Below are 81,951 nucleotides of genomic sequence, written 5' to 3' on the forward strand. Positions count from 1 at the left end.
CATGAGACCCGGGTGTCAGATAAGTGTTGGCTGCAACAAAATTAAGTCTTTATTGCGAGAGAACAAAAGAATTCTTCTATATTTGTGCATCCCTACATTATACTAAAGAAAAACATAGAACTATGATTAAGATTCTTCTATTGATAGACTATTCAAGCGAATTTGACAGGAAACTGCTACGGGGACTTGTCCAATACTCCAAAGAAAACGGCCCCTGGCTCTTTTACCGACTACCTTCTTATTATAGCGCAATGTATGGAGAACAAGGTATTTTAAGATGGGCGAAAGAATGGAAAGCCGACGCCATTATCGGTCAGTGGAACAACGATACGATCGATTTGCAGAAGGAGCTGAATATTCCGGTAGTACTACAAAACTATCATCACCGGAGCGTCACTTACTCTAATCTGACAGGTGATTATAAAGGTACGGGAAGAATGGCAGCCCAGTTTTTTGCCAAACGGATGTTTCGAAACTTTGCTTATTTCGGCGTTAAAGGGGTGGTTTGGTCTGACGAACGCTGCGAAGGGTATCGGCAGGAAGTGAAACGTATCGGAGGCGAATTTTTCAGTTTCGAATCGGATAAGCAGGAAGACGAGATAAGAATGGAGGCGAGCCAGTGGTTGCAGCAACTCCCCAAGCCAGTCGCCCTATTTTGCTGTGATGATGCGCACGCCCTATTCATTTCTGAAACTTGCAAAATGACGAATATTCCTATTCCGGAAGAAATTGCTTTATTAGGCGTGGACAATGACGAACTGATGTGTAATATTTCCGACCCTCCCATTTCATCCATAGAGCTCGAAGTAGAAAGAGGCGGATATTCTATCGGCAGACTTATTCATCAACAAATAAAAAAGGAACACGAAGGTACTTTCAATATTGTTATCAATCCTATCCGCATCGAATTACGGCAATCTACGGAGAAACACAATATCAAAGACCCTTATATTCTGGAAGTAGTGAAGTATATAGAGTCTCATTACAGTTCCGATTTGACCATAGAGTCTCTGCTTGCAAACATTCCGCTATCCCGCAGAAACTTCGAAGTGAAATTCAAAAACGCACTGAATACCTCTATATACCAATATATTCTGAATTGCCGGTGTAATCATCTTGCAGATCTACTGCTCACAACCGACCGTCCATTGGCCGATTTAGCAATGGAAGTAGGCTTTACAGACTATAATAACATTGCCCGGATTTTCAAGAAATTCAAAGGATGTTCACCTATTGAATACCGGCAGAAAAAGACTAGACAAAGATAAAATAAACGCTTTCTGAAGACTGTTTTTCGTTTTGACATTAAGATCATTCATGAGAATGACCTACCTTTGTTTTCATACCTTTCGAAATACATTTTAGATATTAATACTATGCAAAGACATACCATAAGAGGAAAAACAAGAACAATTATCTATCCTATTATTATTTATTGGGGGATCACCTCAATAATGGGGTGCAAAAGATTAGAGATTAACCAGACAAAAAGAAACTGGGAGAAGCTATCCGCCTACTTTACCCCACCACCACTGTATCAGGAGAAATTTGGAACTTACCGCAATCCTCTTTTATTTTACAATGGAGATACAGTCAAAAACGCAGACGACTGGCTAAAACGAAGAAAAGAAATAAAAGACAAATGGTTGAACCTGATCGGTCATTGGCCGGCTATCATCACCAATCAAAAACTGGAGATTATAAAAACCACAGAACGCGAAGATTTCAAACAACATTTAGTGCGTTTTTATTGGACTCCTCTGGAACAGACTTACGGCTATTTACTGGAACCAAATAAGAAAGGAAAACATCCTGCCGTTATCACAGTATTCTACGAACCGGAAACAGCTATCGGATGGGGAGGAAAAGCTAATAGAGATTTCGCCTACCAATTAACCAAAAGAGGATTCGTTACTCTCTCATTAGGAACTAGACAGACCACCAAAGATAAGACTTACTCTCTCTATTACCCGACTATTAACAACTCCACTATGCAACCTCTTTCAGTACTTGCTTATGCGGCAGCCAATGCATGGGAAGTATTAGCCAGAGTCGAAAGTGTCGACTCTACCCGAATTGGTATCATGGGACACTCTTACGGTGCTAAATGGGCTATGTTTGCTTCTTGTTTATATGAAAAGTTTGCCTGCACCGCCTGGAGTGATCCGGGTATCGTCTTTGATGAAACCAAAGATAATTATATCAATTATTGGGAACCTTGGTACTTGGGGTATTATCCCCCACCCTGGAAAAAGATCTGGAGCAACAACGGCAATAACTCTTCAACAAGTGTCTATGCCAGACTATGTAAAGAGGGGCATGATTTACATGAACTCCATTCTTTATTGGCTCCTCGCCCATTTCTCGTATCAGGAGGTTATTCTGATAATGTAGACAGATGGATTCCATTAAATCATTCTGTCGCAGTCAACCGACTTTTGGGTTATCATCATCGAGTGGCAATGACGAACAGGCCCAAACATGATCCTACTCCCGAATCAAACGAAACTATATATAAGTTCTTCGAATGGTTCTTAAAAAGAAAAACGCCAAAAGAAGATTAACAATGCATTATTCTTCGTTTTTTGAAGATAGTTTTTCGTTTTTGCCACCGCACATGTCTTTGAAACAGAATACTTTTGTATCATTAACTAGTTAACCGGTCTAAAGAGACTATTGTTAGAAATTAAAATTTCAAATCGACGATCTAATATTTAAAAACTTATCATGCAATGAAGAAAATCAGATGGAATCCAAGGTTAGTAACCTCGTTGTTTATTACTCTTTTAATGTGCACTCTCGATTGTCTTGCACAAGAAGTAATAAAAGGGTTTGTGAAAGATGGTAATGATGAACCATTACCTGGCGTATCTGTAGCTGTCAAGGGTGCAACGAATGTCGGTACCATTACAAATGTTGACGGAAAATATAGCATTAATGCCCATAAGAATGACGTATTGGTATTCTCCTATATCGGAATGGTCAGTCAGGAAGTCAAAGTAGGTAATAAGACGAATATCAATATCACTCTTAAAGAAGATGTTTCCTCGCTGGATGAAATCGTAGTGGTAGGCTATGGAACTCAAAAGCGCGGTAGTCTGACCGCCGCCATATCTACTGTCTCCGATAAAGAAATCCTTAAAGCCCCAACCATGGGAATCAGTAATATCATCGGTGCACGTGTTGCCGGTATTTCCGCCGTACAAGCCAGTGGACAACCCGGTGCGGATAATGCCTCCTTGTCCATACGCGGGCAAAGTGGTATTATCTATGTTATTGACGGCATCAGAAGAAGCGCAAGTGACTTCAACGGACTCGATCCGAATGAAATAGAATCTGTGTCTGTATTAAAGGATGCATCAGCCGTAGCCGTTTATGGTCTGGACGCAAATGGAGCATTCATTGTCACAACCAAAAAGGGACAAACAGATAAAGTCACCATTAGCTATACAGGTACTGTGGGCATCAGCCAGAATGCAGAAGAACAAGAATGGCTCGACGGACCGGGATATGCTTATTGGTACAATAAAGCCCGTCTTCTACAAGGTGATACGGAAGTGTTTACTGTCGACATGGTGCGCAAAATGCGCGAGGGTGTCGACGGATGGGGAAATACCAATTGGTACGATAAAGTATATGGAACCGGTGTTCGCCAACATCATAATATTTCAGCATCAGGAGGAAGTGAAAAGATTCGTTTCTTCACATCTATCGGTTATCTGGAGGAAAAAGGAAATATAGATAAGTTCAAATACCGTCGAATGAATCTTCGTTCTAATATCGACGCACAGCTGGCTAAAGGACTTAGTCTGTCATTAGGTGTTTCGGGGCGTATAGAAAAACGGGATGCTCCCAAATTTTCTGCCGATCCGGACGATTGGATGAATATTCCCCAACAGGTATGCTACGCTTTGCCATATGTACAGGATACTTATGAATATAATGGGAAAATATACGATGTTTCAACCCCGACTTCCGGTTCTCCGGTAGCTCCTATCGCATCCATATACGATTCAGGATATAACAGGTCCAACCAATCATATATGCAGTCTAATTTCAGTCTGAAATACGACACACCTTGGCTTAAAGGATTAAGTTTAAAATTTCAGGGAGCGTACGACTTAGTTCATGGGATGACTAAACAGTTGACCAAGCCGAATGAAGTCATGATTATGGATTTACCTAATGCAGCCACTACCACACTCACCTACCATAAGGACTACAGTGTGTTGAAAGATACACCTATATTATCCGAATCGGCATCACGCGCCCAAGAGTTCACTACGCAAACCAGTATCACGTATGATAACAAATTTGGAGATCACTCGATCGGAGTATTATTGCTGGCCGAAACACGGGAACGTAATAGCAACAATCTCGGTGTAACGGGAACCGGATTAGATTTCATTCAGTTGGATGAGTTGAACCAAATCACAGGATTCACCAAAGAGGGGAAAGAGCAACCTGCTAAACCTTCGGGGAGCAGCAGCCAGACACGTGTAGCCGGTTTTGTAGGTCGTTTGAACTACAATTACGCTGACAAATATTATTTGGAGGCTTCACTACGCCACGATGGTAGTTATCTGTTTGGTGGTATGAACAAACGCTGGGTCACCCTGCCCGGTCTCTCTCTTGCCTGGAGAATCAATAATGAAAAATGGTTTCATGCTACTTGGGTAGACAATCTGAAATTAAGAGCAGGTATTGGAAAAACTGCAACCAGCGGTATCCAGCCTTTCCAATGGAGAAATACGATGAGCACATCCCCCAATTCTGTAGTAATAGGCGGAGCCAGTCAAACAGCTATCTATCCGTCCGTATTGGGAAATCCCAATTTGACATGGGCGCAATGCCTCAACTATAATATCGGAGTAGATGTAACTTTATGGAATGGATTATTAGGAATGGAACTGGATGCTTTTTATAAATATGAATATGACAAATTATCTTCCGTAACCGGTTCGCACACTCCTTCCATGGGAGGCTATTATTTTTCAACTGCAAACGTAAACAAAGCAGATTATAAGGGTTTTGATGTCACTTTTACACATCAGAACAGAATTGGAAGTTTCAGTTATGGAGCCAAATTAATCTGGTCATACGCATACGGAAGATGGCTCAAATATGCAGGTGACTCTGAAAATACACCGGAATACAGACGACTGACCGGAAAGCAAATCGGTTCGAAAATGGGATTCATTGCCCAAGGATTGTTCCAGAGTGAGGAAGAGATAGCCAACTCCGCTACCATGCCCGACCGACCGGCTTATCCCGGATATATCAAGTATATGGATAGAAATGGAGACGGTATTATAACCGTCAATCAAGATCAGGGGTATGTAGGTAAAAGTTCAAGACCGACCCACACAGGTTCTTTCAATTTATTTGGTAACTGGAAAGGATTCGATTTTGATATTTTGGCATCATGGGGGCTTGGCAGCGATGTTGCATTAACCGGAGTATATACGGCAACCGGTTCATCCGGAATCCAAAGCGCTACGGCCTTCACGCGTCCATTCTATCAGAATGGCAATGCACCAGTCTATCTGGTGGCAAACTCCTGGACACCCGAAAATACAAATGCAGAGTTCCCTTGTCTGGAAATCAATCCGAGAAGTTTGAATAACGGGCTGGCCTCCACATTCTGGTATCGTAACGGAAACTATTTGAGAATAAAAACAGCGCAAATAGGATACAATTTCCCTAAAAAATGGTTGAGTCCATTGGGAGTGGAAGCTCTTCGCCTCTATGTTGAGGGATACAACCTTCTGACTTTCAGCGCTGTGTCCAAGTACAACATCGACCCGGAATCTCCAGCTGTAAACAATGGATATTATCCGCAACAAAGGACTTATACACTTGGAGCTAAAATCACATTCTAAAATATACGCTATATGAAAAAGTTATGTATTAATATATCACTCTTCTTTATGTTGCTGACTTTAAGTTCGTGCAACGACTGGCTGGATGAAGTAAAACAAACGACTACCGTTAGTGATGAAATCATCTGGCAAGATGAAACCCAGGTTGACAAATATGTGAATAGTTTCTACCCCCTCCTGCATGATTACGGTCAATTCGGGGAGGCCCAATTCTACGGAAGTTTTACAGAAAGTCTGACTGACGCATTTAAGTATGGTTCATATACGCTGGGACACAGAGCCGGCCATCCTAATCTTTATGTACTAACACCGGATGCTATCTCTCCGGATAACTGTCTATACAGTATCTGGCTACGTTCAACAGCATACAAACAGATCCGAGAAACAAACCAATTTCTATCTCTACAAAGAAAATATTCCGAATTTTCAGCAGACAGAAATAAGCTTTGGGAAGCTCAAGTACGCTTTTTCCGTGCATTTGTATATTTCCAGTTAGCCAAAAGGCATGGAGGTGTCATCTTGTATGACGATCTGCCGGTATCAACTAATAAAGCCCGCAGCAGTGCTGAAGAAACCTGGCAATTCATAGCCGACGATCTTGATTTTGCAGCCAATAATTTACCCAAGGAATGGGATGCGGCAAATAAAGGGCGTATCACCAAAGGAGCAGCCTATGCACTGAAATCGAGAGCAATGTTATATGCCAAACGTTGGCAGGATGCCTATGATGCTGCTAATAATGTAATTGCACTCAAATTATATGGTCTGACGGACAAATATGAAGATGCATGGAAAGGGAATAATAAAGAAGCGATTCTGGAGTTTGATTATGATGCTGCCAACGGGCCTAATCATCTTTTCGACCGATATTATGTACCACAATGTGATGGTTATGACAATGGTTCAACAGGAACTCCTACCCAGGAAATGGTAGAATGTTATGAAAGCAAAAATGGAGAAAAGATAGACTGGACACCCTGGCATGGCATTACTGATGAAACTCCTCCATACGACCAACTGGAACCTCGCTTCGCCGCAACTGTAATCTATAGAGGATGTACCTGGAAAGGGAAAAAGATGGATTGCAGCCTTGACGGAAAGAATGGTGTGTTTATGCCTTACCGGGAACAGGGTACTTCATACGGCAAAACCACAACCGGTTATTTTTTAAGGAAATTGTTAGATGAAACGCTGACAGACGTCAAAAATGGGAAAAGCGCCCAACCGTGGGTTGAAATTCGCTATGCAGAAGTTTTATTGAACAAAGCGGAAGCAGCTTATCGACTCAATAAGATCGGGGAAGCCCAAAGTGCAATGAATGAGGTACGCGCCAGAGTAAAAGTAAATTTACCGGGTAAATCCTCTACAGGCGAGGCTTGGTTCAAAGATTACAGAAATGAAAGAAAGGTTGAACTAGCCTATGAAGGTCATTTATTCTGGGATATGCGTCGTTGGGAATTAGCCCATATTGAATACAACAACTATCGCACACATGGCTTTAAAATCATTGGTGCTACCAATACATACGAATATGTTGATTGCGACGGACAGGACCGCAAGTTTATAAAGAAATTATATGTCCTTCCTGTACCGTCTGAAGAATTGAAGAATAACTCATTGATTGAGCAATATGATGAATGGAAATAACAATAAAACTCTTAGAACAATGAAAAACAAAATTATATCAATCATCCAGGCATTAGTTCTTCTATGGGGAGTAACTAGTTGTCACAGTCCTGAAGAGTTGGGTTCTGACATTCAACGCGAAGGTATCAACAGCATCACTGCATCGTTTCCGAACGATGACAGCAGCGAAAACAGTTTCAAAGGTGAGATAGATTATACCAATCATTCAATCACATTTGTTTTCCCATACAATTATCCCAAATTGTCGGATAATGTATTGCCGACCTCTGCACTAAAACGGGTAAGATTGAGTGCCAGTTTAGCGAATAATGTCAGTGTAACTCCACCATTACTTTATATGGATCTTACCCAAGACAACTATATCACAGTGAAAGATCAGACCTCCGGGACTAGTACCGAATTCAAAGTAATAGGTGAAATCCGTAAGAGCAACGAATGTAGCATCACCAAATTCGATATTCCTGCCATAGGGCTATTGGGAGTCATTAATGAAAACGAAAAAACAATTTCATTAGTAACCATAGATAATGTAGGGGAGCAGATAGCTAACATTGATATCTCACATGGAGCAACATGCAGTCCCAATCCCGAAACAGAAGCACTAGACTATGAACAAGAACAGACCATCGTCGTCACAGCACAGAATGGCATAGATAAAGCAACATATACGGTAAAAAAAGATATTCCGCAAAAAACTGTTGCAGGTATTCGCCAAGGAAGCGGTAAGCTATTATGGTCTAAAAGACTATCTGAAATAAGCGGTATTCTGCTACCGGGTAAAGTAACCGGACTTGCAGTAGTCGACAAATATGTTGTCATCAACGAACGTGCCAATGATCGTGCCATTTACTTAAATAGCCAGACCGGAGAAATAGCAGGTTCTATGGATATCAGCCAATTTGCCGGTGATAATTCAAACTTCCATGCAACAGCAGATCGGGGAAATAATATTTTATTCTGCAGCTATACTCCATCAGGAGGTACTTTCACCGTATGGAAAGCTAATGGAGTGAATGAGAAACCACAGAAATATATTGAATATAAAACTGGCACTAATATAAGATTTGGTTGGAAGATCTCTATCCAGGGAGATTTGGATGCCAATGCCCTTATCACAACTCCGGTATTCCAAAAAGATAGTAAAGTACAATTCGCCCGCTGGCGTGTCATAAATGGTACTTTACAATCACAAAGTCCGGAATTTGTCATTATGAGTTCCTCTCTGCTGACTTCAAACTGGATTAAATGGGCGGATGTGATTTATGCTGATGACACCGACACTCAAAGTGACTATTTCTTGGCCAGCCATGTCACAGACACTTCTGCCAAACGCTATTTCTACTGGTTTAAAGGAACAGACAATAGCATAAAAGCGGCAAATACAGGTGCTCCGGGTAACACAATTATCAATGCCGTAGACTATGCCGTGTTCAACAAAGTACCTTATGTCATTTACAATCATGTAAATAGTTTCAACTATGCCGTAACTGGTTCTGATGCTGTCCGTATGTATGACCTTAGCAGCGGTTCATTCGATAACCAGATAGTAGTATGTCCGGACAAGATATATGGAGGTCGCGAGAATTCCGGTCAGAACACCGAAGGAACCGGAGATGTCGTATTTAAAGTTGCCAAAAATGGTTATTATCTATACGTTTATCTCGTATTCTCTAATGGAGGTATCGCCTGCTACCAATATGACTGTATTGATATGTAATACAAACAACCAGTAATCAACCTTATAATATACCACTAAATATGAAATTAAAAAATTTATGGTTAATAGCAGTTGCAATACTCATATACGCTTGCAATGCAGAAGAAACGAGATCATGGGAAGTTACTTTTGATCCAAACAAGCCCAAAGATCCAAATGAACAAAGCATTATTAATGTGGCGGCAGGCAAATTCTATAAAATGAATGTTGTAGCCAACAATGCCTACGCTGATAAAGCCCCTCTCGATCCCTGGACATCCGGCACCAAACTGACGGATGAGGAGACCGGTACCCTCTCGACTAAAAACAGAGGAGTCGGTTGGGATGCACAAACTGTAGAAGTAATAATTGATTTGGGATCATTACGCAGTATCACAGAAGTATCAGTACATGCTATTTCCGATCCGACATCACAAATTGTATTCCCTGCTCAAATAGAAGTATCAACCAGCAAGGACAAAAGCCAATGGGAAAAAGCAGCCTCACCAATTACCTATTCCGACAGCAACGGAAAGTCGGACGCTTGGGGAAAAACAGACTTTAGTAATGTAGCATGCAGATATGTGAAAGCGACTCTCAAATCTTCAGCTTCCACCAGTACGATGATGCTCATCGACGAAATCAAGGTAATGGGAGAATTTCATAATGACATGAAGTACGTCCCCGAAAAAGGATGTTATCATGGAGCATTCCCACCATTATACGGATTCGATCCGGAAGACCGCGAAGGAAGTACTGACCAGTGTGCCGTTGCCTTATTTGAAAAATTGGTGGGAAAACAACTATCTATGATCTTATGGTATCAGAATATGGAACCGGGACGAAATTTCAGCGAAATGCAAACAGTACGTGAGAAATACTGGGGAAAAAACTATCAGGGCAAATACCGATTCTTCCTTTACGGATGGCTGCCCGTCATTCCCACCCAGCAAATGGCAAATGGCGAACTTGACGATTTTCACAAATCATACTTCGCCGAAGTGGCTGCCCAAAAAGTACGTGACATGGGACCTATCTGGTTCAGACCAGCCAACGAAATGAATGGAAGCTGGACTCCGTATTACGGAGATCCCACAAACTATGTCAAGGCTTGGAGACGTATGTATAACATTGCAGAACAGTTGGGTGTCACTGCCTACAATGTCTTCGTATGGTCACCCAACAGTGTAAGCATGCCGGGTACGGAAGCAAACGCAATGAAAAACTATTATCCAGGAGATATGTATGTAGATTGGCTGGGAGTAAGCTGTTATCCACCATCGCTTAGTGCTACTTATCCGGAAGAAAGAAGATATCCGCTCACGCTGATGCAAGGAATCAAGCAGGTATCGGCAGACAAGCCTATCATGATTAGTGAAGGAGGATACTCCAGTACATGCGACCACCAGAGATGGGTAAGAGAATGGTTTAAGCTGAAGGATGAAGAGCCACGTGTCAAGGCCGTCGTATGGGAGAATCACGAAAATGCAGAGAATGGTGACCGCCGTCTGCAAAGTGACCCTCTGGCACTTGAACTGTACAAGGAACTCGTCCAGGATCCTTACTGGCTTGATCTGATCCCGGATGCTGTGTATAGTGAAATTGAAACAAGAAAGAATAATTCAAAATAATCAAAGACAACAAGTATTCTAGTATGAAAAGACTGACTCCATATAGCTGGCTGATTCTGATTATATTCTCCTCCTGCCTGACTGGTAATAAAGTAGCAAGTACTGATAAACAGATAGAAAGTTTATTATCGCAAATGACTTTGGAAGAAAAAATTGGAATGTTGCACAGTAACACGATGTTTTCAAGTACCGGTGTTCCAAGGCTTGGCATCCCCGACCTGCACTACTCCGACGGACCTCACGGAGTAAGATTTGAGGGAGTAGCCAATGGGTGGGAATCCGCCCAATGGGATAACGACGCATGTAGCTATCTACCTGCATTAAGCGCCTTAGCATCTACTTGGAACCGTGATCTGGCACAGCTATATGGAGAAGTTCTTGGAGCTGAATGTAAAGCACGCGGCAAGCATGTGAGTCTGGCTCCGGGAGTCAACATTCACCGTTCCTTACTCAATGGACGTAATTGGGAATATTTCAGTGAGGATCCGTTCTTCTCCGGTGAACTGGCTGTTCCATATATACAAGGAGTACAGTCACAGGGAGTAGCCTCTTGTGTGAAGCATTTTGCTCTGAACAGCCAGGCATACAACCAGTACAAAGTGAGTGTAGAAGTAGACGAACGCACCTTACACGAAATTTATCTTCCGGCTTTTGAAGCTGCCATACAACGAGGTGGAGCCATGGCAGCCATGGCGGCATATAACAAGGTCCGAGGGTTGTGGTGTACGGAAAGTCCTTATCTTCTTGATACTTTACTTCGTGATGAACTAGGATTTGACGGATTAGTCGTATCAGACTGGAATGCAGTCCATAACACAGAGCGAACAGCTCTGTGTGGTATGGATGTCGAAATGGGAACAAGCATCAAAGAATATGGGAAATATGCTTTCAATAAATATTATTTGGCCGATCCTTTATTGAAGAAAGTACGTAATGGAGAGATTCCGGAAGAAGCTGTCAACAAAAAAGTACGTAATATTCTGAAATTGATGATTCGACTTGATTTAATAGGACAAGCTCCTTATGACACCACAGGTATGGCAGCTAAACTTGCAATACCAACTCATACCAAGGCCGCCAGAAAAATAGCGGAGGAATCATTGGTATTATTGAAGAATTCCAAAGATATGCTACCACTAGACCCGGCACAATACAAGAATGTCGCAGTGATTGGCGCAAATGCAACCGAAGTATTTGCAGCAGGAGGTGGCAGTACAAAACTTAAAGCTAAATATGAAGTTACTCCTTTGGAAGGGCTACAAAATCTTTTAGATGGAAAAGCTCGGATCGAATATGCACCCGGCTATCAATTGAATAAAAAGGCATATAAGGTTGGCCATTGGTTCACGAACGAATTTGATAAATTCGATGAAGAGTTATATAAGAAAGCAATCAATACAGCTGCTCAAGCAGAATTGGTAATCTATATAGGTGGAACCTCCCACGAACATGGTTCTGACTGTGAAGGGTATGATAAACCGAATTTAAAGCTTCCCTACCAACAGGACAGATTATTAAAAGGTATCCTGGAGGTTAATCCCAACACTGTAGTGGTACTAATCTCCGGCGGCCCCGTCGAGATAGGAGAATGGTATAATGATGCTACGGCATTACTGCATGGCAGTTTTCTAGGGATGGAAGGAGGAAATGCACTGGCACGTACATTGTTTGGAGAAGTCAATCCTTCGGGAAAATTGACTACTACCTGGTGTAAGCGTCTGGAAGATATGCCCGATCACGTATTTGGAGAATATCCGGGTATAAACGACACCGTCCGTTTCAAAGAAGGGCTTATGGTCGGCTACCGCTACTTCGATACTTACCGTGTAGTCCCCCAATTTGAATTCGGTTATGGATTATCCTATACCACTTTTACTTATTCAAACATAAAGATGAAACCTGTATGGAAAGACTCGGACACAGAGTTTGCCGTATCATTCACCATTACTAACACGGGAAAACGATATGGCCAGGAAATTGCACAGTTATATTTGCATCAAAACAAATGTTCTGTAGAACGCCCGTTTAAAGAATTAAAAGGGTTCACTAAGGTTGGCTTAAAACCGGGTGAATCCAAACAAGTCACTATCAAGTTACCGCGCCGCGCCTTACAATACTACGATACCGAAAGTAAATGCTGGAAAGACGAACCTGGCATGTTTACAGTATTAATAGGCGCATCGTCACGGGACATCAAATTACAGAAAGATTTCGAACTGAAAAAATAAAAACACATGGGAAACAATAACCTTATAAGCAGCAAAAAGACATACTACATATCAATTGCAATTCTGGCAGGGATGTTCTTTATCTTCGGATTTGTGTCGTGGGTCAATGCCATACTGATTCCATACTTCCGCATATCCTGTGAACTGACACATTTCGAATCCTACTTTGTCGCCTTTGCATTTTATATCGCCTACTTTGTAATGGCTATCCCCTCGGGAGTACTTCTCAAGAAAGTGGGATTCAAGCGAGGTATTATGTATGGTTTTATGCTTACCGCCTTAGGAGCTTTCTTATTTGTTCCGGCAGCATTAGCCCGTCAATTCGAGATATTCCTGGCCGGTCTATTTTCCATCGGCACCGGATTAGCCATATTGCAAACTGCCGCTAATCCTTATGTCACTATTATCGGTCCTATTGATAGTGCCGCCAAACGAATCAGTATTATGGGAATATGCAATAAATTCGCAGGTATCGTCTCACCACTCATATTTGCTGCATTGATATTAAATGTTACCGACAAGGAGCTTTTTGCCACTATAGAATCGGGGACTTTAGACATAGTCACAAAGAATGCTATGCTTGACGAATTAATACAACGCGTCATTGTGCCTTATGCTGTTCTAGGTGTTATTTTACTGCTTACCGGTATCGGTATCCGTTACTCCATTCTGCCTGAAATCAATACAGACGAAGAAAACAGCACGGAAGATACAGGTAGCCACCATCACACCAGAAAAAGTATTTTCGACTTTCCCTACCTTATCTTGGGAGCAGTGGCTATATTTCTTCATGTAGGAACACAGGTTATCGCAATTGATACAATCATCAATTATGCCAATTCGATGGGTATGGACCTGCTCGAAGCTAAAACATTTCCCTCATATACATTGGCCTGTACTATGATTGGTTACCTCCTGGGGATCCTGTTAATACCCAAATATGTTTCACAAAAAAATGCACTTATAGGTTGTACCATCATCGGATTACTCCTTTCATTCGGAGTTGTATTTGCAGATTTTGAAGTAACTCTGTTCGGTCATCATGCCAATGCCTCCATTTTCTTTCTGAATGCATTGGGTTTCCCGAATGCTTTAATCTACGCAGGTATCTGGCCACTTTCCATTCATGGACTAGGGAAATTCACCAAAACCGGTTCCTCTCTTCTTATTATGGGATTATGTGGCAATGCCATTCTGCCTCTGATATATGGTCATCTGGCAGATATGTATAGTCTGCGTTTCGGTTATTGGGTATTGATTCCCTGTTTTTTATATTTGGTTTTCTTTGCAGTTAAAGGTCATAAAATAGACTCCTGGAAATAAATTAAAAACGAAATAATATGGAAAGACTCATCATAACAAATGGAAAACTCATTCTACCAACAGGCATAGAAATGGGCCAAACATTGATATGCGAAAATGGAAAAATTGAGCAGATTATTCCCAATGAAAGCTATCAACCGCTCGTTGGTGACAAGGTAATAGACGCCCGTCAGAATTATGTTTCACCAGGATTCATCGACATGCATATCCACGGAGGAGGAGGACATGACTTCATGGATGGTACTGTCGAGGCTTTTCTCGGAGTGGCCGAAACACATGCCAAGTATGGTACTACCGCAATGGTTCCCACCACACTTACCAGCACTAACGAGGAGTTAATGACGACGTTTACCGTATATCGGAAAGCCAAAGAAATGAATATCAATGGTTCGCAGTTTATCGGTTTACATTTGGAAGGACCTTACTTTTCACCGAAACAATGTGGTGCGCAAGACCCGAACTTCCTGAAAAAGCCGCAAGCTGAAGAATACAATGCCATTCTGGAAGCCTCAAAAGATATTATCCGTTGGAGCGTAGCTCCAGAGTTGGAGGGTGCTCTAGCACTAGGGCAAACTCTGCAACAACATCATATTCTCCCCTCCATCGCTCATACCGACGCGATTTATGAAGAAGTTGAGAAAGCCTTTACAGCAGGTTATACACATGTGACCCACCTTTATTCGGCCATGTCATCAGTGACCCGCAAAAATGCTTTCCGCTATGCCGGAGTAGTAGAAGCCGCCTACTTGATTGAAGATATGACAGTGGAGATTATTGCCGATGGCATACATCTTCCGAAACCCCTGCTCCAATTCGTATACAAGTTCAAAGGAGTTGATAAAACAGCCCTCTGCACTGATGCCATGAGAGGAGCGGGTATGCCGGACGGTGAATCGATATTAGGTAGCCTCAACAATGGCCAGAAAGTCATTATCGAAGACGGAGTGGCCAAAATGCCGGATCGGAAAGCTTTTGCCGGTAGTGTTGCAACAACCGACCGGCTGGTTCGAACCATGATATATTTAGTCGGTGTTCCTCTCATTGACGCCGTCCATATGATGAGCCTGACGCCCGCCCGTATTCTTCATATTGACAAAGAAAAAGGTTCTTTAGAAATCGGTAAGGATGCCGACATAGTCATTTTTGATAATCAAATAAATATAAATAATACAATATTAAAAGGCCATGTTATCTATACTAAATGAAACTAAGACCAAAGTTTTTCAGCAGGAACAATTAACAGTTCGAATTTTCCCGTCCATTCAAGAGATGGGCAGTGTAGCCGCAAAAGAAGTCGGCGACCAAATTTGTCGTTTATTGGAAAGCAAACCGGAAATAAATATGATTTTCGCCGCTGCCCCCTCACAAAATGAGTTTTTGAGTCATCTGATTCATGACAAACGCATCGACTGGACCAGAATAAACGCTTTTCATATGGATGAATACATCGGTATACATCCGGAAGCCCCACAAAGTTTTGGACATTTCCTTAGAATTCGTATCTTTGACAAAGTTCCTTTCAAGAAAGTCAACTATCTGAATGGTCTGGCGGAAAACCTTGAAGAGGAATGTCAGCGATATGCAGACTTGCTGACTAAGCATCCGGTTGACATCGTTTGTCTGGGAATTGGAGAAAATGGGCATATTGCTTTCAATGATCCGGATGTAGCAGACTTTAATGATCCCAAACTTGTGAAAGTAGTTGAGCTGGATCCAATATGTCGCCAACAGCAAGTCAATGAAAAATGCTTCATGACACTAGACTTAGTACCCAAAGAAGCTTTAACACTCACGATACCGGCTTTGCTAAGAGCTGAATGGATGTTTTGTATCGTCCCGTTCAAAAATAAAGCTCAAGCAGTCTATCAGACTGTTTATGGTGAAGTTTCAGAAAAATGTCCGGCCAGCATATTGCGAAGAAAAGAAAATTCTTCGTTATATTTGGACCCGGAAAGTGCAGAAAGAATTAATTTATAAAGGATTATGAAAAACAGAATCTCACTTCTTATACTACTGGCTATCAGCTTCAGTATACACGCACAAAAAGTTATGCGGATCGGAATTATTGGTCTGGACACATCCCATTCCACCGCTTTCACCGAATTGATTAATAGTGGTTCGGATGAGACCTTTTCCAAAGGATTTAGGGTAGTGGCAGCGTATCCGTACGGTTCAAAGACGATTCAATCCAGTTACGAACGAATCCCCGGATACATTGAAAAGGTCAAAGCAAATGGCGTGGAAATCACCTCATCAATAGCAGATTTACTGGAAAAAGTAGACTGTGTCCTTTTGGAAACCAATGACGGCAGACTACATTTGGAACAAGCCGTCGAGGTATTCAAATCAGGTAAGATATGCTATATTGACAAACCTATCGGAGCTACTTTAGGAGATGCAATCGCTATTTATGAAATGGCAGAAAAATACAATGCGCCTGTTTTTTCCTCTTCTGCTCTTAGATTTACTCCTCAAAACCAGAAATTAAGAAATGGAGAATTTGGCAAAATCCTTGGAGCCGATTGTTATTCTCCTCACAAAGTGGAACCAACGCATCCGGATTTCGGTTTCTATGGTATTCATGGAGTAGAAACATTATACACAATTATGGGGACAGGATGCGAATCAGTCAACCGGATGTCTTCAGATAGAGGGGATATAGTAGTAGGACGATGGAAAGATGGTAGAATCGGAACTTTCAGAGCGATTATAAAAGGACCGCAAATTTATGGTGGAACTGCCTATACTTCAAAAGGAGCAGTAGCCGCAGGAGGTTACCAAGGTTATAAAGCGCTTCTTGAGCAGATTCTTAAATACTTTCAAACAGGAATTTCACCTATCTCCAAAGAAGAGACAATCGAAATATTCACTTTCATGAAAGCATCCAATATGAGTAAAACAGAGAATGGAAGAATTGTCACATTGGAAGAAGCTTATCAAAAAGGTTGGAAAGATGCCCGAAAACTAATCAAAACTTATAAAAAGTAAGAGAATGAAATCTATATATAAAGGAACTGCCATTATAGCAATTTTATTTATAGTCGTTTCTTGTTCTTTCTCGAAAAAGCAAGCTGCGAATAGGATGGAGACAAATGATCTACCCCAATTGGAAATAGTAGTACTCGATCCCGGACATTTCCATGCCAGCCTGCTTCAAAAAGAGAAATTGACAGATGTCAGTGACACCATCCGGATATATGCCCCCGAAGGAACAGGCGTCAATCAATATCTGGAAAGCATTGATTCTTATAACCAGCGGGCGGAATCTCCTACGACATGGAAAAAACAAGTATATACCGGAGATGATTATCTCCAGAAAATGCTTGCCGATCATAAAGGTAATGTAGTAGTATTGGCCGGAAACAATCAGAAAAAGACGCGCTATATCATGGAGTCTATCAAAGCCGGATATCATGTCCTTGCCGATAAGCCACTGGCTATCAATCCACAGGATTTCAAGTTATTGACAGAAGCCTATCAACTCGCCAAAGAAAAGAATCTTCTTTTATACGATCTGATGACGGAACGTTATGATATCCTCAATATCATAGAAAAAGAGCTTTTGCATCAGACGGAATTATTCGGAGATTTACAAAAAGGTTCACCGGACAATCCATCTGTCATAATGGAAAGCGTGCATCATTTTTTCAAGACAGTTTCTGGCAAGCCATTAATTCGCCCGGCATGGTATTACGATGTAGAGCAACAAGGAGAAGGCATTGCAGATGTTACAACACATCTGATCGACCTCATCAACTGGCAATGTTTTCCTGATGAAACGATTCATTATCAATCGGATGTCACCGTGAATGCCGCCAAACACTGGCCAACTCCAATTACATTAGCAGAGTTCAGTCAATCGACACAAATCGATTCTTTTCCCGCTTATCTTAACCGATACATAAAAAACGATGTATTGGAGGTGATGGCAAACGGAAGTCTCAACTATACCGTTAAAGGGATTTGTATAGGAATGAAAGTCACATGGAATTATACTCCACCCACTAACGGAGGAGATACATTTACTTCCATAAAGAAAGGAAGTAAAGCCACTTTAAAAATCGTTCAGGATGAAAAAAATGGATTTGTAAAAGAGCTATATATACAGAAAGAACCGGACATTGACAATCGGACATTTGAAGCTCAATTGCAAAAAACAGTGGAACAGCTTCAAATAACTTATCCGTTCTTATCTGTCAAAAACAAAAAGAATGGAACTTATCTGATTGACATACCACAGGAAAAACGATTAGGACACGAAGAACATTTCAGCAAAGTGGCAAAGGCTTTCCTGCATTATGTACACAATCAGGATATGCCGGAATGGGAAAATGAAAATACACTAGCTAAATATTACATTACTACTACTGCTGTAGAAATGGCAAAGAAAGGAAACAAATAAACAAAACAATAGGTGTTAGAAACAAGATGCAAATATTATGAAAATGAAGCCATGTTTCATGGCTTCATTCCTCATATCATGGGGACCCGATTCGATATCCTGCTCATTCATTCCGATATCGACCGATTGAATACACTTTGGGCAGATATCGCCTATGAGCTGGAGCGATTGGATAAAATATTAAATCGTTTTGATCCTCATAGTGAAGTTTCCAAGATTAATAATCATGCTTCTCAAAGCAAGATTCAAATCAGTAAAGAGATGAAATCAATCTTACAGCTTTGCTCATACTATTATGAGACCACTTCACACTTATTCGACATTACATTAAAAGATTTCTCCCAAATACAACTTCATGAACATTCATATATCTCCTTTACATCTCCTGATATTTCACTTGATTTTGGAGGTTTTGCCAAAGGATATGCTTTGAAGAAAATAAGAAAATTCATTGAACAGGAGAATATTAGTGATGCATTTGCTAATTTTGGAAACAGTTCGATCCTGGGTATAGGACATCATCCTTATGGAGATTGTTGGGAAGTCAGTTTTCTGAACCCGTACAATCAGTCTCTTCTAAAAGAATTCGATCTGCAGGATACAGCATTATCCACTTCCGGCAATACGTTACAATATACCGGACACATTATGAATCCGCTTACAGGCATATTTAATAAACAACGAAAAGCAAGTTCTATCCTGTCCCCCGACCCGTTGGAAGCCGAAATTCTTAGTACGGTCTGGATGATTGCCAATGAACAGGAACAAAAAAAGATTTCAGAAAAGTTCAATAATATACAAGCAACCCTATACAATTTATGATATGAAAGAACATAAAGAAAAAGGAGTAGACTTAGGACTCAGACAATTCATCAAAAGCCTGGGATATGTTGCCGGAGGAACCGCATTATTGGCGACCACTCCTTGGCTGACTTCCTGTACTCCGGAGAAACTACAAGAGATCAAGCATGAGAAAGCACGAATCGCTTTGATTGGTACCGGGTCCAGAGGACAATACCACATCCATAACCTCAAAGAAATACCTCATGCACAAATTGTTGCCGTATGTGATAATTATGCCCCCAATCTTCAACAAGCATTAGAACTTTGTCCGGATGCAAAGCCATATACGGATTACCGCAAACTACTGGAATCGAAGGACATCGATGGAGTCATCATATCCACACCACTAAACTGGCATGCACCTATTGTATTGGACGCATTAGCTGCCGGCAAACATGTCTTTTGCGAGAAAGCAATGGCACGTACCCTTGACGAGTGCAAGGCTATCTATGACACTTACAACCAGTCAGACAAAGTCCTCTACTTTTGTATGCAGCGAATGTATGACGAGAAGTACATCAAGGGAATGCAGATGATCCATTCCGGTCTCATCGGAGATGTAGTAGGTCTTCGCTGTCACTGGTTCCGTAATGCAGACTGGCGTCGTCCGGTTCCTTCACCAGAGCTGGAACGCAAAATTAATTGGAGATTATACAAAGAGAGCTCCGGAGGATTAATGACGGAATTAGCATGCCATCAGTTGGAAGTTTGTAACTGGGCAGCCCAAAAAATGCCGGAATCCATTATGGGAATGGGTGACATTGTATACTGGAAAGACGGACGAGAAGTTTATGATAGCGTCAATGTCACTTACAGATACTCGGATGGAGTTAAGATCGCATACGAATCATTGATTTCCAACAAGTTCAACGGAATGGAAGACCAGATTCTGGGAAGTAAAGGAACCATGGAAATGGCAAAAGGTATTTATTATCTGGAAGAAGATCATTCAACTTCGGGTATCCGGCAACTGATTGACCAGGTAAAAGACAAGGTCTTTGCCGCCATCCCGACAGCAGGTCCCAGTTGGCGACCGGAAACAAAAATGGAGTACACACCACACTTTATCATTGATGGAGATATTCACGTAAACAGTGGATTGAGTATGATCGGAGCAGACAAAGACGGTTCGGACATTATCCTGTCTTCTTTCTGCCAGTCGTGTATCACCGGAGAGAAAGCACAGAATGTAGTGGAAGAAGCATATTGTTCAACGGTTCTTTGTTTACTTGGAAATCAGGCAATGGATGAACAACGCCATATCCTCTTCCCCGACGAATATAAAATACCCTATATGAAATTCTAAACTATGAAAGATATTATTATCACCTCAAAAAAGTTGAAACAAGAAAGGAATATCTTTCTTCTAAGTTTCCTGCTTGCATTTATCATCAATGTAATTGCAATCATTATCTATTCCCGCCCATGGATTGAAATAATATCCCAAATCGGGTATGTCATCGTGATTAGTTTTTTCATCTATCTCATATTATGGATTCCCCGAGGAATCCTGATATTCTTGAGTCACCTTTTCCGAAGAAAAAAATAAGAGATTTACGTTTTTTGAAGGAGAATTGACGGAAATACTCATTCACATATTCTAATAACAACCTAATTTTGGAGAAAAATAGATACTATGACAACAAGAAGAGATTTTATCAAAAAAACAGTAGCAGGTACAGCTGCACTCTCATTAGGAAGCATACTTCCAGGATTCGGTTCAAGCCGTTATCAAGATATTCTGGGAGCTAACGAAAAAATACGTATCGGAGTCATTGGAGTGAACTCGAGAGGTAAGGCCCTGGCGCAAGGATTTGCCAAACTTCCAGATTGTGAAGTTACTTACATTTGTGATGTAGACTCAAGAGCATTAGAAAAATGTCAGGCTGCTATCCACAAAATTACCGGACGTACTCCCAAAGGAGAAAAAGACATTCGTAAGATGTTAGAGTCGAACGATTTTGAAGCAGTGGTGATTGCTACCCCTGACCATTGGCATGCCAAAGCAGCCATTATGGCTATGCAGGCCGGAAAGCATGTTTATCTGGAAAAACCGACCAGTCATAATCCGGCAGAAAATGAAATGTTGGTTCGAGCCGCTTTGAAATATAACCGGATTGTTCAAGTGGGTAACCAACGCCGCTCCTTTCCCAATGTAATTAAAGCTATGGAGGAAATAAAATCCGGTTCTATCGGAAAAGTGAGATATGCCAAATCTTGGTATGTCAATAATCGCCCTTCCATTGGAACAGGGAAAGTTGTTCCTGTACCTGATTATCTGGATTGGGATTTATGGCAAGGTCCTGCCCCACGTGTTGCAGATTTCAAAGATAATTTCATCCATTATAACTGGCATTGGTTCTGGAATTGGGGAACAGGTGAAGCGCTCAACAATGGAACCCACTTTGTTGATATACTCCGCTGGGGACTGGGCGTAGATTATCCTACAAAGGTTGATTCTATCGGAGGTCGGTATCGTTTTCAGGACGACTGGCAAACTCCTGACACACAACTTATCACCTTCCAATTTGGTGACGAAGCATCTTTTTCATGGGAAGGACGTAGTTGTAATACGATGCCGGTAGACGGATATGGAGTAGGAACCGCATTTTATGGAGAAACCGGAACTCTCTTCATTGGCGGTGGCAATGAATATAAAATTACAGATATAAAAGGTAAAACGATTAAAGAGGTAAAAAGTGATTTAAAATTTGAGACCGGCAATCTGTTGAATCCATCCGAAAAGCTGGATGCCTTCCACTTCCGAAACTGGTTTGATGCCATTCGTAAAGGAACAAAGTTAAATTCCGGAATTGTAGATGCCTGTATCAGTACCCAGTTAGTACAATTAGGTAACATTGCCCAACGTGTCGGACATTCATTACAGATTGATCCGGGAAGCGGACGAATTCTCAACGATTTGGAAGCCAATAAACTTTGGGGAAGAGAGTACGAAAAAGGTTGGGAAATACGGGTTTAAAGCATGTCCCCATTTCTCGTTTTTTCATTAGGTTATAATTTTACAGAAAGGCATGTCTTTGATAGGATATGCCTTTCTGTTTTCCTTCCGTAAAGCTGATTTATACCCTTTTAACACACGGAATATTCATCGTTTTTCATCGAAATCTCTTTTATTTTTGTATTTTTGCGTGCGTATGCGTTAAAATTATAGTATATACGAATTTTATGAGTGACGAAATCAACGAGATAACGGAAGAACATTCAGACTACAAACCAGCGGACGCGCGGGACGAAAGCGTAAAACATCAGTTAACAGGCATGTACCAGAATTGGTTTCTGGACTATGCTTCATATGTTATTCTGGAACGTGCCGTACCTCACATCAATGACGGTTTAAAGCCTGTGCAACGTCGTATCCTACATTCGATGAAACGTCTGGATGACGGGCGGTATAACAAAGTGGCAAATATTGTGGGACACACCATGCAGTTCCACCCGCATGGGGATGCTTCTATCGGGGATGCCTTGGTACAGTTGGGACAGAAAGACCTGTTGATTGACTGTCAGGGTAACTGGGGTAATATTCTCACCGGAGACGGTGCGGCTGCTCCCCGTTATATCGAGGCGCGTTTATCCAAGTTTGCGCTGGATGTTGTCTTCAATCCCAAAACTACTGAATGGAAATTGTCATACGACGGACGAAATAAGGAACCAGTCACTCTTCCTGTGAAATTCCCATTATTACTGGCGCAGGGAGTGGAAGGTATCGCCGTTGGACTTTCTTCCAAGATATTGCCGCATAACTTCAACGAACTTTGCGATGCTTCCATCAGCTATCTGCGTGGGGAAGAATTCCAACTGTATCCCGATTTCCAGACAGGCGGCTCGATTGATGTAGCCAAATACAACGACGGAGAACGTGGCGGAGCAGTGAAAGTACGTGCCAAGATCAACAAGATTGATAACAAAACACTTGCAATCACAGAGATCCCTTATGGGAAAACCACTTCAACAGTGATCGACTCTATCCTAAAAGCTGTTGATAAAGGAAAAATCAAAATTCGCAAGGTAGATGACAACACAGCTGCCAACGTAGAAATATTAGTGCATCTGGCACCAGGTACATCATCGGACAAAACAATCGACGCATTGTACGCATTCACCGATTGCGAAGTAAGTATCTCACCCAACTGTTGCGTGATTGACGACAGCAAACCTCATTTCCTCACTGTCAGCAAAGTCTTGAGAAAGTCAGCAGACAACACGCTGGATTTGCTAAAGCAGGAGCTGGAAATCAAGAAAAACGAAATACTGGAAGCGTTGCACTTTGCTTCGCTCGAAAAGATATTTATCGAAGAACGCATCTATAAGGACAAAGAGTTCGAACAATCCAAAGATATGGACGCAGCTTGTGCTCATATTGACGAACGCCTGACGCCTTATTATCCGAAATTTATCCGTGAAGTCACCAAAGAGGATATTCTCAAACTAATGGAAATCAAAATGGGACGTATTCTGAAATTCAATTCGGACAAAGCGGATGAACTAATTGCCAGGATGAAAGAAGAAGTGGCCGAGATTGATAATCATCTGGCTCACATCGTAGATTATACCGTCAACTGGTATCAGATGTTGAAAAACAAATACGGCAAGAACTTCCCGCGCCGTACGGAACTGCGTAACTTCGACACCATCGAAGCTGCCAAAGTAGTAGAAGCAAACGAGAAACTTTATATCAACCGCGAAGAAGGATTTATCGGAACAGCCTTGAAAAAAGACGAGTTCGTTGCATGTTGTTCGGATATCGATGATGTCATTATCTTCTTCCGCGACGGTAAGTATATCGTTACTCCTGTTGCCGACAAGAAATTCGTCGGCAAAAACGTTCTCTATGTCAATGTATTCAAGAAGAACGATAAACGTACGATCTACAATATAGCTTACCGCGATGGAAAAGAAGGAACGACATACGTAAAACGTTTCGCCGTAACCTCTGTAGTTCGCGACCGCGAATATGATGTCACACTGGGAACTCCCGAATCACGGATTACCTATTTCAGTGCTAATCCGAACGGAGAAGCCGAAATCATCAAGGTGACATTGAAACCGAATCCGCGTGTACGCCGTATCATCTTCGAGCATGATTTCAGCGAGGTCAGCATCAAGGGACGCCAGGCACGAGGTGTGATTCTCACCCGCTTGCCGGTACATAAGATATCCCTGAAACAAAAAGGAGGTTCTACGCTCGGTGGACGTAAAGTATGGTTTGACCGTGACATACTCCGCCTCAACTATGACGGACGAGGTGAATATCTGGGTGAATTCCAAAGCGACGACAGCATATTGATTGTTCTGAACAACGGTGATTTCTATACTACCAACTTCGACTTGAGCAACCACTATGAAGATAATGTAAGCATCGTGGAGAAATTTGATCCTAACAAGATATGGACTGCCGCGCTTTACGATGCCGACCAACAGAATTATCCGTATCTGAAACGTTTCTGTTTTGAGGCCTCCAACCGTAAACAGAACTACTTGGGAGAAAATAAGAACAACCGTCTGATCTTGCTGACCGACGAGTACTATCCTCGTCTGGAAGTCATATTTGGCGGACACGACAATTTCCGTGATCCGTTGAATATCGATGCGGATGAATTCATTGCTGTCAAAGGTTTCAAAGCCAAGGGAAAACGTATCACTACCTATGCAGTGGAGACGATCAATGAGCTTGAACCAACTCGCTTCCCCGAACCCTCACAAGAACAACAGGAAGTTCCTGAAGAGGAGCCGGAAAATCTGGACCCGGACAGCGGCAAGAGCGAAGGCGACATTATTGATGAAATCACCGGGCAGATGAAATTATTCTGATGAAGAAAAAACTAATATACCTGGGGCTGACAGGTTGCATCCTGTTCGCCCTTTGCACAAGATTACAAGCGCAGATCGACAGTCTGCAAGCCCATCGGTATGTAACACGTGCCACCATGTATGGTATCGGATTTACTAACGTTTTCGACACCTATCTTTCACCACAGGAATACAAAGGAATCGACTTCCGTGTTTCCCGTGAGTTGATTCGGATGACCAAGTTGTTTGATGGAAATGTATCTGTGCAGAACTTCTTTCAGGCAAACATCAGCTATACGCACAACCGGGCCGATAACAATAACACTTTCTCCGGATTAGTCAACTGGAACTATGGATTACATTACCAGTTCCGCCTGACAGATAATTTCAAATTATTAGCCGGAGGATTGATAGATGTCAACGGAGGCTTTGTCTATAATCTCCGGAACACCAACAATCCGGCATCCGCACGGGCATACGTCAATCTGGATGCCTCCGGAATGGCTATTTGGCACCTGAAAATCAAACGGTATCCGATGGTGCTTCGTTATCAGGTCAATCTGCCGGTTATGGGAGTGATGTTCTCTCCCCACTACGGACAATCTTATTACGAGATATTCTCTTTGGGAAATTCGAGTGGAGTAATAAAATTTACCTCCCTGCACAATCAACCTTCGTTGCGACAGATGCTCTCCGTCGACCTGCCGATAGGATATACCAAAATGCGTTTCAGCTACCTGGCTGATTTGCAGCAATCCAACGTTAACAATATCAAGACACATACCTACTCACACGTATTCATGGTAGGATTTGTGAAAGACCTATACCGTATCCGAAATAAGAAAGGAACCGCTCTTCCTTCATCGGTTAGAGCTTACTAAGAGAACAAAATTTAATGTTGAAACTTCAAGTGAGAGATCAATTAATGATGAGAAATAAGATTAGACAAATACTTTGGCTGCTCTGCTGCCTTCCGGTGCTGACTGGTTGCATTGGGGAGGATGACTACGCCAATGATCCCAGAGGTAATTTCGAACAACTATGGAAGATCATTGACGAACAGTATTGTTTCCTGGATACGAAAGGTATTGACTGGGATGCTGTTCATGACGAATACAGCAAACTGATTATTCCGTCGATGTCCAATGATGACCTGTTCGACATCCTAAGCCAAATGCTTTATATCTTGAAAGACGGGCATGTCAATCTATCTTCTGCCAGTCGTATTTCTTATTACGATGCATGGTATCAGGGCTACCCCTGGAATTATAGAGAAGATATTCTTTATAACTATTATCTGGGTAGTGCCAATTCAGGCTATCGCACATCCGCTGGTCTTAAATATAAAATATTCGACAATAACATAGGATACATACGTTATGAAAGTTTCAGTGCCGGAGTTGGAGATGGCAATTTGGATGAGGTCCTTTACTATTTACAAATCTGCAATGGATTAATTATCGATGTCCGTGATAACGGAGGAGGTAATCTGACCAATTCTTCACGCATAGCTGCCCGGTTCACTGATAAACTGGCACTAACAGGATATATCCAACATAAGACAGGTCCGGGACACAATGATTTCTCAGAGATGGAACCCATTTATTTAGAACCCTCCAACAGTATTCGTTGGCAAAAAAAGGTCGTGATACTAACCAATCGTCGATGTTATAGTGCCACAAATGATTTTGTTAACATAATGCGCAGCTTAAACAATGATAACGAGGATAAAAGAATCATCCAGCTGGGCGATCAGACTGGTGGTGGATCAGGGCTGCCATTTTCATCAGAATTACCCAATGGCTGGAGCGTCCGCTTCTCTGCCAGCCCCCACTTTGATAAGTATGGAAAGTCATTGGAAGATGGAATAAAACCTGATGTATACGTAAACATGGATAAGATTCTGGAAGAAGGGATAGAGCAGGGCGACATAGAATCACAAAAGAAAGATCCACTGATTGAAAAGGCATTCGAAATCTTAAGTGAATAACTTTATTGCCGAATTATTTGCCAAATCAGAAAATCTTCCTATCTTTGCACCGCTAAACAAAAAAGCTACACATGCGGATGTGGCGTAATTGGTAGCCGCGCCAGACTTAGGATCTGGTGCCGTGAGGCGTGTAGGTTCGAGTCCTATCATCCGCACAAACTACACTGTATTTACAGTTAAAAAGCCCCTAAAACGGACATTTTAGGGGCTTTTTTGTGTCCTCTTCGCTGGTCATCCGAAAAATGCTAACAACAATTCGGTGCCATTCTCGGTGACAGGATTCCTTTTTTTATCTTGATTTTTTGGATTCAAAGTAGGATTCACCAAAAAAAATCAAGTATGGAAAGAAAAAAAACTTTCAACGTTCTGTTTTGGCTACGGAAAAGTCGAACAAATGAAAGTCTGTCACCTCTGTTCTGCAGAGTTACAATCATGGGGCAAAGATACGAAATTCCGACGAATTGTCATATCTCCCCCGCTTCATGGTCGGCAGTCGCCCAAAAGTCACTCGGAAAAACAGCTGTAGACAAGGAAACAAACAGGTATATCGAAGATTTAAAATTGCAAATTGAAGAAACCTGTAACAAGCTCCGGCAAAAGAACTATCCCCTCAACATCGAGAACTTTAAACTCATGTTCCAATCAGAGGATAACGAATATTCTACCATTAAAACGCTGTTCGAATATCACATGATTATGGAAGGGAAAAAACTCTCCCAGTCAACATGCTACCAATACGGAGTTACCTTGAAATATCTACTAAGCTACGTGCGAATCAAACACAAAGTGGCCGACTACGATATAAGTATCATCGACGCAGCTTTTGTCAATGAGTTTTTCGCCTATCTGCAAGGTTATTTGCGACAGGACAACATGAAACGATGCGATATTAACGGAGCATTGAAGCACATGGAACGCTTCAAAAAAGTCATGGAAATGGCGTTCAATAACGAATGGATAAATCGAAATCCGGTAAAAGCACTCAAAGCACATAAAGAAAAAACCGACATCAACGAACTGGACGAAGAAGCCGTAAAACGACTTTCCACTGTAATACTACCTCCTAATCTGGGCATTGTCAGAGACTTGTTCATTTTTGCCGTGTATACCGGAGTCTCATACGAAGATATGACACGATTAACGCAAAAGAACATCGTTATCGGCATAGACAAAAGCCTGTGGCTGCATTACAAACGGGTCAAAACAGGTGTCCGTGTATCATTGCCATTACTAGAACCTGCATTGGAAATTATCAATAGATATGACACCTACCACAAAGGCGGCAAAAAGAACCAGCCGCTATTCCCTTATGTCAGCAATCAGATCATGAACCGTTATCTCAAAAAAGTAGCCAAACTCGCCGGAGTAGAAGACAGAGTTACGTATCACGTTGCCCGCCACACGTTCGCAACGACAATCACCCTGCAACATGAAATCCCACTCGAAACCGTATCAAAAATGCTGGGACATACCAAAATCACAACGACACAGGTATATGCACGAGTAGTCGATACGAAGGTAATGCGCGATATGGCAACACTCAAAGATATGTATTCACATAAAGAAGATAAATCACCCAATAATAAAGCCGCAAACGAATGAAAGCAACCGTAATTATCAATCAGGAAGAACTGGAACTGAAAGCTATCGACAGCATGATAGCGTATGAGAAAAGCTTCATCACCTATTCAGAAATGAAGAAGGCGGTTAGTGATGCGTTGCGGCATTATGGCAGTAGGGAAGGACACCGGAAAATTGTCCTGAAAGGGTGGATTATAAAGACGATCTACGCTCTCGACAGTAACCAACTGAAGGACCTCGACCGGGTTACTTTTGAATACCTGAATGAATATTAATCATTTGAATGAATATTAACCATATAAAAAGCAGAATTATGAAAACAGAAACCAACAGCATGAGAATCGTGAAACCTGAAAAGACAGATACAGCCGGAACTCCACAACAGGAAAAAGACCCTGAAAAATCGAAATACAAGCCCGTTACGCCCGTTATGCTTGACACCGTGCCCGAAGATGCTGTATTCATCCGATCAGCCGATGTATGCAAGCTGCTAAACATCAGCAACTCGACATTGAGAAACCTGCGCGCGGAGCGAGCTATCCCGTTCTATAAACTGGGTGGGACTTTCCTATACAGCAAAGAAGAAATCATGAATTACCTGGCATCTAATTACAGCAGAAGAATATGAGCAAGAACGGATTTTCCTATTACAAAGCGGAAACAGACCGCTTTCAGGACATCAAAATAAAACGCCTGAAAAAGAAATACGGGTGCGACGGCTATGCCGTATACCAATATGCATTGAACGAAATCTACCGTGTCGACGGTTCGTATATCCGCTGGACAGAAGATCAGCTTTTCGACTGTGCCGACTATTGGGGCATGAACGAGGAACGGGTGAAAGAGATTGTAGACTATTGCGCTGAAATCTGCCTGTTCGACCCCGTCGTGTGGAAGATGAAATGTATTCTCACCTCCCGGGCCATTCAGAGCCGATATATAGACATCTGCAAGCTGGCGAAGAAGAAAATGTATATCCCGCTGGATATTCTTCTCGTAGAACCGGAGCAGCCCATAAAGGAACCCGTCACTATGCCTCTGTTTGAAGCTGCGACAGCCGCGGAACCGACCGGGCAAAACGTACCGGACGTGTCGGTGTCACCGACAACGGTAGAACCTACTTTCGAGAAAGTTCCGGAAGATTTCCAGAACTTTCCGGAAACTTCCGGAAACCTTCCGGAAAAAATCGACAAAGAAAAGAAAAGCAAAGAAAAAGAAAACAAAGAAAAGTCCTCCTCTATCCCCCTACCGACTATCGGAGAACTCACGGAGGAGGAAGCGAGAGCTTTGCTTTCTTCCACTCCGTTGGGGAGAAACAAGCCTGAAACGACCATTGCAACAGGTGGCAATACTGCTTCCACAACTACCGGGAAACGCCCGCCACAAGTGGAGGCGGCGGCGCGCGAACAAAAGCCACGCAATCCCAAAGGGCTGATAGAGGCCCTAAGCCCTTACAATCTTTCCCCCCGGGAACTTGAGGAGGTGCTCAAACTGTCCGGACACGGCGAAATAGGAAATCCCGTATGGCAAATTCTAGGCGAAATGCATGGAAACAAACGCCTGCGGATGCCCCGGTTGTTCCTGTTGAAGCGGCTACGGGATGCCGTGGGGTTGATAGCGGGCAGCACTCACGGAGATGCCGGAATAAAAAAGAAATCGGCTTCATAGCCTCACAAAAAGCAACAACGATGAGCGAAAACAGAAAAGCAACCGACACGCCGCTCTACTACCCCCGCAAAATGCGTACAGGGTGGTGCGTGGCGCACGAAGTGACAGCCGCAGGCATCACTATCGAGAGATACGGAATACACTGCCAGACGTATGCGGAAGCATACCGGCGGGCGGAAGTGATGAACCGGAAACAACAGGTGGAAGCGGAAGCGGGGCACGCCGGGACACAGGTCGGAGAAACCACCGGTTCACTGGAAGCGTCCGCCTCCGATGGCGAGAAAGGGGGTGAACGATCATGAGCGAAAAAGTAAGCACCATCACGCTACGGTTGACTGCAGAAGAAGTCACGCAGCTTGAAATTTTGAAGAATCTTACAGGAAAGCGAACGGCCAGCGAAGCAATCAAACACGTTGTGCGGGAGTACCCCCGTTTCTGTACCCACTACAAGCAGGAAGCGAAGGAACACGGAGAACTGAAACGAAGGTACCAGGAGCAAGACGAAGCCGTGCGGGGTTTTCTGTCGGCACTCGACAGGTTGGAGAAAGCGGGCAGGGAGAAAGAGTAGGGGAAATGATTGCTAGCAAAATCCGCTCCGGAAGATCTTGGCCAATGAAATATTTGCTAGCAGATGTTTCCGGATCGTGTGCTCGAGCTGCGTAAAAGTGCTAGCGGATTCTTCCGGATCGTGTGCTACAGATCGGGAATAATGCTAGCAACTGTTTCATCCTGAAAGAATCCGGCTGCCGGATTCTGCTAGCGGATTCTTGTTCCCGGTTCGTTCCGGAGCAACTAATTTGCTAGCAATTAACGGGGATATCAGGTTGATGGAGCCGGGATCCCGACAGGTATGTGATAGTAAGTGAAGGTAATAGGCAAGTGCCGAACCAAGCGGATTACTTTCGCGAGCGGCTTATCGTCTGACAGCTCACCGTGCCGCCGTGTGGTTCGTGGCAATGCGTGCAGCGGGAATACCGCCGCCCACACAGCCCCGTCCCCCGCAGCAGCACTCCGTCAGTGTTTAATAGCAATATTCCTTCACCGGCAGCGTTTCTCGGACGGACAGTGTTTCTGTGCACCGTGCCTCTTTCCTTGCTTTCCCGTAGCCGTCGGACTGGCGCAAAGAAAGCCGCCCTCTGACAGTGTTTCTATGGAACGTTCTTGGGGGAAGTCTTCCCAAGAGTTACTCCTGTGTGTAACAGTCGAGGCTTGCCAAGTGGGTGATTACGGAAGTTACTACCGCCTGACGCATACGGCTCCGGCTCCCGCTCACACCCCGGCACAGCCGGACTACAAGCGACAGCCTATGCGGTGGAAACCCTTGCGGAAGGGTATCCCCTGCGGAACGGGTGACAGCTGTGATGCCCGGTGCGGTTTCGCTCCGCCCGGCACTTGCTGCCGGGACTAAGGCGAGAATCCGCTACCTCTTTTCGGCTGACTATAGGAACGGAAGTGTTAGCCAGGAGTGCAGCCCTGCGGTGCGGGGTTCCCGGGTTTACGGTTGAGCGGGTTTGTGTTATGGAAGTAAGCGCCCTTCGCCGTCCTTCGGGCGCGTGCAGACGTGATGCTGCGTGCGCCGTGACAGCAATTGTTTTCCTTCCGCCTTCCTTTTTGGGGGACACCCAAAAAGAGACCGGCAGAAAAACAAAGGGGTAGCGATATTCAACATAACGGGTCATTATGCCTGCACGCCTTGCCATTCAGGCAAGTCGGGTGCATAATGCGTGGTTATGTTTAATATGGATTGTTTTATTTTTCCGCCCCCGGGCGAAAAAAAAGCCATGCGGAGTGGAAACACCACCACTATGGCGGCAAGCCGCCACCCCGACCACCGCCCCTTAGTTACTTCTGCCAGTCCCGAACCGTGCGGTTTTCTGACCTGTTGCGGGTGTTTGTGCTTCCTGCGGGTTGCGCCTAGCGGCGTGCCCGGCTGACTGTTTACGCCTTTCGGAACATTGGAAATTCCCGGCGGTCGGCTTCGCCGTCCGCTCCATGAAGCGGGGCGAGACGCCCCGCCGAAGAGTGCAAATAACAAATCCGTGACAATCGGGCAAATGTCACAAAATAAAATAGTAAAAAACGTAAGTTCTTAAAACTTATATTAAACAGAATAGAAATGAAAGAATCACATACAGGTATTGGTATCTGCCGTTGCTACCAATGCCGAATGAGAAAAAAGAACTGCAGCACATCGGGACGTAAATCGCTCAAACGGGCAATCAACAAGTTTCGCCGCAAGCAATTGAAGTTAGACAAAGTAACCAGGCACAATCACTTCGGCGGATATTGGGCCTAAGACTAATACACGCTTTTATCCGCCCCACACTGCACAGGAACACATTTTTTTCCTTTTTTCATCTACCTCTCCAAGGGCATGGATGAACGGCAGACAAGAAATTTCAGATAAAAATACCGCACGACGTAGGAGCGCAGGATATTTTTATCTGAAATAGCGTAGCGGTTCTTGACTGACGGGCGGCCGTGGCCTATCTTTGTAGAAGAAAAGAGGAAAAATACGCTGTAAAACAGCAAACTTATCATTTATCCCTTCCCGTCACTTTATAGATAATTGCGTTTCTGTCTGTGTCACTACGTTTATTTACAGATGGAATCATACGGGAATAAAACGTAAAAACGCCCAAAAACAGTCGGAACGGAAGTAAAAACGTACTTGAAACCCTTCGAGATATTTTCAAAAATTCATCAGACGTTTTTTTTATTTCGTCAGACGTTTTTTGAAAAACTCCTGATGTTTTCTATGAGACTTTCAGAAGCATATTCCGTTCACCAAATATCAGCAAATGAAAAGCCCGGTGAAATGATTTCTCATTCATCGGGCTTTTTCCTTGGTTTGTTTGCGATGTACGAAACGAGGATAATGCGCTAGCAGGCGTTTTCTTCGTTACCGGTCATTGTTTAAGCTGCCGGGTCTGGAGCTTCTCCGCCGCCTTCGTCAGGTTTCGGATTTGGTTTCTCATCTCCTCCTTCGCCATCTTCGTTCGCTGCGCTTGCTCCTGCTTTTGAGAAAGAATACATTGCAACGGCTTCTTTGATTTCCGTAGAAGGAACGTAGATGACACGTGCTTTCTTGACGCTGTTTGCGCCGCACTTGCTGGCATCCTCGAGACCTTTACCGGAAACGGAAGGACGGAAAGACCCAAGGTCTCCCAGGCGGACGGGTGAACCGTTGGCTAAGTTGCGCTTGATGACGGTCATCAATGCGTCAAGAACAGCTTTGATGTCAGAACCTGTCAGCGTACAACGGTCTGCGATTTGTTCAACGATTTGTTTCAGTGCCATCTCCGGGGCGAGTACTACTTGTGCATAGTATTTTGCGGCGGCGTCTTTGTTCTGCGGATTCTTGCGCAAAGCGGGTTTGATTGTAATTGCCATGTTAATTAGTGTTTTAATGATTAATAATGTTGCAAATCTACATATACGTGCGTGGGCGTGCAGACGTATGTTATTATCTGTGATGATACGTGTTTCATCATACGATTATGTACATGAAAAAAGGGCTGCGGTTTGTATTCCGCAGCCCTCAAAACAGGGGTTTTCACTCCGATCGTAAAGTTTACTCCTTAATAGTTTCTCCTTTCATCATCTTTCACGGGACTGTCTGCCCCGGTGAGCCAAACAAAAATTTTACCGATAACTTTCAATACCTTCAACGTCGTTCTCCAAAATGGTTTCATAATGACCTCCTTTTTAATTGTTTCCCGCAAAGGTAGGGGAAATGAAGAATGAAGAATGATGAATGAAGAATTGGCTGCGCTTTCATACATTTACATCTGCATAGTAATTCTTCATTCATCATTCTTCATTCATCATCCTTCATTCTTCATCCTTCATTCTTCATCCTTCATTAAATACCCGTATTCGACGGAGACACAGAAGCAGGGACATTGTTTGATGTACTCGCAGGATTCTATGGTACCGTTGTGGTTGAGGTCGGGCGAGAGGTCGCGGTGACCGCAAATCTTTGCTCCCGGATAGGTGAGCAGCAGGAAGCGGAGAAGGGTTTCAAGGCTTTGTTTTTGTGCGTCGGTGCGGGTGTCGGCGGCACGTCCGGAAGCGTCCAGGCCTCCTTCGTAGGCAACTCCTATCGACGGGGTGTTGTAGCCTTTGGCGTGGGCGCCGACATGGGTGATGTCGCGCATGTGATGTATCGTTCCGTCTTTGGTGATGTAATAGTGATAGCCACATTCGGCAAAGCCTTGGCGTTTGTGCATGGAGTCGAGGGCTTCCGGGGTGAGGTTGCTTGTGCAACGGGATGCGGTGCAGTGCACCACAATCAGGGTGATGTTTCTTTGTTTAATCATTGTTTTTTGTGGGTGATTATGTGGATGATTTTTAGTTGTGTATTCTTGTTCTACCCCCCTTCCTTCCCCCTTTGGGGGAGACGCTTGTCGGGGGAAGTGCTCTTCCCCCTTGCCGCAGGGCGTTCCCCTAGCAAAGAGGGTTCGGGCTGTAGCCGTAGGAGCTGCTGCGCTAGGGTTTAAAAGGGTGAGCCGAAAGAGATGGTTATCAGTTCCTTTTGTTTGGGGGTGAGGATGCGGTTACTTAACTGGTAGTTTGTTTCCTGCAATGCTTCGAGTAGTTCGGTGTCGTCCTTTATCCACTGTTTGAGGCGGATAGAAGCGGACGCAGGTGCAATATTCGGGAAATAGAGAACGGCCAGTTCTTTGAAACCGTAGCTACGGTTGGTCAAACTTTGGCAGTTGTTTTGTTGGTGCATGTTGGTATACATAATTATAGTGTTGGTTTACAGATGTAAAGATAGGCTTTTTAGTGGCTGGTTGTTACCTGTATACTTGGTAGATATAGTTATATATGTTTGTTGGCAGAGGAAATTTGTGATATTCGGGCAATTGTCACGAATTTCTTTTGTCCGTAACTTTTCGGCGGGGCGTCTGCCCCGCTTCGTGAAGCGGACGGCGAAGCCGACCGCCGGGAATCTCCGATATTCTGCAAAGACTGTCCGCATGGTGCAAACAGTCAGCCGGGCACGCCGCAAGGCGAAGTCCGCAGGAACAGGAAACCCGCAAGATGTCGAAAATCCTGCAGGGAACCGGGAAAGGCAGGAGTAACTAAGGGGCGGTGGTCGGGGTGGCGGCTTGCCGCCACAGTGGTGGCGTTTACATTCCGCAGGGCGCAGTCCGCAAGGGTGAACATGAAACGGAGTAACTTTATGCCCGTTCCTGAAACAACGGAAAAGCCCGCAAACAGCAGGAATATTTGGAAGATGCTGTTATGTTGAATTAAAGCACAAAATCCGGAACGGTTTTGTGACTAATTAAACATAATTGCTCTTCCGGATTTCCTGCGCAAAAGCTGCACTCCATCAGAAAAACCGGAAGAACACGGCGCAAGCAGCATCACGTCTGCACGGCGGCGGAAGCTTGCGCCGCCTTCTATCCAAACAGCCTGAACCGCTCAATCATAAAACACGGGAACCCCGCACCGAACGGCTGCACTCCTGACTAACAGCCCGTTCCTATAGTCAGACGAAAAGAGGTAGCGGATTCTCGCCTTAGTCCCGGCGTTAGTGCCGGGCGGAGCGAAACCGCACCGGGCATCGAAACTGTCACCCGTGCCGCAAGGGCTTACATTCCGCTAAGGATATCATCCGAAAGGGTGCCCATCGCATAGGGTGCTGCTTCCTTTGCTGTATTCGGCAAGTGAGGGAGCGGCAACCGGAGCCGGATATAAGACGGGAGTAACTTCTGCTATCGTCCGCAAGGGTGTCCACCGCATAGGCTGTCACTTGTAGTCCGGCTTTGCCGGGGTGTAAGCGGGAGCCGGAGCCGAATGCATCAGGCGGTAGCAACTTCCGTAATCACCCACTTGGCAAGCCTCGACTGTTATACACCGGAGTAACTTTTGGGGAGACTTCCCCCAAGAATGTTCCATAGAAACACTGTCAGAGGGCGGCTTTCTTTGCGCCAGTCCGACGGCTACGGGAAAGCAAGGAAAGCGGCACGGTGCACAGAAACACTGAACGTCCGAGAAACGCTGCCGGTGAAGGAATGTTCCGATTAAACACTGACGGAGTGCTGCTGTGGGGAGCGGGGCTGTGTGGGCGGCGGTATTCCCGCTGCACGCATTGCCACGAACCACACGGCGGCACGGTGAGCAATCAGACGAAAAGTTTCAAGCATGACTTTTTTCCAGTTTGCTAGCACATACCTGGCAGGATCCCGGCTTCATCAACCTGTTATCCCCTGCCAACTGCTAGCAGAATCCGGCAGCCGGCTTCTTCCAGGACGAAACATTTGCTAGCACTATTCCCGAGCTGCAGTAGCTGATCCGGAAAAATCTGATAGCAAATCTTTCCTACTGCAGCCGGGGTGAGCTATACAGCCATCGGTTCCTCTTTGATAATCGAGATTTCCAGTGCGTTTTCAATCTTGGTCAAAGTTTCGAGTGAAAGGTTCTCCCGTCCTCTCAACACCTTTGAGATGTATTGCGGGCTGCAATTCATTTTTTCAGCCAATTGCTTTTGGCTCATTCCTAATTCTTCCATCCTGTCCAGCATCAGCATGGCAATATTTTGCGAATGTCGGAGCCAAGACTTGTTTGTTTCAAGGAAGTCAAACAGCTCACGCCATTTCGAAGGCGTTGGAGAAGCATGTTCTTCAAGCCTTTGTGCGATAGATTTCATACGATTTTCCATATCATTCCTCCCAAATTATAATTCACTAATATACTCTATAAACCCTTCGTCATCAATAATTCCTTCTTCCAGCAGGTAGCGCCGGACTTTGTCTATTTTCACAAGTTCCTGCCTGGTGTGCTCTCTTTCCTGCATCGTAGCCGTCAGCTTGATGGCGCCTCCGGTGATGATGTAGTTGCCTTGAATCAATTTGATAGCGTATAGCCGGAGCCATGACGAGTGACCGTATTTACGTTTTAACCGAGCCTTTTCTTTTTGCAGCATCATATCCGAAGCCTGGTTGTTGTCCAACGGGCGGAATATCTTGCTTAAATCGGTTTCCGGGGAGATGTCCATTATGATGTATCGAAGGCGTTCACTATCTTCAATAGTATCGCTGATAGCTTCTTTTATATCTGTTATTTTAAAGTAGGCGTTCAAGTCATCTATATTCTCCTTGAAGAAAGTGCGTAGCCAAACCACGTCGGCCCAGTTGTTGAACACCTTATAAAATTCGTTATCATCCTCGCCTTCAAAGTGTACAGCCCATAATTTTCTGTCTCCAGTAATGTCGTCAAATGTCATATCTCCTTGTTTTATAGTAAGACAAAGATACGCAAAAGTAACGAGATAATAAACTTATAGGTTGATTATTTAGCAAGAAAAATGTTTTATTTAGTTGGTTTAGTGGTTGTATGGTAGATGGTGGTGTCTGTGTCCCAGTCATTAATTTCATCATTCGTGTTTATTTGCAGACTGTCAATGAGAGTTTTTTGATGAGTTATTTCCGGTTGTTCGCAGCCTCCTATCAGTTGTATAATGAATATTATTCCTGCTATAACGATTCCTGCTATGGTATTATTGATAACATTTCTTTTTAAGCCTTTAATATAAGAATTCTGATACCTGTTATTTTGCATAATTTATATTTTTTACGCTGTGAAGTTAATAAATTAAATGCGATATTTATCATTATTTGTCACTTTAATTAGGTTTATCCGATTAAAAACGATACCTTTGTATTACAAATAAGAGTTCATTGATTTAGATAAAAAAAGGAGTTCGTGACTTAGTCGGTGGCTAATTCGGTGGCATTGACTAAAGTGAAGGCTCTGTAAATAACTGATAATAAGTGCGAAATAGCAAAAATGTTTTACGGCTATCATCCGCACACTTTCTATATATAAACAGACAAAAAAGCCTCTAAACAGACATTTAGAGGCTTTTTTTATATCCTTTCCACAGATCATCCAAAAACGTGAAAGCTCAGTCTGAAAACTTGGGGGATTTGATTCAGGGCAATCACATCCTTAAAAATAGATTCATTCCGGTGCATAAATGAACTATTTCAGAAATGAACTAATCCGCACAGAAAGAAATTAAATAATATAGTTTAGACTTTTCTCCACTGTATAAACAACTTGTCTGAGACCCGGGTGTCAGATAGAACTCTATTACAAAGCGTTTTTTCTTTGGTACTAGAGTAAATAAAATTCTGATGCGTCTAATATCTATTCAAAAATGTGCGGGAATGAATCATTTTTTAGGGATATGGCTGTCCTGAATCAAGTCCCCCAAAAATTACAACTGAGCCAACGTGAACACATTCTCGGTGACATTTGCGGTGATACCCCGGAATCCTCCGTGATTACTTCTTTGCTTTATTCGCATGTTGGGCTATAAACTCCTTAGGTAAAATACCATAAGCTTTCTGAAACACACGTGTAAAATAGGAAGCTGTACTAAAGCCGACACTATATGCAACCTCATTTACCCTCATATCAGTCTCCAACAATAATTGGCAGGCTTTTCTCAGACGATAATTCCTTAAATAATCACCTGGTGTAGCACCAGCTATTGCTTTGAGTTTTCTTTGCAGGTGAGAGCGGCTGATATTGAAAATATCGGTTAGTGATTCTACCGAGAAATTTTCGTCTGAGATATGCCTTTCAATTTCTTCATTCAACTGGTTCAAAAACAGCTCATCATTTTTACTGGTAACTAATGCAGAGTAAGAAATAAAAGGAGAACGATTGAAAGCCTCAAGCACAGTTCTCCGATTTTCAAGTAAACTTATGATTTGCGCCTTCAGATATGAAACTGAGAACGGCTTTTCGATGAAAACATCTGCACCTGAGTGTAATCCTTCTATCTTTACTGCATTTTCAGTTTTAGCCGAAAGTAGTATGATAGGGATATGGTTATAATTGAGGTCCGACTTCAATTTCTTTGTAAATGAGATACCATCTATCCCAGGCATCATAATATCCGAGATTATAATATCATAGCTGTTCTCTTCTAATAATAGTATGGCTTCCTCAGCATTGAAAGCAGTATCAGCAACATAGTCTTTGTTCAAAGAGTTTTTTATAAATGAAGCCATTTCGATATTATCTTCGACAATAAGTATACTGTTTTTGTTTTCTGGCGTACTTCTGTTTTTTATTATTTCCTTTTCGGAAGCAATATTATCAAGCTCTGATTTATGTTGATATAAAAGAGGTAAATCTGAAAAATTAAATACAAATGTAGCTCCCCCAGTTTCATTGTCTTTTACAGTAATATTGCCATTCAGCATCTCAGCGAGTTTTTTAGCTAAAGATAATCCTAAGCCAGTCCCCATCTTCCCGTTATCATTTTGCATCTGATAAAAAGGATCAAATATCAGTTTTTTATAGGCATCAGAGACACCATTGCCATTATCCTCAACAAATACAGAATAAGTCGCGTTCTCATTCTTTATGAGAGATAAAGCTATTTTATCTTTCGTGTATTTTAGCGCATTTGTAAGCAAATTCCCTATTATTTTAATCAATGCATCTGTATCAGAATTTACTACAAGCTCATTTTGAGGAAGCTGGAGAGTAAAATCAATATGCTGTTTCTGAGCTGTCTTACTGATACGTCCATACAATTCAGTTAAAAGATGGCGCAGGTCTACTCTTGTCGGGTTTATAATATATTGAGTTGAATCCATTTTTCTAAAATCCAGTAACTGATTAATCAAATCAGTCAACCTGTCACAATTCTTTTCGATTATCAATATATTCTCTTTAGTCTCTGGACTTCCTTCTCCTGAATTAACAACTTCCTCCAAAGGTGCAGAGATTAAGCTCAACGGAGTTCTAATTTCGTGTGCTATAGTAGTGAAGAAATCTATTTTCGATTTAAAAGCTAAGTTTTCCTGTTCAGTTTTGAATGCTTCCAGTTGTTTTTCTTGTTTTGCCCTACTTTTCTTTATGTAAAATGAGATAATCAAATAGGCCATAACCAGAATCAAAACAACATATATAATCTTGGCAGGGATAGATAACCAAAACGGGGGTAGTATCTCTATCTCTACTTTTGCCCCCTCTTCATTCCACAATTCGTCATTGTTAGAGCCTTTCACTCTGAATAAATATTTGCCAGGAGATAAATTTACATAAGTTACGCTTTGTTTATTTCCTACATAATTCCACTCAGTGTCTGTTCTTTCCAACTTATATGCATATTTATTTTTCGAGTGTGCTATATAGCTTAAGCTAGTATAAGATATAGAAAAAGAAGACTTGTTATAGGGCAATACTATCTTTTGCTGCTTGTTTAATTTTTGCTGTATAGCCTCATTCAGTTCCCTATCTCTATTACCAAGAATATCAATCTGGGTTATTTCTATTGATGGTAAGACGGTATTCTTGTTTTTATTGAGATCTTGGGGATAAAACGAACTAAACCCATTGATTCCTCCAAAGTAAAATTTCCCATTTAAAGCCTTATAACTTGATTTATAATTAAACTGGTTACTCTGCAATCCATCGTCCCTTGTATATAGTTTTATATTGTGCGGGTCTGATGTGTTCATCTGGATGATTCCTTTATTAGAGCTCATCCACCAATTGCCTTGCGGATCGTCCAATATACCATATATTACCCCGTTAGGCAAACCATCGGTTTCAGATATATTCTTAAAACTATCGGTTTTATAGTCGTAAATGAAAACACCTTGCCCCTCGCTTGCAAATAGTAATCTTTTTTTAGAATCAATATAAATATTAGTCAATTTACTCTCTTTTAATGGCTTACAATTAGTGTATATTGAATCGTAACATATCCATTCATTAGTTGGCATATGATATCTTATTACTCCTGAACCGTAAGTTGCCAACCATAGATTTCCAAAATCATCTTCTTTTATATCATATATAAACTTAGAAGCCTGCTCTATGTTAATGAATATATTTTTATCTCTGTCATACTTATTCAATCCTGCATGAGTTCCGACATAAATATCTCCTTTTTTAGTTTTATATAAAGCATATATACCATCATCGTTGATACTGTTCTTTCCATCAAGACTACGTTTGAATACAGATAGAGACTTTGTTTTAGTATTGTAGACATGAATTCCTCTCGCATAGGTACCTATCCACAGGTTATCTCCGTCTAGTAATAAGGCATGTGCGTTATGGTATAATCCTTTTATCGGCTGAGTGATAGTTTGCTCTTTCGTATTAAAATAATTTACGCCTCCATTCTCTGTAGCTATCCATAGATTCTCATTTTCATCTTCGCAAAACTGCCTGACTGTTTTCCCCGATAAAGATCCGGATAAGATGTCGGAATAATATGTTTCTATGCAAGATGCACTAGGACTTAAGTAATTTACTCCTCCCGAATAAGTGCCAATCCATATCCCTCCTTCCCTATCTTTGTAGATTGAACCGATAGCCTGGTCACTCAAACTATGATAAGAATTAGGAATGTCGATTCTCTTGGATGTTCTATTCTCAATATCGAACATATACAATCCATTGTCTGACCCTACAAGAAGAGCATTGTCCCGATATTGGCAAATAGCCATAATACGTGTTACGGCAGAAGGTTCTTTATTTGAACCCAGAAAAGTGGTATATACATTGGACTGTTTTTTATATAAACGTAGACCTTTACCCCATGTTCCAAGCCATAAATCACCATTTACATCTTCGACGATTGTTTGTGTCTCATGCTCGGAGCTATCATAGAGGCTGTACAATCCTTCTACCGGATCAAAAAAGCCTGTATTTGAATTATACCTGAGCAATCCAAGCCTTGTACCAACCCATATATTATCAGAGGCATCTCCGTATATAGACCATACTATGTTGGAGTCGAAATCGTATCCATTTACCCGCACCCTCTTCAGCTCATTCTTTTCGGGATTATAAGTATAAATACCTTGCGAATTAGTTCCTATCCATATATTTCCTCTATTATCCTTAAAAATGGTGGTCACAGTATAAGTGATTTTAAAATTATCAGCAGTTGTATTTTCCACTTTTTCGAAAGTTTCGTCGGCTATATCCATTATATAAAGCCCTGCTTCTGTACCTACATACAGTTTATTATTATCAGCCTCTATCATACAATGTATGATATTATTTCCTATCGTTTTCTCTTTTTGAGGATTATATCTGAATACCTTGCAACTATTCCCATCGAATTTATTTAAACCATCCTTTGTCCCAAACCACATAAAACCTTTCGTATCTTGCATGATACAAAAGACAAAATTTGCGGAAAGCCCATTATCTACTTGTAACTTCTTGAAATGAAAATTAGAGTACCCCTGAGAAAAGGAAACAATGCTATAAAAGGAAAGGCAAAGCAAAATATACAAATAGTGATTTTTCATATAAAGAATGGTATAACGTGAAAGTATCGACAAATATACGCATTTATCGGCAGTGAGAAAATATCAATTATTATTTATTTATATCACATTTTAGTCAAGATGGTTATAAAAACCTTTTATTGCCATTTTTTTACCCAAATATATCACCTTGGCAATAGATGAATTATCTATTTTTGCCATCAATCAAACCGAGAGCTTGTTAGCCCTTTAATATTATAGAAAAAATAGTTCAATACCATGAAAAAACCAACACACAAGAAAACACAGCTTACCAGTTATGCAGCAATTTTCCTTTCTTTTAGGAATGATATTCAGGCTTCAAATTTAGTGCCTCCTATAGCTTCTTAATATTTATACTAATTACATACAAAAATCTATCATCAAATGAAAACACCTTTTTTATTAATTATTTTACTCTTTTCTTCCATGTCATTATCTGCGCAGTGGAAACCTGCGGGTGATAAAATAAAAACGGCTTGGGCGGAAAAAATTGATCCTAACAATGTTTTGCCAGAGTACCCCCGCCCAATAATGGAACGCGATAAATGGCAAAATCTGAATGGTTTGTGGGATTATGCAATTTTACCTATGGGACAGCAGGAACCTCAAACGTTCGATGGAAAAATTCTTGTTCCTTTTGCTGTTGAATCAAGTCTTTCCGGTGTCCAAAAAGAGCTGGGCAAAGGAAAAGAGCTATGGTATAGACGTACGTTTATGATCCCCTCCGATTGGAAAAACAAGAATATAATACTACATTTTGGAGCAGTGGACTGGAAAGCAGAAGTTTATCTCAACAATATTAAAATAGGAACTCATACTGGAGGATATATACCATTTAGTTTCGATGTAACCCCATTCCTAACCTCAGGAAATCAAAAACTGGTAGTTAAAGTATGGGATCCTACAAGCGATAGTTCTATACCAAGAGGAAAACAAGTGACTAATCCTCACGGAATATGGTACACACCCGTTTCAGGTATTTGGCAAACAGTCTGGTTGGAGCCAGTGAATAACAAGCACATTGTTGGCGTTACCCCTATTGCCGATGTAGACAATAACAATTTAAAAGTAAAAGTATGTACAAAGAATACAGAGCCATCTGATATTGTAGAAGTTAAGCTAAAGGATAACAATAAAGTTATCGCTTCAGCAAAAGGAGTTGCAGGACAGATATTAGATATTGCCGTTCCGAATGCGAAACTTTGGTCGCCCGAATCTCCATTCCTTTACGATTTGGATGTTGTTATCATCGAAAGAGGAAAATCAGTAGATAAAGTTAGCAGTTATGCCGCAATGCGCAAGGTGTCGAAAAAGCGTGATGCAAATGGTATAATACGCATGCAATTGAACAATAAAGATATATTCCATTTCGGACCATTAGACCAGGGATGGTGGCCTGACGGACTTTATACAGCACCAACAGATGAGGCTTTGAAATATGATATTGTGAAAACGAAAGACTTCGGATATAATATGATTCGCAAACATGTAAAAGTAGAGCCGGCACGTTGGTACACTCATTGCGACCGTTTAGGCATACTCGTATGGCAGGATATGCCCAATGGAGACCAGGGGCCTAATTGGGATATGCACCACTACTTTGACGGAAAAGAAGTCACACGTTCCATCGAATCAGAACAAAACTTCCGCAAAGAATGGAAAGAAATAATGGATTACCTGATGCCTTATCCATCTATCACCGTATGGGTTCCGTTCAATGAGGCATGGGGACAATTCAAAACACAAGAAATTACGGAATGGACTCAGTATTATGATCCATCACGTCTAGTAAATTCAGCAAGTGGTGGCAATCATTATCTAAAAGTTGGAGACATACTCGATTTCCATAAATATCCTTCACCGGAACTGATGATGTATGATAACGAACGAATTGCTGTTGTCGGTGAATACGGAGGAATAGGTATGCCGCTTACAGGCCATTTGTGGCAACCCGACAAAAATTGGGGATATGTACAATTCAAGAGCGCAAAAGAGGTAACAGACGAATATGTGAAATACGGACAGCAATTACTAGAATTGGTAAAAAAAGGAATATCTGGTGGCGTATACACACAAACGACAGATGTAGAAGGAGAAGTAAATGGTTTAATAACCTATGATAGAAAGGTTATTAAAGTAGAGGAAGACCGAATTAGAAAGATCAATCAGGAAATCAGTAATTCACTATCTGAATAAAGAATGTACTATGGGTATTAGGGGAAACTGATTCTTTATAGTTGTCCTGCAACAAAGCAGCCAGCGTTGCAGGATGATTATAAGGTATACTAAAAAACACAATTTATTATCAATAAAAGTAGTTATAATATGACTAGTAGAATATGTAAACTATTAATGTTAACCGGTTTAATACTGCTATATGCAGGAATTACCACAAAAGGATTTGCTCAAACTGGTGTCACACAGCAATCTCGAACAGAAAAAACTGTAAAAGGCACTGTGAAAGATGAGCAGGGAGAACCGTTGATTGGCGTGAGTGTTATTGTAAAAGGCACCACCAATGGTACAGTGACGGATGTAGATGGAAAATTTTCCATCATGTGCAATGGTGATGATGTGTTAGTAATCTCATATATTGGTTTTCAAACCATTGAGAAGAAAGCAGGAAACACATCATTTCAAGCTCTTATAATGAGAGAAGACTCGAAGTTATTGGATGAAGTTATTGTTATCGGTTATGGTACCACCACCCGTAAACATGTGATAGGGGCAGTCGATCAGGTAAAAGATAAACTTATTAAAGATCGTCCGGTAGCCAATCTTACCCAGGCATTGCAAGGAGCGTCACCTAGTCTCACGATTCAGCAACGTAGTATGAATCCGAATGACAACTCAATGAATATTAATATTCGAGGTGTCAGTTCAATGAATAACAACGACCCTCTGATTGTTATAGACGGCATGATTGCCAACGATGTTAAAGCAATGAATATGCTTAACCCAAGTGACATAGAAAACGTTTCCATATTGAAAGACGCTGGTACAGCCGCCATTTACGGTTCACGTTCGTCCAATGGAGTAATACTGATTACCACAAAGAAAGGGCATTTGGATATGAAACCTCAAGTCTCTTTCAACGCCTCTATTGGAACGCAAAACCCAGATATCTTATTGAAGCCTCTACCAGGCTATCAAAATGCGCTGTTGCGTAACGACTCGTATGTAAACGCTGGCAAAGACCCTATTTACACTGCCGAAGAAATACACCAGTTCGCTCAAGGAGACAGTGAGTGGGGATATAAAGCTATATTGAAGAATGCTCTGCAACAAAGTTATAATGTAGGTGTACAAGGAGGCTCTAAGACTACCTCTTACAATATTTCCTTCGGATATTACGATCAGGAGAGTAACTATAAAGGGCAAGACTTTGGAGTTAAAAGATACAATTTCAGAAGTAATGTTGTATCTGACATAGGCCGTTTGAAACTGACTGCATTATTGGCTTATGACAGGCAGGAAGGGCGTTCGGACAGAGGTGGCTTATGGTTATCAGATGTTATGCGCGTGCCAACATACAATACGTATGACATATATCTCGATGCGGATGGAAAATATTACAATACAGACGTCACCACCGGAGGCAATTTCCTTGCCACCTTATATCATGGTGGTCTTACAACTAACGACGACGACCATTTTCAAGGGGTTGTATCCGGGGAACTAAACATTTGGAAAGGGTTGAAAGCGAAAGCTGTATTAGGCTACGACCTGAGATCTGAACATCGTCTTATAAAAAGACGTTATCACCCGGTATATGATTATATCGACAGGGATAAAGTCATAAATGAAAGCGATAATAAAGATTATAGCATTGAGGATTATAACGGAAAAATAACCATGTTGAATACCCAGTTTCTTTTAGAGTATAACCGTACTTTCAACAAAGTGCATAATGTTACGGGGGTATTTGGATATACAACAGAGTCATACCGCAGAGAAGCCAACGAGATAAAAAGAAAATATGTCGATCCTGATCTCTATACGGATACAGATGACACCGAAATAGATCCCGGCAGTTACAACACACCTGGTGGAACAGTAGAGCGTGCGCTTCATTCGTGGCTGGGTCGTTTAGGGTATTCATATATGGATAAATATTATGCTGAAGTAAGTGCCCGCTACGATGGTTCGTCATTGTTAGCAAAAGGGCATCGATGGGCATTTTTCCCATCAGCGACCCTTGGATGGCGAATCTCGGAAGAAGACTTTTTCTCTTTCTGGAAAGAAAAAATAGGCGACCTGAAAATAAGAAGTTCGTATGGGTTGTTGGGAACTCAATCCGTGCCAGATTACCAGTATTTCACCACTTACGATATTTATAAAAATCAATATGGATTTAATAAAACTCCGGTAACAGGCACAGGCTATACTTTTGGCAATGAAGCGTTGTCATGGGAAAAGACGAAGACATTCAACATCGGATTTGACGCTACTTTATTGAAAAACACCTTAAGCATATCTTTCGATTACTTCAATAAATACACTACCGATATTTTGTTAGTGCCACAAACCCCGAGTACTTTAGGAGGAGCCGTACCTTATAAGAATATTGGAGAGATGAGAAACAGGGGATGGGAATTGTCGATAAACTACCGGCTAAGTCATTCCGATTTTACTCATAACTTCGGATTCAATATAGGAGATTCTTTTAATAAAGTAATAAAATACGGAAAACAGGATATATTTCAAGTAGACGGAATAGAACGTATTGTTCGCGAAGGCGTGCCTCTGCATAGTTATTATGGATTTAAAACAGATGGACTCTATCAGAATGAAGAAGAAATACGAAATTCTGCAGTGTTTATCGGAGCAAACTTGTCGCCTGGAGATGTGAAGTATGTAGATCGCAATGGCGACGGAGTGATAGATGACAACGACCGTTATATCCTGGGTAATGCTTTCCCCCGCTACATATTTGGATTCAACTATTTACTCAACTGGAAAGGGTTTGATTTCAATATGTTGTGGCAAGGTGTAGGCAAACGAGACATGGCATTACGTGGCGAAATGGTTGAGCCGTTTCATGGAAGTTATTATTTTGTCATGTTCGAACACCAGTTGGATTATTGGAGTCCGAGCAACACAGATGCCAAATATCCACGGTTGATAAATGACTATGCAACATCCTCATATGCCAACAATTACCAACATTCGTCCGACAGGAACATTTATAATGCAGCATATCTACGATTGAAAAACTTACAAATTGGTTATACTATTCCGGAAAATATAACACAGAAAATAGGTATAAACAAAGTACGGGTATATGTGACTGGACAGAATTTATTAACAATCACAAAAAATAAATTTATTGATCCGGAATCTTCCGAATTTGGCAACAGCATGAATGCCGGTGGTGCAAACAGTGGACGTAACTACCCTACGCTGAAGTATTATGGTGGTGGTATTGAGATCGTATTTTAAATACAATAATCAGATATAGTATAATATATGAAAACAACAATAATTAAATATTTTTCATGGTGTCTGTTTATTTGCATATTTTCATCCGGTTGCGTCGATCTGGATGTATCTCCTACAAATAAATTTACTGACGATAACTATTGGACATCAGAAGAAAAAGCAGCTTCACTTTTGCATATGGCATATCGCCAGATGAACAGTACGGAATGGGTATTCCGTGACGAACGATTGAGCGACAACCTCTACAACGGATACGGTGGTGATGATGTCAAGACTATCAGTAACGGACAGGCTACCTCTTCAACAGGTCTTTTTGATAAAGTCTGGGGCGAACTATATGGCGGTATAAAAACAACCCATACGCTTCTTGCCAATATCGACAGAGTAGAAATGGACGCAAATCTCAAAAACAGGATGAAAGCGGAAGCCCGCTTTATACGTGCTTTCCTTTATTTCCAATTGACAAATTGGTATGGAGATGTCCCCTTCTTTACGCAGGATATTGATGAACAAACTGCAAGAACCATTGAACGAACCAAACAGGCTACCATAGTAGAATGGATACATCAGGAGTTGGAAGAAATAGCTGAGATACTGCCGACCAAAGAACGGTATGCAAGAGCTGACAGAGGACGGATTACATGCGGAGCGGTAGTAGCTTTTAACGCTCGTGTAGCTTTAAATTTCAATGACTGGGAAAGAGTGAAAATATATACGGAAAAGTTGATTGACAAAGCTGACTATGGTAGATATTCGCTTCACTCTAATTATCAGGAACTATTTTATAAAGCGAATGAATATAATAACGAAATAATGCTGGATATCCAGTATGTTCCTAAAGTACGTACATGGAGTGAAATATCAACATATGTTCCATTCAATTTGGAATCGGTGCAATACATAGTAGCAAGTCCCACCCAAAGCCTTATAGATACCTATCTCATGAGGGATGGAAGCAAATGGGATGAAGCAAAAAGCGCTTATGACAACCGTGATCCGCGTATGGACATGACCATCGTGCGCAATGGTAGTGTAGTACAAAAGAGAGACGGCTCGTCCTATACAGTAAATGTAAATCCTAATGGTGCATCAAAAGATAACAAAGACAAGATTGGTCATGCCAGTGGTTCGCAAACCGGATACTTCTATAGAAAATACTATGATCCGAGTCCGAGTGCGTGGACAGTAGGTACTTCATGGAGTTGCAACATCAATTTTGTAACACTGCGCTATGCCGATGTTTTGTTAATGTATGCAGAAGCTATGTACGAATTGGATAAAATGACTCCCGAAATCTGGGAGCAAACCATAACAGCGCTCCGCCGCCGTGCCGGATTCAATGAGACACCAGCAGCAATGGCTTATCCGACAAGTGGAGATATTCGTCAGATTATCAGAGACGAGCGGCGTGTAGAACTGGCACTGGAAGGAACACGTATTTATGATATACGTCGTTGGAAAATCGCAGAAGAGGTTCTGAATGAGCCATTCAGAGGAGCCAAATTTAAGTTGAGCGGCGGTGATTTGACCTACTTCTCCTATCATGAGAACTCATTTAACAGGGATCGGGATTATCTATGGGCTGTGCCGAGAAAACAATTTACGATCAATCCAAATCTGGGACAAAACCCCGGATATTAATCATGACGCTTATTTTTAATCATTTAATTTATAAAAAGATGAAAAACAAAATATTATTTACGGCCATAACATTCCTGACATTAGCATTAGGAGTATTTACAAGTTGTGAAAAAGTGAAAGAGTTTGAGAGTGTATCTGTCACTGCAGTTCCTAAGTTATATGAACCGGTTGAAGATCGGTATGCAGTAATAGAAGATGTATCAAACCTGTACTTTGAATGGGGAAAAGCCCAAGCAGAAGATAACAGCGTGGTTTATTACGATATATTATTCGACAAACTTGACGGAGACTTTTCGAACCCCATCTATATTTATCAGGCAGATGGCAATGGCTTGAATACCGGAGCTACTATTACGAAAAAAGGCTTGAACAGAATAGCCCGTCTTGCAGGGGCAAAGTCTGAAGAAGAAGCAACCGTAAAGTGGACTGTACGCTCAAACAGGGGAATGAATTTCGCTTTGGCTCAAGAATCGAGAACAATCACTTTGCTCCGTATGGCAGGTCTCGAAGATTTGGACGATGGAGAAAGATTGTACATTGGTGGAGCTGGTTCGGAACAAGGACAGCGTGTGAAAATGATAGAGACCAAAGAATCGACCGTTTATTACGAAATATATACGAAACTGGAGGCCAGCGAACCAATCTATTTCTACACCAGATTACAAGCTAACTCTGACAGGATCATATCAATCAAAGAAGATGGAAAATCTATTGAAGAAACTGCTGGAAGCGAAGCACTTCCTTATACAGTAGATAAAGCAGGGGTCTATCGTATTAAACTTGATTTCAAGAGCAAAAAGATTTCTTTCGAAGAAATCAATAGGGTTGCTATACGTAATTCATGGACAAATGCCCGCGGAATTCTTAGTTATACCGAGAAAGGTGTTTGGGAACTTATGAACTATAATGTACAATTACAAAAAACCGACTGGGGCTTTGACGAACGTTATAAGATTGAATTTACCGTAGACGGAAAACAAGAAGACTGGGGACAAATAGAAGAGAAGTTCTTTGACAACAGACCTAGCATAGATAGAGCTGGATACCGTGATATGGCTCCTACCAATAATGGTCAATGGGAGGGTAAACAATTCAAATTCCCGGAAGAACTTTGTGACAGAAATAATCTCAGCAAATATTTCACCGATATTACGATATCTATGACTGCTGAGAAAAATTACACTCACGATTTTACTAATATAAATACAGGTGACTAAACAATACGCGGTCTGTTTCTCGTAAGGGAAACAGACTGCTAAAAACGAAATCAATTATGAAAAATATATTATTCGGAATTCTCCTTACATTTTCATGTTCTCTGATGTCGTGTGGCACATACGAAGATGAATATATAGAAGTAAACCAGTTTCCCAAATACTCATGGGTAGCAGCGGCCGACAGTGCTTCAACAGCTTTTGTAAACAGGTATTGGAACACCTCTGTGAGATGCTTCAACAATACATTCGACGGACAAATAGCACAAAATGACTACTGGCCGGAAGCTCATGGCCTGGATGTAATAGTAGATGCTTACCTGCGTACCAATGATGAAAAGTATAAGAAAGTGATCTGGGACTTTTATGATGGAGTAAAAAACAAAAATGGAGGCAAATGGAGACACGACTTCTATGACGATATGGGTTGGCATGCAATGGCTCATCTACGCGCATACTATGCAACCAATGATGACCGGTTCTTACAATCATCTCACGATCTGTGGACATGGATCACAGAAGGTTGGAATGATTATGACGGTGGAGGTATCCAATGGAAAGTTGGAACCGATGCTGAAAGTATGGGAAAAGGTATACCGTCAAACGGACCTGCAGCTATCATCGCAGCCAGATTTGCACAAAAGTACCCAGATGAGACCATCAACGGATTCACCAATCTGCAATGGGCACTACGGATATATGAATGGATGAAATATCACCGGACTGTACTGTCTACAGGCCGGATATTCGAAAATTACGACACTACAAACGGGGATTATTCTTATGATGTAGGAACATTTATGGGAGCAGCGATCGAGTTATATAATATAACAAAAGAAAAAGTATATTTTAATGATGCAGTAAAAGTTGCCCGTTATCATATAGCCAATAATGTAAACACCGCCTACAAGGTTATGAGGGATTATGGCGAACAAACCGGCGATGGAGGCGGACATGACTGTAACCTCTTCAAAGGTATATTTGTACGCTACTTCACCATACTGATACAGCATCCGGATCTTTCGGAAGGTGACAGGATGCGTTTCGTTGCTTTCCTGAAAAATAATGCAAACTATTTATGGACTCTTGGCACCGAAAAACCGGATATCAAAATGAGTCCTACGTGGTGGCAAATGCCGAAAGGGGACACAGCATGGGGCGACTTACGTTCAGCCATAAGCGGTACAACAACAATAGAAGCTATGGCCCTATTGGAGAAAAATGGATTGGTAGATTAAGTAAAATCCATAACAAATAAAGTATTTATCTATTTATACCCTGCAATTAGCCAAGATTGCAGGGTAATAGTACCTTGTTCTATCCAATTATAAATAATATCAGATGAAACAACACATAAACTCAAAGTCCTTACTCACTTTAGCAATCATAATAAGTCTGTTGGGAATCAACTTAATTGCTTGTGGCGATAAAGATGAAATAGAAGATGAGGAACTCATTGCAGTGAAGAATCTTAACGCACCTATGAATGGTGATTACATTGTACTACAATCTGTTACAGACCTATTATTCGAATGGTCCAAAAGCGAAACGAAAGATGTTAATTACACGATTTTATTCGATAAAGAGAATGGTAATTTTTCAGCTCCTATATATAAGGTTTCATCAGATAATGCAGGGGCGAATACCAATATCAGAATCACACAACGCAAACTTAAAGATATCGCAACCGTTGCCGGAGGTATTGCCGGCAACAATATAAAACTAAAATGGGCTATACAGACCACTAAAGGTTTAAATTCCATTCTGTCTGAAGAATTTCGAAGTATCACTTTCGCTCTGCCAGCCGATTTAGGTGGCATCATCAAAGAGGGAGAGAAATTATACATCACCGGAGAGGGGGCAGAAGATGGTCAAGAAGTGAAAAAAGTAGAATATAACGGCTCCACAATTTATGAAATATATACGAAACTGGCAGCTAGCAAACCTTATTCTTTTTATTCGCAACTAGGTGAGCAAAAAAGAACATTCAACCTGAAAGAAGATGGTATAACATTGAACGAGACTACCGGACAGCAATTCTCTGGAACAACAGTAACACAGACAGGGACTTATCGTATCCGTTTGAACTTCGATACCTATCAGGCTACCACAGAAAGAATAAATAAGGTAGCAATTCGTTTTAGCTGGACAGGGCGGGAAAATGAATTTAATTATACCTCAAGAGGTTGCTGGGAACTAAAAGATTATAATGTACAATTATTCGCTACCGACTGGGGCTTTGACGAACGATACAAAATAATCTTCACTATTAACGAACAAGAAGAAGCCTGGGGACAACTCGGACCAGAATTCGGACAAAGACCGCCAATTGACAGAGCCGGCTACAGAGATATGGCTCCTACCGCAAACGGACAATGGGATGGGGCACAGTTTAAATTTCCAGCCGAACTATGTGATGAAAATGACTTGAACAGGTATACTACCACTATTTTGATCTCAATGACGGCCGAGAAGAATTATACTCATGATTTTCTAGATATCACTTCTCAAGAAGAGTATACTGCCAAGTACCAAAACCCTGTATTTACAGCCTTCTCCTTACCCGACCCCGATGTGATAAGAGGGGAGGATGGCTACTTCTATCTGTATGCAACGGAACACTCTCTGACAGATTCGAATATGAAAAATGCGCCTATTATGAAGTCGCGAGACCTTATAAACTGGACAAGAGCTGGATCCATCTTCACAGATGCAACTCATCCTCAAATAACAGGAATGAATGATGCCGGTATCTGGGCACCTACTGTAAGCAAGGTGAATGGCAAGTATATCATATACTACTCACAGCCTGCACCCGAATGGAAACATGCCATCGGTGTCGCTACTTCATCTTCGCCAACTGGTCCTTTTACCGATCATGGAAAACTAATAGACAGTAATGAGCAGGGAGTCGATATTTCCATTGATGCTTATCTTTATCAGGAGGATGGGCGTAACTACCTGTTCTGGGGCAGTTTTCGCGAAATTAGTGTGATAGAACTAACTGCCGATGGAATGTCTATCAAGGAAGGAGCAGTAAGAAAGAAAGTTGCCGGAGGCCAATACGAAGCCGCCTATGTTATCAAGAGAAACGGAGTATACAATCTGATATTATCTACCGGCCAATATCATAAAGGTGGTACATACAGTTTAGTTGTTGGACAATCAAATAACATCATGGGGCCATATACCAATAAAAAAGGGGAAGATATGAACGATGTCAAGCATGAGTTAATGTTGAAAGGCAATAACCGATTCTCTTCAACCGGACATTGTTCGCGCATCATCACAGACGATGCGGGTCAGGACTGGATTCTGTATCATGGATATGTTGATGAGCTCGACTATCGTTGCCTGATGCTCGATAAAGTAAATTGGATAAATGGATGGCCGGTTGTGAATAATACATATCCCACTTATACCGGATATAGCGCTCCTGTATTCAGATGATAATTGATTAAATAGAAAATATATGTTTGGAAAAATTAAAACTACTATCATTCTCGCCCTTCTAGCCACTGTGGCAGGATGTGCAGTTCAGAAGGATAAGAACAAACGTTTGACCGATTATGTCAATCCATTTATAGGGACTACCACCTTGTGGGACAGTATCGATTTAGGATACAATCCCACTCGCAGGGCATGGGGAGCGGAGACTTTCCCAGGCTCATCCTTACCGAACTCAATGGTGCAAGTCACTCCCGTCACCATGTGGCGAAGCGGCTCGGGCTATCAGTATGAAGATACCATTATCCATGCTTTTGTTCATACCAGCAAAGGGCATTGGAATCTCTGTTATGTTCCATTGATAGCAGTAAGCGGGAATGTTGATCCAAAATCTTATTATACAGGGTATAGCCACGATAACGAATCGGCAAGTCCGGGATATTATCAGGTCTATCTCAAAAAATATGACATTAATGCGGAAGTGACTTCATCCTTACGATGTGGTTATCATAAATATACTTATAAAAATGGGAAAGGGAAAAAACTATTGGTCGACCTATCCCATTCTAATGAGCATATAAGAAGCTGGAATATAGAGAAGTCGGACGATAATGTATTCTCCGGTTATCAACAGACAGGCCCTACTTTTTATTTCTATGCGGTGACCAATCATAAAATCAAGGATATAGAATCATTGAAAGATGGGGATGCGGAAGTTCGTATTGTAAACTTTATCAATAATGAGAACATCAATGATCCTCTCGAAATGAAAGTCGGCTTCTCTTATGTCAGTGTCGAAAATGCAAAGAAAAATCTGGAGGCAGAAATACTCACCAAAGATTTCGCACAAGTAAGAAATGAGGCAAGCGACACATGGGAAGGATTGTTATCTAAAATTCAAGTATCAGGTGGTACGGAAGAACAGAAAGAAACCTTTTATTCTGCTCTCTACAAAGCATTTCTATGGCCCATATTATTAAGCGATGTAAATGGAGAATATGTTGATGCCAAAGGCGAGGTAGTAAACAAAGGATTCCGTTACTATAGTGAACCTTCTTTTTGGGATGATTATCGTAATAAGTTAACTTTGCTGGGTATGGTTTCTCCCGATGTCACGGCAGACGTCCTAAAATCTATTACAGATTATGGAGAGATTAGAGGATTCATGCCCAGATTTTTCCATGGCGATCATGCTTCTACCTTTGTTACAGGGAGTTATTTAAGAGGTATCCGCGATTTTGACGTGCAGCACGCATATAAAATACTCTTAAACAATGCCTTTGCCGAAGGCGAGGGCAGCAGACCTCATATTAAAGAGTATATGGAGCGGGGATGGATATCCGAAATGGATATTAAAGATCCCAAATTAGAAACAGTAGCGAAAGCAGCTGTGACAAAGACGCAGGAATATGCATACGATGATTATGCTACTGCCTTGCTGGCCAAAGAATTGGGCGATATGCAAAATTATGAAATACTGATGAAGAGAACAGATAGTTATAAACATCTATTCGATCCCACCACTCAGCAGATGCGTCCCCGATTGGAAAATGGAGAATGGGTAACTCCATTCGACCCTAAGAGACCATTCTATGAATATATGTATCGTGAAGCTAATGGATGGCAATCAACCTTCTTTGCTCTCCACGATCCTCAAGGTCTCATTGATTTATTCCCCAGCAAAGAGGCATTTGAAACTAAATTAGACTCCTTATTTACTATCCCATGGGAAGGGTATGAAGCACATAACCTGACTACTTTTATCGGTCAATATTGTCATGGCAACCAACCTGGGCATAGTATTCCTTATATGTATTATTTTGTGGACAAACAGGAAAAGTCTCAGAAAATACTGAATAAGATATTGAACGGTTATTATCGCATGGGACCCGAAAAACTAGCATATTGCGGCATGGATGACGCAGGAGAGATGTCTTCGTGGTATGTATTGAATTCCATAGGGTTATATACATATTCACCTGCCGACCCTAAGTATATTATCACTGTACCCTTATTCGACAAGACAATCTTTAATTTGAATGGCAAAGATTTCACTATCAAGAAAAAAGGAAACGGAGAAAAGATAACAAACATTACTTATGACAACGAAAAAGTAGAAAGTTACTTTATCACTCATGACAAGCTAAAGGAAGGAAAGGAGTTGATAATTAGTGTAGAGTGAGTGGTTAATTATAAAATAAACAGAAGAATCTCAAAAGGATAAGGTATGAGATGGGGCGTTTTTTATCACTTTAACTAGGTTTATCAGAAATAAAAAGTACCTTTGCGGCAGAATTAAAAGTTCATTGATTTAGGTAAAATAAGGAGTTCATTATACGTTCGGTGACTTATTCGCTGACATGAACAATGCGAGGGCTCTGTAAGATATGAAACAACAGTGCATAAGATAGTCCGTATTTAGTGACCGTCATCCGCACTAAAAATAAACTAGAAGCCTTCAAGATACTATCTTGGAGGCTTTTTAATTGGTTAGACATGAATAAACATCAACTTTGCTGCATCGGTCACATCACATTAGACAAAGTAGTCACTCCCCAAAATACTGTCTATATGCCCGGAGGAACGGCTTTTTATTGTTCACATGCCATCCGCCATTTTAACGACATCGATTACGCTTTAGTAACAGCAGTCGGCACCACTGAAATGAACATTGTAGAACAACTACGTGAAATGGGTATTCATGTAACCGCCCTGCCAAGCAAATATTCCGTATACTTCGAGAATATCTATGGCGCCAATCCGGACGACCGTACTCAACGTGTATTAGCAAAAGCCGATCCGTTCATTGCCGGTCAGCTGAAAGATATAGATGCACAAATCTACCATCTCGGCTCTCTGCTGTCTGACGACTTCTCATTGGAAGTAATCAAAGAACTATCTCAAAGAGGGTTGATTGCAGTAGACTCACAAGGCTATTTACGTGAAGTGCGTGACACTCACGTCTATCCGGTGGACTGGACAGATAAGCGGGAAGCTTTGCAATATATCCATTTCCTGAAAGTCAACGAGCACGAGATGGAAGTGCTGACAGGTCTTTCCGATCCGCATGAAGCTGCCCGTCAATTATACGAATGGGGCGTGAAAGAAGTGCTTGTCACCTTGGGAAGCATGGGATCACTTATTTTCGACGGAGAAGACTTCTATCGTATTCCGGCTTATAAACCCAAAGAAGTGGTAGATGCAACAGGGTGTGGAGACACTTACACCATCGGCTATCTATACCAACGGGTATCAGGAGCCGGCATTGAAGAAGCAGGACGCTTTGCAGCCGCCATGTCAACTCTAAAAATAGAGAAATCAGGTCCTTTCAATGGCAGCAAAGAAGATGTCATTCAATGTATGACCACTGCGGAACAGATGTTTTAAAACAGGAAATCATAGAACGAACAACGTATACATAGGATATACCTCCCCCGACGGGTAATCTTCATCCCATTATTCAGGCACGAACAACACCGGTTCGTGCCTGAACCTTTTTCAACAGTCACCTCCCTTTTAGTGTTAAAATCAACCATTCCCTCTTTTTTCCAAAATCTTTTTTGAATTTCGTTTGTTTCCTTTGTTACTCTCGCCAAAAGACGGCAGAAAAAAGACTTCAACCTAAATAATAACAAATGGAAAAATTTAATGCAATGAGGACTAGACTTTTACAACATCTTCAGAAAAAAGCCATCAGGTCAAGGAGCATCATGACGCTTGTTTGCCTGCTACTGGCCTCTGCATCAGCCTTTGCACAGACAAAGACGGTGACAGGAACAGTGACGGACGCTGCCAATGAACCATTGATCGGCGCATCGGTACTCGTACAAGGAACTTCCACCGGAACCATCACAGACATGGACGGTAAATATTCAATCTCTGTCACTCTGGAGGACGTATTGGTATTTTCATACGTGGGGATGACTTCGCAAACCATTAAGGTGGGGGCACAGAATGTCATCAATGTCACTTTAAAAGAAGATTCACAAGTACTAGCCGAAACAGTCGTTATCGGATACGGTAGTGCAAAGAAAAGAGACTTGACAGGTTCTATCACCAATGTCAAAGGAGAAGAGTTAGCCAACAAACCGGCAATGAATCCGCTGTCTTCCCTTCAGGGGAAAGTGGCAGGTGTGCAGATTGTAAACTCCGGACGAGCCGGATCGGACCCGGAAATCCGTATTCGCGGAACAAACTCCATCAACGGATATAAACCGCTGTACATTGTCGACGGATTATTCAATGACAACATCAATTTCCTGAATCCGGAGGACATCGAATCTATGGAAATCCTGAAAGACCCGTCATCTCTGGCTATCTTCGGTGTTCGCGGTGCGAATGGTGTTATCATCATTACCACAAAGAAAGCCAAAGAGGGACAGACACTGGTCAATATTAATACTTCTTTCGGTTTCAAGAAAGTAGTGGATAAAGTGAAACTGGTGAATGGTTCACAATTCAAGGAACTATATAACGAACAGCTTGCCAATCAGAAAGATGACCCTTTCGATTATACCGGCTGGGATGCCAATACCGACTGGCAAGACGAAATTTTCCAGACTGCTTTCATTACAAACAATAACATCAGTATTACAGGGGCCTCGCCCAAACACAGTTTCTATCTGGGTGTAGGCTACTCTTACGAACAAGGCAACATCGAGCATGAGAAATTCAGCAAGGTAACCATCAACGCAAGTAATGATTATAAGATTACGGACTTTTTGAAAGTCGGTTTCCAATTCAACGGTGCACGTATGCTTCCTGCAGATTCCAAACAGGTGTTGAATGCCCTGCGTGCAACTCCTATCGCTCCGGTATATAACAACGAATACGGATTATATACGGCTCTGCCCGAATTCCAGAAAGCGCAGATCAACAACCCGATGGTAGACGTCGAATTGAAAGCAAATACTACCAAAGCGGAGAACTACCGGGCATCCGGTAACATTTATGGTGAGGTAGACTTCCTGAAACATTTCACGTTCAAAGCGATGTTCTCTATGGATTATGCGTCGAACAACGGACGGACGTATACACCGATCGTAAAAGTATACGATGCCGCTGTCAACGGAGGGATCTCTACTTTGGGAACAGGCAAGACCGAGGTCAGCCAGTTTAAAGAGAATGAAACCAAAGTTCAGAGCGACTACCTGTTGACATACACCAACAGCTTTGATAATGGAAATCATAACCTGACAGCTACCGCCGGTTTTACTACCTATTATAATTCGTTGAGCCGATTGGACGGAGCACGCAAGCAGGGGGTCGGACTGGTCATTCCGGATGATCCGGACAAATGGTTTGTCAGCATCGGCGATGCAGCTACCGCTACCAATGGAAGTACTCAATGGGAACGCAGTACATTATCCGTACTTGCACGTGTGATCTACAACTATAAAGGTAAATACTTGTTCAACGGATCTTTCCGCCGGGATGGTTCTTCCGCTTTCTCCTACACAGGCAATGAATGGCAGAACTTCTTCTCATTGGGTGGAGGTTGGTTGATGTCTGAAGAAGAATTTATGAAAGACATCAAATGGCTGGATATGTTGAAAATCAAAGCATCTTACGGTACGTTAGGAAACCAGAACCTGGATAAAGCCTATCCTGCCGAACCCTTATTGACCAATGCTTATTCGGCCGTATTCGGTAAACCGTCCATCATTTATCCCGGATACCAGCTTGCCTATCTTCCTAATCCTAACCTGCGTTGGGAAAAAGTAGAAGCCTGGGAAGCCGGATTTGAAACGAACCTGCTTCGCAACCGCTTGCATTTTGAGGGTGTTTACTATAAGAAGAATACCAAAGATTTGTTAGCCGAAGTTCCCGGAATTTCCGGAACTATCCCCGGTATCGGAAACTTGGGAGAGATTCAGAATAAAGGAGTGGAAATGGCTGTAACCTGGCGCGATCAGATTGGTGATTGGGGATATTCCGTCAGTGCCAACCTGACTACTATCAAGAATGAGGTAAAAAGTCTTGTTCAGGAAGGATACTCCATCATTGCCGGAGATAAGCAGCAAAGTTACACAATGGCAGGTTATCCTATCGGATATTTCTATGGTTACAAAGTGGCAGGTGTTTATCAGTCACAAGCAGATATTGACGCATCACCCAAAAATACACTGGCTACCGTTACCCCCGGTGACCTAAAATTCGCCGATGTGAACGGTGACGGAGAAATCACCCCGGAAGACCGTACCATGATAGGCAACCCGACTCCAAAGGTCACTTACGGTTTTTCTCTCGGAGTAGACTACAAGAATTGGTCGTTAGGCATCGACATGATGGGACAAGGTGGAAACAAGATTTTCCGTACATGGGATAACTACAATTTTGCCCAGTTCAACTACCTGGAACAACGCTTGGACCGCTGGCACGGAGAAGGTACGTCCAACACCCAACCGTTGCTGAACACCAAACATTCCATCAACAACCTCAACTCCGACTATTACATTGAGGACGGCAAATTCTTCCGTATCCGCAACGTACAGTTAGCGTATACGTTCGACAAGAGCTTAATTGCCAAAATACGTCTGCAAGCTCTGAAAGTCTATGTCAACATACAGAACTTGAAGACATGGAAACATAACACCGGATATACTCCCGAACTTGGAGGAACTGCCACCGCATTCGGAGTAGATAACGGCAGTTATCCTGTACCTGCAGTCTATACCTTCGGTATCAACCTAACATTCTAGTGACAAGGTGCCACTGCCAGTTTTCCATGCGGAACACAACTTTAATCTTTAAAACTATCATTATATGAAACTGAATAAATATATATTTGCAACCCTTATTACTTCAACTACATTATTTCTAGGCAGCTGTAGTGACTTTCTGGATCGTAGTCCACAAGGACAGTTTACGGAAGATGATAATCCGAACGCTCTGGTCAACGGGAAGATTTATAATGTCTATACGATGATGCGTAACTATAATGTGACAGCCGGCCCTCCTGCTTTTGCCATCCACTGTTTCCGTTCGGAAGATTCGGAAAAAGGAAGTATTGCCAGCGATGGCTCTGATGTAGCCGAAATGTATGATGATTTTGTGTATACACCGACCAACGGCCTACTGGGTGCTTATTGGGGACAGAATTATGCCATCATCTACCAATGTAATGAGATTCTTGATGCCATTGCAGAAAAAGAAACAGCCGGACAAACAGAAACTGAAGACATCATCAATAAGGGAGAGGCCTCTTTCTTCCGTGCTTATTGCTACTTCAATCTGGTAAGAGCTTTCGGCGAAGTTCCTTTGGTGACTTATAAAATCAACGATGCTTCGGAAGCCAATATCCCGAAGACAAGTGCTGATAAAATCTATGAGCAAATCGACAAGGACCTGAAAACAGCAGAAGAGTCATTGCCGGAAACATGGAGCAGCGAATACACCGGACGACTGACTTGGGGAGCTGCCCGTTCCTTACACGCGCGTACTTATATGATGCGCAACGACTGGAACAATATGTACACAGCCTCCACCGACGTCATCAAAAAGGGGCTCTACAACTTAAAGACTCCGTATAATGAGATTTTCACGGATGATGGTGAAAATAACGGAGGTTCTATATTCGAGTTGCAATGTACAGCTACTGCCGCTCTTCCTCAAAGTACCGTTATCGGTAGCCAGTTCTGTGAAGTACAAGGTGTACGCGGAGCAGGTCAATGGGACTTGGGATGGGGATGGCACATGGCAACAGAGTATATGGCGCAAGCATACGAACAGGGTGATCCACGCAAAAACTCTACCCTACTCTACTTCCGCCACTCGGACAGCGATCCTATCACACCGGAAAACACCAACGAACCATACGGCGAGTCTCCGGTTTCCCCGGCAATGGGTGCTTATTTCAATAAGAAAGCCTATACCGACCCGGCATTGCGTAAAGAATATACCAACAAAGGATTCTGGGTAAACATTCGTCTGATCCGCTACGCAGATGTACTGCTGATGGGAGCCGAATCAGCTAATGAAAAAGGTATTCCGGGTGAAGCAATCGACTATTTGGAACAAGTACGCGCACGCGCCAGAGGCACCAATAGCAATATATTGCCTAAAGTGACGACTACCGATCAGGGAGAATTGCGTGAGGCCATCCGCCACGAACGCCGTGTGGAATTAGGGTTGGAATTCGACCGTTTCTATGACCTCGTTCGTTGGGGCATTGCAAAAGAAGTGTTGCACGCAGCCGGTAAAACCAATTATCAGGACAAAAACGCACTGCTTCCACTGCCGCAGACAGAGATCGACAAGTCTAAGGGAGTGTTAGTACAGAACCCCGACTACCAATAAGAAAGTTCCTCGGTGCCGAACGGTTGTTTCCTCGGTGCCGAAACTACTGTTCCTCGGTGTCGAACAATGTCCTCCTCGGTGCCGAACATTCAACGCATCAGGAGGACTTTATATGAATAGAGATAAAAGTAACCATAATAATATGATATACAAAAAGTTAAGCCTATCCGTCCTGTTGTTTGCCGCAGGTTTTCTAACCGCGTCGGCACAAAAGTCGCCACAGGATATGGATCGTTTCATCGACGTATTGATGAATAAAATGACGCTGGAAGAAAAAATCGGACAGTTAAACCTTCCCGTCACCGGAGAGATCACTACGGGACAAGCTAAAAGCAGCGACATCGCCGCAAAAATCAAGAAAGGCGAAGTGGGAGGATTGTTCAATCTGAAAGGAGTAGAGAAAATACGTGAAGTACAGAAACAAGCTGTGGAAGATTCCCGGCTGGGTATTCCGTTATTGTTCGGGATGGACGTTATTCACGGATACGAAACGATGTTCCCTATCCCGCTCGGTTTGTCTTGCACCTGGGACATGACAACCATTGAAGAGTCTGCCCGCATTGCAGCCGTAGAGGCAAGTGCTGATGGAATCTCATGGACTTTCAGCCCGATGGTGGATATTTCACGTGACCCTCGTTGGGGACGCGTATCCGAAGGTAGTGGCGAAGACCCGTTTCTCGGTGCCATGATTGCCGAAGCGATGGTGCGCGGCTATCAGGGGAAAAACATGGAACGGAATGACGAAATCATGGCCTGCGTAAAACACTTTGCGTTATATGGGGCAGGCGAAGCCGGCCGCGACTATAACACCGTGGATATGAGCCGCCAACGAATGTTCAATGATTATATGCTGCCGTATGAAGCAGCCGTTGAAGCGGGTGTAGGCAGCGTGATGGCTTCTTTTAATGAAGTAGACGGTATTCCGGCCACTGCCAATAAATGGCTGATGACGGATATTCTCCGCGGACAGTGGGGATTCAACGGTTTTGTGGTAACTGATTATACGGGCATTTCAGAAATGATCGACCACGGTATCGGTGATCTTCAGACAGTATCCGCCCGTGCCATCAACGCCGGAGTGGATATGGATATGGTAAGCGAGGGTTTTGTAGGGACACTGAAGAAATCCGTTCAGGAAGGAAAAGTCTCTATGGAAACATTGAATACGGCTTGCCGTCGTATTCTGGAAGCCAAATATAAACTGGGATTGTTTGATAATCCTTATAAATATTGCGATCCGAAACGTCCGGCACGCGACATCTTTACCAAAGCCCATCGTGATGCAGCCCGCAGGATTGCAGCAGAAAGTTTCGTTCTTCTGAAGAATGACAGTCCCGACGGTAATCCGAACGGAAATCCGTTGTTGCCTTTCAACCCTAAAGGAAATATTGCAGTAATCGGTCCGTTGGCAAACAGCCGTAGCAATATGCCGGGTACATGGAGCGTAGCAGCTGTGCTCGACCGTTGCCCTTCTTTGGTAGAAGGATTGAAAGAGATGACAGCCGGAAAAGCGAATATCATGTACGCTAAAGGAAGCAACCTGATTAGTGATGCAAGTTACGAAGAACGGGCAACGATGTTCGGCCGTTCCCTGAACCGTGACAACCGCACCGACCAGCAGTTGTTGGACGAAGCATTGAACGTAGCCCGTCGGTCGGATATCATCATCGCAGCGCTAGGCGAATCTTCTGAAATGAGTGGTGAAAGCAGCAGCCGTACGGACTTGAATATTCCCGACGTACAACAGAATCTGTTGAAAGAGCTTTTAAAGACAGGCAAACCGGTGGTACTGGTGTTATTCACCGGACGTCCGCTTACGCTGAACTGGGAACAGGAGCATGTGCCTGCCATTCTGAATGTATGGTTCGGAGGTAGTGAAGCCGCTTACGCCATTGGTGACGCCCTCTTCGGTTACGTCAATCCGGGTGGAAAACTGACCATGACTTTCCCGAAGAATGTCGGCCAGATACCTCTTTATTATGCGCACAAAAATACCGGACGCCCATTGAAAGATGGCAAATGGTTCGAGAAATTCCGCAGCAACTATCTCGATGTGGATAATGATCCGCTTTATCCGTTCGGTTACGGCCTTTCTTATACGACATTCTCTTACAGTGACATCGACTTGAGTCATTCTTCCATGGACATGAACGGTTCGTTGACCGCGGCAGTGGAGGTTACCAATACCGGAACATGGCCCGGCTCGGAAGTGGTACAGCTTTATATCCGCGACGTTGTGGGTAGCAGTACCCGTCCCGTCAAAGAGCTGAAAGGTTTCCAAAAGATATTCCTCGAACCGGGAGAAATGAAGATTGTCCGTTTCAAGATTGCTCCGGAAATGCTTCGATACTATAATTATGACTTGCAACTGGTTGCCGAACCGGGCGACTTTGAAGTGATGATCGGTACGAACAGCCGTGATGTGAAAACCGCGAAGTTCACGTTAAACTAAACTTTTATCACCTTGATTATGAACGATAAATATAAAAGAATAATAGAAATGAGTGCACTTCCGCTCATGTTACTATTTCTATCCGCCGTTGCCCTGACTTTCCAGAGCTGTAAAGGGAAAAGCAAAAGCAACAACCTTTCCGCAGCCACCGACTCGTTATCGGACGACGCCCTGATGGATACCGTCCAGCGACGGACTTTCCTCTATTTCTGGGAAGGTGCCGAGCCGAATAGCGGCTTAGCTCCCGAACGTTATCATGTGGACGGCGTTTATCCAGAAAACGATGCCAACGTAGTCACTTCCGGCGGCAGCGGTTTCGGCATCATGGCTATCCTTGCGGGAATCGACCGCGGTTACGTCACCCGCGAAGAGGGACTGGCACGAATGGAACGCATCGTTTCTTTCCTCGAAAAGGCAGACCGTTTCCACGGAGCCTACCCTCATTGGTGGTATGGTGATACGGGCAAAGTGAAACCATTCGGTCAGAAAGATAATGGGGGCGATCTGGTAGAGACAGCTTTCCTCATCCAAGGGCTGCTGGCCGTACACCAATATTACGTCAACGGAAACGAGAAAGAGAAAGCCCTCGCCCAACGGATCGACCAGATTTGGCGGGATGTCGACTGGAACTGGTATCGGCAAGGCGGGCAAAACGTTCTTTACTGGCATTGGAGTCCAACGTATGGCTGGGAAATGAATTTCCCTGTACACGGCTACAACGAATGTATGATTATGTATATTCTTGCTGCTGCTTCTCCTACCCACGGAGTACCTGCGGCTGTCTATCATGACGGTTGGGCACAGAACGGGGCCATCGTTTCTCCGCATAAAGTGGAAGGAATCGAGTTGCACCTCCGCTATCAGGGCACCGAAGCCGGACCGCTTTTCTGGGCTCAATACTCTTTCCTCGGACTTGACCCGGTGGGACTAAAAGATGAATACTGCCCCAGCTACTTCCACGAAATGCGCAACCTGACACTGGTGAACCGTGCTTACTGCATCCGCAACCCTAAACATTACAAAGGTTTCGGACCGGATTGTTGGGGACTGACCGCCAGCTACTCCGTCGATGGATATGCGGCTCATTCGCCCAATGAGCAGGAGGACAAAGGAGTGATCTCCCCTACCGCCGCACTTTCATCCATTGTCTATACACCGGAATATTCCATGCAAGTGATGCGCCATCTATATGGTATGGGAGATAAAGTGTTCGGCCCTTTCGGATTCTACGATGCTTTCAGCGAAACGGACAATTGGTATCCGCAACGTTATCTGGCTATCGACCAGGGTCCTATTGCTGTCATGATCGAAAACTACCGGAGCGGATTATTGTGGAAACTCTTCATGAGCCATCCCGACGTACAGGCCGGATTAACCAAACTTGGTTTTAACACCAACAAGCAAGACGTGAGACAGAAATAAGAGGGAATCTCGGTGTGCGGAAGTGGTCTACTGACCACCTCCACCACCGGTGTTTCCACCTCCTCCGCCGCCACCTTTCACATCGTCATTGTCGATGCTTCGTGCGGCTTTCTTCACACTGGCTTTCAACTCTCCAAGCCGATAGCTAATACTGAAACCGTAATACCGGCTCGGATATTTGCTCGAACTCTTCGAAATAAAGTTAGCTCCTTCTGTGTGATTATTGTAAGTTCTGTATTTCTCCAGAACATTGCTACAATAAATATTCAAAGAAAGACGTTCTTCTTTCAAGAAAGAACGGCTCAATCCCAAACTATAATAACTATATCCTGAACCTTTTCCCTGCAAACTGATTCGGGGTGTGCTACCTCCGCCGTTCAGGCTCAAACGTACTTTTCCCGGTAAGGTCTGCTGAATTCCTCCATAAGCAGAAGCATTCCATCCATAATTGTGCAGCTCTTGGGCAGGACTCCGCAAATCGCTATAATTGCCACGTCCATTGACGTAAATTCTCGTTTTAGGAGAAGCGTTCCAGTTCAAATAAAAGTTCAATCCTGTTTCCCGGCTCTTTCCGATATTACCGTATGTGCTATACAGTGCACCGTAGGGAGCTTTATGCCCGCCTTCAAAGATTTCTCCGTCTTTATCAGTAATCAAGCGGCTGATTCTTTCAATTCCATTGTTATTGAAAGAATGACGCAAAGAAAGATTGATGTTGAACTTGGACGTAAAACTGCTGTAAGACAAGTCGAACGAATGACTCTTCTCACTCTTCAGGTTCGGATTTCCCTGATTGATAAACATCGGATTCTGATTATCGAAATAAGGATTCAAATTCCAGATACCCGGACGCCAGATACGCATATTATATCCACCACGCAAATTCTGCGTCTTTCCTAGTTTTATTCCCAAGGAAACGGAAGGAACCAGATCACTAAAATTCGAATCAAAGTTCTCGCCCGGACCCACCAGATACTTCACCTCTTGTATGGTTTGCTCATAACGTAATCCCGGTTTGAAAGTAAATCCCTTGTATTTCAGCGTATATCCGGCATAAGCAGAGAGAATATGATTCAAATGACGGTACTCGCTACTACGATTCTCATTATATGCATAGTTTTCACTTGCTCCCTCGGCTTCATAAAACCGATTATCACTGGAGTTACGTCGGAAAATATATTTGGCACCGGTTTCAATTGTATGCAGCTTTCCAATCGGAGTAGTATAGTCCACCTGGAAAGTCTGCTCCATCGTATTTGTCTTTCCGTCCGAATGGAAATTCTTTAATGACAATTCTTTGATGATATCCAGTTTATTCTCATCAGGCTCGATGTCCAGATAAGTATTATATGAATCATTCGTTTGGGGTTGGGAATTGATTTTATAAGAAAACGTAATCATCCGTTCTTTATTTTTTCGGGAAGTACGTTGATAGTCTATATTTCCGTTGATAGAATACCATGACCCTTTTCCATGATTGTCGGTTCTATAACGGTACGCAAAATCCTGTCGATCAGCTCCGTGCATAATCGTATTTCCGCCACTGTTACTTTTGTCACTGCTACCGTACATTCCGAAAGCCACGGTCAGCAACCTCAACGTATCAATCTCGTAACTGGCTTCCAAATTGCCATACTGGAAATTCCCTTTCGACTTGGAGCTACTTTCCGATTCCAGATATTTTTCATTCTCTTTATCCGGTTCGTAGTTTTCGCGATAACTGTCGGAATAGCTGCGCGGGCTATTATTATAATTGTAGTTATAGTTGGCAGAAACAGTCAGTTTACCTTGTTTCACCATTGCGTAAGTGCCGGCACCTACTCCGTTATTATTAGCATTTCCTCTGAAAGTAGCCGTGTATCCTTCAAATCCGGAACCTACTGTGACGATATTCAGAATACCTCCGATACCTTCCGCATCATATTTAGCTCCCGGTGAAGTTATCACCTCAATATATTTGATCGTGTTTGCCGGCATACTTTTCAGTACTTCCTTCGGATTATTGCTCATCATATTATTGGGCTTTCCATTCACATGTATCTTGAAACTGCTGCTGCCGTTCACCTGTACATTGTCTTCTCCATCCACCGTTACCAAAGGCACTTTCCGAAGCATCTCCAATATACTGTTCGATTTTGAGTCCGGGTCATCTTCAATATTATATTCAATCTTATCCACATCTACCTTTACCAAAGGTTTTTGTGCAACTACCTCCACTCCTTTCAATACGTTATTGGCCTCTGAAGAAATCATTGTGCCCAAGTCAACCTCCTTCACGGACGGTTTTAGAGTAAATTCCTTTACTATCGGCGCTTTACCAATCGAAGAAATAGTGATGATGTAATTGCCCGCAGCGACATTCAGTTTCTCCTGAAATTTACCATTCGCCCCAGTCACCGCCATCTTGACTGCTTTATCCGGAGCATTTTTCTTTGCTATTTTGATGGTAGCATACGGTTCTCCCTCTTGTGTTAAAGAATCAATAAGTACTCCTTTGACTGTATAAGAAGGAGCTGTGGATTTTTGTGCCCACCCCGCCGCCACGGAGGTAGCGAATACGAATAGAATTAGTAGTAACAGTCTGTGTTTCATGACTAGAAATATATTAGTTTATGTTTATTAGACGCAAGACATTCAAAAATGCTGTAAATTCGAGAGCCAAAAGTAGTTGGTTTATCTACACTTACGAATTTTTCGGAGTTAAGAATATAAAACGAATGGATAAAAAATCTTACTACAGTATATTTCTAGTATTTTTAAACATTTCTATTTAGGGATATCTTTAAATATATCTATTCATGGGCATCTTTAAATTTTCTATTCAAGAGTACTTTTAGACATTTCCGCTCAACGGTATCGGTTATTCCTTATTTAAAAGGAGATAGAATGGTATTTACCGTCGTATCAACCATATCAGCCGCCTTAAGTGAGCGCAGATTCTTCCAACCCAGCAGGTACTAAAGTTCTCTTCATATTTCGTGAACACTTTCTCACAATCCCGGAGCCGGCTGTTTTGCCTTTTCATAGCTGTTTGTATCTCTTTCATTCGAGCTATTTGCTCTCTTTGATACAAGAGTTCTTTGTCTTGACAGCCAATAATTTCAGCATATAAGTTACAGATATTTGCTTTTTCAATACATAGGTCTTCCAATGTGTCGATATACTCGGCTGTAACTCGATCCTTATTCTGATGCAGGAATCCGATAAGGCTTTCTTCATCAACAGTGGTGATACCTTTCTCATACGACATTGGGAATCTTTTCATATCCGCCCAAAGCCAGATTACTTCTTTGTTGATTCCATACTTGGCCGCCGCTTCTTCTACGCTAATCCATTTTGGCATAATGCTTTTGTTTTAATGTGTTCCACAATAAAAATGGAGTATTATTTTGTTTATGTGGCACAACGGACATCCACGTTTTCTGTATTTCGGGCGGACGGGGAATTGTTTAGGTTAGACTTTTAGGGGTAATCATAACCGACCGGACACAAAAAAGACGTGAATGCTGTTGCACCATTATCCGGAATCAAGGCCTAGCGAAACCCTCCCAAAAGATAATAATGACAACAGACACCCACGTCAATCGTTTATATATAACACATCTTTTACGGATATGTTGATATAAGCCGTTAACGTGGAACATCTGTCGCATCATCTCTCCTTGGTTTAAATCGCTAGATTCTGATTCCGAGAGATAACACTTACATATTCCTAATTTAAGTAATATATAGCGCCTCCCGCTAATTTCATCACGCTGATGAGCAGAAAGCGTGTGACAAAGATATACATATTTTTTTAAATGTGGTGGAAATATGGAAATAAATGCTGGAAGTTATGTATATTCAGCAAGCCAGCTCAATTATAATTCTTGGGGATTTGGTTCAGGACAGCCATATCCCTAAAAATTGATTCATTCCCGTACGGGTTTGGCTCATTCTCTGTACGGTTTTGAATAAAATAATGGAGTATTCTGGAAACGTTGTGGTAAATCTGAAAAAGATGATTGAGTTTTTAAGATTCCCCGTTATCTTTTTATTATAAGATATGGGTCCAGGGTGAGGGGTGGTGAGGGTAGATTTATAACCTTTTATTTTATTATTTTCTATACTATCTCCTTTTTTTATTCTCAAAAAAAAATACGAAAGTTATAAATCTACCCTCACCACCCCTCACCCTGGACCTATTCATTAGCGCACCGTTTAACTCGTTTCTATGCAGTTTTGATTCTTTTCACCACAGAGGACACGGAGGACACAGAGGTGAATTGGGTTTATGACTTACGGTTGTGACCCTAATTTTGATGCGTAATCCTTCCTCTATAAAGTTGAAAAAACATAAAAACATCTGCACCTGCAACCAAACGCGTGTAATACACTAGTTGACAAACAGTTGGAACGTTGCAGATACCTGCGGCAGATAGGTTGCAGATAAAGTATCTGCAACACGTTATATAATCAAAGAAAAAGCCTTGATTCCTTGATGCAAAGCTATGGGATAATTGGGGTGACTCTATGGAGAAATGGTGGTGTCTCTACGGGGAAACGACAGTATCCTTACGTAGAAACTGTAGTGTCCCGCCTTAGAAACTCTCGTTTCCTACCGTGGAAATTGTAATTTCTAATGCCGGAAACGACAGTTCCCCGCCTGGAAACGGGAAGTTAATGTATACAGTATGACTGTTTTCTACACTTCATTCAGTTAAAAGCAACTATACTTATACTTTCCTCTTTTTAAAAGCAATGAAGTACCCGGAAATTTATTACCTTTGTGTAATTGATTTATAAAACCGGAGTATATGAGCACTAAAATTTATCCCATTGGCATACAGAATTTCGAAAAGATTCGTAATGACGGCTATTTATATATTGATAAAACGGCATTGATGTATCAAATGGTAAAAACCGGTAGTTACTATTTCTTAAGCCGCCCGCGCCGCTTCGGAAAGAGTCTGCTCATCTCTACTCTTGAAGCCTATTTTCAAGGAAAAAAAGAACTGTTTACAGGACTGGCTGTAGAAAGGTTGGAAAAGGATTGGATTAAATATCCGATACTACATCTGGACCTTAATATCGAAAAATATGATACGCCGGAAAGTCTGGATAATATACTCGAAAAATCGTTGACTGCATGGGAAAAGCTCTATGGTGCCGAGCCATCCGAACGCTCATTTTCCCTGCGTTTTGCCGGTATCATAGAACGCGCCTGCAAGCAGGCAGGACAGCGCGTAGTTATTTTGGTAGATGAATATGATAAGCCCATGTTGCAAGCCATCGGCAACGAAAAATTGCAAAAACAATTCCGGGACACTTTAAAACCTTTCTATGGGGCACTCAAAACAATGGATGGCTATATAAAGTTTGCGTTCTTGACCGGCGTTACAAAGTTTGGCAAAGTCAGTGTGTTTAGCGACTTGAATAATTTGGATGACATCTCAATGCGAAAAGATTATGTTGAAATCTGCGGTGTCAGCGATCAGGAGCTTCATGAAAACTTAGATATCGAACTTCATGAGTTTGCAGAGACGCAAGGTTTGTCGTATGACAAGCTCTGTACAAAACTAAAAGAATATTATGATGGCTATCATTTTACACATAATTCTATCGGTATATATAATCCGTTTAGTCTGCTCAACGCTTTCAAATATAAAGAATTCGGCAGTTATTGGTTTGAGACGGGGACACCTACCTATCTGGTTAAGTTACTAAAAAAGCATCATTATGATCTGGAACGGATGGCACACGAAGAAACTGATGCACAAGTACTGAATAGCATCGACTCCGAATCAACCAACCCGATTCCAGTGATTTACCAAAGCGGATACCTCACCATTAAAGGATATGACGAACGTTTTGGCATATACCGTTTAGGTTTCCCCAACCGTGAAGTAGAAGAAGGATTCATTCGCTTTCTGCTTCCTTTTTACGCGAATGTGAATAAGGTGGAATCCCCATTTGAAGTTCAAAAATTCGTCCGTGAAGTAGAAACGGGAGATTATGATTCTTTCTTCCACCGCCTGCAGAGTTTCTTTGCCGATACGACTTACGAAGTAATCCGGGAGCAGGAACTACATTATGAGAACGTACTTTTCATCGTTTTCAAGCTGGTTGGCTTCTATACCAAGGTGGAATACCACACTAATGACGGGCGTATAGATCTCGTGCTACAGACAGAGAAGTTCATTTATATAATGGAATTCAAGCTAAACGGAACAGCAGAAGAGGCTTTGCAGCAAATTAATGACAAACGCTATGCGCTACCTTTCGAAGCGGATGGACGGAAACTATTCAAGATAGGAATTAACTTCAGTGAGAAAACCCGTAATATCGAAAAATGGGTGGTAGAATCCTGAAGTATACCCCGCCTTGAAAAGAGACTGTTATTATTAACGTGGTGATCTTATTCCAATCCCGGCCACGCTTTTGTTGAATACGTAGACTCAAGCGCATTTTCTAAATTATCATTCAGATTTGGGAAGAAATCAATTCCTGTCTTTTCTTCCAGTTCATCTATTGATAATGCATAGTCAACAAGTTTTATTGTTTTTGACGGTTTGCTGTCCGTATGTTCCATCCAGAAAGCAATTGCTTTGAAAGAATCTCCCTTTTTAAACAACAAAGCCATATAATAATATTTAGGAACAGGCTTGCTACGGTCGCCACCTATATATTCTTTGACTTGTTCTTCCTTATCAATCGTTCCGCCTTTTACTACATACAAGGTATCTGAAGCTGTACAGCTACGCCCCCATGACTGTACTTGCCCTTCCAATGCCAACCAAACACCTGTATTAAAATTGTTCCGTTGCGGACTCATATTCGTGTAATAAAAGGTTTGGTCGTTAGCTTCTTGTCGATAAAGTCTGTCGGCAGAAGCACAAAGATGCCCTCTATCATAACCTTTTTTCCCAAAATCTACTTGAGTACGCTGATATTCCGTATCAAGAGAAGGGTCCGGAATAAAATTATCGCCACGAGTTGCCCCTTGCAGTCTAGTTTGATTATCGAATCGAAAAGCAACCCAACGGGAATGCTTCTTACTCTTATCGTATTCCATACTGAAAGAGGTTACTTTCTGCCCATTGAAAGTGGTGTAGTGTGTTACAAACACATCGTTTGCACCATTGCGAAGTGCAGGTAGTTCTACGATGCCAGTGGCAAAATTATTGGAGTCGTTATTATCATCTTTATCACAAGCACAGAAACTTATACATAACAGACTCAACCCCCAATATAAAAATCTATAATTCATATATTGTATTATTATAATCAAACAAAATGGACGAAATTATATCTATCAAATAAATTCATTTAAATAAGCCATACAAGCTTCACGAACAAATATGAGAAACTCATAAAATTAGCATCTCTCTCATTCTTCTTTCCAGGATAAGAATAGAACAAGAGAGATGTTAAACTTAGATTAAAAGATTGCAATTAACTTATTGTCATAAAATGTATGTCATTCCTTCACTTCAACAACTTCAAAGTCATCAAAATAAATAAATCCAGAATTATCGCCTTCTTTATAAGTTCTCACTTCAAAACGTAATTTATTTGCTGTAGCTGGTGCTAGCAATGTTTTAGAATACTGTTGCCACTCTACATTATCAACAGAATAAGTACTAGGACGTAAATCATTAACATGATCATTCAAAGTAGTAGTTCCATCTACCCAGAATATCCACGGACGAGTTCTTGCATTTGGAGTATTATCCAAATACCAATATGATATTCGATAAGTTTTTCCTCCTTCAATTGTTATTTCCTGTTGAAGTTTATTGGTAGCTGTTGCATCCTGTTTCACGGAAAAGTTACCTCCGTGCACTATTGATGCTTCTTTGGTGATACCTGTATTGTAAGTTGCATTATCCCATGCCGTAGGTAAAGCCGCAGTCCAAATTTCAAATCCTGGATTAATCACCAAATTACCTTGTTCTGGCTCCGGGTCTACTCCTCCACCTCCTACAATACCTCCATCTTCAGTTTTCAAACTTGCATCATCTATCAACAAATCTTTTCCCGGACTTTTAGGATTCATAACAACCAAACATATCTTCTTTTCTTCTGTCAAAGAAAATGTGTAACTTTTTGTAACCCAATCCGCATTAGTGATCTCATTTACATATTCATCATATACATAACTTCCAGGTTTACCAGCTTCATCAATTGGAACATACCCCAAACGAGCACTAGTCTTATCAGCTGTAGCAGCCTTAAAATAAGCAGAAAACACATAAGTACCAGCCTTCAATGTCATTTCTATGCTACCTAGTCGCTTATTGCTTGATGGGTCTCCCTTTACTAAAACAGACGATGTACCACTCCGCTTATCAGTAGACTGTTCTAGAGTTGCACTGCTTGCTGTAGATACAGACTTCCAACCCGTCGGATATCCATCAGCCCAGTTTTCAAAACCTCCATTAGTTAACAATTCAGTACCTTCTCCCGGTCCAGGAACTTCTCCGCCTCCTTCACCATACAAAATATCATCAATTCCATAAGTCTGTACCTCTTCACCTCGCATTGCCATATACTGGAAACCAACAAAACCATTCTGCCCCGCATAAGTACTTAAATCTACCTTTAAATCACTTGTCCATTGATATGTACCAGAAGTAGGGATACCAGTAACAGATATTTCATGGCGTTCCATTTTACCATCTTTCATCTGCAAGAAGAATACCTTCAGAGACATTGTTTCAGAATACTTATTTACAGTAGCTTTAAAAGTAAATTGCTTATCGGCATTAACTGTAAAATAAGGAGTCACAAACCAATATTCTGCTGTCTCACCACTATTTACCCCATAAGTTGAAGCTGCCAAATATTTTTGAGGATCATAAATAGCACCTTGCCAAATTCTATTTCCTTTAACAGCCTTATTAATCCAACCAGCTTTTGAATAATCTGCCTGATGTTGAACATCGTCAAAATTATTAGATAAATCTACTAATGGAGCTACTGAAGTATCTAATCCCAGAGGATTATCAGGATCTAAATCTTCTCCACCTTGTTCTTCGCCAATCTCTTTATTATTAAATACTGCAGCTGTTGTATTTATCAATGCTGCTTTTCCAAAACCAGCACTTAACTCACCTTGAATCAACAAGATTCCTCCTTTATTTTCAGGATGGTCTTTCAAGTTTAAAGCAGTAGACAGTTCACTTCCATTCTTTATTTTAACCGGCAAGCATTTACTTTCATTGGTTTCATCTGGACTTTCAGCAATCAGCACATTAGATGTTATAGTAAAAGGAGCTGTAAAGCTGGCCTTATTGCCTGCAAATTCCCCTTTATCATCATATACATTTTCTATAGCACCCACAATATATCCTTGCACCCAAGCTATGGAACCGTCTTGTTTCTGTTGTGCAGCTTCTATATTATATGGATTCTCTTTCGTACCATCACCCGTCAGTCCCGGAACATCACCTTCTCCCAATATATCATAAGGAGCCGGTACATCACTACATGAACTAAATGTGAACACTGTAAGCAGCGTCAAGAATAAAGCATTTAGAATCTTTTTCATAATTATATGTGTTAATTGAATTAATTATTTCGTTTGATATCGTTTAAAGTACGAACAACAACCTCCCATTGGTTATTGTAACGCAATAAAATACCTGTAATATTTACACTGCCCTGTGGCATCACTTCCATTGAAAAATTAGCATAAGCGCTGGTATAAAGGAATAAGTTACTTCCACTCTCCGTACCATCGGCATAAGTAAAATAACGTTTTACCGATCCCTCATCACCCGGAGCGTAAGTCGCAATTCCATCTGCTTCGGTAAGTTTCACATTTTTGAAGGTAACCAATACCGGAGCTTCTTTCAAGTTTATAGCAGCAAGTTCGGCAGGAGTGGTAATTTCAATCGGTGTCAATTCCGAATAGTATAACTTAGGTTCGTTTATCAAACGTACATGTTGTTTCCATACATATTCCGGCATACGTCCTACTGCATTATTATAAACAGTTCCGATCTGCGCCTGTTTACGATAGCTACCTATCTGCAAACCCTTACAGTCAATCACTACTTTCTGACCTACCGGGCAGAATGCATACAATCCGGTTGCATTAACACCAATAACGATCGCTCCTGTTTCATCTGCCACCACGAGCTTCTTATACAAGTTTCCACTTTCATCATCGCAGGTAATTACCCCTTCAATACGCGTTTCACCTTCGATAGTCGTATAAGTATCTTTGCTTGTATCGATGAAATCATTGTATTTCTCTTTCAACGCCGCTATTGAAATCGTACGTCCTTCCGGGATCGAGTTATTGCCATAAGCATTTCCCGTCACCGGATTATCATAGTTCTCACAGGAAGTGAGGCCTGCGCCACATAGCAGTAATCCGGTACATAATATAGATAGTAATTTCTTCATAATTGTTTCTTCCTTTCTTTTTGTTTTGGATTGATAACTACACATTCTTAAAATCTATAACCAATGTTCAAGAAAGCATTGAACGGGAATGCGTAGAAATACTTAGAATTCTTGGAAAACTTGTAAACACGTGCGTCACCGTCTTTGTAATTATCATCACGGTTTTGTTCGAAACCACCTGTACGCAAATCTGTATTGTTCAGGATATTAGTCAAACTTAAATTGAGACTAATACTCTTTCCATTGCGCAAACGGATATATTTTCCAATAGAAGCATCCAACATAAATCCGCCATCCAGTTTCTCCTGACCCGGTACATTGAGAACCGGATTTCCGTTAGCATCTACACCAGCACCATTCTTATCCAATACACTGCCAAGACGACGATAGCTTGAGAAATCGATATATACACGATCATAATAATTTCCTGTCAAATTGAAGAACCAACCTTTTACGTTATAATCCAAAGCAAGACTATAAGCAGAAAGCGGAGTGCCATTGGCACGCATACCTTTAGCATAAACACGGTCGAGGTTTGACTCATTCTCACTTTCATACGTCAACACAGCATCCGGATTATTGGTATACTTAGCTTCGCTCCAAGTACCGATAGCTGTTAATGACAGCTCACTTGTCAATTTAAAGGTAGCAGCAGCTTCTATTCCCCAATGTTCCTTTTCAATACCGTTCATAGAAAGATAAGTGAAACGTGCTTCGCTATCGTTATAGAAAGCATCCATTTCTACTTGATTCTGGAAACGAGTGTAATAACCCGTCAAACGTCCCATCACCCAAGGAGTATTGAAGTTGTAAGTCAAATCACCACCAATGATACGCTCTGTTTTCAAATCTCTCACAAAATCGTTCTTAATACGCGGAGCGATGAAAGAATTGTAAGCCAGCGGTGCACGTTCTTCATATCCGGCATTCAACGTAAAGGAATGATTGCCATTGATAGCCCAATTCAGACCAGCTTTTATACCGCCTTCCAGGAACTTCGCCGTACCGCTACTACCTAGTGATTTCAATGGCGCACGTCCGTTTCTCATCAAGCCATCACGGAACATTTGTGTAGATCCGATTTTACCGGAAGCAAAATAATTTAATGATCCACCATTATTACCCTGATAACGTACCCATGCGCTCTGCTTATTCACATAGATGTTATAGTCATAACCAAATTTATCACCTTCACCAATACGACGGTTAGGATTATCGAGGTCATTCTGCACCATGCTGGAACTAGCGCCATGGTCACGTACTGCGAACTTGTCGACATCCGTATAAAGTTGTCCACCCAGCAAGTCTTTCATTTTCTTATAATGCATACCTTTGGTTGTATTCACTGCAATTCCGGCAACATAGCTATTGCGCTCATTCCATTGATGATTGAATACAGAACTTAAGTTGAAAGCTAACTGGTCGTCGTGACGTTCTTCCACATAATAAAGCGTCTCTTTACCTAATGCATTCGCTTGTTTATTGGCAAAATAAAGAGCATCCCAATCCAACTGACGATAAGCTTTATTATTCTTCCAATTATCAGTAACCTCATTAAACTGCTGCAGTTCATCGGCAGTAGGAACGGATTCCCACACGTCGAAGATAGAGCTAGGCAACTTTTTATAATAATCCGGACGCGGATCGGCTGCATTACCATTCCAGCCCAAAGCACTTTTGCCATAATTGGAATATTTGAATCCGGCACTCGTCACCAGTTTCTTATTATCATCAATGGTGAAATTCCATGAAGCGATGGCTGATGGCTCGAACTGGCGTACAATACGCGCATTTCTTTTTTCTCCATTCTGATATCCCCAGTTCGGATTATAATAATGACTGTTTGCTAAATAATAGGCTTCTTCAGTTGCCGCCATTTGCTGCCCTCTCTCTGTAGGTGTTCCCCAAGTTGCCAAAGAAAGACTATGGCGATCATTGAATACTTTCTCTGCACCGAGGAAGTAAGAAAAAGAGTTGTACTTGATTCCTTCAATATTTCCCTCGTTACCCCAACGATATCCCAATGAACCGGTAAAGGCCCATCCATTATTCATCAGACCTGTAGAATAAGTATACATTCCACGCAAGATATAGTTGCGGTTACTACCTGATAAGGTTAGTTTTGAACCGGCCGCATATTGGCTGGCGCGTAAATTGATATTGGAAGCTCCCCCTATGGCTCCGAAAGTAAAGTTGTTAATTTCAAAAGGACCGATCCCCTCCTTATTACGGGTAGCATCGTTCAATCCTCCTATTAATCCGTAACTGAAACGTCCTGTTTCTGCATCATTAAACTGTACCCCATTGATATACATGTCACTATACTGGGAATCATATCCCCTCACACGAAATCTCATTGGGCTAAACAGATAACCTACATTTGACAGATAAACATCATTGTTAGAAGTGACCAATGCAGATGTGCTCTGTGCTGCATCATCATCCTCATTCAATTGTGATTCTGTAAACATGAAAGAAGCATTGTCCTCACGGGCGTTTTGCTTTGCCTTTTGCTGAGCAAAAAGTGCTGGCATTAAGCAAAATAGCACGATCGCTAACCCTAGTCGTTGTTTCATAATTTAATTTATATTAATGTTAATTGGTCTTTCGCCTTGCAATACAAATGAAATAAGCTGTTACGCAAAATAACAAAGAATTTTATAAATAACAATGTTTTTCACAAAAAAAGTAACTCGTAAGGGTGGGTTTTTCGTTTTCTTTTTAGATATTTGTCATACAAATGACAAATTACCCACTTTTAAAATCAATTTCAAAGATGAAAAAAAGCTTAATGACTTTAGGTGTACTCGCTCTTTTCGTCCTCATGGCCTATGGACAGGAAAAGAAATTTGCCCTCTACAGTGTAGCGTTCTACAATATGGAGAATTTGTTTGATACCATTCACGATGAAGGTAAGAATGACTACGAGTATCTTCCTAACGGTACTAATCAGTGGAATACGATGAAGTATAAGGCTAAGCTGAAAAACATGTCGGAAATATTAAGCCTGTTAAGTACCGACAAGTTGCCAATGGGTCCCGCCATTATCGGCGTTTCTGAAATCGAAAATTACAGAGTATTGGAAGACATACTGAAGCAACCGGCTTTAGCAGACAGAGGGTACCGATATGTTCACTACGAAGGAGAAGATCAACGTGGTGTGGACTGTGCTTTCTTCTATAATCCCAAATTGTTTGAACTGACAAATAGTAAACTCGTACCTTATGTATATATCAATGATACAGTGCATAAGACACGTGGTTTCCTGATTGCCAGCGGCAATATCGCAGATGAGAAAATGCACTTTATCGTCAATCACTGGCCTTCGAGAGCTGCCGCTTCTCCAGCACGTGAACGCGCAGGAGAACAAGTTAGAGCTATCAAAGATTCACTGTTAAGGGAAGACTCCGCAGCCAAAATTGTTATCATGGGGGATATGAACGATGACCCGATGGATAAAAGTATGGCTGTAGCACTTGGAGCTAAACGGAAACCTGTTGATGCAGGTCCTACAGACTTGTACAATCCATGGTGGGATACTTTGAAGAAAGGATATGGAACTCTGATGTACAAAGGTAAATGGAATTTGTTCGATCAAATTGTATTCACCGGAAATTTGTTGGGCACTGACCGCAGTACACTGAAATTCTATAAACATGAAATCTTCAGCCGTGATTTTATGTTCCAAAAAGAAGGAAAATATAAAGGATATCCTAAACGGACACAGGCAGGTGGTGTATGGCTAAACGGATATAGCGATCACTTGCCTACTATTATTTATCTAATTAAAGAAGTGAAATGACAAAAGCATTATTTAAACTATTCATCCTGTTCATAACTTGTAGCACTGCAATCTCATGTAGTGAACAGGATTCGCCTGAACTTCCAGACAACTCAGGCAATACCAATCAAGGAATTGCCTCTATTGACCAAACACAAATCAATGCCAATGGAGGCGGATTTATCATTCGTGTAAAAGCTGATGGCACATGGCAGGCTTCAAGTAGTGAGACTTGGTGTACATTGAGTAGAACATCCGGCAATGGAAATGGCTCTATCAGTGGATATATGAAAGCAAATACCGGAGCTGAACGAAGTGTCATTATTACAATCACAGCCGGAAAAGAGGAGGCCAAATTCACACTCAAACAATTAGCAGGCAATGGTTCAAATCCTGTTCCAGATCCGGAAAAACCTTCGGGATATGCAAGCATGCTTGAGATTCCAGCGTTAAAAGGTGGAAGTATGAACCAATTTATCACTCATACAACTAAACGGAATGGCAAAGATTACCCAACTTATAGTTTGGAATACAGTTACAAGTATAAACATTCTTATTGGATAGCTTATCGTTTCGACAATACAACAGGCGGAAATGTTGGACGTAATGAAGCATACAAACCCGATCCTGAATTACCATCACAATATGCGGCAAAGCACAACGACTATACAAATTCCGGATATACTAGAGGGCATTTATGCGCATCATCAGACAGACAGTACTCCAAAGAGGCCAATCAACAAACATTCTATATGTCAAACATAAGCCCGCAATCTGGTAACGGATTCAATCAAACCTTAATTCCGCAACACTATTATAAAATATTTTTTTTAAGTACCTGAGCAA

Annotated in this window: 57 protein-coding genes, 1 tRNA gene and 1 pseudogene; 44 read left to right on the top strand and 15 right to left on the bottom strand. The window is 42.0% G+C overall.

All coding sequences use genetic code 11. The features are described 5' to 3' along the window. The first annotated feature begins 122 nt into the window (after positions 1 to 122). The 28 genes from DW862_RS01120 (at position 123) to DW862_RS01255 (ending at position 32,998) form a co-directional block, all read left to right on the top strand. A complete protein-coding gene (locus DW862_RS01120; protein WP_009039776.1) occupies positions 123 to 1,268 on the top strand; it encodes a DNA-binding transcriptional regulator in 1,146 nt (381 codons plus the stop codon). A 108-nt stretch (positions 1,269 to 1,376) separates the two neighbouring features. Then, positions 1,377 to 2,564 (top strand): S9 family peptidase, encoded by a 1,188-nt coding sequence (locus tag DW862_RS01125; protein ID WP_118407404.1) that lies wholly within the window; start codon positions 1,377 to 1,379, stop codon positions 2,562 to 2,564. Positions 2,565 to 2,732: 168 nt separating this feature from the next. Then, positions 2,733 to 5,882, top strand: coding sequence for a TonB-dependent receptor (locus DW862_RS01130; protein ID WP_120067119.1), 3,150 nt, complete (start codon positions 2,733 to 2,735; stop codon positions 5,880 to 5,882). 12 nt (positions 5,883 to 5,894) lie between these two features. Further along, complete coding sequence (locus DW862_RS01135; protein ID WP_004299618.1) at positions 5,895 to 7,529, top strand: RagB/SusD family nutrient uptake outer membrane protein; 1,635 nt, start codon at positions 5,895 to 5,897, stop codon at positions 7,527 to 7,529. A gap of 19 nt (positions 7,530 to 7,548) precedes the next feature. Beyond that, the gene (locus tag DW862_RS01140) at positions 7,549 to 9,246 is read left to right on the top strand and encodes a DUF5018 domain-containing protein (RefSeq protein ID WP_049702276.1); all 1,698 of its coding nucleotides are present in this window, start codon (positions 7,549 to 7,551) and stop codon (positions 9,244 to 9,246) included. 41 nt (positions 9,247 to 9,287) lie between these two features. Further along, positions 9,288 to 10,856 (top strand): glycoside hydrolase family 26 protein, encoded by a 1,569-nt coding sequence (locus DW862_RS01145; RefSeq protein WP_008024323.1) that lies wholly within the window; start codon positions 9,288 to 9,290, stop codon positions 10,854 to 10,856. A 23-nt stretch (positions 10,857 to 10,879) separates the two neighbouring features. Then, the gene (locus DW862_RS01150) at positions 10,880 to 13,084 is read left to right on the top strand and encodes a beta-glucosidase (protein WP_120067120.1); all 2,205 of its coding nucleotides are present in this window, start codon (positions 10,880 to 10,882) and stop codon (positions 13,082 to 13,084) included. A 6-nt stretch (positions 13,085 to 13,090) separates the two neighbouring features. Beyond that, on the top strand, positions 13,091 to 14,407 hold the full coding sequence (locus DW862_RS01155; protein ID WP_004309608.1) for a sugar MFS transporter: 1,317 nt from the start codon (positions 13,091 to 13,093) through the stop codon (positions 14,405 to 14,407). A gap of 17 nt (positions 14,408 to 14,424) precedes the next feature. Further along, positions 14,425 to 15,612: an N-acetylglucosamine-6-phosphate deacetylase gene (gene nagA / locus DW862_RS01160; protein ID WP_120067121.1), complete on the top strand. Its 1,188-nt coding sequence runs from the start codon at positions 14,425 to 14,427 to the stop codon at positions 15,610 to 15,612. Then, a complete protein-coding gene (locus tag DW862_RS01165; RefSeq protein ID WP_008024317.1) occupies positions 15,593 to 16,384 on the top strand; it encodes a glucosamine-6-phosphate deaminase in 792 nt (263 codons plus the stop codon). Before nagA ends, DW862_RS01165 begins: the two co-directional genes overlap by 20 nt. Before the next feature lie 6 nt (positions 16,385 to 16,390). Then, entirely contained in the window at positions 16,391 to 17,395 is a 1,005-nt protein-coding gene (locus tag DW862_RS01170; RefSeq protein ID WP_120067122.1) for a Gfo/Idh/MocA family protein, read from the top strand. Between the two features lie 4 nt (positions 17,396 to 17,399). Beyond that, a complete protein-coding gene (locus DW862_RS01175; protein WP_099146330.1) occupies positions 17,400 to 18,809 on the top strand; it encodes a putative oxidoreductase C-terminal domain-containing protein in 1,410 nt (469 codons plus the stop codon). A 51-nt stretch (positions 18,810 to 18,860) separates the two neighbouring features. Continuing rightward, positions 18,861 to 19,631 carry an FAD:protein FMN transferase gene (locus DW862_RS01180; RefSeq protein ID WP_118407406.1) on the top strand — a complete coding sequence of 257 codons (771 nt, stop codon included), beginning with the start codon at positions 18,861 to 18,863 and terminating at the stop codon, positions 19,629 to 19,631. A 1-nt stretch (position 19,632) separates the two neighbouring features. Beyond that, entirely contained in the window at positions 19,633 to 20,958 is a 1,326-nt protein-coding gene (locus tag DW862_RS01185; RefSeq protein WP_015532228.1) for a Gfo/Idh/MocA family protein, read from the top strand. Between the two features lie 3 nt (positions 20,959 to 20,961). After that, the gene (locus tag DW862_RS26230) at positions 20,962 to 21,201 is read left to right on the top strand and encodes a hypothetical protein (RefSeq protein WP_004299591.1); all 240 of its coding nucleotides are present in this window, start codon (positions 20,962 to 20,964) and stop codon (positions 21,199 to 21,201) included. Positions 21,202 to 21,288: 87 nt separating this feature from the next. Continuing rightward, a complete protein-coding gene (locus tag DW862_RS01195; protein WP_118407407.1) occupies positions 21,289 to 22,632 on the top strand; it encodes a Gfo/Idh/MocA family oxidoreductase in 1,344 nt (447 codons plus the stop codon). A gap of 206 nt (positions 22,633 to 22,838) precedes the next feature. Beyond that, the gene (locus tag DW862_RS01200; protein ID WP_120067123.1) at positions 22,839 to 25,484 is read left to right on the top strand and encodes a DNA gyrase/topoisomerase IV subunit A; all 2,646 of its coding nucleotides are present in this window, start codon (positions 22,839 to 22,841) and stop codon (positions 25,482 to 25,484) included. Beyond that, the gene (locus DW862_RS01205) at positions 25,484 to 26,344 is read left to right on the top strand and encodes a DUF3316 domain-containing protein (RefSeq protein WP_087317110.1); all 861 of its coding nucleotides are present in this window, start codon (positions 25,484 to 25,486) and stop codon (positions 26,342 to 26,344) included. Before DW862_RS01200 ends, DW862_RS01205 begins: the two co-directional genes overlap by 1 nt. A 14-nt stretch (positions 26,345 to 26,358) precedes the next feature. After that, positions 26,359 to 27,453 carry a S41 family peptidase gene (locus DW862_RS01210; RefSeq protein WP_004324492.1) on the top strand — a complete coding sequence of 365 codons (1,095 nt, stop codon included), beginning with the start codon at positions 26,359 to 26,361 and terminating at the stop codon, positions 27,451 to 27,453. Positions 27,454 to 27,526: 73 nt separating this feature from the next. Further along, a tRNA-Leu gene (locus DW862_RS01215) sits at positions 27,527 to 27,608 on the top strand. Positions 27,609 to 27,792: 184 nt separating this feature from the next. Continuing rightward, positions 27,793 to 29,055, top strand: coding sequence for a site-specific integrase (locus DW862_RS01220; RefSeq protein ID WP_032849599.1), 1,263 nt, complete (start codon positions 27,793 to 27,795; stop codon positions 29,053 to 29,055). Beyond that, positions 29,052 to 29,309, top strand: coding sequence for a hypothetical protein (locus DW862_RS01225; protein ID WP_120067124.1), 258 nt, complete (start codon positions 29,052 to 29,054; stop codon positions 29,307 to 29,309). Before DW862_RS01220 ends, DW862_RS01225 begins: the two co-directional genes overlap by 4 nt. A 38-nt stretch (positions 29,310 to 29,347) precedes the next feature. Further along, positions 29,348 to 29,662 (top strand): helix-turn-helix domain-containing protein, encoded by a 315-nt coding sequence (locus DW862_RS01230; protein WP_004313899.1) that lies wholly within the window; start codon positions 29,348 to 29,350, stop codon positions 29,660 to 29,662. Continuing rightward, positions 29,659 to 30,702 carry a DUF4373 domain-containing protein gene (locus tag DW862_RS01235; RefSeq protein WP_120067125.1) on the top strand — a complete coding sequence of 348 codons (1,044 nt, stop codon included), beginning with the start codon at positions 29,659 to 29,661 and terminating at the stop codon, positions 30,700 to 30,702. The genes DW862_RS01230 and DW862_RS01235 overlap by 4 nt, the downstream gene beginning before the upstream one ends. A gap of 20 nt (positions 30,703 to 30,722) precedes the next feature. Continuing rightward, positions 30,723 to 31,004 (top strand): hypothetical protein, encoded by a 282-nt coding sequence (locus DW862_RS01240; protein WP_120067126.1) that lies wholly within the window; start codon positions 30,723 to 30,725, stop codon positions 31,002 to 31,004. After that, complete coding sequence (locus tag DW862_RS01245) at positions 31,001 to 31,270, top strand: hypothetical protein (RefSeq protein ID WP_120067127.1); 270 nt, start codon at positions 31,001 to 31,003, stop codon at positions 31,268 to 31,270. Before DW862_RS01240 ends, DW862_RS01245 begins: the two co-directional genes overlap by 4 nt. Positions 31,271 to 31,564: 294 nt before the next feature. Next, positions 31,565 to 32,110, top strand: coding sequence for a hypothetical protein (locus DW862_RS26235; RefSeq protein WP_243636439.1), 546 nt, complete (start codon positions 31,565 to 31,567; stop codon positions 32,108 to 32,110). Between the two features lie 708 nt (positions 32,111 to 32,818). Next, positions 32,819 to 32,998: a hypothetical protein gene (locus tag DW862_RS01255; RefSeq protein ID WP_117683347.1), complete on the top strand. Its 180-nt coding sequence runs from the start codon at positions 32,819 to 32,821 to the stop codon at positions 32,996 to 32,998. A 620-nt stretch (positions 32,999 to 33,618) separates the two neighbouring features. Here DW862_RS01255 and DW862_RS01265 read toward each other — a convergent pair. The 3 genes from DW862_RS01265 to DW862_RS01285 all read right to left on the bottom strand — a co-directional run bounded on the left by DW862_RS01265 (position 33,619) and on the right by DW862_RS01285 (position 35,452). Continuing rightward, positions 33,619 to 34,095 carry an HU family DNA-binding protein gene (locus tag DW862_RS01265; RefSeq protein ID WP_120067130.1) on the bottom strand — a complete coding sequence of 159 codons (477 nt, stop codon included), beginning with the start codon at positions 34,093 to 34,095 and terminating at the stop codon, positions 33,619 to 33,621. 455 nt (positions 34,096 to 34,550) lie between these two features. After that, complete coding sequence (locus tag DW862_RS01275; protein WP_120067132.1) at positions 34,551 to 35,024, bottom strand: N-acetylmuramoyl-L-alanine amidase; 474 nt, start codon at positions 35,022 to 35,024, stop codon at positions 34,551 to 34,553. A 176-nt stretch (positions 35,025 to 35,200) separates the two neighbouring features. Continuing rightward, positions 35,201 to 35,452 (bottom strand): DUF4248 domain-containing protein, encoded by a 252-nt coding sequence (locus DW862_RS01285; RefSeq protein WP_008650657.1) that lies wholly within the window; start codon positions 35,450 to 35,452, stop codon positions 35,201 to 35,203. 121 nt (positions 35,453 to 35,573) lie between these two features. Between DW862_RS01285 and DW862_RS01290 the strand changes: the two genes are divergently transcribed. After that, on the top strand, positions 35,574 to 35,792 hold the full coding sequence (locus DW862_RS01290) for a hypothetical protein (RefSeq protein WP_243636440.1): 219 nt from the start codon (positions 35,574 to 35,576) through the stop codon (positions 35,790 to 35,792). 535 nt (positions 35,793 to 36,327) lie between these two features. On the opposite strand, the gene DW862_RS26600 is transcribed toward DW862_RS01290, so the two are convergent. The 6 genes from DW862_RS26600 to DW862_RS01310 form a co-directional block, all read right to left on the bottom strand. Continuing rightward, the gene (locus tag DW862_RS26600; protein ID WP_255679522.1) at positions 36,328 to 36,459 is read right to left on the bottom strand and encodes a hypothetical protein; all 132 of its coding nucleotides are present in this window, start codon (positions 36,457 to 36,459) and stop codon (positions 36,328 to 36,330) included. 6 nt (positions 36,460 to 36,465) lie between these two features. Beyond that, complete coding sequence (locus DW862_RS25740; RefSeq protein ID WP_165861859.1) at positions 36,466 to 36,822, bottom strand: hypothetical protein; 357 nt, start codon at positions 36,820 to 36,822, stop codon at positions 36,466 to 36,468. Between the two features lie 235 nt (positions 36,823 to 37,057). Beyond that, positions 37,058 to 37,378, bottom strand: coding sequence for a helix-turn-helix transcriptional regulator (locus DW862_RS01295; RefSeq protein WP_008770400.1), 321 nt, complete (start codon positions 37,376 to 37,378; stop codon positions 37,058 to 37,060). Positions 37,379 to 37,393: 15 nt separating this feature from the next. Further along, positions 37,394 to 37,942 carry a hypothetical protein gene (locus DW862_RS01300; RefSeq protein ID WP_120067133.1) on the bottom strand — a complete coding sequence of 183 codons (549 nt, stop codon included), beginning with the start codon at positions 37,940 to 37,942 and terminating at the stop codon, positions 37,394 to 37,396. 86 nt (positions 37,943 to 38,028) lie between these two features. Continuing rightward, a complete protein-coding gene (locus tag DW862_RS01305; protein WP_032856256.1) occupies positions 38,029 to 38,277 on the bottom strand; it encodes a hypothetical protein in 249 nt (82 codons plus the stop codon). Between the two features lie 728 nt (positions 38,278 to 39,005). Next, on the bottom strand, positions 39,006 to 43,013 hold the full coding sequence (locus DW862_RS01310; protein WP_120067153.1) for a two-component regulator propeller domain-containing protein: 4,008 nt from the start codon (positions 43,011 to 43,013) through the stop codon (positions 39,006 to 39,008). A gap of 384 nt (positions 43,014 to 43,397) precedes the next feature. Here DW862_RS01310 and DW862_RS01315 point away from each other — a divergent pair, with 384 nt between their 5' ends. The 12 genes from DW862_RS01315 (at position 43,398) to DW862_RS01370 (ending at position 66,929) form a co-directional block, all read left to right on the top strand. Further along, positions 43,398 to 45,209, top strand: a complete 1,812-nt coding sequence (locus tag DW862_RS01315) for a glycoside hydrolase family 2 protein (protein WP_120067134.1) — start codon at positions 43,398 to 43,400, stop codon at positions 45,207 to 45,209. Between the two features lie 129 nt (positions 45,210 to 45,338). Beyond that, on the top strand, positions 45,339 to 48,455 hold the full coding sequence (locus DW862_RS01320) for a TonB-dependent receptor (RefSeq protein ID WP_120067135.1): 3,117 nt from the start codon (positions 45,339 to 45,341) through the stop codon (positions 48,453 to 48,455). A gap of 27 nt (positions 48,456 to 48,482) precedes the next feature. Further along, positions 48,483 to 50,096 carry a RagB/SusD family nutrient uptake outer membrane protein gene (locus DW862_RS01325; RefSeq protein WP_120067136.1) on the top strand — a complete coding sequence of 538 codons (1,614 nt, stop codon included), beginning with the start codon at positions 48,483 to 48,485 and terminating at the stop codon, positions 50,094 to 50,096. A gap of 38 nt (positions 50,097 to 50,134) precedes the next feature. Continuing rightward, on the top strand, positions 50,135 to 51,313 hold the full coding sequence (locus DW862_RS01330; RefSeq protein WP_165861863.1) for a SusE domain-containing protein: 1,179 nt from the start codon (positions 50,135 to 50,137) through the stop codon (positions 51,311 to 51,313). Between the two features lie 56 nt (positions 51,314 to 51,369). Next, complete coding sequence (locus tag DW862_RS01335) at positions 51,370 to 52,548, top strand: glycoside hydrolase family 76 protein (RefSeq protein ID WP_120067138.1); 1,179 nt, start codon at positions 51,370 to 51,372, stop codon at positions 52,546 to 52,548. Positions 52,549 to 52,651: 103 nt separating this feature from the next. Continuing rightward, positions 52,652 to 54,760, top strand: coding sequence for a family 43 glycosylhydrolase (locus tag DW862_RS01340; protein ID WP_120067139.1), 2,109 nt, complete (start codon positions 52,652 to 52,654; stop codon positions 54,758 to 54,760). 22 nt (positions 54,761 to 54,782) lie between these two features. After that, complete coding sequence (locus tag DW862_RS01345; RefSeq protein WP_120067140.1) at positions 54,783 to 56,939, top strand: GH92 family glycosyl hydrolase; 2,157 nt, start codon at positions 54,783 to 54,785, stop codon at positions 56,937 to 56,939. A 314-nt stretch (positions 56,940 to 57,253) separates the two neighbouring features. Beyond that, positions 57,254 to 58,144: a PfkB family carbohydrate kinase gene (locus tag DW862_RS01350; protein WP_120067141.1), complete on the top strand. Its 891-nt coding sequence runs from the start codon at positions 57,254 to 57,256 to the stop codon at positions 58,142 to 58,144. A 248-nt stretch (positions 58,145 to 58,392) separates the two neighbouring features. Beyond that, positions 58,393 to 61,458: a TonB-dependent receptor gene (locus tag DW862_RS01355; protein ID WP_120067142.1), complete on the top strand. Its 3,066-nt coding sequence runs from the start codon at positions 58,393 to 58,395 to the stop codon at positions 61,456 to 61,458. A gap of 64 nt (positions 61,459 to 61,522) precedes the next feature. Then, the gene (locus DW862_RS01360; RefSeq protein WP_099146323.1) at positions 61,523 to 63,055 is read left to right on the top strand and encodes a RagB/SusD family nutrient uptake outer membrane protein; all 1,533 of its coding nucleotides are present in this window, start codon (positions 61,523 to 61,525) and stop codon (positions 63,053 to 63,055) included. Between the two features lie 142 nt (positions 63,056 to 63,197). Beyond that, the gene (bglX, locus tag DW862_RS01365) at positions 63,198 to 65,507 is read left to right on the top strand and encodes a beta-glucosidase BglX (protein ID WP_022199426.1); all 2,310 of its coding nucleotides are present in this window, start codon (positions 63,198 to 63,200) and stop codon (positions 65,505 to 65,507) included. A gap of 48 nt (positions 65,508 to 65,555) precedes the next feature. After that, positions 65,556 to 66,929 carry a glucoamylase family protein gene (locus DW862_RS01370; protein ID WP_008024291.1) on the top strand — a complete coding sequence of 458 codons (1,374 nt, stop codon included), beginning with the start codon at positions 65,556 to 65,558 and terminating at the stop codon, positions 66,927 to 66,929. 27 nt (positions 66,930 to 66,956) lie between these two features. Here the strand turns inward: DW862_RS01370 and DW862_RS01375 are convergent, their stop codons facing one another. Together DW862_RS01375 and DW862_RS01380 are read right to left on the bottom strand one after the other, a co-directional pair. Then, complete coding sequence (locus DW862_RS01375; protein WP_120067143.1) at positions 66,957 to 69,521, bottom strand: outer membrane beta-barrel family protein; 2,565 nt, start codon at positions 69,519 to 69,521, stop codon at positions 66,957 to 66,959. Positions 69,522 to 69,822: 301 nt separating this feature from the next. Beyond that, positions 69,823 to 70,272: a hypothetical protein gene (locus tag DW862_RS01380; protein WP_004305184.1), complete on the bottom strand. Its 450-nt coding sequence runs from the start codon at positions 70,270 to 70,272 to the stop codon at positions 69,823 to 69,825. A 1,453-nt stretch (positions 70,273 to 71,725) separates the two neighbouring features. Here DW862_RS01380 and DW862_RS01395 point away from each other — a divergent pair. After that, on the top strand, positions 71,726 to 73,279 hold the full coding sequence (locus DW862_RS01395; protein WP_004305188.1) for an ATP-binding protein: 1,554 nt from the start codon (positions 71,726 to 71,728) through the stop codon (positions 73,277 to 73,279). Positions 73,280 to 73,326: 47 nt separating this feature from the next. Here the strand turns inward: DW862_RS01395 and DW862_RS01400 are convergent, their stop codons facing one another. From DW862_RS01400 to DW862_RS01415, 4 genes are all read right to left on the bottom strand, one after another. After that, positions 73,327 to 74,178, bottom strand: coding sequence for a DNA/RNA non-specific endonuclease (locus DW862_RS01400; RefSeq protein ID WP_032849519.1), 852 nt, complete (start codon positions 74,176 to 74,178; stop codon positions 73,327 to 73,329). A 210-nt stretch (positions 74,179 to 74,388) separates the two neighbouring features. Then, on the bottom strand, positions 74,389 to 76,461 hold the full coding sequence (locus DW862_RS26125; protein WP_207895129.1) for a DUF6359 domain-containing protein: 2,073 nt from the start codon (positions 76,459 to 76,461) through the stop codon (positions 74,389 to 74,391). Between the two features lie 20 nt (positions 76,462 to 76,481). Continuing rightward, a complete protein-coding gene (locus tag DW862_RS01410; RefSeq protein WP_008776004.1) occupies positions 76,482 to 77,324 on the bottom strand; it encodes a DUF5689 domain-containing protein in 843 nt (280 codons plus the stop codon). A 47-nt stretch (positions 77,325 to 77,371) separates the two neighbouring features. Continuing rightward, positions 77,372 to 79,900 carry a TonB-dependent receptor gene (locus tag DW862_RS01415; RefSeq protein ID WP_004299561.1) on the bottom strand — a complete coding sequence of 843 codons (2,529 nt, stop codon included), beginning with the start codon at positions 79,898 to 79,900 and terminating at the stop codon, positions 77,372 to 77,374. Between the two features lie 200 nt (positions 79,901 to 80,100). On the opposite strand from DW862_RS01415, the gene DW862_RS01420 reads away from it, so the two are divergent. Together DW862_RS01420 and DW862_RS01425 are read left to right on the top strand one after the other, a co-directional pair. Then, positions 80,101 to 81,126, top strand: a complete 1,026-nt coding sequence (locus DW862_RS01420) for an endonuclease/exonuclease/phosphatase family protein (protein WP_004299560.1) — start codon at positions 80,101 to 80,103, stop codon at positions 81,124 to 81,126. After that, a pseudogene (locus tag DW862_RS01425) lies at positions 81,123 to 81,899 on the top strand (DNA/RNA non-specific endonuclease); the annotation flags it as partial. The gene DW862_RS01420 and the pseudogene DW862_RS01425, both read left to right, overlap by 4 nt. Between the last annotated feature and the right edge of the window lie 52 nt (positions 81,900 to 81,951).

It is taken from the genome of Bacteroides sp. AM37-9 (assembly GCF_003603455.1).
Classification (GTDB): domain Bacteria; phylum Bacteroidota; class Bacteroidia; order Bacteroidales; family Bacteroidaceae; genus Bacteroides; species Bacteroides xylanisolvens.

Bases quoted from the DNA above. Each gene is read 5' to 3' on its own strand.
- DW862_RS01120 (WP_009039776.1), top strand. From the start codon at position 123: ATGATTAAGATTCTTCTATTGATAGACTATTCAAGCGAATTTGACAGG.
- DW862_RS01125 (WP_118407404.1), top strand. From the start codon at position 1,377: ATGCAAAGACATACCATAAGAGGAAAAACAAGAACAATTATCTATCCT.
- DW862_RS01130 (WP_120067119.1), top strand. From the start codon at position 2,733: ATGAAGAAAATCAGATGGAATCCAAGGTTAGTAACCTCGTTGTTTATT.
- DW862_RS01135 (WP_004299618.1), top strand. From the start codon at position 5,895: ATGAAAAAGTTATGTATTAATATATCACTCTTCTTTATGTTGCTGACT.
- DW862_RS01140 (WP_049702276.1), top strand. From the start codon at position 7,549: ATGAAAAACAAAATTATATCAATCATCCAGGCATTAGTTCTTCTATGG.
- DW862_RS01145 (WP_008024323.1), top strand. From the start codon at position 9,288: ATGAAATTAAAAAATTTATGGTTAATAGCAGTTGCAATACTCATATAC.
- DW862_RS01150 (WP_120067120.1), top strand. From the start codon at position 10,880: ATGAAAAGACTGACTCCATATAGCTGGCTGATTCTGATTATATTCTCC.
- DW862_RS01155 (WP_004309608.1), top strand. From the start codon at position 13,091: ATGGGAAACAATAACCTTATAAGCAGCAAAAAGACATACTACATATCA.
- nagA (WP_120067121.1), top strand. From the start codon at position 14,425: ATGGAAAGACTCATCATAACAAATGGAAAACTCATTCTACCAACAGGC.
- DW862_RS01165 (WP_008024317.1), top strand. From the start codon at position 15,593: ATGTTATCTATACTAAATGAAACTAAGACCAAAGTTTTTCAGCAGGAA.
- DW862_RS01170 (WP_120067122.1), top strand. From the start codon at position 16,391: ATGAAAAACAGAATCTCACTTCTTATACTACTGGCTATCAGCTTCAGT.
- DW862_RS01175 (WP_099146330.1), top strand. From the start codon at position 17,400: ATGAAATCTATATATAAAGGAACTGCCATTATAGCAATTTTATTTATA.
- DW862_RS01180 (WP_118407406.1), top strand. From the start codon at position 18,861: ATGTTTCATGGCTTCATTCCTCATATCATGGGGACCCGATTCGATATC.
- DW862_RS01185 (WP_015532228.1), top strand. From the start codon at position 19,633: ATGAAAGAACATAAAGAAAAAGGAGTAGACTTAGGACTCAGACAATTC.
- DW862_RS26230 (WP_004299591.1), top strand. From the start codon at position 20,962: ATGAAAGATATTATTATCACCTCAAAAAAGTTGAAACAAGAAAGGAAT.
- DW862_RS01195 (WP_118407407.1), top strand. From the start codon at position 21,289: ATGACAACAAGAAGAGATTTTATCAAAAAAACAGTAGCAGGTACAGCT.
- DW862_RS01200 (WP_120067123.1), top strand. From the start codon at position 22,839: ATGAGTGACGAAATCAACGAGATAACGGAAGAACATTCAGACTACAAA.
- DW862_RS01205 (WP_087317110.1), top strand. From the start codon at position 25,484: ATGAAGAAAAAACTAATATACCTGGGGCTGACAGGTTGCATCCTGTTC.
- DW862_RS01210 (WP_004324492.1), top strand. From the start codon at position 26,359: ATGTTGAAACTTCAAGTGAGAGATCAATTAATGATGAGAAATAAGATT.
- DW862_RS01220 (WP_032849599.1), top strand. From the start codon at position 27,793: ATGGAAAGAAAAAAAACTTTCAACGTTCTGTTTTGGCTACGGAAAAGT.
- DW862_RS01225 (WP_120067124.1), top strand. From the start codon at position 29,052: ATGAAAGCAACCGTAATTATCAATCAGGAAGAACTGGAACTGAAAGCT.
- DW862_RS01230 (WP_004313899.1), top strand. From the start codon at position 29,348: ATGAAAACAGAAACCAACAGCATGAGAATCGTGAAACCTGAAAAGACA.
- DW862_RS01235 (WP_120067125.1), top strand. From the start codon at position 29,659: ATGAGCAAGAACGGATTTTCCTATTACAAAGCGGAAACAGACCGCTTT.
- DW862_RS01240 (WP_120067126.1), top strand. From the start codon at position 30,723: ATGAGCGAAAACAGAAAAGCAACCGACACGCCGCTCTACTACCCCCGC.
- DW862_RS01245 (WP_120067127.1), top strand. From the start codon at position 31,001: ATGAGCGAAAAAGTAAGCACCATCACGCTACGGTTGACTGCAGAAGAA.
- DW862_RS01255 (WP_117683347.1), top strand. From the start codon at position 32,819: ATGAAAGAATCACATACAGGTATTGGTATCTGCCGTTGCTACCAATGC.
- DW862_RS01265 (WP_120067130.1), bottom strand. From the start codon at position 34,095: ATGGCAATTACAATCAAACCCGCTTTGCGCAAGAATCCGCAGAACAAA.
- DW862_RS01275 (WP_120067132.1), bottom strand. From the start codon at position 35,024: ATGATTAAACAAAGAAACATCACCCTGATTGTGGTGCACTGCACCGCA.
- DW862_RS01285 (WP_008650657.1), bottom strand. From the start codon at position 35,452: ATGTATACCAACATGCACCAACAAAACAACTGCCAAAGTTTGACCAAC.
- DW862_RS26600 (WP_255679522.1), bottom strand. From the start codon at position 36,459: ATGCGGTGGACACCCTTGCGGACGATAGCAGAAGTTACTCCCGTCTTA.
- DW862_RS01295 (WP_008770400.1), bottom strand. From the start codon at position 37,378: ATGGAAAATCGTATGAAATCTATCGCACAAAGGCTTGAAGAACATGCT.
- DW862_RS01300 (WP_120067133.1), bottom strand. From the start codon at position 37,942: ATGACATTTGACGACATTACTGGAGACAGAAAATTATGGGCTGTACAC.
- DW862_RS01305 (WP_032856256.1), bottom strand. From the start codon at position 38,277: ATGCAAAATAACAGGTATCAGAATTCTTATATTAAAGGCTTAAAAAGA.
- DW862_RS01310 (WP_120067153.1), bottom strand. From the start codon at position 43,013: ATGAAAAATCACTATTTGTATATTTTGCTTTGCCTTTCCTTTTATAGC.
- DW862_RS01315 (WP_120067134.1), top strand. From the start codon at position 43,398: ATGAAAACACCTTTTTTATTAATTATTTTACTCTTTTCTTCCATGTCA.
- DW862_RS01320 (WP_120067135.1), top strand. From the start codon at position 45,339: ATGACTAGTAGAATATGTAAACTATTAATGTTAACCGGTTTAATACTG.
- DW862_RS01325 (WP_120067136.1), top strand. From the start codon at position 48,483: ATGAAAACAACAATAATTAAATATTTTTCATGGTGTCTGTTTATTTGC.
- DW862_RS01330 (WP_165861863.1), top strand. From the start codon at position 50,135: ATGAAAAACAAAATATTATTTACGGCCATAACATTCCTGACATTAGCA.
- DW862_RS01335 (WP_120067138.1), top strand. From the start codon at position 51,370: ATGAAAAATATATTATTCGGAATTCTCCTTACATTTTCATGTTCTCTG.
- DW862_RS01340 (WP_120067139.1), top strand. From the start codon at position 52,652: ATGAAACAACACATAAACTCAAAGTCCTTACTCACTTTAGCAATCATA.
- DW862_RS01345 (WP_120067140.1), top strand. From the start codon at position 54,783: ATGTTTGGAAAAATTAAAACTACTATCATTCTCGCCCTTCTAGCCACT.
- DW862_RS01350 (WP_120067141.1), top strand. From the start codon at position 57,254: ATGAATAAACATCAACTTTGCTGCATCGGTCACATCACATTAGACAAA.
- DW862_RS01355 (WP_120067142.1), top strand. From the start codon at position 58,393: ATGGAAAAATTTAATGCAATGAGGACTAGACTTTTACAACATCTTCAG.
- DW862_RS01360 (WP_099146323.1), top strand. From the start codon at position 61,523: ATGAAACTGAATAAATATATATTTGCAACCCTTATTACTTCAACTACA.
- bglX (WP_022199426.1), top strand. From the start codon at position 63,198: ATGATATACAAAAAGTTAAGCCTATCCGTCCTGTTGTTTGCCGCAGGT.
- DW862_RS01370 (WP_008024291.1), top strand. From the start codon at position 65,556: ATGAGTGCACTTCCGCTCATGTTACTATTTCTATCCGCCGTTGCCCTG.
- DW862_RS01375 (WP_120067143.1), bottom strand. From the start codon at position 69,521: ATGAAACACAGACTGTTACTACTAATTCTATTCGTATTCGCTACCTCC.
- DW862_RS01380 (WP_004305184.1), bottom strand. From the start codon at position 70,272: ATGCCAAAATGGATTAGCGTAGAAGAAGCGGCGGCCAAGTATGGAATC.
- DW862_RS01395 (WP_004305188.1), top strand. From the start codon at position 71,726: ATGAGCACTAAAATTTATCCCATTGGCATACAGAATTTCGAAAAGATT.
- DW862_RS01400 (WP_032849519.1), bottom strand. From the start codon at position 74,178: ATGAATTATAGATTTTTATATTGGGGGTTGAGTCTGTTATGTATAAGT.
- DW862_RS26125 (WP_207895129.1), bottom strand. From the start codon at position 76,461: ATGAAAAAGATTCTAAATGCTTTATTCTTGACGCTGCTTACAGTGTTC.
- DW862_RS01410 (WP_008776004.1), bottom strand. From the start codon at position 77,324: ATGAAGAAATTACTATCTATATTATGTACCGGATTACTGCTATGTGGC.
- DW862_RS01415 (WP_004299561.1), bottom strand. From the start codon at position 79,900: ATGAAACAACGACTAGGGTTAGCGATCGTGCTATTTTGCTTAATGCCA.
- DW862_RS01420 (WP_004299560.1), top strand. From the start codon at position 80,101: ATGAAAAAAAGCTTAATGACTTTAGGTGTACTCGCTCTTTTCGTCCTC.